117 protein-coding genes, 1 tRNA gene and 6 pseudogenes (2 of these 124 only partly in view) are annotated in these 110670 nt (G+C 64.5%); 66 read left to right on the top strand and 58 right to left on the bottom strand.

From position 1 onward, the window contains the following. A protein-coding gene (locus HU230_RS16165) for a bile acid:sodium symporter family protein (RefSeq protein WP_176530827.1) crosses the window boundary here: on the top strand, positions 1–18 show its 3' portion. 987 nt of this gene lie to the left of the window's left edge; the window shows 18 of its 1005 coding nt (coding positions 988–1005); its start codon lies beyond the left edge, outside the window; the stop codon is at positions 16–18. Positions 19–175: 157 nt separating this feature from the next. Here HU230_RS16165 and HU230_RS16160 read toward each other — a convergent pair. Continuing rightward, positions 176–1104, bottom strand: a pseudogene (locus HU230_RS16160) (glycine/sarcosine/betaine reductase selenoprotein B family protein). Between the two features lie 91 nt (positions 1105–1195). Between HU230_RS16160 and HU230_RS16155 the strand changes: the two are divergent. The 5 genes from HU230_RS16155 to tsaA all read left to right on the top strand — a co-directional run bounded on the left by HU230_RS16155 (position 1196) and on the right by tsaA (position 5142). Beyond that, positions 1196–2305 (top strand): lytic transglycosylase domain-containing protein, encoded by a 1110-nt coding sequence (locus HU230_RS16155; RefSeq protein WP_176530831.1) that lies wholly within the window; start codon positions 1196–1198, stop codon positions 2303–2305. A gap of 206 nt (positions 2306–2511) precedes the next feature. After that, positions 2512–3264, top strand: coding sequence for an AzlC family ABC transporter permease (locus HU230_RS16150; protein ID WP_176530833.1), 753 nt, complete (start codon positions 2512–2514; stop codon positions 3262–3264). Then, a complete protein-coding gene (locus HU230_RS16145) occupies positions 3261–3605 on the top strand; it encodes an AzlD domain-containing protein (RefSeq protein ID WP_176530835.1) in 345 nt (114 codons plus the stop codon). The genes HU230_RS16150 and HU230_RS16145 overlap by 4 nt, the downstream gene beginning before the upstream one ends. Before the next feature lie 61 nt (positions 3606–3666). Beyond that, the gene (locus tag HU230_RS16140; protein WP_224943311.1) at positions 3667–4647 is read left to right on the top strand and encodes a Bug family tripartite tricarboxylate transporter substrate binding protein; all 981 of its coding nucleotides are present in this window, start codon (positions 3667–3669) and stop codon (positions 4645–4647) included. A 3-nt stretch (positions 4648–4650) separates the two neighbouring features. Continuing rightward, on the top strand, positions 4651–5142 hold the full coding sequence (tsaA, locus tag HU230_RS16135) for a tRNA (N6-threonylcarbamoyladenosine(37)-N6)-methyltransferase TrmO (protein ID WP_176530837.1): 492 nt from the start codon (positions 4651–4653) through the stop codon (positions 5140–5142). A gap of 108 nt (positions 5143–5250) precedes the next feature. Here the strand turns inward: tsaA and HU230_RS16130 are convergent, their stop codons facing one another. The 4 genes from HU230_RS16130 to HU230_RS16115 form a co-directional block, all read right to left on the bottom strand. Continuing rightward, positions 5251–5676 carry an HIT domain-containing protein gene (locus HU230_RS16130; protein ID WP_176530839.1) on the bottom strand — a complete coding sequence of 142 codons (426 nt, stop codon included), beginning with the start codon at positions 5674–5676 and terminating at the stop codon, positions 5251–5253. A gap of 53 nt (positions 5677–5729) precedes the next feature. Continuing rightward, positions 5730–6980, bottom strand: a complete 1251-nt coding sequence (locus tag HU230_RS16125; RefSeq protein WP_176530840.1) for a GNAT family N-acetyltransferase — start codon at positions 6978–6980, stop codon at positions 5730–5732. 178 nt (positions 6981–7158) lie between these two features. Beyond that, positions 7159–7911 (bottom strand): glycerophosphodiester phosphodiesterase, encoded by a 753-nt coding sequence (locus HU230_RS16120; RefSeq protein ID WP_176530842.1) that lies wholly within the window; start codon positions 7909–7911, stop codon positions 7159–7161. A 3-nt stretch (positions 7912–7914) separates the two neighbouring features. Continuing rightward, positions 7915–8382, bottom strand: a complete 468-nt coding sequence (locus HU230_RS16115) for a RidA family protein (protein WP_176530843.1) — start codon at positions 8380–8382, stop codon at positions 7915–7917. A gap of 262 nt (positions 8383–8644) precedes the next feature. Between HU230_RS16115 and HU230_RS16110 the strand changes: the two genes are divergently transcribed. Both HU230_RS16110 and HU230_RS16105 read left to right on the top strand, forming a co-directional pair. Next, positions 8645–9508: a cell envelope integrity EipB family protein gene (locus HU230_RS16110; RefSeq protein WP_176530844.1), complete on the top strand. Its 864-nt coding sequence runs from the start codon at positions 8645–8647 to the stop codon at positions 9506–9508. Between the two features lie 147 nt (positions 9509–9655). Continuing rightward, a complete protein-coding gene (locus HU230_RS16105; RefSeq protein WP_092114816.1) occupies positions 9656–10057 on the top strand; it encodes a RidA family protein in 402 nt (133 codons plus the stop codon). 121 nt (positions 10058–10178) lie between these two features. Here the strand turns inward: HU230_RS16105 and HU230_RS16100 are convergent, their stop codons facing one another. Both HU230_RS16100 and HU230_RS16095 read right to left on the bottom strand, forming a co-directional pair. After that, a complete protein-coding gene (locus tag HU230_RS16100) occupies positions 10179–11495 on the bottom strand; it encodes a DNA polymerase IV (RefSeq protein ID WP_176530845.1) in 1317 nt (438 codons plus the stop codon). Further along, positions 11474–11773: a DUF3572 domain-containing protein gene (locus HU230_RS16095; protein WP_050425563.1), complete on the bottom strand. Its 300-nt coding sequence runs from the start codon at positions 11771–11773 to the stop codon at positions 11474–11476. Before HU230_RS16095 ends, HU230_RS16100 begins: the two co-directional genes overlap by 22 nt. Positions 11774–12001: 228 nt before the next feature. Between HU230_RS16095 and HU230_RS16090 the strand changes: the two genes are divergently transcribed. Both HU230_RS16090 and HU230_RS16085 read left to right on the top strand, forming a co-directional pair. Beyond that, on the top strand, positions 12002–12367 hold the full coding sequence (locus tag HU230_RS16090) for a response regulator (protein WP_016845968.1): 366 nt from the start codon (positions 12002–12004) through the stop codon (positions 12365–12367). Positions 12368–12382: 15 nt separating this feature from the next. Continuing rightward, positions 12383–13756 carry a PleD family two-component system response regulator gene (locus HU230_RS16085; protein ID WP_176530846.1) on the top strand — a complete coding sequence of 458 codons (1374 nt, stop codon included), beginning with the start codon at positions 12383–12385 and terminating at the stop codon, positions 13754–13756. 139 nt (positions 13757–13895) lie between these two features. Here HU230_RS16085 and HU230_RS16080 read toward each other — a convergent pair whose 3' ends face one another. Both HU230_RS16080 and HU230_RS16075 read right to left on the bottom strand, forming a co-directional pair. Beyond that, a complete protein-coding gene (locus HU230_RS16080) occupies positions 13896–15101 on the bottom strand; it encodes a serine hydrolase domain-containing protein (protein WP_224943308.1) in 1206 nt (401 codons plus the stop codon). Between the two features lie 132 nt (positions 15102–15233). After that, complete coding sequence (locus HU230_RS16075) at positions 15234–15836, bottom strand: TetR/AcrR family transcriptional regulator (protein WP_176530847.1); 603 nt, start codon at positions 15834–15836, stop codon at positions 15234–15236. A gap of 133 nt (positions 15837–15969) precedes the next feature. On the opposite strand from HU230_RS16075, the gene HU230_RS16070 reads away from it, so the two are divergent. The 3 genes from HU230_RS16070 to HU230_RS16060 all read left to right on the top strand — a co-directional run bounded on the left by HU230_RS16070 (position 15970) and on the right by HU230_RS16060 (position 19294). Continuing rightward, positions 15970–17202: an MFS transporter gene (locus HU230_RS16070; RefSeq protein WP_176530848.1), complete on the top strand. Its 1233-nt coding sequence runs from the start codon at positions 15970–15972 to the stop codon at positions 17200–17202. Between the two features lie 496 nt (positions 17203–17698). Next, positions 17699–19093 carry an ammonium transporter gene (locus HU230_RS16065; protein ID WP_176530849.1) on the top strand — a complete coding sequence of 465 codons (1395 nt, stop codon included), beginning with the start codon at positions 17699–17701 and terminating at the stop codon, positions 19091–19093. Positions 19094–19096: 3 nt separating this feature from the next. Next, positions 19097–19294, top strand: coding sequence for a hypothetical protein (locus HU230_RS16060; protein ID WP_176530850.1), 198 nt, complete (start codon positions 19097–19099; stop codon positions 19292–19294). Here the strand turns inward: HU230_RS16060 and HU230_RS16055 are convergent. The 7 genes from HU230_RS16055 to topA form a co-directional block, all read right to left on the bottom strand. Beyond that, complete coding sequence (locus HU230_RS16055) at positions 19291–19821, bottom strand: hypothetical protein (protein ID WP_176530851.1); 531 nt, start codon at positions 19819–19821, stop codon at positions 19291–19293. The two genes, HU230_RS16060 and HU230_RS16055, sit on opposite strands and share 4 nt — an antisense overlap. 108 nt (positions 19822–19929) lie before the next feature. Further along, positions 19930–20097, bottom strand: a complete 168-nt coding sequence (gene rpmG, locus HU230_RS16050; RefSeq protein WP_018271988.1) for a 50S ribosomal protein L33 — start codon at positions 20095–20097, stop codon at positions 19930–19932. Positions 20098–20225: 128 nt separating this feature from the next. Continuing rightward, on the bottom strand, positions 20226–21551 hold the full coding sequence (locus HU230_RS16045; protein WP_176530852.1) for an LLM class flavin-dependent oxidoreductase: 1326 nt from the start codon (positions 21549–21551) through the stop codon (positions 20226–20228). A 233-nt stretch (positions 21552–21784) separates the two neighbouring features. Then, positions 21785–22534 carry an NUDIX hydrolase gene (locus tag HU230_RS16040; RefSeq protein ID WP_176530853.1) on the bottom strand — a complete coding sequence of 250 codons (750 nt, stop codon included), beginning with the start codon at positions 22532–22534 and terminating at the stop codon, positions 21785–21787. 36 nt (positions 22535–22570) lie between these two features. Then, positions 22571–23008 (bottom strand): DUF983 domain-containing protein, encoded by a 438-nt coding sequence (locus HU230_RS16035; protein WP_176530854.1) that lies wholly within the window; start codon positions 23006–23008, stop codon positions 22571–22573. Then, positions 22999–25359, bottom strand: coding sequence for a ribonuclease R (rnr, locus tag HU230_RS16030; protein WP_176530855.1), 2361 nt, complete (start codon positions 25357–25359; stop codon positions 22999–23001). The genes HU230_RS16035 and rnr overlap by 10 nt, the downstream gene beginning before the upstream one ends. Further along, positions 25360–28140, bottom strand: a complete 2781-nt coding sequence (gene topA / locus HU230_RS16025; protein WP_176530856.1) for a type I DNA topoisomerase — start codon at positions 28138–28140, stop codon at positions 25360–25362. Between the two features lie 227 nt (positions 28141–28367). Between topA and HU230_RS16020 the strand changes: the two genes are divergently transcribed. After that, positions 28368–28607, top strand: a complete 240-nt coding sequence (locus HU230_RS16020) for a hypothetical protein (RefSeq protein ID WP_176528437.1) — start codon at positions 28368–28370, stop codon at positions 28605–28607. A 348-nt stretch (positions 28608–28955) separates the two neighbouring features. Here HU230_RS16020 and HU230_RS16015 read toward each other — a convergent pair whose 3' ends face one another. Then, positions 28956–29432 carry a winged helix-turn-helix transcriptional regulator gene (locus tag HU230_RS16015; protein WP_176530857.1) on the bottom strand — a complete coding sequence of 159 codons (477 nt, stop codon included), beginning with the start codon at positions 29430–29432 and terminating at the stop codon, positions 28956–28958. Positions 29433–29541: 109 nt separating this feature from the next. On the opposite strand from HU230_RS16015, the gene HU230_RS16010 reads away from it, so the two are divergent. After that, a complete protein-coding gene (locus HU230_RS16010; protein WP_171947609.1) occupies positions 29542–30315 on the top strand; it encodes an SDR family NAD(P)-dependent oxidoreductase in 774 nt (257 codons plus the stop codon). A 156-nt stretch (positions 30316–30471) separates the two neighbouring features. After that, entirely contained in the window at positions 30472–30636 is a 165-nt protein-coding gene (locus HU230_RS16005; RefSeq protein ID WP_176530858.1) for a hypothetical protein, read from the top strand. A 57-nt stretch (positions 30637–30693) separates the two neighbouring features. Here the strand turns inward: HU230_RS16005 and HU230_RS16000 are convergent, their stop codons facing one another. Then, on the bottom strand, positions 30694–31302 hold the full coding sequence (locus tag HU230_RS16000; RefSeq protein ID WP_176530859.1) for an FMN-dependent NADH-azoreductase: 609 nt from the start codon (positions 31300–31302) through the stop codon (positions 30694–30696). A gap of 99 nt (positions 31303–31401) precedes the next feature. Here HU230_RS16000 and HU230_RS15995 point away from each other — a divergent pair, with 99 nt between their 5' ends. Then, a complete protein-coding gene (locus tag HU230_RS15995) occupies positions 31402–31803 on the top strand; it encodes a winged helix-turn-helix transcriptional regulator (RefSeq protein WP_176530860.1) in 402 nt (133 codons plus the stop codon). Positions 31804–31956: 153 nt separating this feature from the next. Here HU230_RS15995 and dprA read toward each other — a convergent pair. From dprA to HU230_RS15980, 3 genes and pseudogenes are all read right to left on the bottom strand, one after another. Next, a pseudogene (gene dprA, locus HU230_RS15990) lies at positions 31957–32988 on the bottom strand (DNA-processing protein DprA); the annotation flags it as partial. An 84-nt stretch (positions 32989–33072) separates the two neighbouring features. Next, positions 33073–33348 (bottom strand): hypothetical protein, encoded by a 276-nt coding sequence (locus HU230_RS15985; protein WP_176530861.1) that lies wholly within the window; start codon positions 33346–33348, stop codon positions 33073–33075. Positions 33349–33353: 5 nt separating this feature from the next. Continuing rightward, the gene (locus tag HU230_RS15980; RefSeq protein WP_050426012.1) at positions 33354–33596 is read right to left on the bottom strand and encodes a DUF6471 domain-containing protein; all 243 of its coding nucleotides are present in this window, start codon (positions 33594–33596) and stop codon (positions 33354–33356) included. A 105-nt stretch (positions 33597–33701) separates the two neighbouring features. Here HU230_RS15980 and HU230_RS15975 point away from each other — a divergent pair, with 105 nt between their 5' ends. Genes HU230_RS15975 through HU230_RS15965 form a run of 3 tightly spaced genes read left to right on the top strand, consistent with a single transcriptional unit; the run spans position 33702 to position 34994 of the window. Next, complete coding sequence (locus tag HU230_RS15975) at positions 33702–34160, top strand: hypothetical protein (RefSeq protein WP_176530862.1); 459 nt, start codon at positions 33702–33704, stop codon at positions 34158–34160. 50 nt (positions 34161–34210) lie between these two features. Continuing rightward, positions 34211–34831: a hypothetical protein gene (locus HU230_RS15970; RefSeq protein ID WP_176530863.1), complete on the top strand. Its 621-nt coding sequence runs from the start codon at positions 34211–34213 to the stop codon at positions 34829–34831. Then, entirely contained in the window at positions 34809–34994 is a 186-nt protein-coding gene (locus tag HU230_RS15965) for a hypothetical protein (RefSeq protein WP_176530864.1), read from the top strand. Before HU230_RS15970 ends, HU230_RS15965 begins: the two co-directional genes overlap by 23 nt. A 48-nt stretch (positions 34995–35042) precedes the next feature. On the opposite strand, the gene HU230_RS15960 is transcribed toward HU230_RS15965, so the two are convergent. Next, positions 35043–36026: an IS1595 family transposase gene (locus tag HU230_RS15960; RefSeq protein WP_176530865.1), complete on the bottom strand. Its 984-nt coding sequence runs from the start codon at positions 36024–36026 to the stop codon at positions 35043–35045. 175 nt (positions 36027–36201) lie between these two features. On the opposite strand from HU230_RS15960, the gene HU230_RS15955 reads away from it, so the two are divergent. Then, the gene (locus HU230_RS15955) at positions 36202–37017 is read left to right on the top strand and encodes a hypothetical protein (RefSeq protein ID WP_176530866.1); all 816 of its coding nucleotides are present in this window, start codon (positions 36202–36204) and stop codon (positions 37015–37017) included. Positions 37018–37077: 60 nt separating this feature from the next. On the opposite strand, the gene HU230_RS43840 is transcribed toward HU230_RS15955, so the two are convergent. Continuing rightward, a complete protein-coding gene (locus tag HU230_RS43840) occupies positions 37078–37218 on the bottom strand; it encodes a hypothetical protein (RefSeq protein WP_338077430.1) in 141 nt (46 codons plus the stop codon). 101 nt (positions 37219–37319) lie between these two features. Here HU230_RS43840 and HU230_RS15950 point away from each other — a divergent pair, with 101 nt between their 5' ends. Further along, on the top strand, positions 37320–38558 hold the full coding sequence (locus HU230_RS15950) for an amidase (protein WP_176530867.1): 1239 nt from the start codon (positions 37320–37322) through the stop codon (positions 38556–38558). 7 nt (positions 38559–38565) lie between these two features. Here the strand turns inward: HU230_RS15950 and plsY are convergent, their stop codons facing one another. From plsY to HU230_RS15935, 3 genes are all read right to left on the bottom strand, one after another. Continuing rightward, complete coding sequence (gene plsY / locus HU230_RS15945; protein ID WP_176530868.1) at positions 38566–39162, bottom strand: glycerol-3-phosphate 1-O-acyltransferase PlsY; 597 nt, start codon at positions 39160–39162, stop codon at positions 38566–38568. 226 nt (positions 39163–39388) lie between these two features. Then, positions 39389–40690 (bottom strand): dihydroorotase, encoded by a 1302-nt coding sequence (locus tag HU230_RS15940; RefSeq protein WP_176530869.1) that lies wholly within the window; start codon positions 40688–40690, stop codon positions 39389–39391. 4 nt (positions 40691–40694) lie between these two features. Further along, entirely contained in the window at positions 40695–41648 is a 954-nt protein-coding gene (locus tag HU230_RS15935) for an aspartate carbamoyltransferase catalytic subunit (RefSeq protein WP_173642499.1), read from the bottom strand. Positions 41649–41890: 242 nt separating this feature from the next. On the opposite strand from HU230_RS15935, the gene HU230_RS15930 reads away from it, so the two are divergent. From HU230_RS15930 to HU230_RS15910, 5 genes are all read left to right on the top strand, one after another. Continuing rightward, a complete protein-coding gene (locus tag HU230_RS15930) occupies positions 41891–42649 on the top strand; it encodes a M15 family metallopeptidase (protein WP_420840871.1) in 759 nt (252 codons plus the stop codon). A gap of 130 nt (positions 42650–42779) precedes the next feature. Continuing rightward, a complete protein-coding gene (locus tag HU230_RS15925) occupies positions 42780–43190 on the top strand; it encodes a hypothetical protein (protein WP_176530870.1) in 411 nt (136 codons plus the stop codon). 35 nt (positions 43191–43225) lie between these two features. After that, on the top strand, positions 43226–43678 hold the full coding sequence (locus HU230_RS15920) for a hypothetical protein (protein ID WP_176530871.1): 453 nt from the start codon (positions 43226–43228) through the stop codon (positions 43676–43678). A 131-nt stretch (positions 43679–43809) separates the two neighbouring features. Further along, complete coding sequence (locus HU230_RS15915) at positions 43810–45453, top strand: acyl-CoA dehydrogenase family protein (protein WP_176530872.1); 1644 nt, start codon at positions 43810–43812, stop codon at positions 45451–45453. Between the two features lie 10 nt (positions 45454–45463). Further along, the gene (locus HU230_RS15910; RefSeq protein ID WP_176530873.1) at positions 45464–46234 is read left to right on the top strand and encodes a CPBP family intramembrane glutamic endopeptidase; all 771 of its coding nucleotides are present in this window, start codon (positions 45464–45466) and stop codon (positions 46232–46234) included. Positions 46235–46238: 4 nt separating this feature from the next. On the opposite strand, the gene HU230_RS15905 is transcribed toward HU230_RS15910, so the two are convergent. Continuing rightward, complete coding sequence (locus HU230_RS15905; protein ID WP_176530874.1) at positions 46239–46913, bottom strand: hypothetical protein; 675 nt, start codon at positions 46911–46913, stop codon at positions 46239–46241. 416 nt (positions 46914–47329) lie between these two features. Between HU230_RS15905 and HU230_RS15900 the strand changes: the two genes are divergently transcribed. After that, complete coding sequence (locus HU230_RS15900) at positions 47330–48541, top strand: ABC transporter substrate-binding protein (protein WP_176530875.1); 1212 nt, start codon at positions 47330–47332, stop codon at positions 48539–48541. Between the two features lie 46 nt (positions 48542–48587). Here the strand turns inward: HU230_RS15900 and HU230_RS15895 are convergent, their stop codons facing one another. The 3 genes from HU230_RS15895 to HU230_RS15885 form a co-directional block, all read right to left on the bottom strand. Further along, positions 48588–49514 carry an AEC family transporter gene (locus tag HU230_RS15895; protein WP_176530876.1) on the bottom strand — a complete coding sequence of 309 codons (927 nt, stop codon included), beginning with the start codon at positions 49512–49514 and terminating at the stop codon, positions 48588–48590. Positions 49515–49516: 2 nt separating this feature from the next. Next, a complete protein-coding gene (gene ruvX, locus HU230_RS15890; protein WP_176530877.1) occupies positions 49517–49999 on the bottom strand; it encodes a Holliday junction resolvase RuvX in 483 nt (160 codons plus the stop codon). 185 nt (positions 50000–50184) lie between these two features. Further along, entirely contained in the window at positions 50185–51075 is an 891-nt protein-coding gene (locus HU230_RS15885; protein ID WP_176534999.1) for a LysR family transcriptional regulator, read from the bottom strand. A gap of 116 nt (positions 51076–51191) precedes the next feature. Here HU230_RS15885 and HU230_RS15880 point away from each other — a divergent pair, with 116 nt between their 5' ends. From HU230_RS15880 to HU230_RS15870, 3 genes are all read left to right on the top strand, one after another. After that, the gene (locus tag HU230_RS15880; protein WP_176530878.1) at positions 51192–52172 is read left to right on the top strand and encodes an NAD(P)H-dependent flavin oxidoreductase; all 981 of its coding nucleotides are present in this window, start codon (positions 51192–51194) and stop codon (positions 52170–52172) included. A gap of 18 nt (positions 52173–52190) precedes the next feature. Continuing rightward, a complete protein-coding gene (locus HU230_RS15875) occupies positions 52191–53267 on the top strand; it encodes an NAD(P)H-dependent flavin oxidoreductase (protein WP_176530879.1) in 1077 nt (358 codons plus the stop codon). A gap of 102 nt (positions 53268–53369) precedes the next feature. Continuing rightward, positions 53370–53684 (top strand): NIPSNAP family protein, encoded by a 315-nt coding sequence (locus tag HU230_RS15870; RefSeq protein WP_176530880.1) that lies wholly within the window; start codon positions 53370–53372, stop codon positions 53682–53684. Between the two features lie 29 nt (positions 53685–53713). On the opposite strand, the gene HU230_RS15865 is transcribed toward HU230_RS15870, so the two are convergent. Beyond that, positions 53714–53890: a hypothetical protein gene (locus tag HU230_RS15865; protein ID WP_176530881.1), complete on the bottom strand. Its 177-nt coding sequence runs from the start codon at positions 53888–53890 to the stop codon at positions 53714–53716. A 360-nt stretch (positions 53891–54250) separates the two neighbouring features. On the opposite strand from HU230_RS15865, the gene gatC reads away from it, so the two are divergent. The 7 genes from gatC (at position 54251) to HU230_RS15830 (ending at position 61464) form a co-directional block, all read left to right on the top strand. Next, a complete protein-coding gene (gatC, locus tag HU230_RS15860; RefSeq protein ID WP_092114784.1) occupies positions 54251–54538 on the top strand; it encodes an Asp-tRNA(Asn)/Glu-tRNA(Gln) amidotransferase subunit GatC in 288 nt (95 codons plus the stop codon). A gap of 23 nt (positions 54539–54561) precedes the next feature. Next, positions 54562–54804, top strand: coding sequence for a hypothetical protein (locus tag HU230_RS15855; protein WP_176530882.1), 243 nt, complete (start codon positions 54562–54564; stop codon positions 54802–54804). Beyond that, the gene (gene gatA / locus HU230_RS15850; RefSeq protein WP_176530883.1) at positions 54801–56276 is read left to right on the top strand and encodes an Asp-tRNA(Asn)/Glu-tRNA(Gln) amidotransferase subunit GatA; all 1476 of its coding nucleotides are present in this window, start codon (positions 54801–54803) and stop codon (positions 56274–56276) included. The genes HU230_RS15855 and gatA overlap by 4 nt, the downstream gene beginning before the upstream one ends. A gap of 3 nt (positions 56277–56279) precedes the next feature. Next, complete coding sequence (locus HU230_RS15845) at positions 56280–56561, top strand: hypothetical protein (protein WP_176530884.1); 282 nt, start codon at positions 56280–56282, stop codon at positions 56559–56561. 176 nt (positions 56562–56737) lie between these two features. After that, a complete protein-coding gene (locus HU230_RS15840) occupies positions 56738–58099 on the top strand; it encodes a patatin-like phospholipase family protein (protein ID WP_176535000.1) in 1362 nt (453 codons plus the stop codon). A gap of 118 nt (positions 58100–58217) precedes the next feature. Next, a complete protein-coding gene (gatB, locus tag HU230_RS15835) occupies positions 58218–59705 on the top strand; it encodes an Asp-tRNA(Asn)/Glu-tRNA(Gln) amidotransferase subunit GatB (RefSeq protein ID WP_176530885.1) in 1488 nt (495 codons plus the stop codon). Between the two features lie 1492 nt (positions 59706–61197). Then, entirely contained in the window at positions 61198–61464 is a 267-nt protein-coding gene (locus HU230_RS15830) for a hypothetical protein (protein ID WP_021078341.1), read from the top strand. Between the two features lie 96 nt (positions 61465–61560). Here HU230_RS15830 and HU230_RS15825 read toward each other — a convergent pair whose 3' ends face one another. The 4 genes from HU230_RS15825 to HU230_RS15810 form a co-directional block, all read right to left on the bottom strand. Then, positions 61561–62325 (bottom strand): sulfite exporter TauE/SafE family protein, encoded by a 765-nt coding sequence (locus HU230_RS15825; RefSeq protein ID WP_176530886.1) that lies wholly within the window; start codon positions 62323–62325, stop codon positions 61561–61563. A gap of 73 nt (positions 62326–62398) precedes the next feature. Next, the gene (locus HU230_RS15820; protein WP_176530887.1) at positions 62399–63121 is read right to left on the bottom strand and encodes an AraC family transcriptional regulator; all 723 of its coding nucleotides are present in this window, start codon (positions 63119–63121) and stop codon (positions 62399–62401) included. A gap of 68 nt (positions 63122–63189) precedes the next feature. After that, on the bottom strand, positions 63190–64452 hold the full coding sequence (locus HU230_RS15815) for an MFS transporter (protein ID WP_224924457.1): 1263 nt from the start codon (positions 64450–64452) through the stop codon (positions 63190–63192). Continuing rightward, the gene (locus HU230_RS15810; RefSeq protein WP_176530888.1) at positions 64449–64955 is read right to left on the bottom strand and encodes a PaaI family thioesterase; all 507 of its coding nucleotides are present in this window, start codon (positions 64953–64955) and stop codon (positions 64449–64451) included. The genes HU230_RS15815 and HU230_RS15810 overlap by 4 nt, the downstream gene beginning before the upstream one ends. A gap of 195 nt (positions 64956–65150) precedes the next feature. Between HU230_RS15810 and gcvA the strand changes: the two genes are divergently transcribed. Then, positions 65151–66053 carry a transcriptional regulator GcvA gene (gcvA, locus tag HU230_RS15805; RefSeq protein WP_207829937.1) on the top strand — a complete coding sequence of 301 codons (903 nt, stop codon included), beginning with the start codon at positions 65151–65153 and terminating at the stop codon, positions 66051–66053. 21 nt (positions 66054–66074) lie between these two features. On the opposite strand, the gene HU230_RS15800 is transcribed toward gcvA, so the two are convergent. Then, on the bottom strand, positions 66075–66848 hold the full coding sequence (locus HU230_RS15800; RefSeq protein ID WP_224924456.1) for an AraC family transcriptional regulator: 774 nt from the start codon (positions 66846–66848) through the stop codon (positions 66075–66077). Positions 66849–66959: 111 nt separating this feature from the next. Between HU230_RS15800 and HU230_RS15795 the strand changes: the two genes are divergently transcribed. Together HU230_RS15795 and HU230_RS15790 are read left to right on the top strand one after the other, a co-directional pair. Beyond that, positions 66960–67865, top strand: coding sequence for a DMT family transporter (locus HU230_RS15795; RefSeq protein WP_176530889.1), 906 nt, complete (start codon positions 66960–66962; stop codon positions 67863–67865). A gap of 772 nt (positions 67866–68637) precedes the next feature. After that, positions 68638–68862: a hypothetical protein gene (locus HU230_RS15790; RefSeq protein WP_176530890.1), complete on the top strand. Its 225-nt coding sequence runs from the start codon at positions 68638–68640 to the stop codon at positions 68860–68862. Between the two features lie 50 nt (positions 68863–68912). Here HU230_RS15790 and HU230_RS15785 read toward each other — a convergent pair whose 3' ends face one another. From HU230_RS15785 to HU230_RS15760, 6 genes are all read right to left on the bottom strand, one after another. Then, complete coding sequence (locus HU230_RS15785) at positions 68913–69194, bottom strand: hypothetical protein (RefSeq protein WP_176530891.1); 282 nt, start codon at positions 69192–69194, stop codon at positions 68913–68915. Between the two features lie 133 nt (positions 69195–69327). After that, positions 69328–69900 carry a hypothetical protein gene (locus HU230_RS15780; protein ID WP_224924455.1) on the bottom strand — a complete coding sequence of 191 codons (573 nt, stop codon included), beginning with the start codon at positions 69898–69900 and terminating at the stop codon, positions 69328–69330. Between the two features lie 492 nt (positions 69901–70392). Continuing rightward, positions 70393–70620, bottom strand: coding sequence for a DUF3606 domain-containing protein (locus HU230_RS15775; protein WP_176530893.1), 228 nt, complete (start codon positions 70618–70620; stop codon positions 70393–70395). A 101-nt stretch (positions 70621–70721) separates the two neighbouring features. Further along, positions 70722–71003, bottom strand: coding sequence for a hypothetical protein (locus tag HU230_RS15770; protein WP_176530894.1), 282 nt, complete (start codon positions 71001–71003; stop codon positions 70722–70724). A gap of 199 nt (positions 71004–71202) precedes the next feature. Next, positions 71203–71296 (bottom strand) — tRNA-Ser (locus HU230_RS15765). A 250-nt stretch (positions 71297–71546) separates the two neighbouring features. After that, positions 71547–74048, bottom strand: coding sequence for a lytic transglycosylase domain-containing protein (locus HU230_RS15760; RefSeq protein ID WP_224943305.1), 2502 nt, complete (start codon positions 74046–74048; stop codon positions 71547–71549). A gap of 306 nt (positions 74049–74354) precedes the next feature. Between HU230_RS15760 and dapA the strand changes: the two genes are divergently transcribed. Genes dapA through HU230_RS15740 form a run of 4 tightly spaced genes read left to right on the top strand, consistent with a single transcriptional unit; the run spans position 74355 to position 76841 of the window. Next, positions 74355–75245 carry a 4-hydroxy-tetrahydrodipicolinate synthase gene (gene dapA / locus HU230_RS15755; RefSeq protein ID WP_176530895.1) on the top strand — a complete coding sequence of 297 codons (891 nt, stop codon included), beginning with the start codon at positions 74355–74357 and terminating at the stop codon, positions 75243–75245. Between the two features lie 59 nt (positions 75246–75304). Continuing rightward, positions 75305–75721, top strand: a complete 417-nt coding sequence (gene mscL, locus HU230_RS15750; protein ID WP_176535005.1) for a large conductance mechanosensitive channel protein MscL — start codon at positions 75305–75307, stop codon at positions 75719–75721. 1 nt (position 75722) lies between these two features. Continuing rightward, positions 75723–76196, top strand: coding sequence for an SsrA-binding protein SmpB (gene smpB / locus HU230_RS15745; protein WP_173642523.1), 474 nt, complete (start codon positions 75723–75725; stop codon positions 76194–76196). 48 nt (positions 76197–76244) lie between these two features. Next, positions 76245–76841 (top strand): peroxiredoxin, encoded by a 597-nt coding sequence (locus HU230_RS15740; RefSeq protein ID WP_176530896.1) that lies wholly within the window; start codon positions 76245–76247, stop codon positions 76839–76841. A gap of 58 nt (positions 76842–76899) precedes the next feature. Here the strand turns inward: HU230_RS15740 and HU230_RS15735 are convergent. The 3 genes and pseudogenes from HU230_RS15735 to HU230_RS15725 all read right to left on the bottom strand — a co-directional run bounded on the left by HU230_RS15735 (position 76900) and on the right by HU230_RS15725 (position 79004). Continuing rightward, positions 76900–77615 (bottom strand): annotated as a pseudogene (locus HU230_RS15735) (IS5 family transposase). A gap of 117 nt (positions 77616–77732) precedes the next feature. Continuing rightward, positions 77733–78392, bottom strand: a complete 660-nt coding sequence (locus HU230_RS15730) for a uracil-DNA glycosylase (protein WP_176530898.1) — start codon at positions 78390–78392, stop codon at positions 77733–77735. Beyond that, positions 78373–79004 (bottom strand): annotated as a pseudogene (locus tag HU230_RS15725) (LabA-like NYN domain-containing protein). Before HU230_RS15725 ends, HU230_RS15730 begins: the two are co-directional and overlap by 20 nt. A gap of 360 nt (positions 79005–79364) precedes the next feature. Between HU230_RS15725 and rpoZ the strand changes: the two are divergent. The 12 genes from rpoZ to HU230_RS15665 all read left to right on the top strand — a co-directional run bounded on the left by rpoZ (position 79365) and on the right by HU230_RS15665 (position 91997). Further along, positions 79365–79757 (top strand): DNA-directed RNA polymerase subunit omega, encoded by a 393-nt coding sequence (gene rpoZ, locus HU230_RS15720; protein ID WP_016844003.1) that lies wholly within the window; start codon positions 79365–79367, stop codon positions 79755–79757. 216 nt (positions 79758–79973) lie between these two features. After that, complete coding sequence (locus HU230_RS15715; RefSeq protein WP_176530899.1) at positions 79974–82265, top strand: RelA/SpoT family protein; 2292 nt, start codon at positions 79974–79976, stop codon at positions 82263–82265. Between the two features lie 93 nt (positions 82266–82358). Beyond that, complete coding sequence (locus tag HU230_RS15710; RefSeq protein WP_176530900.1) at positions 82359–83132, top strand: pyridoxine 5'-phosphate synthase; 774 nt, start codon at positions 82359–82361, stop codon at positions 83130–83132. Continuing rightward, positions 83129–83545, top strand: a complete 417-nt coding sequence (gene acpS, locus HU230_RS15705; protein ID WP_176530901.1) for a holo-ACP synthase — start codon at positions 83129–83131, stop codon at positions 83543–83545. Before HU230_RS15710 ends, acpS begins: the two co-directional genes overlap by 4 nt. 282 nt (positions 83546–83827) lie before the next feature. After that, positions 83828–84589: a signal peptidase I gene (gene lepB / locus HU230_RS15700; RefSeq protein ID WP_176530902.1), complete on the top strand. Its 762-nt coding sequence runs from the start codon at positions 83828–83830 to the stop codon at positions 84587–84589. Then, positions 84586–85407: a ribonuclease III gene (gene rnc, locus HU230_RS15695; protein ID WP_176530903.1), complete on the top strand. Its 822-nt coding sequence runs from the start codon at positions 84586–84588 to the stop codon at positions 85405–85407. The genes lepB and rnc overlap by 4 nt, the downstream gene beginning before the upstream one ends. Next, entirely contained in the window at positions 85400–86323 is a 924-nt protein-coding gene (era, locus tag HU230_RS15690; RefSeq protein ID WP_176530904.1) for a GTPase Era, read from the top strand. The genes rnc and era overlap by 8 nt, the downstream gene beginning before the upstream one ends. 44 nt (positions 86324–86367) lie before the next feature. Continuing rightward, a complete protein-coding gene (locus HU230_RS15685; RefSeq protein ID WP_176530905.1) occupies positions 86368–86748 on the top strand; it encodes a hypothetical protein in 381 nt (126 codons plus the stop codon). Between the two features lie 141 nt (positions 86749–86889). Continuing rightward, positions 86890–87639, top strand: coding sequence for a DNA repair protein RecO (recO, locus tag HU230_RS15680; RefSeq protein ID WP_176530906.1), 750 nt, complete (start codon positions 86890–86892; stop codon positions 87637–87639). Positions 87640–87711: 72 nt separating this feature from the next. Continuing rightward, the gene (gene parC, locus HU230_RS15675; RefSeq protein WP_176530907.1) at positions 87712–89967 is read left to right on the top strand and encodes a DNA topoisomerase IV subunit A; all 2256 of its coding nucleotides are present in this window, start codon (positions 87712–87714) and stop codon (positions 89965–89967) included. Positions 89968–90082: 115 nt separating this feature from the next. Further along, a complete protein-coding gene (locus HU230_RS15670; RefSeq protein ID WP_176530908.1) occupies positions 90083–91045 on the top strand; it encodes a cation diffusion facilitator family transporter in 963 nt (320 codons plus the stop codon). A gap of 148 nt (positions 91046–91193) precedes the next feature. Continuing rightward, on the top strand, positions 91194–91997 hold the full coding sequence (locus tag HU230_RS15665; protein ID WP_176535006.1) for an N-acyl homoserine lactonase family protein: 804 nt from the start codon (positions 91194–91196) through the stop codon (positions 91995–91997). A gap of 45 nt (positions 91998–92042) precedes the next feature. On the opposite strand, the gene HU230_RS15660 is transcribed toward HU230_RS15665, so the two are convergent. Continuing rightward, a complete protein-coding gene (locus HU230_RS15660) occupies positions 92043–92234 on the bottom strand; it encodes a hypothetical protein (protein ID WP_176530909.1) in 192 nt (63 codons plus the stop codon). A gap of 176 nt (positions 92235–92410) precedes the next feature. Between HU230_RS15660 and HU230_RS15655 the strand changes: the two genes are divergently transcribed. Continuing rightward, positions 92411–93664 carry an adenylate/guanylate cyclase domain-containing protein gene (locus HU230_RS15655; protein WP_176530910.1) on the top strand — a complete coding sequence of 418 codons (1254 nt, stop codon included), beginning with the start codon at positions 92411–92413 and terminating at the stop codon, positions 93662–93664. A 106-nt stretch (positions 93665–93770) separates the two neighbouring features. Here the strand turns inward: HU230_RS15655 and HU230_RS15650 are convergent, their stop codons facing one another. The 4 genes from HU230_RS15650 to HU230_RS15635 all read right to left on the bottom strand — a co-directional run bounded on the left by HU230_RS15650 (position 93771) and on the right by HU230_RS15635 (position 98860). After that, positions 93771–95012, bottom strand: coding sequence for an MFS transporter (locus HU230_RS15650; protein ID WP_176530911.1), 1242 nt, complete (start codon positions 95010–95012; stop codon positions 93771–93773). 300 nt (positions 95013–95312) lie between these two features. Further along, positions 95313–97067 (bottom strand): flotillin family protein, encoded by a 1755-nt coding sequence (locus tag HU230_RS15645; RefSeq protein WP_176530912.1) that lies wholly within the window; start codon positions 97065–97067, stop codon positions 95313–95315. Between the two features lie 3 nt (positions 97068–97070). Continuing rightward, positions 97071–97733 carry an OB-fold-containig protein gene (locus HU230_RS15640; protein ID WP_176530913.1) on the bottom strand — a complete coding sequence of 221 codons (663 nt, stop codon included), beginning with the start codon at positions 97731–97733 and terminating at the stop codon, positions 97071–97073. Continuing rightward, positions 97730–98860, bottom strand: a complete 1131-nt coding sequence (locus HU230_RS15635) for a PspA/IM30 family protein (RefSeq protein ID WP_176530914.1) — start codon at positions 98858–98860, stop codon at positions 97730–97732. Before HU230_RS15635 ends, HU230_RS15640 begins: the two co-directional genes overlap by 4 nt. A gap of 121 nt (positions 98861–98981) precedes the next feature. Here HU230_RS15635 and HU230_RS15630 point away from each other — a divergent pair, with 121 nt between their 5' ends. Then, positions 98982–100355: an Nramp family divalent metal transporter gene (locus tag HU230_RS15630; RefSeq protein WP_176530915.1), complete on the top strand. Its 1374-nt coding sequence runs from the start codon at positions 98982–98984 to the stop codon at positions 100353–100355. 20 nt (positions 100356–100375) lie between these two features. On the opposite strand, the gene HU230_RS15625 is transcribed toward HU230_RS15630, so the two are convergent. Together HU230_RS15625 and HU230_RS15620 are read right to left on the bottom strand one after the other, a co-directional pair. Further along, positions 100376–101152: an arginyltransferase gene (locus tag HU230_RS15625; RefSeq protein ID WP_092114746.1), complete on the bottom strand. Its 777-nt coding sequence runs from the start codon at positions 101150–101152 to the stop codon at positions 100376–100378. Positions 101153–101238: 86 nt separating this feature from the next. Beyond that, the gene (locus HU230_RS15620) at positions 101239–101796 is read right to left on the bottom strand and encodes an RDD family protein (protein WP_176530916.1); all 558 of its coding nucleotides are present in this window, start codon (positions 101794–101796) and stop codon (positions 101239–101241) included. A 204-nt stretch (positions 101797–102000) separates the two neighbouring features. Here HU230_RS15620 and HU230_RS15615 point away from each other — a divergent pair, with 204 nt between their 5' ends. Further along, positions 102001–102492, top strand: a complete 492-nt coding sequence (locus HU230_RS15615) for a DUF6151 family protein (protein WP_210284225.1) — start codon at positions 102001–102003, stop codon at positions 102490–102492. 102 nt (positions 102493–102594) lie between these two features. Here HU230_RS15615 and hemB read toward each other — a convergent pair whose 3' ends face one another. Further along, positions 102595–103659, bottom strand: coding sequence for a porphobilinogen synthase (gene hemB, locus HU230_RS15610; RefSeq protein ID WP_176530917.1), 1065 nt, complete (start codon positions 103657–103659; stop codon positions 102595–102597). Positions 103660–103866: 207 nt separating this feature from the next. On the opposite strand from hemB, the gene HU230_RS15605 reads away from it, so the two are divergent. The 4 genes from HU230_RS15605 to HU230_RS15590 all read left to right on the top strand — a co-directional run bounded on the left by HU230_RS15605 (position 103867) and on the right by HU230_RS15590 (position 106173). Beyond that, positions 103867–104328, top strand: coding sequence for a DUF6163 family protein (locus HU230_RS15605; RefSeq protein ID WP_176530918.1), 462 nt, complete (start codon positions 103867–103869; stop codon positions 104326–104328). Positions 104329–104993: 665 nt separating this feature from the next. Further along, complete coding sequence (gene ldtR / locus HU230_RS15600; RefSeq protein ID WP_018271925.1) at positions 104994–105512, top strand: transcriptional regulator LdtR; 519 nt, start codon at positions 104994–104996, stop codon at positions 105510–105512. 188 nt (positions 105513–105700) lie between these two features. After that, positions 105701–105931 carry a hypothetical protein gene (locus tag HU230_RS15595; protein ID WP_176530919.1) on the top strand — a complete coding sequence of 77 codons (231 nt, stop codon included), beginning with the start codon at positions 105701–105703 and terminating at the stop codon, positions 105929–105931. A gap of 20 nt (positions 105932–105951) precedes the next feature. Further along, positions 105952–106173: a hypothetical protein gene (locus tag HU230_RS15590; protein ID WP_092114742.1), complete on the top strand. Its 222-nt coding sequence runs from the start codon at positions 105952–105954 to the stop codon at positions 106171–106173. 926 nt (positions 106174–107099) lie between these two features. Here HU230_RS15590 and HU230_RS43635 read toward each other — a convergent pair. The 5 genes from HU230_RS43635 to HU230_RS15570 all read right to left on the bottom strand — a co-directional run bounded on the left by HU230_RS43635 (position 107100) and on the right by HU230_RS15570 (position 109813). Beyond that, on the bottom strand, positions 107100–107222 hold the full coding sequence (locus tag HU230_RS43635; protein ID WP_275948955.1) for a hypothetical protein: 123 nt from the start codon (positions 107220–107222) through the stop codon (positions 107100–107102). Between the two features lie 283 nt (positions 107223–107505). Then, positions 107506–107838, bottom strand: a complete 333-nt coding sequence (locus HU230_RS44075) for a transposase (RefSeq protein WP_176530920.1) — start codon at positions 107836–107838, stop codon at positions 107506–107508. 194 nt (positions 107839–108032) lie between these two features. Beyond that, positions 108033–108413 carry a hypothetical protein gene (locus HU230_RS15580; protein WP_176530921.1) on the bottom strand — a complete coding sequence of 127 codons (381 nt, stop codon included), beginning with the start codon at positions 108411–108413 and terminating at the stop codon, positions 108033–108035. Between the two features lie 665 nt (positions 108414–109078). Continuing rightward, positions 109079–109468: a PRC-barrel domain-containing protein gene (locus tag HU230_RS15575; RefSeq protein ID WP_176530922.1), complete on the bottom strand. Its 390-nt coding sequence runs from the start codon at positions 109466–109468 to the stop codon at positions 109079–109081. Positions 109469–109579: 111 nt separating this feature from the next. After that, on the bottom strand, positions 109580–109813 hold the full coding sequence (locus HU230_RS15570; RefSeq protein ID WP_176530923.1) for a hypothetical protein: 234 nt from the start codon (positions 109811–109813) through the stop codon (positions 109580–109582). Between the two features lie 332 nt (positions 109814–110145). Between HU230_RS15570 and HU230_RS15565 the strand changes: the two are divergent. Both HU230_RS15565 and HU230_RS15560 read left to right on the top strand, forming a co-directional pair. Beyond that, a pseudogene (locus HU230_RS15565) lies at positions 110146–110505 on the top strand (tripartite tricarboxylate transporter substrate binding protein); the annotation flags it as partial. Further along, positions 110487–110670: pseudogene (locus HU230_RS15560) on the top strand (tripartite tricarboxylate transporter permease); its annotated part runs 651 nt beyond the window's last position; the annotation flags it as partial. The pseudogenes HU230_RS15565 and HU230_RS15560, both read left to right, overlap by 19 nt.

Genomic DNA, 110670 nt, shown 5'->3' with positions numbered 1-110670 from the left:
GCCCCGGTGCACGCGTAGGCATTTCGCCCTCGCTGTCGTCCCCCGACTTGACCGGGGGACCCAGTACGCCGCGGCTTCTCCGTGAACGACTGGTGTCTCTGGAATACTGGATCGCCCGGTCGAGCCGGGCGATGACGCTGTTAGTGAGGTGAGCGAAGGGTCTTCACGCAAAGCCTCACGCCACGCGCAGGCCCTTCGCGATTTCCTTCTGCGCGTCGAACTCGCGGCGCAGGCGCGCCAACTCCTCCGCGCTCAGCGCTTCGGCATTGCTGTAATCGCGCTTCCAGGACGCGTCCTCGCTCCAGCGCAGCGGCGATTGCACGGTGGTCTGCGGACCGGGAGCTTGCTCAAGCACACGCAGCGCCAGTTCCAGCGTGAACGCCTGCGAGGCCTCGCCATGCGGCTTGCCGGCGGAGTTGCCGAGCGGGAAATCCGAAAACAGGAAGCGCGGCACCGCGGCGTGCTCGACGATATCCTTGGCGCAGCCCATCACGACGGTCGGGATGCCATTGGCTTCGAGATGCCGTGCGACGAGGCTGACGGTCTGGTGGCAGACCGGGCAGTTCGGCACCAGCACCGCGGCGTCGACCTTGTCGTCACGGCAGCGCGAGAGGATTTCGGGCGCATCGGTCTCAATGGTGACGCGATGGCTGCGGTTGGTCGGGGCGCCGAAGAAGCGCGGCGCGACCTCGCCGATCTTGCCGGCCGCGGCGAGCCGCTTGAGTTGCGCCAGCGGGAACCAGGTGCCGCTGTCGGTCGCCGTGGTGTGGGTGCGGTCATAGGCGATGTGCGAAATCCGCAGATCGTGCTGCGCTGACGTGTCGCCGTCATAGACCGAATAGAATTTTGCCCCGCCATTGTATTTCGCACCGGGACCCTGGTCGCCCCTGGCGGGATCGAACGGCGCCGCCGTCGTGATGATGGCGACGCGGGACTGGTTCAGCGGCTTCTTCAGTGGCTGGAACGGGGCGGATGTGTAGTGCGCCCAGCGGTAGGGGGTGGTGTAGCCGATCGCCGCGTAATAATCGCGGGTCCGCTTCATGTAGCCAATCGGGGCGTCGTCGTCGGGGCAAAGCCTGTTTGATCATCGGAGGCTGCGGCCATTTTGCGCTCCCTTTTGCGCGCCATCATTTCAGTCCATAGCTAGACCACGAGCCTGCGGTGTCAAGCCGCGCCGCGCGGGAACAGATTTGCGATGCGAACAGGTCTTTGCGCCGCATGGGTCACAGTTGTGTTGCTGGGGTCGCCGGCCGGCGCCGGCGCGGACGACGCGCCTGCCGCACCTCCGCCGACGCCGCCAAGCCTCGAGCAGCCCGGAACGCAGCCTGCGGACAAGGCCGCCGAGAAACCCGCGGCCGCGCCGGCGGAGCAGCCTGCGCCGCCGCCGGGAGAGCAGGCCGCTCCATCGGCCGGGAAACCTCCCGCACCTCAGCCAGACACGCCCGCGCCACCTGCCGAGAAGCCCGCGGCCGCAACCGACAAGCCCGCGGACGACGCGCGCGAGAGCGACACCCGCGAGGCGATGTGCCTGATGATCGAGTCGGCGGCGCGGGCGAACGATTTGCCGCTCGAATTCTTCGCGCGCGTGATCTGGCAGGAGAGCCGTTTCCAGGCCGACGCGGTTGGTCCCGTGACGCGGAGCGGCCAGCGCGCGCAGGGCATCGCGCAGTTCATGCCGGGCACCGCCAACGAGCGCGGGCTGCTCGATCCGCTCGATCCGGTGCAGGCGCTGCCGAAGTCGGCCGAATTCCTGAGCGAGCTGCGCAACCAGTTCGGTAATCTCGGCCTCGCGGCCGCCGCCTACAATGCCGGCCCACGCCGGATCCAGGACTGGCTCGCCGGCTCCGGCTACATGCCGCAGGAGACGCGCAACTACGTCTCCGCGATCACCGGCTCCAGCGTCGACGACTGGGCCGCCGCCGGCCGCAACGGCAAGATGCCGGAGCGCAGGCCGACTGCGAGTTGCCGCGAGCTCATGGCGCTGTTGAAGCGCGCGCCCAATCCGTTCGTGGCCGGGCTCGAGCAGCACATCACGCTGTCGGCGGCCAAGGTCTGGGGCGTGCAGCTCGCCGCCGGCTTCAGCCGCGACAAGGCGCTTGCGATGTATGCCCGTGCCATCAAGCGGCTGTCGAGCGTGATCGGCGATCAGGATCCGAGCTTGCTCGGTTCGCGGCTGCGCAGCCGCGGCAGCGCGATGTTCTACCAGGTGCGTATCGGCGCCGACACGCGCCCCGAGGCCGACGGCCTGTGCAACCGCATCCGCAAGGCGGGCGGGGCGTGCTTCGTGCTGAAGAACCGGGCGTGAGGGCACGGACCTCTCCGCGTCATTGCGAGGAGCGCAGCGACGAAGCAATCCATCCGTCCGCATATGCAGAGGAATGGATTGCTTCGCTTCGCTCGCAATGACGACTGGGACTGCCACCGTCGCATGGCAGTGCTGTGCAGCCGCTTGCTTGACCCATTGAGCACCACGCCCTAAGCCGCCGCCATTGCAAAACCATCCGGCTTCCCGTGGCGCTTCCTCCGCTCGATTCTCCGCAATGGCAGACCTCGTTCCGCGCCTTCCTGTGGGGCGCGCGGTCGATCGGCGCGACGGTGCTCACGCTCGTGCTGTTTGCGACCTATCTCGGCATCGGTGCGCTGGCGCATGATTCCGGCTTCTCGCTGGGCTGGACGTTGGCGAGCACGGCGTTCGTCTGGGCGGGGCCTGCACAGATTATCGTGATCACGACGCTCGGCTCCGGCGCCACCGTGCTGCAATCGGCCATCGCGGTCACCGTCAGCGCGATCAGGCTGTTTCCGATGGTGGTGTCGGTGTTGCCGATGATGCGCACCGACGACACCAAGCGCCGGCATCTGATCATGGTGGCGCATCTGACAGCCGTGACGCTGTGGGTCGAGTGCTTCCGCTTCCTGCCGCAGGTGCCGCGCAACCGGCGGATCGCCTTCATCCACGGGCTCGGGTGCGGGCTGGTGTCGGTCTGCCTGATCGCCAATACCATCGGCTACACCCTCGCGGCTAACCTCACGCCGCTATTGGCCGCCAGCATGCTGATGCTGACGCCGCTGGCGTTTCTGTTCTCCACCGCGCGCAATTGCCGCGAGCTCGCCGACGTCATCGCGCTGGTGCTTGGGCTATTGCTGTTTCCGCTGGCGGCGATGCTGAACAGCGGCGTCGACATCCTGGTCAGCGGCGTCGTTGCGGGAACCATCGCCTATGGCGTGCACCGCGCGAGGGCGGGCATCGTGAGGGCGGGCGCATGAGCAGCTTCATCGGCGACTGGCACGCGCTCGCGATCCTGTTCGTGGCAGGCGTCATCCCCAACCAGATCTGGCGCATGCTCGGCCTGTGGTTCGGCGGCGGCATCGACGAGAACTCCGAGCTTCTGGTCTGGGTGAGGGCGGTCGCCACCGCGATCCTCGCCGGTATCATCGCGCAGATCGTCGTGCAGCCGCCGGGCGCGCTCGCCAGCGTGCCGGACTGGCTGCGTTACGGCGCCGTTGCCGCAGGCTTCGTGGCGTTCATGCTGGCGAGGAAATCGATCTTCGCCGGCGTGATCGTGGGCGAAATCGTCATGCTGTCAGGCAAATACTGGCTCGGCTGATTGCGGCGACCGCATTATCCGTTACTCTCGCTCTCCAAGAAAACAATAACGGGGGAACGCCATGCGGCGGCGCGCATCATCGGTCTTCATCGTGGCTCTGGCTGCCTTGCTGGCAGCAGCGCTGCCTGCGCGTGCCGCGGACTATCCGTCACGTCCGATCAAGCTCGTGGTGCCCTACGCCGCGGGCGGCCCGACCGACGTGCTCGGCCGCATCGTCGGCGAATATCTCGGGCGCGATCTCAAGCAGGTGGTCGTGGTCGAGAACAAGGCCGGCGCGCAGGGCGCGATCGGCGCCGAAGCGGTGGCGCGTTCCGATCCCGACGGCTACACGCTGTTCGTGACGGCCGCCTCGATCTTCGTGCTCAATCCGCTGCTCTACAAGAAGCTACCCTACGATCCGGCCAGGGATTTCCGCCTGCTGTCCGTGATCACGGATGCGCCGATGATTATGGAGGTGCATCCGTCCGTCCCGGCCAAGACGATCGCGGAGTTCGTCGCCTACGCCAAGAGGAATCCCGGCAAACTCAATTTCGGATCGGCCGGCACCGGCGGCACCGTTCATCTCGCCGGCGAGATGTTCAAGCAGATCGCCGGCGTCGAGATGACCCACGTGCCCTACAAGGGCGCCGGACCCGCGCTGACCGACCTCTTGTCAGGCAACATCCAGCTGATGTTCGACACGCTCGGCACCGCGCTGCCGCCGGTCAAGTCAGGCATGCTACGCGCGCTCGCCGTCACCTCGACCGAGCGCATCCCCGACTTGCCCGATCTGCCGACGATTGCCGAGAGCGGCTACCCCGATTATGCGGTCAGCGTCTGGTATGGTATTGCGGCGCCGTCGAAAGTGCCTGACGAGATCGCCGACAAGATCAAGGCGAGCCTCGACCGGGCCTTGAACGACGAAGCGTTTCGCGCTTCGCTGGTCAGGATCGGCTTTCCGCCGCTGCGCGTAAAGAGCCAGGCCGAGATCGACAAATTCGTGGACACCGATCGCGCGCGGTGGGCGGGCGTGGTCAAGGCGCTGAACATATCGTTGGACTGACACATGGTACGTGAAATGGAATTGCGCCAGGGCGAGGTCGCCGTCGACATGCCGACGGCGCGCGACGCCGGGCTCGTCTTCATCGGTCGCATCCGCACCCCCTGGACCTCGCGGCTGGCGACGCCGCGGCAGGGGCGGCATGACGGCCCGGTGTGCCGGCTCGAGATCTTCGAGCCCTGGGTCGCCGCGATCAAGGGCGTCGATTTCTACTCGAACCTCGAAGTGCTGTACTGGCTGCACCAGTCGCGCCGCGACATCGTGCTGCAAAGTCCGAAGAACAACGGCAACACCCGTGGCACCTTCTCGCTGCGCTCGCCGGTGCGCCCGAACCCGATCGGAACATCGATCGTGAAGCTGGTCGGCGTCGAGGACAATGTCATCTGGGTGCGCGGCCTCGACTGCCTGGACGAGACGCCGCTGATCGACGTCAAGCCCGACCGCTGCGAGTTCACCCCGCTGGCCCCGCCGCAGGCCGGGGATTTCGAAACGGAGTGAAGTCTCACCGCCGTCATTGCGGGGAGCGGAGCGACGAAGCAATCCATCGCTCCGCATATGCCGAACGATGGATTGCTTCGCTTCGCTCGCAATGACGAAGAAGAGCCGCTACTTCAACGCGGCGATCAGCTTCGCCGCATTCGCCTCCAGCACCTTGCCGTCTTCCTTGTGGCTGGCGGGCGGCAACAGCGCCACGCCGTCCTTGCGCGGCATCACGTGCATGTGGAGATGGAACACGACCTGACCGCCGGCGGGCTCGTTGAATTGCTGCACGGTGATGCCGTCGGCCTCGAACGCCTTCATCGCGGCGGCGGCGAGCTTGTGGGCGGCACGCGCGACGTGGGCGTAATCGTCCGGTGTGATGTCGAGGATGTTGCGGGCAGGGGCCTTCGGGATGACAAGCGTATGCCCGGGCGAGCGCGGCATGATGTCGAGGAAGGCGAGCACGTGCTCGTTCTCGTAGACCTTGTAGGAGGGAAACTCGCCGCGCAGGATCTTCGCGAAGGGGTTATTGTTGTCATAGGCGGCGGGCATGGCGGCGGCTCCTCGGATTTGAGAACGCTAATGTCTTAGTCGCGGTCCAAACGTCAAGCGTCGTCGTCGACGGTCTTGCGGAACGGACCGGCCTCGGTCAGCTCGCGGCCGACCTCGGCGACATAGTCGCGCTCGCGCTTGAGGTAATCGGCGATCGCCCGGCGCAATCCGGGATCGGCGATGAAATGCGCCGAATAGGTGGTCTGCGGCAGGTAGCCGCGCGCCAGCTTGTGCTCGCCCTGCGCGCCGGCCTCGACCACCTTGAGCCCGCGCTGAACCGCGAAATCGATCGCCTGGTAGTAGCAGACCTCGAAATGCAGGAACGGGTGGTGCTCGATCGCGCCCCAGTTGCGGCCGAACAGCGTGTCCGACCCGATGAAGTTGATCGCGCCGGCGATCCAGCGGCCGTTGCGCTTGGCCATGACCAGCAGCACGTCCCGGCTCATGCTCTCGCCGATCAGCGAGAAGAACTCCCGGGTCAGATACGGCCGGCCCCATTTGCGCGAACCGGTCTCCATGTAGAACTCGAAGAACGCGTCCCAGGCGTCCTCGGTGATGTCGGAGCCGGTCAGCCAGTGGATGGTGATCCCGGCGGTAACAGCCTCGCGGCGTTCGCGCTTGATGCCCTTGCGGTGACGGGAGTTCAGCGATCCCAGGAAATCGTCGAAGGTCTTGTAGCCCTCATTGTGCCAGTGGAACTGCTGGTCGGTCCGTTGCAGGAAACCGTGTGCGCCGAGGAATTTTGCCTCATCCTCGCGGGCAAAGGTGACGTGCACGGAGGAGGCTTCGGTGGCGTTGCAGAGCGCCCGCAGGCCCCGCGCCAGCGCCGAGCCGATCGTCTCGCGGTCGACACCATCGCGGATCAGAAGCCTCGGCCCGGTCGCGGGCGTGAAGGGGACGGAGACCTGCAGCTTCGGATAATAGCTGCCGCCGGCGCGGTGATAGGCCTCGGCCCAGCCGCGGTCGAACACGTATTCGCCCTGCGAGTGCGATTTCAGATAGCAGGGCACGACGCCGACGATCCGGCCATCAAGCTTCGCGATCAGATGCCGGGGGCCCCAGCCGGTCCGCGGGCAGGCCGAATTGGAGGCCTCGGCTGCGGCGAAAAAGGCATGGGAAACGAAAGGGTTATAGCTCGAAGCTGCAGTCGTCTGGCAATCGCCTGCGGCAGCGTGCGAGGCCAGCGTGTCGAGGTTGTGGATGCTGTCCGCGTCGGCCTTCGGATTGGCGCAGGCATCCCATTCCGCGGCCGGAATGCCGCCGATGTCAGCTACAGCCTCTAGGGTGATTTCAGACGACGCCATCGAGAGTGAAGACCGGTGCCTCTTTTGAGCATGATCTTTCCGGAACAGCTGGCTCCACTTCCGGATCATGCTCCGCATTCCGCCATCGCCGATGACGACCAACGCTTTGACCAACCCTTGCCAAGATCGTGCGTCGCAGCGACGAGTTCAAGACTGCAAAGGGCCTGTCCGGGACATGTCAGGTTCCCGGCACAAACCCCTCGAAGATCATCTGGTCGGCGTAGCGGGCCGCGCGCTCGCGCTGTTCCGCCGTCCGCACGGTCCAGGCCAGCAGCGGGCAGCCGAACACATTGCGGGCGATCCAGGGCGCCGGCGCCGGCAGCTGGTTGACCCAGAAGGCAACGAAATGCGGCTCGGTCTTGAAGCCGTGGCGCAGGTACAGCATGCCGTCGCGCTGGGCCGGCGTCAGCTTGGTCCAGGAACTATCGTCATAGGTGCGCTGGGCGGTGATGCCGCGCGGCAGGTTCGGCATGGTCTCGCGCAATGCCAGCACCTGGTCGGGATCGAACGACATGCCGACAACAGGGCCGGAATAGCACGACAGCACCTCGGCCATCCGCCGAACGAGCTTGCGGTCACCGTCGAAATGGCTCTTCACCTCGACCACCAGCGGGACGCGGCCGGCGACCAGCGTGGAGAGGTCGCCGAGCGTCATCATCTGCTCGGAGGTGTTCTTGAATTTCACCGCCTTCAGCTCGGCCGCGGTCTTGGTCGACAGCAAGCCCGAACCCTCGGTGAGGCGGCCGAGCGCATCGTCGTGATGCACCATCGCCTCGCCGTCGGCGGTGAGCTGGATATCGCACTCGATCGCGAAATTGCCGGCGACCGCGGCACTGGCCGCGGCCGGCATGTTCTCGATGACGCCGCGTGCGGCATCGTGCAGGCCGCGATGGGCGACCGGCCGTTTGGTCAGCCAATCAGGAGCGCGCATCGATCAGGCGACTTCGAACACGCCTTCGACCTCGACCGCGGCGTCCGCGGGCAGCGAGGCGACGCCGACGGTGGTGCGGGCATGGCGGCCCTTGTCGCCGAAGGCTGCGACCATCAGGTCGGAGGCGCCGTTCAGCACCTTCGGTCCGTCGAAGAAGTCCGGCGCCGAGTTGATGAAGCCGCCGAGCCGCACCACCCGCACGACCTTGTCGAGATCGCCGAGCGCCGCCTTGACCTGGGCCAAGAGGTTGATCGCGCAGCCGCGCGCCGCCTCGGTGCCTTGCTCGATCGTGACGCCGGCGCCGAGCTTGCCCTTGGCGATCAGCTTGCCTTCGGCGTTGAAACAGACCTGGCCCGAGACGAACAACAGGTTCCCGCTGCGGACGAAGGGGACATAGTTCGCGACCGGGGAGGTCGGCTCCGGAAGTGTGATGCCCTGTGACGCCAGTTTCTGTTCGACGGTACCCGCCATTTTTTTCCCCAATTGGATTTGCACGAAGCCTGAAACGCGGTCAGGGCCAAGTTTGTTTCGATTGTTTCGCGCATCGTGCCGCGGGTTGCAAGCGACGGTAAGGTGAGGGCAGCGCGGCCGTGACGTGCGGAATCGCACGGAAAACTGCCAAAAAGGACGGCAAACTCGCGCCTTACATTGCTATTTTGTCAGACTTGCCCCAGTTGCGGCGCAATACCACCGTCACTATTGTGGCGAATCCCTGCCTCATCGAGGAAGAACCATGACCTTGCCGTTTCGGAATCCGTCGCGTGCCCTGGTGCTCACGATCGCCGTTGCCGCAGGAACCGGTCTGGTGCATGGGGCGGCCGCTGCGGCCGGCGGGCCTTTTCTGGCGCATCAGGCGCTGTACGATCTGAGCCTCGTGAAATCGCGCGGCTCCAATTCGGTCAGCGATGCGCGCGGGCGCATCCTGTACAATTTCTCCGGCAGCTCCTGCGAAGGCTACACCTCCGAATTCCGCCAGGTGTCCGAACTCGACAGCGGCGAGGGTAAGGTGACGCTGTCCGATCTGCGCTCCTCGTCCTGGGAGGATGCGTCGGGCAAGAGCTACCGCTTCAAGATCGATACGCGGATGAACGACAGTGAATCGTCGCCGGTCGACGGTATCGCCGAGCGCGTGGGCGATCATATCACCGTGAAGCTGACCCAGCCGGTGAAGAAGACGTTCAATCTCGACGGCAAGATCGTGTTCCCGACCGAGCAGATCCAGCACATCATCGCCGCCGCCCGCGACGGCAAATCGGTGCTCGAACAGACCGTCTATGACGGCTCCGACAATGGCGAGAAGGTCTACAACACGCTGACCGTGATCGGCCGGCCGATCGCGGGCGACCGTGCGCCGTCATCGCCCGATCCGTCGACCGCGAGCGACGCGATGAAAACTATGACGCGCTGGCCGGTGACGGTTAGCTATTACGACAGCGACGCGCGGGCCAAGGATGGCGAGCAGACGCCGGTCTATGCGATGTCGTTCGAGCTCTACGAGAACGGCGTCTCCCGCGCGCTGGTACTGGATTACAACGACTTCGTGATCTCGGGCGCGCTGGACAAGTTCGACGTCAGGGATTCCAAGCCCTGCAAGTGAGGGTTGGCTATCGCCGCCCACTCGGCGTCGTCCCGGCGAAAGCCGGGGCGACAGCGGAGCAAGCCTGAGCCCTCTGCAAGACCGCACTGGCCGGAACCGGCCGACACGAGTACGCTTCCCAAAACACGCGTGTCAGGGAGGCACATCATGAGCAAGCTCGACCATCTGCGCCCCAGCGGCCTGCATCACAATCCGGCTTACTCCCACGTCGTGGTCGCCTCGGGTGCGCGCACGATCTACATTTCTGGACAGGTTTCCACCGACGAGGAGGGCCGGGTGGTCGGCGCCGGCGATCTCGCCGCGCAGACCACGCAGGTGATGCAGAACCTCGGCATGGCGTTGAAAGCCGCCGGGGCGAGCTATTCCAACATCGTCAAGATCACGACCTTCGTCGTCGGCTACAGACCGGAGCTTCGCCCGATCATCGGCAAGGCGCGCTCGGCGTTCTTCGAGGGCATGGAGCCGCCGGCCTCTACCCTCGTCGGCGTCACCGCTCTCGCGGCCCCGGAATGGCTGATCGAGATCGAGGCGGTGGCCGTCGCGGATTGAGGACAGTGTCTCATCGTCATTGCGAGCGAAGCGAAGCAATCCATGCTTCAGTATATGCGGAGCGATGGATTGCTTCGTCGCTTCGCTCCTCGCAATGACGGCCGTTGAAACCGAGTAGCTTCTAGTCCTCCGCGTTCTTCTGCGGCCCCTCATAGGCGATACCCCGGATCACGGCGGCGTTGCCGAACTTCTTGCGCAGATTGTCGATCGCGCGTTCGGCGTGCGCCGAGCGGCGGTCGAGCATGTCGGAGTCGTTGGCCTGCGCCCCCGGGCGCAGCGCGCTGACGCCGGCGCCCATCAGGCGGAAGGCAGTGCCGTCGATCTCCTTCACCAGCATCTCGCGCGTCACCGCAAAGATCTTTGCGGCCAATTGGGTCGGGGTCTGGATCGATTGCGAGCGGGTGCGCTGGCGGAAGTCGGCGGTCTTCAGCTTCAGCGTGATCGTGCAGCCCGAGAGGTCGCTGCTTTTCAGCCGCGCCGAGGTCTTCTCCGACAGCTTCCAGAGCAGTTTTTCCAGGATTGCAAAATCGCGGATGTCGGTCTCGAATGTGGTCTCGCTCGAGATCGTCTTGGCGCCGCGATCGGGCACCACCGTGCGGTCGTCGATGCCGCGCGCCAGCCGCCACAGCCTGCGGCCTTCGCTGGCGAACTGCTTCATCAACTCGTTCTCGTCGGCGCGCTGCAGGTCGGCGATGACGCGGAAGCCGCGCTGCACGAGCTTCTCCTGGGTCGCAGGGCCGACGCCGTAGATGAAGCCGACCGGTTTGCTGGCCAGCATCTCGCGCGCCTCGTCCTGGTCGAGCGTGGCGAAGCCCCTCGGCTTGTCGAGGTCGGAGGCGATCTTGGCGAGGAACTTGTTGCAGGACAGCCCGACTGACACCGTGATGCCGATATCGCGCTCGACGTCGCGGGCGAATTTGGCAAGCACCTTGGCCGGGATCATGCCGTGGACGCGCTGCGTGCCGGAGAGATCGAGGAAGGCCTCGTCGATCGACAGCGGCTCGACCAGCGGCGTCAGCGCCTGCATGGCCTGGCGCACCTCGCGCCCGACCCGGACATATTTCGCCATGTCGGGCGGGATCACGGTGGCGTCGGGGCAGAGTTCCAGCGCCTTGAACATCGGCATCGCCGAACGGACGCCGTAGGTGCGGGCGATGTAGCAGGCAGCCGACACCACGCCGCGCTTGCCGCCGCCGATGATGACGGGGCGGTCGGCGATCTCAGGATTGTCGCGCTTCTCGACGGTGGCATAGAACGCGTCGCAGTCGATATGCGCCAGCGCCAGCGCGGGCAGGGTGCGATGACGCACCAGCCGCGGCGAGCCACAATGGCTGCATCGCTTCACCTTGATATCGAGATCGCCGAGGCAGTCTCGGCAGAAACTGAGGGGGCCGTCGGAAGATGGCGCTGCCGTCGTCACGGCACGTCGCGCTCCCATTTCGGGTCACCTAGCACCTGGTGGGCGGCAGCGATGTTGGTCGGGTGCAGTTCGGAGGCCGCGGCGAAGGCCTTCACGGTGGCATCGTCGCGCATCACGAAATCGAGTACGCTCGCAAGAAATTGAGGATTGGACGCAGCGTTCCGCAGCGTCTCCGGACCGATTCCGGTTTCGGCCAGGAACAAGCCCAGCCGCTCGGGATCGCCGGCAATGAAGCCGAGCGCCTGAATCGCAACGATTTCAGCGACTTCCCGGGGGTTGTGAACAGGCTTTTTCAACGCGCCGGTTTGCCTTTCCGTTAACTTATGGTCTCTAATGAGAGGCCCATCATGCCCGAGTCTTCCGCATGTGTTCAAGCAACGGAAACCACGCTGCGGAAGTTGGACTCCGGGTTAACGGGTTAGAGCGATTCTGGCGCTAGTTTGAATTCACATTTTCGACGCGCTCCGCGCGCGGTGCGTGAGGTGCCGCAGCCGGGCCTGTTTCCTAAGTCTGGGAGGGACGGGATGGCCAAAACCGTCCTGATCGTGGAGGACAACGAGCTCAACATGAAGCTCTTTCGCGATCTGTTGGAAGCGCATGGCTATCAGACTTCGGGCACCAGCAATGGCTTCGAAGCGCTCGATCTCGTCCGCAAGCTGCGCCCCGACCTCATCCTGATGGATATTCAACTGCCCCAGGTTTCCGGCCTCGAGGTTACGCGCTGGATCAAGGACGATCCCGATCTGCGCACGATTCCGGTGGTCGCGGTCACCGCCTTCGCCATGAAGGGCGACGAAGAACGCATCCGCGAGGGCGGCTGCGAAGCCTATTTGTCCAAGCCGATCTCGGTCGGCAAATTTATTGAGACTGTCCGACGCTTTATCGGATAGGGGAGTTGTGGTGCCATGTCCGCGCGTATCCTCGTCGTCGATGACGTTCCGGCGAACGTCAGGCTGTTGGAAGCCCGCTTGTCAGCCGAATACTTCGATGTGCTGACCGCGTCCAACGGAACCGAGGCGCTGGAGATCTGCACGCGCGCGGAATGCGACATCATCCTGCTCGACGTCATGATGCCGGACATGGATGGATTCGAGGTCTGCCGCCGGCTGAAGTCGAATCCGGCGACCCATTTCATTCCCGTCGTCATCGTCACTGCGCTCGACAGTCCTGCCGATCGCGTGCGCGGCCTTGAAGCCGGCGCCGATGACTTCCTCACCAAGCCGGTGTCCGACGTCGTGCTGATCGCACGCGTGCGCTCGCTGACACGGCTGAAGATGATGACCGATGAGCTGCGCATGCGCGCCATCACCTCGCTCGAGATCGGCATGCAGGCGCCCGAGCGCAGCGCGATCGCCGACCGGGGTACCGGCGGCCGCATCCTGCTGGTCGACGACCGGCCGTCGTCCTACGAGAAGCTGGCGCCGATCCTCTCCGCCGAGCACACCGTCGACGTCGAGACCAATCCGTCGGAAGCGCTGTTTCACGCCGCCGAGGGCAACTACGATCTCCTGATCGTCTCGCTCAGCCTCGACAATTTCGATGGCCTGCGGCTGTGCAGCCAGGCCCGCTCGCTCGAGCGTACGCGCCAGGTGCCGATCCTCGCGGTCTCGGATGCCGACAACAACACGCGGCTGATGCGCGGGCTCGAGATCGGCGTCAACGACTATCTGCTGCGTCCTGTCGACAAGAACGAATTGCTGGCGCGGGCGCGCACCCAGATCCGCCGCCGCCGCTACACCGATCATCTGCGCGACAATGTCCAGAACTCGATCGAGATGGCGATCACCGATGCGCTGACCGGCCTCAACAACCGGCGCTACATGGAGAGCCACCTCGCGACCTTGGCGGAGCAGGCTTCGATCCGCGGCAAGCCGCTGGCGCTGATGATCCTCGACATCGACTACTTCAAGGCGATCAACGACACCTACGGCCATGACGCCGGCGACGACGTGCTGCGCGAATTCGCCGTTCGCATCCGCAAGTCGATCCGCGGCATCGATCTCGCCTGCCGCTATGGCGGCGAGGAGTTCGTGATCGTGATGCCGGAGACCGATCTGCATGTCGCCGGCATGGTCGCCGAGCGGCTGCGCCGCTCGATCGCGGGCGAGCCGTTTGCCGTCAACAAGGGCGGCAAGCGGATCACAGTCACGATCTCGATCGGGCTCACCACGCTGGAGCGAAAGGGCGAGCAGGTCAGCGACGTGCTCAAGCGCGCCGACACCGCGCTCTATCGCGCCAAGCACGACGGCCGCAACCGCGTGGTTTCGGCCGCTGCGTAGCGCGCCACGCTCTCCGCACCATCGGTCGTCATACCCCGCGAAAGCGGGGTATCCAGTACGCCGCGGCCTCTCGTTCAGACAACACCGCCTCTGGAATACTAGGTCACCCGCATGCGCGGGTGGCGACAGGGTGGGTGACCTATCTTCCGCGCTTCACCGCGTCATAGGCCATGCGCTTGAACTCGAACGAGAACGGATGGACGAACGCCATCTGGCGCTGCGCCATCATGACGCCGGCGATGCCAGTCTTCGGCGAAATCCACCACTGCGTGCCCGCGACGCCGCCCCAGTAGAACTCGCCGGCCGCGTCGGGATGATCGATCGGCGAGGGGGTGAGGATCAGGCCACCGGCAAGCCCGTGCGCCTTGCCGGGTTGCTCGCCCATCATCGCGAAGCGGATCCATTGTCCTTCGGGCAACTGGTTGGACATCATCATTGCGATCGTGTCCGGCTTCAGCAGCGTCGGTCCGCCGGGCAGCAGGCTGCGGATCAGCGCGACCATGTCGGGCAGTGTCGACACCAGGCCGCCGCCGCCATTGAGCCTTGCGACCGGGCGCAGATAGGCGCCGGGGAAGGGCGCATCGTCGGTGCGGGTGAGGCCCGGCTTCATCGGCTCCATCAGATCTGCGCCGGCGTAGTAGGCCACGAGCCGCCCTTGATCCCTTTCCGGAACGACGAAGCCGGTATCGACCATGCCGAGCGGATCGAGGATGCGCGCCTTGATGAATTTGTCGAAGGTCTGGCCGCTGACGACTTCCACCAGACGCGCGATCACATCGATCGCGAGCGAGTATTCCCACGATGTACCCGGCTGATAGATCAGCGGCAGACCGGCGAGCACGTCGACCATCTCAGCCAAGGTCGTATTAGGATTGTGCACGCCGCGCTCGTTGAGCGCTTTGAAAATGACGGTGCCGGGATCGAAGAAACCGTAGCTCAAGCCGGCACTGTGGCTCAGCAGTTGGCGGATGGTGACCGAACTCTGCGCCGGTTCGGTGTCATCGATCGACGTCGCGCCCGGCCGCAGCACCTTGCGGTTGCCGAGCTGCGGGATGAAGGTCTCGATCGGATCGTCAAGCCGGAACCGGCCTTCCTCGAACAACAGCAGCGCCGCGCAGGAGGTGATCAGCTTGGTGTTGGAGAACACCCGGAAGATGTGGTCGGTGCGCAGCGGGATCTGCGCTTCCTTGTCGGCCCATCCGACGCAGCCCGTGTCGGCGATGTCGCGCCCGACCAGAACCGACCAGGAGATGCCGGACAGCAGATTGTTGTCGATATAGCGCTGCATGGCGGCGCGCGCCGGCGCGAAGTCGTAGCCGGTGGCCGTCACCTTCAGATTGTCCATGGTCGTTCCCCAGTTGTGCCGCAGGTTGTCGCGCGGTCGCCGTCAATCTCGCCGGACGGAATATCCAGTCGGGAATTCCGTCGCGTGCCGTCAACGCTACCAACCAAACCGGACTTGTGTACGCAACCGGATTTATCCAGTGCGCTTCTTGTCCGCGGGCGCGGAGCCGCCGACCGTGACGCCCGCATTCGCCAGCAGCACGCGGGCGGCTTCCTTCGCCGCGCGCGCCATGGCTGGATCGTCGCGCACCAGGTCCTGCGCGATCGAGCCGTCGACCAAGAGCGTCAGCTGGGTCGCAAGTCCCTCGGCATCGGCAACGCCAAGCTGCCGCAGCAGATCGCGAAACCAGACCCGGCGGCTTTCCTTGAAGGCGACGGCGATATTGCGGACGGTGCGGTCCTCGTCGTCCGGCCCGAGCTCGGCGACCGCGTTCACGAACGGGCAGCCGCGAAAATCCTTCGCCGAGAATCGTCGCTCCAGCGAATCGAAGGTTGCGAGGATCTGCTCGGCCGGCGGCTTGTCGGAGGAGCGGGGCTGCACGAAGCGGCGCTGCAAATAGGCCTCGATCAGCGCGTCCTTGGACGGGAAGTGATTGTAGAGCGTGCGTTTGCTGATGCCGATCTCGGCCGCGATGGTGTCGACGCCGATGGCACGAATGCCCTGCAGGTAGAACAGTTTGTCGGCGGTCTCGAGGATCCGCTCTTTCATGGTCTGTTTGGGAGGCGGGGAAGCCATGCGCCGGCCGTGATCCTCTTCGCTTGACAGGTCTCCCCCTGTATAGCCTAAGTACACAGGTCTGTGTAACCAAAACATGCGTGAATCGCAGGCTGTGGCTATCGTGCCGCGCCGATCCGGGAGAACAAGAACAATGCCCCTGTTGCAGGTCCTGCGTCCCACGCTTCCCATTTTGATCGGTGCCTCCATCATGCTCACGCTGAGCATGGGGCTGCGGCAGAGCCTTGGCATCTTCATGCAGCCGCTGACGCACGACATCGGCATCTCGGTGTCGCATTTCACGCTGGCGCTGGCGGTGCAGAACCTCGCCTGGGGCTTCCTGCAGCCGCTCGCGGGCGCGATGACGGTGCGCTACGGCTTCCGCCCGATCATGGTGGTCGGTGCGCTGGCCTACATCGCGGGCCTCGTGCTGATGACGACGGCACATGGGCTCGTCGCCATCATGATCGGCGCCGGTGTGCTGATCGGCCTTTCGCTCGCCTGCACCGCGAATGCGATCGCCATGTCGGTCGCAGCGCGCGCGGTGTCGGAGACTGTGCGTTCGACCGTGCTCGGCATCGTCTCCGCCGCGGGCTCGCTCGGCGCGTTGCTCTCGGCACCGATCGGCCAGATGCTCAATGAAGGGTTTGGTTGGCGCGTCGGGCTTGCCGGATTCGTCATCCTGTCGATCGGGATGATTCCAGCCGCGCTGTACGCCGGTCGCGTCGACAGGATCCCGCTGCCGAAGCCCTCGGCCGATGATATCGGCAACGCCACGGCGGCGACCGCGGCCAAGACCGCGTTCGGCAACGCATCCTTCGTGGTGATGACCTGCGCCTACATGGTCTGCGGCATGCAGCTTGTCTTCCTCACCACCCATCTGCCGTCGTATCTGGCGATCTGTGGACTGGATCCGATGCTGAGCGCGCAGACGCTCGGCATGATCGGCGGCTTCAACGTGCTGGGCTCGCTGTTCTTCGGCTGGGCCGGCCAGCGCTGGAACAAGCTCGCGCTGCTCGGCGGCATCTACATCCTGCGCTCGCTGGCGCTCGCCTGGTACTTCATGCTGCCGGCAACGCCGGGCTCGACATTGCTGTTCGGCGCCATCATGGGCTTCCTCTGGATGGGCGTCGGTCCGCTGGTCGCGGGCGCGGTGGCCGAGATGTTCGGTCTGCGCTGGCAGGCGATGATCCAGGGCCTTGCCTTCATGAGCCACCAGGTCGGCAGCTTCCTCGGCGCCTACGGAGGAGGGGTGATCTACGACTCGCTCGGCTCCTACACCATGGCCTGGCGGATCGGCATCGCACTCGGTCTTGCCGGCGGCATCATCCAGGTCGCCTTCGCGCTGATCCGGCCGGCGCAACCGCCGCTGCTCAAGGCCGCCTAGCTTCCGATCCCGGCCAGATGGCGACTGCCCCATGCGAGGGCAGTCGCGGCTGCTGCCTATTTTTCCATCGGTCGCTTGCTGCGAGAACGTGCAATGGAGCGCGAAGCCGTTCCGTGCGCGGATTAAAGTCACAGTGTCTTCAATGTGTTACGCCGCACGCGTCGGTGGCACGAATCTTGATTGAATTTGGCTAGAAATCGTGCCGGAAGCCGTTGCTGCGGTTCCGGCCTGGGGACCCATGGGAAGGGCTGGCCGCGATGAGGCTAGTCGCCGTCATTCTCCAGCCATCCGCGCACCACGGCCTCCGCCGCGCCGCCGAGCAGGTGGCCTTTGTGCCTTACGTCGGGCCTCATACCGCAGCGACTTCGCTGCATCCCGCCACCCGTACCGCGGCGCTTCGAGACATCACCCTAACCGAGCGCGCAGGTCGCCCTTCGCTCGCGCAGAACGCGCCGCGCCCATTCCGAACAGCAGCATTTCTTGTGAAGGGAGGACGATGATGGAGTCTGGGACACACACGCGCCAGAAGCTCGTGAGAATCGTGGTTGCCTTGCTGGGGGTGGCGGTTCTTTGCCTGCTATTTAGCGACCTCGCGCTGGCTGAGGATGCGGCGCCACCGGCCTGCGGCGGCAAGATTCTCGAGAAGTGCACGCCGAACTCGGGCGACACCGCCTGGATGCTCACGTCAGTCGCGCTCGTCCTGATGATGACGATCCCGGGGCTCGGCCTGTTCTATGGCGGCATGGTGCGCAAGAAGAACGTCGGCGACACCGTGATGACCAGCTTCGCCGTCACCTGCCTGGTCACGATCCTGTTTGCCGTCCTGACCTACAGCCTGGCGTTTCGTGCCGGCACGCCGTTCATCGGCGGTCTGGATCGCATGTTCCTCAAGGACATCCTGAGCGACATCGGCAAGGGTGGCATCGGCAATCCCAATCCGCTTGCCGCGACCATCCCCGAGTCGGTTTACATCTGCTTCCAGATGACGTTCGCCATCATCACGCCGGCGCTGATTGCCGGAGCGTTTGCCGAGCGGATGAAGTTCTCGGCGATGCTCTGGTTCATCGGGCTGTGGGCGATCTTCGTCTATGCGCCGATCGCGCATTGGGTCTGGGGCCCTGACGGGATCTTCTCGGCGGGCAATGATGCCGCCTATGTCAAGGTTCTCGATTTCGCCGGCGGCACCGTGGTGCACATCAATGCCGGCGTGGCCGGGCTGATGTGCGCCATCATGCTTGGAAAGCGCGTCGAGACGGGGCCGGCGCACAACATGGTGCTGACCTTCATCGGCGCCTCGCTGCTGTGGGTCGGCTGGTTCGGCTTCAACGCCGGCTCCGCCGTCACGGCGGGAATGCAGGCGGGCATGGCCATGCTGGTGACCCAGATCGCGACGGCAGTGGCGGCCTTCACCTGGATGCTGGTGGAATGGGCGTTGAAGGGCAAGCCGACCGTCGTCGGCATCTGCTCGGGTGCCGTTGCGGGCCTCGTCGCGATCACGCCGGCCTCCGGTTTCGTCGGTCCGGTCGGCGCTTTCGCCATCGGCATTGCCGCCGGCGTCTGCTGCTACTGGGGATGCACCGGCCTGAAGCGCTTGTTCAGCTACGATGACGCGCTGGACTGCTTCGGCGTCCATGCCCTCGGCGGCATCGTCGGGGCGCTGCTGACCGGGGTGTTCGCGGTCGAGCAGTATGGTGGAACGGCAGGCGTTCTGGAGGGAAATCCCGGGCAGTTCCTCAATCAATGCATCGGCGTCGCGACGGTTTTCGTGTATGATGCCGTGGTGAGCCTGATCATCCTGTTCGTGATCAATCTCTTCGTCGGGCTTCGCGTGACGCGAGACATCGAGCGCGAAGGGTTGGATCTGGCACTGCACGGCGAGGTCGTGCAGTAGACTTTGGCGGCACTCCGCACAGCCGGCGATGTCAGCCGGCTGGCGCGGATCAAAGCTGTTCGAGGTGATCCGATGAACTGGTTCTATTGGAACACAGCGTGGTCGCTGTTCTTCAGCCTCGTTTGGTTCATGACTATCACACACAATCCGGATGCGCGTATCGCGGACGCGCATCTGCGTGATGAGGCGTTCAAGGGCTAGCTCCGGTAGTAGCGCCACATCCTGAGGAACGTCCGGTGGATCTCGTCGGGCGTCCGGTCGAATGGCTCGAGACTGACGCGGACCACGCCACGATGGTCCATGCGCCACGGCAAGCGCATGAGCAGCCGATAGGCCGGCCGCTTGCGCCAATCGGCCACCAGTGCGCTGCCGAGCGGCCCGTTGAGCGCGATCTGCAACTCGTGAACGGTCATCGCGCGCTCGGCGATCTCGACGAGATCGATGCGCGTGATGGCGCGCCAGCGAATCAGCCCGAAGGCCTGGATGAAAATGCCGTACTGGTTGGCGCCGATGGTCGGACGACCGGCCTCCAGCAGAGGGATGTTGTAGTAGGTGAAGCCGCCCGCCGCGGCCGCCGGCGCCAGCCAATAGATCTCGCCCGTGATCCAGCTCGCGGTCAGGAAGATCGCGGCCAAAGCGGCCGTGACATAGACCGGAAAGTAGATGTCCTCGCGGCCGTAGGCGACCGAGTAGCCGCCTGCGTTTCCCTCGTCCAAGCTTGCGATCATCTGAGCCTTGCGCCCGGACTTGTCCGGGAATCATGCGGGATGACGCAGGCCTACAAAGCAAAAACGGGGCCGCGAGGGCCCCGTTCGAAACGTCGGAAGCAGGCGATCTTACTTGATCTTGGCTTCCTTGAACTCGACGTGCTTGCGCGCGACCGGGTCGTACTTCTTCTTGACCAGCTTGTCGGTCATGGTGCGCGAATTCTTCTTGGCGACGTAATAGAAGCCGGTATCGGCCGTCGACACGAGCTTGACCTTGATGGTGACCGCTTTGGCCATGTGCAAAACCTCGAAACTGCAGGGATATCGGGAGCCGGCCAAATCGGCCCGCGTTTGGCCGGGAAACTAGCCAGAAACCGCCCAAAGTCAAGGATTTCCGAGCCAAAACCACCCCGATTCCGGGCCGATTACCCCCCGAAGAACTGATTTTTGGGCCGCGGCAGGCCCAAATTCTCGCGCAGGGTCCGCCCTTCGTACTCGGTGCGGAAAATCCCGCGCTTCTGCAGTTCCGGGACCACCTTGTCGACGAACTCGAACAGGCCCTGCGGCAGATAGGGGAACATGATGTTGAAGCCGTCGCTGCCGCGGCCGGTCAGCCATTCTTCCATCTGGTCGGCGATGGTCTGCGGCGTGCCGACGAAGGCAAGCCCGCCATAGCCGCCGACGCGCTGGGCGAGCTGGCGCACGGTGAGCTTGTCGCGCGCCGCGACATCGATGAGGCGCTGGCGGCCGCTCTTGCTGGCATTGGTTTCCGGGATCGGCGGCAATTGCCCGTCGGGATCGAAGCCCGACGCATCGGTGCCGAGGATCACCGAGAGCGAGGCGATCGCGCTGTCGTAATGCACGCGGCTGTCGAGCAGCGCGCGCTTCTCCTTGGCTTCCTCGACGCTGTCGCCGACCACGACAAAGGCGCCGGGCAGGATCTTCAGATGCTCGGGATCGCGGCCGATCTTTTCCATGCGGCCCTTGATGTCGGCATAAAGCTTCTGTCCGTCCGCAAGGCTGCCGCCGCCGGTGAACACGGCTTCCGCGGTCTCGGCCGCAAGCTGCCTGCCGTCGTCGGAGGCGCCGGCCTGCACGATGACCGGCCAGCCCTGCACGGGGCGGGCGATGTTCAGCGGGCCGCGCACCGAGAGATATTTGCCCTTGTGGTTGAGCACGTGCATCTTGTCGGGATCGACGAACAGCCCGGACTCGACATCGCGCACGAACGCATCATCGGCGAAGGAATCCCACAGGCCGGTGACGACGTCGTAGAACTCGCGGGCGCGCCTGTAGCGCTCGGCGTGCTCCATGTGATCGTCGAGGCCGAAATTCAGTGCGGCGTCCGGATTGGACGTGGTGACGATATTCCAGCCGGCGCGACCGCCGGAAATGTGATCGAGCGAGGCGAAGCGCCGGGCGACATGATAGGGCTCGTCGAAGGTGGTCGAGCCGGTCGCGATCAGGCCGATATTCTCGGTGACGGCCGCGAGCGCCGAGAGCAGGGTGAACGGCTCGAACGACGTCACGGTGTGGCTGCGCTTCAGCGCGTTGATCGGCATGTTCAGCACGGCCAGATGGTCGGCCATGAAGAAGGCGTCGAACTTGCCGGCCTCGAGCTTTCGGATCAGCTGCTTGATATGGTCGAAGTTGAAATTGGCGTCGGGCCAGGCCCCGGGATAGCGCCAGGCGCCGGTGTGGATGCTGATCGGCCGCATGAATGCGCCGAGCTTGAGTTGACGCTTCGCCATTGCCCCGTTCCGTCGTTGTTGTCGTTAGCGGAACAGATAGGGAGGCGTTTCGCGGCATGCCATCCCAACGGCGGCAGAAGAATTTTGCAATTTGAGGGGTGGCTGGAGGATAAGTCCGCGTTCGTCTCACGGTCGTCATTGCGAGGAGCGCTAGCGACGAAGCAATCCACAATTCAGCAAGCAGTGAGATGGATTGCTTCGCTTCGCTCGCAATGACGGGAATCGAGCGTCTCCTACGCCCCCAGCACGTCCTTCTGCATCTTGCCGCCGTAGAAATGGAAGAACGGCACTGGCGCGTCGTGACGGAGCGGGCCGGTGGCGAGGCGGCGATCGAGTTCGGCGAGCACATTCTTGGTCATGGCGTGCGCGTCCGCGAGCGGCTCGGAGCCGATCTCGACCCACACGAGCTCGACCAGCTCGGCATCTGCATGCACCACGCCTTCGACACGATGCGCGATCGCCGAGGCATCCGCGGTGAAGAAGCGCGTGTCGAAGCGGCGGACGCGGCCGGGCGGCGTGATCGCGCGCGCAATCAGGAACAGGCCGGACGGATCAGGCAAGAGACCAGCGTCGGCGAACGGCGCCCAGGGGCCATCGAGCTTCTGCGACTTCTCGACCTTGCGGCCGAGGCAGAGCCCGGTCTCTTCGCAGGCTTCGCGGATCGCGGCATTGGCGAGCGCGCGCGCGCGGCCGGGCGTGATCTTCGGGCTGCCCTTCAATAGATTGGCTTCGAGCTCCGGTGTGATCGGGGCTGCGACCGGCACGCGGTTGTCGGCTTTGTCGACGCGGCCGCCGGGGAAAACGAATTTGCCCGGCATGAACACGACCTTGTCGTGGCGCTTGCCGACCAAGACCTTCGGCTTGGCACCGGAGCGATCGATCAGGATCAGCGTCGCCGCATCCTTCGGCCGGAAGTATGCGTGATGATCGGCTTCCTTTTCGCCCTGGTGGACGGCGGCGGCAGGGGCGGCAGCTTCAGTCATTTCATCCCTTTCATTTCTTCTTGGTGCCCGGTTTAGCTAGACCGGCGGGATGTCGCTAGGGGGATTCTCGTCAAAGCCATGCATGCGCAGGGCCCATTGCAATCCAATCACGGCTCCCTTCACCGGCTGCAACAGCGCCAGCGACGCGAACAGCGTGAATGACAGATAGATCGCAAGTTGCAGCCACACCGGCGGCGAATAGTTGGTCTCGATCCACAGCGCGGTCGGTACCACGATATGGCCGACAATCACGATGACGAGATAGGCGGGCAGATCGTCGGCGCGATGCGGTGTGAAATCGAGATCGCAGACCGGGCAATGGCCGTCGCATTTGAGAAACTTGCGGAACAGCCTGCCTTTTCCGCAGCGTGGGCAGCGGCCAAGGAACCCGCGCTTCATCGCGGTCCACACGTCGCGCTTCTCTGGCTCAGCTGCGTCGCGGGTCCAGACCACCGTGGGCGGTGTCACTTCCATGACTTGCCTCGCTTCGATTTACCGGATGTCGGCTTCGCCGGCTTGCGGTCCTTCTTCTTGCGTGCCTTCCGCTCCTTGTGCGCTTTCTTGCCGGATCCCTTATTGGGCCCCTTGCCAAATCCAGCGCTGCGGCGCTCGGTTCCGACGCCGTCGCGTTTTCTGCCGCGCGGAATTGTCTGACCGTCGGATAATAGCTCAAAACGCAGCGCGCCCGCCACCGGCGCGGCCTCGACCAGGCGCACGTCGACGACATCGCCGAGCCGATACATGGTGCCGCTGCGCGTGCCGATCAGCGCGTGGCGGGCTTCGTCGTAGTTGAAATACTCGCTGCCGATGGTGCGGATCGGGATCAGGCCGTCGGCGCCGGTGTCGTCGAGCTTCACGAACAGGCCGGCTCGCGTCACGCCGGAGATGCGGCCCTGGAACGAAGCGCCGATGCGATCGGCGAGGAAATGCGCGATCAGACGGTCGGTGGTCTCGCGCTCCGCCTTCATCGCGCGGCGCTCGGTGACGGAAATCTGCGCGGCGATCTCGGCCAGCGTCTCCACGCTCTCATCGGTCGGCAAGGCACCCTCGCCAAGGCCGAGCGCGCGGATCAGCGCGCGATGCACGATTAGATCGGCGTAGCGGCGGATCGGCGAGGTGAAGTGCGCGTAGCGGCGCAGGTTCAAGCCGAAATGGCCGTAGTTCTCGGCGGAGTATTCGGCCTGCGCCTGCGAACGCAGCACCACCTCATTGACCAGCGGTTCGTAATTCTCGCCGGCAACCTGCGCCAGCACGCGATTGAATTGCGTTGGACGCAGCGCGCCCTGCTTGGTGAAGGGCAGGTCGAGCGTCTTCAGGAATTCCTGGAGGTTGTGCACCTTCTCCTGGCTCGGCTCGTCATGCACGCGATAGATCAGCGGCAGCGCCTTCTTCTCCAGCATCTCGGCCGCGGCGACGTTGGCGAGGATCATGAACTCCTCGATCAGCCGGTGCGCATCAAGCCGCTGCGGCACGATCACCCGATCGACGGTGCCGTCCGGTTTCAGGAGGATCTTGCGCTCGGGCAGATCGAGATCGAGCGGGTCGCGCTCGTTGCGTGCGAGCTTGACCAGCTCGTAGGCCGACCACAGCGGCTTCAGGATCGGATCGAGCAGGGGACCCGTCGTGTCGTCAGGCCTGCCGTCGATCGCGGCCTGCGCCTGCGCGTAATTGAGCTTTGCCGCCGAGCGCATCAGCACGCGATGGAAGGTGTGCGAGCGCTTGCGGCCGTCGGCGCCGATCACCATCCGCACCGCGAGCGCGCCGCGCGGTTCGCCCGGCACCAGCGAGCAGCGATTGTTGGAGATGCGCTCGGGCAGCATCGGCACCACGCGATCGGGGAAGTACACCGAGTTGCCGCGCTGGAGCGCGTCGCGGTCGAGCGCGGATCCGGGCCGCACGTAAAAGGCGACGTCGGCGATCGCGACATGGATGATGAAGCCGCCCTTGTTGTTCGGATCGGAATCGACCTCGGCATGAACGGCGTCGTCGTGATCCTTGGCATCCGGCGGGTCGATGGTGACAAGCGGCACCTCGCGCCAGTCCTCGCGGCCCTGCAAGGTCGCGGGCCTGGCGTCTTCGGCTTCGCGCAGCGCAGAGGACGAAAACACCTGCGGGATGTCGTGGGTGTTGATCGCGATCAGGCTGATCGCCTTCTCGCTCGCGATCGAGCCGAGCCGTTCCTTGACGCGGGCGGAGGCGAGCCCGTAGCCGCGGGTGCGGATCAGGTCGACGCTGATGAGGTCGCCGTCCTCGGCGTCGCCGCTGTCGGCCTTGGCGATGTTGAGCTCGCGGCCGGCCTGCTTCTTGTCGACGGGGATCAGGCGCCCGCCGCCATCAGGGTTCTTGCGGAAGATGCCGAGGATGCGAGCGCGGCCGTGATCGATCACCTTGATGACGCGGCCGCGATAGGGCGTGCCGTCGTGCTCGTCGGTCACCTCGACGTGGAGCAGCGCGCGGTCGCCGACGCCGGCGGTGGTGCCGGGCTTCGGCCGCCGCGGCGTCTCGATGCGGATTTTCGGGGCGGAGCCGTCTTCCGAATCCCACTCGGCGGGCGTCGCAATCAACTCGCCGTCGCTGTCGCGGCCGGTGATGTCGGCGAGCACGGTGGGCGGCAGCGCCGCCGGCTCGTGGATCTTGCGGCGGCGCTTGGCGACCGTGCCGTCGTCGGCGAGTTCGCGGAGGATCCGCTTCAACTCGATGCGGTCGGCGTTCTTCAGGCCGAACTCGCGCGCGATCTCGCGGGTGCCGACCTTGCCTGGATTGGCGCGGATGAAGGCGACGATGGCGTCCCGGCCCGGAAAGCCATGGTCGGGTTTTCGTTTCACTTATCCTCTTGCCTTGCCGGCGCTCTTCTTCGCGGGCGCTTTCGCGGGTGCCGATGACTTTGCGGGCGAGGTCTTGGCACCGGAGGCGACCGGCGCGCGCGCCTTGCTGGTCGCATCCGTTTTCGGCTTCGTCGCGGCCTTCTTCGACGCAGCCTTCTTGGCAGGCTTGGCCTCGGCGTCGCCGTCGGTCTCCTCAGACGTTGCCTTTTCAGACTTGGCTTTCTTGGCCTTGGCGGGCTTTTCCGCCTTTGCCTTCTTGGCCTTCTTGCCGCCGCCCTTGGCCGCGCGCTCGTCGATCAGCGCGATCGCTTCCGCGAGCGTGATCTCGTCCGGGGTGCGGTCGCTCGGGATCGTCGCGTTGACGCCGCCGGCCGCGACATAGGCGCCGTAGCGGCCGTTCTTCAGCGCGACGGCGCCGAGCGTCGGGTGGTCGCCGAGCGGCTTGCCCGGATCGGCGCCGAAGCGGCGGCCGCTCGGGCCCTTCGCGATCTTCTCCGCGATCAGCGTGACGGCGCGGTTCAACCCGATGTCGAAGACTTCGTCACCGGCCTCGAGGCTGGCATAGGTCTTCTCGTGCTTCACGAACGGCCCGAACCGGCCGAGGCCGGCGGTGATCGGCTGCCCGGTCTCCGGATGCTTGCCGATCTCGCGCGGCAGCGACAACAGCTTCAGCGCCAGTTGGAGATCGACATCGGCAGGCGAGGTGCCCTTCGGAATGCCGGCGCGCTTCGGCTTCTCGCCTTCGGCGTAATCCTTCTGCTCGCCGAGCTGGATGTAGGGGCCGAACCGGCCGGCCTTCACCGTGACGTCGAACCCGGTGTCGGGATCGGTGCCGAGCACGCGATCGGCGCTCTCGGCGCTGTCCGCCGCGAGCGGCCTTGTGTAACGGCATTCCGGATAGTTCGAGCAGCCGACGAAGGCGCCGAACTTGCCGGCCTTGAGGTTAAGCCGGCCGGTGCCGCAGGTCGGGCACTGCCTGACGTCGCCGCCATCCGTGCGCGGCGGATAGATGTGCGGACCGAGCATCTCGTCGAGCGCATCGAGCACCTCGGCGACGCGGAGGTCCTTGATGTCGTTGACCGCACCGATGAAGCCGCGCCAGAAATCCTGCAGCACCTGCTGCCAGGCGATCTCGTTGTTCGAGATACGATCGAGCTGTTCCTCGAGATCGGCCGTGAAGTCGTACTCCACGTAGCGCGAGAAGAAATTCTCCAGGAACGCGACCACGACGCGGCCCTTGTCCTCGCCGTGCAGCCGCTTCTTCTCGAGCTTGACGTAGCCGCGGTCCTTCAACACCTGCAGGATCGAGGCGTAGGTCGAGGGGCGGCCGATGCCGAGCTCCTCCATCCGCTTCACCAATGATGCTTCCGAGAAGCGCGGCGGCGGCTCGGTGAAGTGCTGGGTGACGGCAAGGCTCTGGCGCTTCACGGCCTCGCCCTGGCTCATCGCGGGCAGGCGGCGTGAATCCTCGTCTTCTTCGTCGTCGCGGCTTTCCTGGTAGAGCGCGAGGAAACCGTCGAACTTGATGACCTGACCGGAGGCGCGCAGCTCCAGCACGCGGGCGCCGGCCTTGGCCTCGATGTCGACGGTGGTGCGCTCGAGCTCGGCCGATTCCATCTGGCTCGCAATGGTGCGCTTCCAGATCAATTCGTAGAGCCGCGCCTGATCGGTATCGAGCCTTCGGCCGATGGTGGCCGGACGGCGCGACAGATCGGTCGGGCGGATCGCTTCGTGCGCTTCCTGCGCGTTCTTGGCCTTGGCCTGATATTGGCGCGGGGCATCCGGCACATAGGCGTTGCCGTAATCCTCGCCGATCACCTTGCGAGCCTGGGTGATCGCGGACGGATCGATCTGCACGCCGTCGGTTCGCATATAGGTGATTAGACCGGTGGTCTCGCCGCCGATGTCGATGCCTTCATACAGCCGCTGCGCGATGCGCATGGTGTGCGCCGGCGCGAAGCCGAGCTTTCGGCTCGCTTCCTGCTGCAGGGTCGAGGTGGTGAAGGGCGCCTGCGGATTGCGCCGGGCCGGCTTGGCCTCGACGGTCGCGACCTTGAACAGCGCGGCCTCGATCGCCTTCTTGAAGTCCTCGGCTTCCGCGCCGGAGCCGATGTCGAGCCGTGCGATCTTCTTGCCGTCGGCGCCGACGAGCCGGGCCTCGAAGGCTTCGCCGCGCGGCGTCAGCAGCGTCGCGACCAGCGACCAGTACTCCCTCGGCACGAACTTCTCGATCTCGAGCTCGCGGTCGCAGACCAGCCGCAGCGCGACCGATTGCACGCGGCCGGCAGAGCGGGCGCCGGGCAGCTTGCGCCAGAGCACGGGGGAGAGGGTGAAACCGACCAGATAGTCCAGCGCGCGGCGCGCCATATAGGCGTCGACCAGCGCGCCGTCGATCTGGCGCGGCGCCTTCATGGCGTCGGTGACCGCCTGCTTGGTGATGGCGTTGAACACGACGCGCTCGACCTTCTGGTCCTTCAGCGCGCGCTTCTCCTTCATCACCTCCAGCACGTGCCAGGAGATCGCTTCGCCCTCGCGATCAGGGTCGGTCGCCAGAATCAGGCGGTCGGCCCCCTTGAGCGCCTTGGCGATGTCGTTCAGCCGGCCGGCGGCCTTGGCATCGACCTCCCAGATCATCTGGAAATTGGCGTCCGGATCGACCGAACCGTTCTTGGCCGGGAGGTCGCGAACATGGCCAAACGACGCCAGGACCTCGTAGGAGGACCCCAGATATTTATTGATCGTCTTGGCCTTGGCAGGCGACTCCACAATGACGATATTCATGTCATTCCAATGGCTTATGGGAAAACTTGAAGGCGGGTTCCGCTAGACTCGCGGCCCGCCGTGTCGGGGCGAACATGGGTGCTGGGGCGGTCGGTGTCAAATCGCCAGATATTGAAGGGAGGGCTCAAGCTGTGGAGTTCCTATCCCTAGGGTTGAAAAATGCGTCCTAGAGTTGCGGCCGGAAACGGCGTATCTCTATATATAGGGTGGGAATCGGGTTAGGCCTTTTGAGCAGCACAGGGGGTGGGCGGAAGCCCAAGCCGTCCGGCCGACGGCGACCGGAAGGCGACGAGCCCGGTGGGGAGGGCGGCCCGGATGACGCCCTGGTCCTGATCGCAGCGGCCGCGACCGAGTTCGCCAAACTCGCCCAGCGCCACAAATTCGAAGTCCTCGACCATCTGCTCGCGATGACCCGGCTGGAGGCCGACGAGCAATTGCGCGCGCGCAGCCGAAGGAAGCTGTCGTGAGATCCGGTGATGGGCGTGATCGCGGCCCCAGCGTCGCGCAACGATTGAGATTTGGGGTAATGGGTCCTGGCTTTCGCCAGGACGACACCGAATGTGTGGCGCGTCCTGAAGAGGGCTGTGGCCCCAGCGTCGCTCAACAATCACCTTCGCTGGTTATGGGTCCCGGCCTGCGCCGGGACGACGATGAGGATGGTGCTCGCACGATGCGACGCACCGTCATTGCGTACTTCATCTCGGTGTCATCGCCCGGCTCGCCACCATCTGCGCCGTAGGATGGGTAAAGCGAAGCGAAACCCATCATCTTGCCGCGCGGCCAGAATTGATGGGTATCGCTTCGCTCCACCCATCCTACGCAGTCGCGTGACGTCGCGCGCGCTTTTCTGCAGGCCGCGGCTTCAACGCCGTGTCGGCCGCCCCCAGCACGCGTCCGTCCTGCGAAAGCAGTGCGAGCTTCTTCACCGGCTTGCCCTTGTCGCGGTCGACCATGATGGTCGCGATCTCGTCCGGATGGTCGTCGAATTCCTCGGTCCATTGCCGGAGTGCAACCAGGATCGGAAAGATGCCGTGGCCCTTCGGCGTCAGGACGTATTCCTGATAGGCGCTGCCGTCGGAGGCGGGGACCATCTTCAGGATGCCGCGCTCGACCAGCGTGCGGAGCCGGGTGGTGAGGATGTTCTTCGCAAGCCCGAGGCTGGCCTGGAATTCGCCGAAACGGCGCCGGCCGAGGCTGGCGTCGCGGATGATCAGGAGCGACCACCAGTCGCCGAACACGTCGAGTGCGCGTGCCACCGGACAGCTGTCGCCTGCAAGGCTGGTTCGTTTCACGACGCACGCTCCGAAAGTTGGGCCATCACGGTCTTGTGTGGTTGCAATATTAAACCTGATGCCCTAGGTGGGCAACGAAGTTTAATAATGCAACCAACTGGAGGCGGACATGAGACTGGCAAACAAGACGGCGTTGATCACCGGCGGCAACAGCGGCATCGGGCTTGCGACAGCAAAGCTGTTCGTCGCCGAGGGCGCCAAGGTCGTCATCACCGGGCGCAACAAGGAGACGCTCGCGGCGGCGGCGCGGGAACTCGGACCGAACGCGCTCGCGGTGGTGGCCGATGCCACCGATGTCGCGGCGCTGGAGGCCGCGGTGAAGCAGGGCGCGGAGAAGTTCGGCAAGTACGACGTGCTGTTCGCCAATGCCGGCATTCCCGGCCAGACGCCGGTCGGCGGCACCACGCTCGCCGCATTCGAAAATGTGATCCGCACCAATCTTACCGGCGTGTTCTTCACCGTGCAGGCGGTCGCGCCTTATCTGAACGACGGCGCTTCGATCATCCTCAACGGCTCGGTAATTTCGGTGCTCGGCAATCCCGGCTACTCGGCCTACGCCGCGAGCAAGGCCGGCGTGCGCGCGATGGCACGGGTGATGGCGTCAGAACTGTCACCGCGCAACATCCGCGTCAACGTGGTGGCGCCGGGCGCCGTGCGTACGCCGATCTGGGGCGCTGCGATCGCAACGCCCGAGGCCGAGAAAGCCTTCGAGCAGCGGATCGGAAAGTCCACGCCGCTCGGACGCATCGGTGAACCCGATCACATCTCGAAGACGGTGTTGTTCCTGGCGTCCGACGACGCGGCGCATGTGCAGGGGCAGGAACTGTTCATCGATGGCGGTGCAACGGCATCTCCCGCCGGCGCGCCGATCTATCGCGGCTAATTTGTTTCGCATTGTAGAGAACGGCCGGTGTGAAGCAGTTCACACCGGCCGATTTCGTACGCGACTACTATTAGGCGTATTGAACCTTTGACGTACTCGCCGGACTCCTGAATGGGCGGGGATTTTTTCACCACGGAATCATTTTGGAGTTCCTTCATGCCGAAAGCAGCCCGCATTTCGACGCCGATCCCGGTTTCGTCTACCTCCGAAAATGAAAACTCAGACACGTCACAATTTGTGACGGTCGCGCTGTTTTCCGGCGTCGGTTTGTTGATCTCGCTCGTCGCCGTCATCTTCGGCATTCAAGGCGTCTGGTTCTGACTTCATCCGCCTGAAACGACCTGCCGCCACCGAGGTGACGGCAGAAATATGATCGCGTCAGGCGGCGTTGAGGCTGCCGGCGGCCTGCAGCGCGCCAGCGACCGCCTTCTCGCGATGCTCGGGACCGACCTGGATGCCGTCGGCGGGGATCAGCTCGAGATTCTTGACGCCGATGAAGCCGAACACGCCGCGCAGATAGGTCTCGAGATGCTCGAGTGCGGCCATCGGTGTGTCGGCGCCGTAATAGCCGCCGCGCGAGATCGCGATGATGACGCGCTTGTTGCCGGCCAGCCCCTCGACGCCGGCGGCGCCGTATTTGAAGGTCTTGCCCGCGACCACGACGCGGTCGATCCAGGCCTTCAGCTGGGAGGGAATGGTGAAATTGTACATCGGCGCGCCGATCACGACGATGTCGGCGGCAAGGAACTCGTCGAGAACCGCCTGACCGGTCGCGATGTCGTCGCGCACCGAGGGGTCCGGCGCCGCGCCCTGGCTGGCGGCGAGGTGCAGGCCGGAGAGGTGGGCGAGCGGGGTCTGGGTCAGATCGCGGTAGCTCACGACCAGGCCGGGATGGGCCTGGCGCAGCCGCTCGACGGCGGCGGCGGAGACCTGGCGGCTGACGGAGTGGGGGCCGAGGACCGAGGAGTCGATGTGCAGAAGGTTCATGGCAGGGGTCACCTTTGGTATAAGTTTGTAACTGGCGCTATATGAGTGACCGTCCTAAATGTCCGCAAGAACGCACATTTTTGAAACCCGAGCACAGCAATGAAACCCGAGCACATCCGTGTGCCTGCCCTTCCGCCCCTGCCTGACCAGGATCACAGCGATTGCCGCGCGGTTGCCTCCGTATTGGCGCGGGTCGGCGACAAGTGGAGCGTGTTCGTGATCATGATGCTGACCGACGGGCCAAAGCGCTTCAACGAGCTGAAGCGGATGATCAACGGCATCTCGCAACGGATGCTGACGTTGACGCTGCGCGGGCTGGAGCGCGATGGCCTGGTCACACGCACGGTGTTTCCAACCATTCCGCCGCGGGTCGATTACGAGCTCACGGATCTTGGCCATGGTCTGGCCGCGCCCGTGAAGGCGCTCGGCGAATGGGCGTTCGCGCATCTGCCGGAGATCGAGGGCGCGCGAAGCAATTTTGACTCGCGCAACAGCGACTGAAATCTAGACCCGTCACCCTGAGGAGCGCGCTCCTGCGCGCGTCTCGAAGGGTCGACGGCCACCAGCGGGGCCGTGCATCCTTCGAGACGCGGCCAAGAGGCCGCTCCTCAGGATGACGGTGATAGACTGGCGTGAGCCGCTTGTTCGCCCACGCTAAATCATCGACACCAGCCCGCCGCCGTGACGCTCGAGCCTGCCGGCAAGCTCGAGCTCCAGCAGTACCGCGCGGACGACGGCGGGCGAGACATCGGCCATCCGGATCAGATCGTCGAGACTGATCGGGCTCGGTCCGAGCAGATTGATGATGCGGGCACGATCGGACGCATCGGTGGCAAAATCCATCGGCTCGTCGTCTTCGCGCGCGGACAGCATGACGGGCCGCTCCATGATCGGCGTGACCGCGCTGATGACGTCGGCGGCTTCGGTGACCAGCGTGGCGCCCTGCTTGATCAAATCATTGGCGCCGGCGGCGCGCGGATCGATTGGCGAGCCCGGCACCGCGAACACCTCGCGGCCCTGTTCGGCGGCCATCCGTGCCGTGATCAGCGAGCCCGAGCGGTGCGCGGCCTCCACCACCACGACGCCGAGCGATGCGCCCGAGATCAGCCGGTTGCGGCGCGGGAAGTCGCGCGCCCGCGGCACGTGGCCGAGCGGCATCTCCGAGATCGCCGCGCCGCGCTCAAGCAGGGCGGCCAGCAGATCCTCATGCTCCGGCGGGTAGATGCGGTCATGGCCGCCGGCCAGCACGGCGACCGTGCCGCTTGCAACGGTGGCGCGATGCGCCGCCTGGTCGATGCCGCGGGCAAGGCCGGAGATCACGACAAAGCCGGCGTCGCCGAGATCGCGCGCCAGCTGGCCTGCAAATTTTAGCCCGGCGCCGGATGCATTGCGGGAGCCGACGATCGCGATCATCGGGCGCATCAGCGTGTCGCGTGCACCGCGTACGCCGAGCAGCGGCGGCGCGTCGTCGATGGTGGCAAGCCGCGCCGGATAGTGGGCTTCCTCCGGCGCGACGAGATCGATGCCGAATTTGCGGCAGGCCGCGAGTTCCGCGGCTGCATCGGCCTCGCTCGCGATGCGCCCGGGTCCCGATGCGCCGCCGCGGCGCGCGAGATCGGGCAGGCGCTCCAGCGCGTGCGCCGCATCGCCAAAATGGCGGAGCAGCGATGCAAAGGTGCGCGGGCCCGGTATTATGGCGCAAACGCCACAAGGGTGTTGTGAAAGGCGGCGCTCATCTCCGCAATTAAGGGAGATGAGCGAGGTGGCGAGTTATCCGAGCACCAGCGAAATCGCACGCCGCACATTATTGGCGCGCCGTTCCATTTCTCCCGCACGCCAGTCCTTCGCGAGACGGAGCGTGTTGGTCCAGCTGTCGAGGGCCTCAAGTTCCTTACGAAGGTATTGAACGTAGATACGTTGGTTCACTTCAGACATGAAAAACATCCCTTTTGCGGATGAAAGTTGCAATGCCATCGAAACAGCATTGCCGAAGAAACAAATATAACCCTTCATTTCAGGGATGGAAGCGGCGGGTTCCGCGCGCAACGCGACTAAATCTCCTCCAAAACCACCTGCTCAAGCTCCAACGCCGCAACGCACGCAAGAAAGAAGATCGCCGTAAACGATCCCCGCTTTAGCTTCATGGTTATCCCGGCTTCGGTCTCGTCTTTCAGGCCGTGCTTTTTCAGCCGCTTTGCCAAGTCGGCATAGGTCACGTTGGCTTTCTTCATTTCCGCCTTGAGGAAGTCGCTGGCGCGTCGGCCCCATTCCTCTTCCGCTTTGGGTAGGACCATGGCATCTCCTATCGATTCCGTGAGCTAACAAATATGATAGACCGGCCTTGACTTCCGGTCAAACGGTTCATATCCGTTAGCTATCATATTCGATAGGATGCGGCAATGCGCGGCAGACCGACGAAAGACCCTCACACCCGACCGGCCATCAACACCCTTGAACGGCTCCATATGGAGCTGGGCGGCCAAATACTCGCCAACCGGCAACAGCACGACGCGCTGAGCGAGCAGATGCGGCACGTCGAGGCCGTCATCAAGATGCTGGACCCCACATACAACCTGGGACGGATCGCGGTGAAGCGGCGGAAGCCAAACCCGTGGTTCAAGCGCGGCACCCTCTACAGGCGGGCGCTGGACGTGCTCAGGACGGCCACGGAGCCAATGACCACAACGGAGCAGGCGAAGGCAGTTCTCGCTGCGCATGGCGTAGAGGACGCTACTGGCGACGACGTGCAGGGCATCGCGCTGGGTATCCAGCACAGCCTTAAGAACCATGAGGGGAATGGCGTGGAGAGGGTTGGCCAAACGGCCCCGGCTCGGTGGAGACTTAAGACGGCTCATTGAACGTCGGTTCAACTTTGGCTAAGTCTCACGGCGGGGGGACAACCAAGGGCATGACTTTCTCGACGCTGACTAGCGCCATGATTCCTGTGGTGTCCTCTCTGAGTGATGTCCCGGACGATCTGCCGCTCTATTACGCCGACGAAAATTTCTATTTCCGCGTTCCTCTCGCCGAAAGCGATGACGGCCGCTGGCTAGTCACCATCGATGTGGGTTATCAGGAATATCGGGAACTGGCTCCTTGCGCGCAGGTTGCTCCAATAGATTTTTTCTCTTTTGGATACGAAATTACCCTTTTTGATCAAATAGATGAAGTTTCGTACTCAACCTTCGACCCGAGAGAGGCAAGACCGGCCATTCCGGATGAAATGCGGCAGTTGGTGGTTGAAATCGCCTGCCACTGCTTCATAAAACTTCTTCCAACGTGTTGTCCTGATTACATATTTCGGACAACTTGGCTTTCCAGCCCCAGCGAAAATGCCCTCAAAAAGCACCTTAGAGCCAATGAAATCTTGGCGGCGGCTGATTATATCGTGCTACAGGAAGGAACCGATCAACACGGTTGTAAGTATTGGTTGTTAGGTAAGAGCGACTCTGATCACTCTCACCTAGATCCATCCGGGCTAATAAGCAGCAGATGGGAGCAGAATGATGAGCCTTCGCACGCACTTTGACAGCGCCCAACAAAGAAATAACCCAGCTTTCGCTCATCAGCGGCAGCAGTCGCTCGGCACAACAGTAAAGCGAGGGGCTGAGGCTGCTCGCAACATTAAGCAGGCGCAGGCGTCATTAGAAAAGATCAAGGCGAAAAGAGCGGCGACCACTAAAGACAAGTAAGCCGCCGCCCACTGATTGCCAATCAAGGCCCGCGCAATGCGGGCCTTTTCAGTTGGCGATATGCCGCTGCCAGTAGCCGGTGAAATCGGCCGACTTCCCGCGCTTCAATGCCAGCGCCGCGATGCGGTTCACCTGATCGCCATTCGAGACCCGGCGGTTGTCCTCACGCCATGAGGACTCCTGCGCGTAGCGGAGCAGGTACGCGCCAGCAATATGGTGGTGGATACCGATCTCAGCACGACGCAAGCGGCTGAAATACTCCTCTGCCTGATTAGTGCAGGCACCATCGAAGGAGTAAGCTTCTTGGTGGTTGATTCGTTTCATTTCAAAACGTTCGTGTAGTCCATCCCAAGAAGCGGCTTCGTCGGCATGAACGACAGTCCCCTTCGCAATGCGGGCACGGATGAAAGCGGCGGCTTGGCTTTCAGAGCCAAACACTGCTGGCACAGAATTGCCGCCGCGCTCACGGACGACGACGACGACCTTCCGTTTCCCATTCTGATTGCTGGCATATCGGCGGTCGCGGCGATTTTCTTTCTGGTTTGCTGGCTTTACGTAACCGCCAAAATAACCGCCGTCCACCTCAGCCGTTTTGCCTTCGCCGCCGATGACACGGCCCTTCAATTCCTCCGCCATTGCCTCCCGCAGCTTGTGTAGGAGGACGAACGCGGACTTGTAGGACAGGCCCAGGTCCCGGCTGAGCGCCAGTGCGGACTTGCCCTTCACCTCGTTGCAGAACACGGCAATGGCCGCCAGATAGCCGCGCAGGGGCAGCTTATGGCTGGCAAACAGGGTACCGCTGGTGATGGTGAAATCCTTCTTGCAGCCCTTGCAGCGGAAGCGCAGGGAGCCGTTCGGACGGCGGGCTTCGTAAGCCTCTACGGAGCCGCAGGAAGGGCACACGGGAGCGCCAGCGGTATCAGCCCAACGGATGGCCTTGAAGGCCGTCTCGGCTTCCGCATCAGTCATGCGGAAGACCTGAGCTAGGCTCAGGGTCTTTGCCGCTTTGCTGAGGAGGAAGTGTTGGGACACAGCGCTACCTAACGAATACGATAGGTAACGAATATGATAGGTTTGGCTCTAGGTCAAGAAATCTATCGTTTTTGTTAGGTCACGAATTCGTTAGGTGTCATGCGGCATTAGTTCTTGGGTGTATTGCGCCCTTGGAACCCCAATAGGTAGTATGGGCTATTTGGGGGATTGGGGAATGTGGCCACTGCCAAGGGAATTACTTTGGGCAATCATCGTTGCCCTTGCTATCGCAGTCGTGTCGCTGTGGCCCTTAAAGTACCCGTATAGCCAAGCTCCAAGCATCCAGACGCAACAGCAGACCAAAGATTCCGTAGGCGGCCATGATGCCACCCAACATGGTCCAGCCGCGCCAGTAGACGCCACTGGCGAGCAGAAGGACCAGCATGGAGGCGAGCACGCTTCCGAGGTGACGGTATTGGGGATCAAGCCCGGTGAATGGTTGCTGGGCATCGTGACTTGGATGCTCTGGCTCGCTACGGCGAGACTCGTCGCGAACGCTGACAAAACTGCCGCTCGGCAGTTGCGCGCGTATGTGTTTGTCAGTGACGCCTTTATCCGCAATCTCAATGGTCCAGAAGTGCCCGTCATCCACGTCTGTCTCAAAAACTACGGGCAAACACCGGCCTACAAACTGACAAACGCGGGGGCCGTAACCTATGCCACCTTCCCCCAGAACGAGTTCTCTAGAAACCCCGCTGGCGATCAACGTCTGGCTATGCTGACCATTCCACCGGGGGCAGATATTGCTTCCGGCGTGATAAATCTCCCGTTCGCCGTAACGCCCGAGATAAAAGATGCCCTGCAAACAGGGAAGACTGCCATATGGGCTTTCGGACGAATTGAGTTTGAAGACATTTTTCGAGAGCGCCGATCCGTAGATTACCGGTTCATTTTCGGCGGTGACGTTGGCACGCGGTTCTTCACCCGGGATGGCGTCGTCCTCGGCGCGATGGCTCAGACCATCGACGGAAATGGCACCAGCGATCAGTAATGCGGCCCAAGCCGCGCGCCGTAGCACGGCGCTTCTCCTAGTCACGGGTACCTCCGTGACTTAGGAACCGGCCTCGAATTCGGCTTGTGGCGTTTGCGCCATAATACCGCGCGGGCCGACATTGTCGGAGCGGATCAACCGCAGGCGGTTGAGTCGTTCGGTGTCGGTGAGTTCAGTGGTGCTGGGTGACCGGTCATGCATGCGGGCTCTAGCTTCGCCCAACCTGGGATTGTGATCAACCGCGACATTGGCGAAGTAGGCGTGACGCGCTACAAGCGGTCGCCAATTCGAGGAAGCCGCCCATGATCTCACTTGCCGATCTCCAAGCGCGTATCGAACAAGGCGCGCTGTCGCCTGAAGCGGCCATCGGCCAATCGCTTGAGGTGATCGGTGCGCAGGAGAAGACGATCGGCGCCTTTGTCCGCCACGACGCCAAGGCGCGTGCGCAGGATGCCGGGCCGCTGCGCGGGATTGCGGTCGGCATCAAGGACATCATCGATACCGCCGGATTCCCGACCGAGATGGGGGCTGCGATCTACCGCGGCCATCAGCCGCGCGCCGATGCGCCCGTGGTGATGGCGTTGAAGAAGGCCGGCGCGACCATTGTCGGCAAGACCACGACCACCGCGTTCGCCGCGAACGATCCGACCGCAACGCTCAATCCGCACAATCACGCGCACACGCCGGGCGGCTCGTCGTCGGGCTCGGCGGCCGCGGTCGCCGCCGGGATGATTCCGCTGGCATTGGGCACGCAGACCGGCGGATCGGTGATCCGGCCGGCTTCGTTCTGCGGCGTCGCCGCGATCAAGCCGAGCTACCGGCTGCTGCCGACCGTCGGGGTGAAGTGTTTTTCGTGGACGCTCGATACGGTGGGGCTGTTCGGCGCCGGCGTGCGCGATGTCGCGCTGGGACTGGCTGCGATGACCAGGCGTCCTGAGCTTGTCGTGCCGTCCGAGGTCGCGGCACCGCGCATCGGCGTCGTGACGCAGGCATTTGCCGGCGCGCCCGAACCATCCGGCGCGGAGGCGTTGCAGAAGGCGGCGCGGGCGGCGGAGCGGGCGGGCGCAACCGTGCGCGAGCTTGCGATGCCTGAGGTCATCGCCGAGGCGTGGCGGATTCATCCGGTGGTGCAGGAGTTCGAGGCGCATCAGTCGTTCGCCTGGGAATACGGCCAGAACTACGATGCGATGCCGCCGCTGCTGCGCGGCCGGCTCGACGAGAGCAAGGGCGGCACGCCCGCCGAATATGATGCGGCGATGGACGTCACGCTGCGCGCGCGGCAGGCGCTGGCCGCGATTTTTGGCGAGGTCGATGTGCTGCTGACGCTGTCGGCGCCGGGCGCCGCGCTGAACGGCTTGGCCTCGACCGGCGATCCCCGTTACAACCGGCTCTGGACGCTGATGGGCGTGCCCTGCGTCAACGTGCCGACGCTGATCGCCGAGGGCGGATTGCCGGTCGGTGTGACCGTGATCGCGGGCTTTGGCAGCGATGCCAGGGCGCTGGCGGCGGCGAGCTTTGTCGAGGACGCGCTGAAGCGGTAGCGACGCGCTACTTCTTCTCGCCGATCTTGCCTTCGGTGCCGGCCTGCAGCCGCTTGATGTTCTCGCGGTGCGTATAGAACAGCAGTAGCGTCAGCACGGCGAACAGCGAGGCGAGCGCGTTGTGGCCGAACCACCACAGGAACAGCGGCGTCACGAACGCGGCGACGAGCGCCGATAGCGACGAGTAGCGCGTGGTGGTGGCGGTGCCGATCCAGATCACGGCAAAGATAAGCGCCGCGGGCCAGAACAGGCCGAGCAGCACGCCGATATAGGTCGCGACGCCCTTGCCGCCGCGGAATCTGAGCCAGACCGGGAAGAGGTGGCCGAGGAATGCGCCGAGCGCCGCCAGCATTGCCGCGTTCGGGCCGTCGATCGAGCCCGCGATGATGACGGCGACCGTGCCCTTGAGCATGTCGCCGATCAGCGTCGCCGCGGCGAGGCCCTTGTGGCCGGTGCGCAGCACGTTGGTTGCACCGATATTGCCCGAGCCGATGGTGCGCAGATCCTGCGTGCCGGCGAGCCTGGTGAGGATCATGCCGAACGGGATCGAGCCCAGGAGATAGCCGATCAGGAAGGCGGCAAGCAGCAGCGCGTCAGCAGACATCGCGGTGGTTCCCTGGACGGTCGATCCGGTCCATTCTTGGCAATCCTGTCAATGAAATATTAACCATCAATCCGCACCATGGCCTTGGAAATGAGGGAGCTTGTCATGGCTTCTGTTCGCAGGCGGCTGGAGCAGGTTTTCTTTGTGGTTTACGTCGCGGCCATCGTCGTTGGAACGACGATGGAAGCGATGTCGCAACTCGCGGTACGCTGAGTTCCACGCCAATTTAGACGTGTTCGTACACCGTCCGTCCGCCGACGATCGTCCGCGTCACGCGGCCCGAGAAGCGGGCGTCGTCGAACGGCGTATTCTTGCACAGCGATTTGAGATCGTCGCGATCGAGCACCCAGGGGGTGTCGGCGTCGATCACGATCACATCGGCGGGGGCCCCGGCGCGCAGCGTGCCGCCGGGCAGGCCGAGCAGTTCCGCCGGCCGCGTCGACATCGCCCGGATCAGCGTCTTGAACTCCATCTCGCCATTGTGGATCAGCCGCAGCGCCGCCGGCAGCATGGTCTGCAGGCCGACTGCGCCGCTTGCCGCTTCCGCGAACGGCAGCCGCTTGACCTCGACGTCCTGCGGATTGTGATCGCTCATCACGACGTCGATCAGGCCGGAGGCGAGCGCTGCGACCAGCGCCCTGCGGTCCTCCTCGGTGCGCAGCGGCGGCGCCAGCTTGAGGAAGGTGCGGTAGGGGCCGATGTCGTTCTCGTTCAGCGTCACGTGGTTGATCGAGACCGAGGCCGAGACGTTGAGGCCGTTATCGCGGGCACGCTTGAGGATTTCCAGCGACTCGATCGAGGTCAGCGAGGCCGCGTGATAGCGCCCGCCGGTCAGCGCCGCGAGCCGCATGTCGCGCTCGAGCATGATCGACTCGGCGGCGGTGGGGATCCCGGCGAGCCCGAGCCGCGTGGCGAACTCGCCCTCGTTCATCACGCCTTCGCCCACCAGATCCGGGTCCTCGGTGTGATGCACGATCAGCGCGTCGAAATCGCGAGCGTAGGTCAACGCGCGCCGCATCACCTGGGCATTGGTGACGCTGCGGTCGCCGTCGGTGAAGGCGACGGCGCCGGCGGCCTTCAACAGGCCGATCTCGGTCATCTCCAGGCCCTGCATGCCCTTGGTCAGCGCCGCCATCGGGTGGATGTTGACGATCGCGGTGTCGCGGGCGCGGCGCAGCACGAAGTCGACGGTCGCCGAATTGTCGATCACCGGCGAGGTGTCGGGCTGGCAGATGATGGTGGTGATGCCGCCGGCGGCGGCGGCCTGGCTGGCGGACGCAAAGGTCTCGCGGTGGCTGGCGCCGGGTTCACCGACGAAGGCGCGCATGTCGATCAGGCCGGGGGCCACGATCTTGCCGGCGCAATTGACGATGTCGGTGCCTTCGGGGACGCCGGCGGCGCCGATGCCGCGCTTGGCGTCACGGATCACGCCGTCCGCGATCAGGACGTCGCCCGGACCGTCGAAGTCGCGGGACGGATCGATAACGCGGGCGTTGGCGAGCAGGATGGGGCGGCGGTCAGTCAGCATGGCGTCACGCGTTCGGCAGGTTGCGGGCGAGCGCTTCGAGCACTGCCATGCGCACCGCCACACCCATTTCGACTTGTTCACGGATCAGCGACTGTGCGCCGTCGGCGACGAACGTGTCGATCTCGACACCGCGGTTCATCGGGCCGGGATGCATGACCAGCGCATCGGGCTTGGCGTAAGCGAGCTTCTTCTGGTCGAGGCCGAAATAGTGGAAATACTCCTGGCTCGAAGGCACGAAAGAACCGTTCATGCGCTCGCGCTGCAGCCGCAGCATCATCACGATGTCGGCGCCATTCAGCCCTTCGCGCATGTCGCGCGCGACCTCGACGCCCATCCGCTCGATGCCGCGCGGCAGCAATGTGGAGGGGCCCACCACGCGGACGCGGGCGCCCATGGTGTTGAGCAGGAAGATGTTGGAACGCGCCACGCGCGAATGCAGCACGTCGCCGCAGATCGCGATCGTCAGCCCCTCGAGCCGGCCCTTGTTGCGCCGGATCGTCAGCGCGTCGAGCAGCGCCTGGGTCGGGTGCTCGTGGGCGCCGTCGCCGGCATTGATCACGGAACCGTCAACCTTGCGCGCCAGCAACTCGACCGCACCGGAGGCGTGGTGGCGCACCACCAGGATATCGGGGTGCATCGCGTTCAGCGTCACCGCGGTGTCCATCAAGGTCTCGCCCTTGCGGGTCGACATCGATGACACCGACATGTTCATGACGTCGGCGCCCAGGCGTTTTCCGGCGATCTCGAACGAGGACTGGGTCCGGGTCGAGGCCTCAAAGAACAGATTGATCTGGGTGCGGCCGCGCAGACTGGCGCGTTTCTTGTCGACCTGGCGGTTGAGCTCGACATACTCCTCGGAGAGGTCGAGCAGGCCCGTGATGTCGTCAGCGGAAAGGCCCTCGATGCCCAGCAGATGCCGGTGACCGAGGACAAAAGTCGATTTTAATGATGGGGTCATTAAAGCGAGAGCTATAGGCGCGGATGGCCGGTGGGGCAAGCGCGAAGAGGGCCCGGAGGAGTTTTCCCCGAGTAAGATGGGGCTGGGTTTCTCCGCCATCATGCCCGGGCCTATTGCAAGCTGTCCGCGCCTTGCTTTTGCTGGTCTTTCCGGAACAAGACGTGGACGACCGGGCTTCGCCGGAGCGGAGGCGAGGTGATGCCTTGGACGGCCATGCAGCCGGGACAGCGGAGCGAGGACTCGTGAAAATTGCCGTGATCGCACTGCTGGCCATCGAGTTGATCTCAGGGTCGATCTCGTCTGCCTTCGCTCAGAGCCTGCCCGGCGACTTCGTGTTCCTCCGCGACATCGATCCGACCATCATCCAGGACATCCGCTACGCGACCTCCAATAATTTCATGGGGCGGCCGATCGCGGGCTACGGCGCGGCGGAATGCGTGGTGAAGCGGGAGGTGGGGCTGCGGCTCAAGGCCGTGCAGCAGGAACTGGCGCGGCAAAGCCTGTCGCTGAAAATGTTCGATTGCTACCGGCCGGCCCGCGCGGTTGCCGACATGGTGGCGTGGTCGAGGAACGGCAAGGAGACCGCCGCCGAGCGACGCTACAACCCGGCCTTCTCGAAGGCCGATCTGTTCCGCCTCGGCTATATCGCCACCCATTCCGGGCATTCGACCGGCGCCGCGGTCGATCTCACGCTGGTCGATCTTCGCGCCGACAATTCGCGCAAGTTCGATCCGGCCAAGGACTATGCCGACTGCACCGCGCCGGTCGCAGCGCGCGCCCCGGAGGGCAGCGTCGACATGGGTACCGGCTACGACTGCTCTGATGCGAAGGGCCATACTGCCTCAGGGGCGATCACGCCGGCGCAAAGGCGTTGGCGCAATACGCTGGTGGCGGCGATGGCCCGGCAGGGATTTGCCAACTATGCAAAGGAATGGTGGCACTTTTCGCTGCCGGGGGTAGGTGGGGCGGCCTATGATTTCCCGATCACACGCGCGCACTAGCGGTTGGATTTTCCTCAAATTCAAGGCATCTCGGCAACACAAAGCTTGCCATCGCTGAAGTAGCTGAATGCGCTTTCAACACTCCTTAATTGTGGCCGTCTGAAGTGCGGGCATTGCGGGAGCAGAAAACATGCGTTGGGCTGTTGTCATTGTTGCCGTCGGTGCGTTCGGCATAGCGATCTACGACCAGTACGACAAGGGCGCGAGCTATCAGCGCGTCGATGCGCGCATCAGCAGCGTCAATGACCAGTGCTATCTGGAAAAGGTCGAGCGCGGCGTCATCACCAAGACGACGTTCACGTCCGATCTGACTCGCTGCGAAACCGCCGAGCTGCTGCGGAAGGAGCATCCGAAGTGGCAGGGCTATCACGTGATGCACAAGATCGAGGTGCGCGTCGTCTATGTCTCGCCGGTCGATGGAGCCACGCACCAGTCCAGCCTGCAGATGTCCTATTTCCCCAACGGCAAGCCGCTGCGCGCCGGGGACGTGTTTCCGGTGCTGGCCTCCAAGACCAAGGCGGAGACGACACGTTCGATCTGACCGTCACCGCGGTCCGGAAGGATGGGAGTTCGACCATGCGCCTGGGGCTCTACGGCATCATCGCGATCGGCGTTGCGGGGTTCTATATCTACGGCGAGCTCGACAAGCGGGTGAACTTCCGGCCGATCGACGCGCGCGTCAGCAGCGTCAAGGAGCAATGCTATATGGAGAAGACCGAGGACAATCGGAGCTCGACCTCGGATCTGTTGCCGTGCGAGCTTGTCGAGCTTCTGGCACGTCACCATCCGAAATGGCAGGGCGCCGACATCAAGCACAAGATCGAGATCCGGTTTGCCTATATCTCTCCGGTGGACGGTGCTGCGCATGAATCGAACCTGCAATTGGCTGAATATCCCGATAACCGGCAACTGAACAACGGTGACATCTTTCCGGTCCAGGCGTCCAGGAGGGAGGCGAACCGGACCCGCGCCAGTGACTGGGTCGACCGCTGGCTCGGCCGCCATGCGCCGAAGCATGGAAGCATCTAGCGGACGTGTACTTTTCGCTGCCCCGCGCCGGCTCGCAGGCTTATGATCCGCCGATTCCAGTTACGGCGCTGCCGCCGCCAAAGACCGTTGTCCGGGCATCGCGCGCAGAGCGACCAATCGCCGGGGAGACCATGACGCAGGCTCCGTTCGCCACCCACGACGTCCTCAACCAGTCGCCGCCCTTTGAGGACATCGACCTCTTCACGGCGGACGCGCCACTCGTCGCGGCCGTCGTCGCCAACGGCGGGGCGGCAGCCAGCGCAAAGCTGTCGGATTTCGGCAAGCATTGGGGATCGGCCGTCATGGCGGAGCGCGGCCGGGTCGCCAACGAGAACACGCCGAAACTGCGAACGTTCGATGCCAGGGGCAATCGCCGCGACGAGGTCGAGTTTCATCCGGCCTATCACGAGCTGATGGCGCACTCGGCCCATGCCGGCATGCACAACTCGACCTGGACCGCCGACGGCAAGCCGGCTGGCGGGGCGGCCGAGGTGGTGCGCGCGGCGAGGTTCTATATCGCGTCCCAGGTCGAGACCGGTCATCTCTGCCCGATCACGATGACGCGCGCCTCGGTCGCGGCGCTGGCCTCGCAGCCGGACATTCTGGCGAAGACGATGCCGGTCATCTCAACGCGCGCCTATGACCCGGGCTTTGCGCCGTGGTGGACCAAGCGCGGCATGACGCTCGGCATGGGCATGACGGAAAAGCAGGGCGGCACCGATGTGCGCGCCAACATGACGCGCGCCGCGCGCGACGGCGGTGCCTGGCGCATCACCGGGCACAAATGGTTCATGTCGGCGCCGATGTGCGACGCCTTCCTGGTGCTGGCGCAGACGAGCGGTGGCCTGAGCTGCTTCTTCATGCCGCGCTTTGCGCCCGACGGCACCGTCAATGCGATCCACTTCCAGCGGCTGAAGGACAAGCTCGGCAACCGCTCCAATGCCTCGTCGGAGGTCGAATTCCACGGCGCCCATGCCGAATTGATCGGCGAGGAGGGCAAGGGCATCCGCACCATCATCCAGATGGTGCAGTTGACGCGGCAGGATTGTGCGATCGCCTCCACCGGCCTGATGCGCTCGGGGCTGGCGCACGCGCTCAATCACGCGCGGCATCGCAGCGTGTTCCAGAAACATCTCGCCGACCAGCCGCTGATGCAGGCGGTGCTCTCGGACATGGCATTGCATGTCGAGGCGTCGATCGCGCTGGTGATGCGGCTCTGCCGCGCCTTCGATCGCGCGCCCATCGATGCAGGCGAGGCCGCCTATATGCGGCTGCTGACGCCGGCGATCAAATACTGGACCTGCAAGAGCGCACCCGGCTTCCTCTATGAGGCGATGGAGTGCCTCGGCGGCAATGGCTATGTCGAGGAGGGCATTCTGGCGCGCCATTACCGGGAGTCGCCGGTCAACGCGATCTGGGAAGGCTCAGGCAACGTGATGTGCCTCGACGTGTTGCGCGCGCTCGGCCGCGAGGCCGATGCCGCGCTCGCTGTGCTGCGTGCGCTCGCCGACGAGACCAGGGGCCTGCCGGGCACCGCCGAGGCTATTGCGTCGATCGGACAATCGTTCCGCCGCCCGGACAGCGAGCGCATCGCACGGCTTGCAGTCGAGAAGCTGGCGCTCTTGGCTGCCACCGCGGCGCTCAACCAGGTCTCGCCGAAAAATGCCGAACTGTTCGCGGCGACACGGCTTGCCGAACGCCACGCCGGCATGTACGGCGCTGTGGACCTCTCCGATGCCGATCAGCGCGCGCTGCTGGCGCGGGCGCTGCCATGAAGGTTATCTGATGGACGCACTCAATCCCGATACTCCGCCGACCACCATCGAACCGCCGCCACGTCCCCCTCGGGTGTGGAGGTTCTGGGGCACCTCGCTGTGGGGCCTTCTGATCTTCGCCGCGATGTTCCTCGGCCAGGTTGCCGTGATCGTCTACCGCATCATTGCGCAGGGCGGCGAACTGTCGGCGGCCGGCATCACCCATGTGGTCGCCGACGGTCTGACGATCTCGCTCTCGGTCCTCGCGGGCCTGCCGATGGTGCTGCTGGTGCTGTGGTTCGCGATCCGCCGCACCGGGATCCCCTTTGCCGATTACCTCGGGCTGCGCGGGACGTCGTGGAAGAACGTGATCATCGGCGTCGTCGCGCTGATCGTGCTGGTCGGGGCCTGGGACATGGTGTCCCGCGCCGCCGGCCGCGAGGTGACGCCGGGCTTCATGGGCGACGTGCTGAAATCGGCGCAGGAGCACAGCGCGCTGTGGCTTCTGGTGATCGCTTTTGCCGTGGCTGCGCCGCTCTGGGAGGAGCTGTTCGCGCGTGGTTGGCTCTATCGCGGGTGGTCGGAATCCAGGCTCGGCCCCTATGGCGCGATCCTGCTGTCGTCGATCGTCTGGACCGTGATGCACCTGCAGTACGACTGGTTCTTCCTCTGTGAGGTGCTGTCGATCGGGTTCTTGTTCGGTTATTTGCGCTTCCGCACCGGTTCGACTTGGCTCACCATCCTGCTGCACGGGCTGAACAATTTTGCGGCGACGCTCCAGACCTGGTGGCTGGCGGGGTGATCGGTCAGGATAGCAGTGACGGTTTGCCGGGGCGCTCAGCGTACAACTCGGCCGTCCATTCCATCAGACACTGCTCCGCATAGCGCAGGCCTTTGGTGGTCCGCTCGAGGCAGTCCTGCCCAACATCGCTGTCGGGACCACGCGAAATGGCCTCGGCTATGTACAATCCAGCCATTGAAACACCCTTGCGGATCTCTTCCAGTGCCAGGATGCAGTCACGCCGCCGAGCCCGGGCTTCACTGGTCGTGGGCTTCGCTTCCTGCGCAAGCGTTAGTTGGGAAATTACTCTCAGGCCCAACCAACTGAAGATGCCGCACAGCTGCCTTACGCGTTCGGGCGCACTACCGTCGAAGCCCTTGACGTTCCTCATAAGCTGCACTTTTCGGCTGACAAGCTCGGCAAGCGCCGTCTTCACGGCGCGCGCACCCGTCTCAGTGAAGGTGTAACTGCTTGCCAGGTGCGCCATGGGCAAGTCGTCGACCGCGATCCGTTGTGTCCAGTCTGCGCGTTCCATCTGCGACCACAACACATCATTGTGGCTCCCCACCGATGTGATCATCGCGCTACCGGGGCGTGCCGCCGCGCCTTCATTTACGGACAGATCGCCGGGCGAAAGAGTCGCGAGCCAGAGGCAAAGCTGACGGTTGTCGAAGGCGGACGAACTCGAAGTGTTGTTCATGCGTGCGGCCCGCTGGTTGCATGAGAAAGCGCGTATGAGCTTAGCAAGCCGGGCTTGAAGCGACGGTAAAGGCAAAAAGTAGATTTGCGCATTTACCGCGAACGTCGCATTCTGGCGCGAAGCCGACGTGTGCTCACGCCCGGCCTGACGCTGCCACGAGTGGGCAGAGCAGCGTGATGATCCCGTGAACGCTCGCCAAAAGCCCAACCGCGTCAATCACGATCGGCATCGTGATGGTCGCCGGAATCGTCTGCAGCGCGATGATCCCGGAACAAGCACTGGTGCGTCGCCGCCCATCGGATGCTTGACGAAGGGGATGCCAGTGCCCCCCTCGAGTGCTATGATGTGCATCAATGAACGAGCGCGGGCCGGACCGAAACCAGGCAGCGGCGGCTGCCGTCGTGCGAGCTCTTCTTATGGCTATTTTGATCCGAACTCTGTTGGCCAGCGTCGTCGCGCTGGCGTCGCTCGGTGCCATCACGCAGCAGGTGCGCGACCAGGGCGCCACGGACACCGAAATCCGCATCGGCAATCTGATGCCGTACAGCGGCGCGCTCGAGATTTTTGGCCAGATCGGCAAGGCGGAAGCCGCCTATTTCGAGATGATCAACGAACGCGGCGGCATCGGCGGCCGCAAGATCCGTTTCATGTCCTATGACGATCTGTCGGATGTTTCCAACGCCATGGACCTCACGCGCATTCTCGTCGAGACCGACAATGTGCTCTTGATGTTCGGTTCGTTCGGCACGCCGGAGAATCTCGCCGTGCGGAAGTATCTCAACGAACGGCAGGTCCCCCAGCTTTTTGTTGCCTCCGGCGATCAGGACCTCAGCGAGCCCGCGGTCTATCCGTGGACCATGGGCTGGCAGCCCTCATACCGCGAGGAGGGGCGCATCTATGCCAACTACATCCAGGCTTTCTATCCCGGAAAGAAGATCGTGGCGCTTTGGGAGAATGATCAGTTCGGCCGGGAATTGTTCAAGGGATTGGTGCAAGGCTTGGGTGACGTCGCCCACAACATCAGGATCGACATCGCCTATGATGTCGACGATCAGCATCTGGACGGCCACATATCGATCCTGAAGCAGTCGGGGGCCGAGGTCTTTGTGTTTGCCGGGGTGCCGGAAAATGCCTCGAAGGTGATCCGGGCCGCGGCCGAGCACGGCTGGCGGCCGGTGTTCGTCGTGAACCAGATGGCGTCATCGATCGAGACGGTGCTCAAGCCGGCCGGCACGGAGAATGCGACCGGCGTCATCACCGCCGCCTTCCTGAAGGATGCGAGCGATCCGGCCTGGAGGGAAGATCAGGGCGCCTGGCGCAGCTTCCTTGACAAGTTTACGAAAGCCGGCGGCAAGGACGACGCTGCCGCAGTCTACGGCTATGCCGCCGCCGAAACGATGGTCCAGGTGCTCAGGCAATGCGGCAACGATCTGTCACGCGAAAACGTCATGAAGCAGGCTGCGGCGCTCAGGGATTATCAGGCATCCGCCTTGCTCCCCGGCATCAAGATCAACACCGCGCAGTTCCGACCGGTGGAGCAGTTGCGGTTGCTGCAGTTTGATGGCCGCAGCTGGCAGCCGATCGGTGAGGTGCTTGATACGGCGTTCACCGGTTCGTCCGGAAAATAGCGACGATCAGCGCAACGAGCCGGCCAGCGCAAGCGCATGCCGCGTGCTACGGCCCAACGGCGGCGATCACGATCGGCATCGTGATCGCGGCCAAAATCGTCTGCAGTGTGATGATCTGGGCGAGCAGCGGCGCGTCGCCGCCCATCTGGCGCGCCAGCACATAGGCTGACGGCGAGGTCGGCACCGCGGCGCAGGCCGCGACGATGGCGAGGTTGGCGCCGGTGACGCCGAACCACACCGCGAGCGCGACGGTCAGGACGGGCATTGCGACCAGCTTCAGGACCAGCGCGATACTGGCGGCGAGGCTGGGGCGGAAGATGCCTTCCAGATGCAGTCCGGCGCCGGTCACGAGCAGGCCGATCGCGAGCGACGAGCCGCCGAGCGCGTCGGCGACGTCGTGCCAGATTTTCGGCAGCGGGACATGCGTGACGTTGATGGCGAGCCCGATGACGCAGGCCCAGATGAGCGGGTTCTTCACCACGGTCATCACGATCGCGCCGGCGGACCGCTTCCCGGATGAGGCATATTTCGCCAGCACGGCGACGCTGAAGACGTTGACCAGCGGGATGATCGCGACCATCGCCACCGAGGCCAGCGCAAGTCCGACCTTGCCATAAAGATTGCCCGACACCGACAGCGCGACATAGGTCTGCCAGCGGGTGGCGCCCTGGAAGATGGAGGAGAAGGCGGGGCCGTCGACCCCGGCGCGGACGAGCGGGGCCCGCAGCGCAAGACACAGCAGGCACATCACGAGCGCGGCGAGCAGCAGCGCGCCGCCGACGCCGGCGACCGGCACCTTGGTCAGATCGGCCTTGACCAGCGTCTGTACCAAAAGCACCGGGAACAGCACGTAGTAAGTGAGCTGCTCCAGCCCATGCCATTGGGTGTCGAGCCGCATCAGCGTGCGTCTCAGGACGAAACCGAGCACGATCAGCAAAAACACCGGCAACAGCGCCGCGATCACCACGGCCATCGTCAGCGGTCTCTGCGCAGCTTCGCCAGCCGGTCCAGCGCGCCCTGCAGGATGAAGATCGCGGCGTGCTCGTCGATCACCTCGGCGCGGCGGGCGCGGCTGACGTCCATCCCGATCAGCTCGCGTTCGACGGCCGCGGTCGACAGCCGTTCGTCCCACAGCCCGATCGCAAGCGCAGTGAGGCCTGCGAGGTTGCGGGCAAAGGCCCGGGTCGATTGCGCGCGCGGGCCTTCGCTGCCGTCCATGTTGATCGGCAGGCCCAGCACAAAGCCGACAGCGTTGCGCTCGGCTGCGATCGTGAACAGCCGTGCGGCGTCGGCCTTGAACTGCTTGCGATGGATGGTCTCGACGCCGGTCGCGAGCCGCCGGTCCGGATCGGAGACGGCAACGCCGATGGTCTTGGTGCCGAGGTCGAGGCCAACCAGCGCGCCGCGGTCAGGCCAGTGCGGCGCGGCTTCGATCAGGGGAAGGATGGGGGCGGGCATGGCGCTAGCGCTTAGCACGCACCTGCGCGCCGAGGCAAAGCTCTTGCTTCACCTCTCCCCATTGGGGAGAGGTCGAATTGCGAAGCAATTCAGGTGAGGGGCTGCGCTCCATCGAGGGACCGTAACCCCTCACCCGGCGCGATGCGCCGACCTCTCCCGATGGGAGAGGTAAGATTGAAGTCGCCTCACGCGGCGATGATCCGATCGTCGCCGCCAAGGCACGCGGTCAGTCCCTGCAACGCGCTGGATTGGTGCGTGGCGCGGCGCTGGATGAACAGCGTCTCGACATGCGCGTGCTGCGGACTAAGCTTGTGGATCTTGACGTCGCGCTGGACGTGGTCGCGCTCGACCACCGCGCGCGGCAGGAGCGTCACGCCCATGTCGGCGGCGACGCAGCCGACCATGCCGTCGAGCGTGCCGAGCTCGAAGCGGGCGGCGGACGGCCAGCCGAACTCGGTGAACACCTGTTCGAGGCGTTGCCGGTAGGTGCAGCCGGTGCGGAACACGAGCGCAGTCGGGCCCGACTCCGGCGTGCCGGCGCGCAAGGCGGCGAGCGATTTCCAACGCTGCGCGGTGACGAGCACCAGCTCCTCGGTGAAGGCTGATGTCGCTGACAGTTCGGCGTGCTCGATCGGGCCGGCGACAAAGGCGCCATCGAGCGAGCCGTCGAGCACGGCGGCCACGAGGTCGGCGGTCGGCGCGGTGCGCAAGGTCAGGCGCACCGCCGGATAGCGGCGATGAAATTCGGCAAGCAGCGTCGGCAGCCGCACCGCGGCGGTGGTCTCCATCGAGCCGATCGACAGCGGCCCCTTCGGCTCGCCATCGTCGCGCGCGGCGAGCACCGCTTCGCGCGACAACGCCGCCATGCGCTGCGCATAGGGCAACAGGCGGCGGCCGGCGCCGGTCAACGACATGCCGCGGCTGTGCCGCTCGAACAGCGCGGTGCCGATCTCGGCCTCCAGCGCCTTGATGCGCTGGGTGACGTTGGACTGCACGGTGTTCAGCTCGTCGGCGGCCCGGGTGATGCCGCCGAGCCGGGCGACCGTGGAAAAGGTGAGCAGGTCGGTCAATTCCATCTGGGACCACCGTTTCATTTTAGAGATCGTAGCGTTCTCTAGTATTCATTTTCCGAGAATGTTAGGCCCGCTTAGGCTGCGAGTCCAGAACAGCAAGCCAGAACAGGGAGCAACGCATGCCGATCGGCACCGAATTGACGGCTCGTCTGGGGATCGCGCATCCGATCCTGCTGGCGCCGATGGCGATGATCACGGCAAGCCGGCTGGTGATGGCGGTGAGCGACGCGGGCGGCCTCGGCATTCTGGGTGGCGGCTATGGAGATCGGGCGTGGCTCGAAGCGGAGACGGCGGTACTCAGGAAATATCACCGCCCGTTCGGGATCGGTTTCATCACCTGGAGCCTCGCCAGGCAGCCCGAGCTGATCGATATCGCACTGGAGGCGCGGCCGCGCGCGGTGATGCTGTCATTCGGCGATCCGGCACCGTTCGCGCCCGCGATCAAGGCCGCAGGCGCGCTTCTGATCTGCCAGGTGCAAAGTGAGGACATGGCGCAGCAAGCCCTCGATTGCGGCGCCGACATCCTGATTGCGCAGGGCACGGAGGCGGGCGGTCACGGCGCCTCGCGCACCACGCTCGACATCGTGCCTGCGATCGCCGATTTCGCGGCAGGGCGCGTCCCCGTCGTCGCAGCCGGCGGCATCGCGGACGGCCGCGGCCTCGCGGCGATGATGATGCTCGGTGCATCCGGCGTGCTGATGGGAACGCGCTTCTATGCCAGCGTCGAGGCCGATGCGCCCGAGCGGGCGAAGCAGCTGATCTGCGCCGCCAAGAGCGGCGAGACGGTGCGCGGCGTGGTGATGGACTGGTCGCGCAAGCTGATGTGGCCGGCGCCGTTCACCGCGCGCTCGCTCTCCAACGATCATCTGCGGCGCTGGAGCGGCCGCGAGATCGAGCTGATGCAGCGCGCGGACGAGATCGCGGTGGAATACGCCGCCGCGCGGGCCGCGGCCAATTTCGATGTTGCCGCGGCGTTCGCCGGCGAGTCCGTCGGGCTGATCCATGATATCGTTCCCGCGGCCGAGATCGTCGGCCGTATCGTCGCCGAGGCCGAGCAGACCTTGCAGGGCCGGCGCAATTCGCTTTCCTCTTTGTCCTGAACAAGCGCGAGACAGACCATGTGGCCGGACCGTCGATTGATCGATCGTTTCAAAACCGAATTCCCGATCGTGCTGGCGCCGATGGCCGGCGTGATGGATGCGGAGCTAGTGATCGCGGTGGCGCAGGGCGGCGGGCTTGGCTCGCTGCCATGTGCGATGCTCTCGGCCGAGAAGGCGCGTGAGCAGGTCAACATCATCCGCCAGCGCGTGTCTACGCCGGTCAACCTCAACTTCTTCTGCCACAAGGCAGTCGACGCCGATCCGGCGCGCGAGGCGCAATGGCGGCAGCGGCTCGGGCCCTACTATCGCGAACACGGCCTCGATCCGGATGAGCCGATCAACGCGGCGAACCGCGCGCCATTCGACGCGGCATTCTGCGCCGTCGTCGAGGAGCTGAAGCCCGAGGTCGTTAGCTTCCATTTCGGCCTGCCGGAGCCAAAACTGTTGCAGCGGGTGAAGGCCGCGGGCGCGATCGTGATGTCGTCGGCGACAACAGTGAAGGAGGCGATCTGGCTCGAGGAGAACGGTGCCGACGTCGTCATCGCGCAAGGCGCCGACGCCGGCGGCCATCGCGCCATGTTCCTGACCGATGATATCGCCGAGCAGCCCGGCACGTTCTCGCTGCTGCCGCAGGTGGTGGATGCGGTGAAGGTGCCGGTCGTCGCGGCCGGTGGCATCGCGGACGGTCGCGGGATCGCCGCGGCCTTTGCGCTCGGCGCATCCGCTGTGCAGATCGGCACCGCGTTCCTGCGCTGCCCGGAATCCAAGGTCAGCGCGGCGGGCCGCGTGGCGCTGGCGCAGGCGAGCGATGAATCGACCGTGATCACCAATGTGATGACCGGCCGCCCGGCGCGCGGCGTCGCCAACCGCGTGATGCGCGAGGTCGGTCCGATTTCGCCGGACGCGCCGGCGTTCCCGCACGCGGCGACCGCCCTCGGGCCGCTGAAGGTGGCTGCCGAAAAACAGGGCAAGGTCGATTTCACCAACCTCTGGGCCGGGCAGGCGGTGCGAATGGGCAAGGAGATGCCGGCCGCCGAGCTGACCCGCGCGCTGGCCGGCGCCGCACTGGCGCGGATGGGCAAGATGGCGGGCTGATTTCACCTCCGCCAGCGCAATTTCGGTGTATGCCCCGGACTTCCGCCTCCGATATCCGGTTATCGAGAGACGGCAGTTCAATTGGCGCAGGAGCACCACGGCATGATCACCTGTTATCTGCGATACGAAGTCCGCGCGGACAAGCTCGCCGAATTCGAGGCCTATGGTGCGATGTGGCTGGAACTGGTGCCGCGGTTTGGCGGCACTCATCACGGCTATTTCCTGCCTTCCGAGGGAGCAAGCGACGTCGCGTTGGCGATCTTCAGCTTTCCGAGCCTTGCGGCCTACGAACAGTACCGCAAGGACTCAGCGCTCGATCCGGACGTTCAGAAGGCCATCGCCTTCGCGAGGGAGACGCGCTGCTTCGTCCGCTATGAGCGGTCGTTCTTTCGGCCATTGCTGCCGATGCCGGCCTAGCCGACCGTGGCAGGCCGGATCGCTCTGTCTCAGGCCTGACGCGCGGGCTCGCTCTGGTTGATCTCCAGGTGCTCGGTCGCGAGCCTGCGATAATGCGCGGCCATTTCCTTGTAATGTTGCCGGGAGATCGGATCCGCGGCGCTTTCGGCGCGGCGCTCGAACATCTCGGCCTTTTCCTGCAGAGCTTTTGCCTGGGACATGGCCATCGTTCGCCTCGCTCAGACCAGACAGGCCACGTAAAGGATCGCGATCCCCAGCACCGTGCCGATCGACCACAGGGCGGGATCCCAGCCCTCCGATCGGGGGCGGCTTTCCAGCGTTTGCATGACGCACTCCGAACTTTTCTATTTGGAGGGAGTAGGCGCCCTGAATGTTTCGCCACCACTTCGTGGCAGCCGCAAAGTGGTTTCGTCGCAGGCTTTTGCGGCCCGAATGCGCGCCAGAATGTCTCGCCCGGGTGCCCGGCAGGTGCCGAAGCCCCGGGGCTGAGGGATTCGCGCGGTTGCGGCGCAAAACCGGCCTCTGCTATACGGCGGGCTGACCTTTCAGCCCCGAGGCCCCATATAATGTCCGTCGACGCCACAACCGTCCGCCGCATCGCGCATCTGGCGCGGATTGCGGTCAGCGACGCGGAAGTTCCCCATCTCCAGGGCGAGCTGAACGCGATGCTGGCCTTTGTCGAGCAGCTGTCGGAGGTGAATATCGACGGCGTCGAGCCGATGACCTCGGTGACGCCGATGGAGATGAAGAAGCGCGCCGACGTGGTCAATGACGGCGAGATTGCCGACGACATCGTCCGCAATGCGCCCGATACGACCAACCACTTCTTCCTGGTGCCGAAGGTGGTCGAGTAGTTCTCTGTTCTGGGACGATGGCGATGTGTCTGCTCTGCGACGATGAGAAGGCCTACAAGGCCTATATGGACTTCCTCGATGCGATGGAGCGCAAGGGGAAGGTCGCCGACCCCAATGCGGCGATGGACGCGGTGCTCGACCATCTCGAGGGGCTCGATGCCGCCCGCGCCAGGGAAAATGCCCAGAGAAATATGAGCCCCCGGCAGGACGACCCCGCCAACGACAAGACCCTGTCTCCGTTCTTCTGCAGCCCGATCAATAAATGACCGATTTGACATCGCTGACGATCGCCGACGCCCGCGAGGGCCTGGCGAGCAAGTCTTTCACCGCCCGCGAACTGACTGACGCGCATCTTGCCGCCATCGAGGCCGCGCGCGTGCTCAATGCCTATGTGCTCGAGACGCCGGACCGCGCCCGCGAGATGGCCAGGGCGGCCGACGAGAAAATTGCAAAGGGCGAGGGCGGGCCGCTGGCCGGCATTCCGCTCGGCATCAAGGACCTGTTCGCGACCCGCGATATCCGAACCACCGCGTGCTCGAAGATCCTCGGCAATTTCATTCCGCCCTACGAGTCGACGGTGACCTCGCAGCTCTGGCGCGACGGCGCGGTGCTGCTCGGCAAGCTCAACAATGACGAGTTCGCGATGGGCTCGTCGAACGAGACCTCGTGCTTCGGCCCGGTCACCAACCCGTGGCGGCGCAAAGGCTCCAACACCACGCTGGTGCCGGGCGGCTCGTCCGGCGGCTCGGCGTCGGCCGTGGCGGCACTGCTCTGCATGGGTGCGACCGCGACCGACACCGGCGGCTCGATCCGCCAGCCCGCCGCGTTCACCGCGACCGTCGGCATCAAGCCGACCTACGGCCGCTGCTCGCGCTGGGGCATCGTGGCGTTTGCATCCTCGCTCGACCAAGCCGGCCCGATCGCGCGCACGACGCGCGACGCCGCGATCCTGATGCGTTCGATGGCGGGGCATGATCCCAAGGACACCACGTCGGTCGACATCGCCGTGCCCAACTACGAGGCAGCGATCGGCAAGTCCGTGAAGGGCATGAAGATCGGCATCCCCAAGGAGTATCGCCTCGACGGCATGCCGGCCGAGATCGAGAAGCTCTGGAGCGAGGGCGCGCAGTGGCTGGAGGCGGCGGGCGCCGAGCTCGTCGAGGTGTCACTGCCGCACACCAAATACGCGCTGCCGGCCTATTACATCGTGGCACCGGCGGAGGCCTCGTCGAACCTCGCGCGCTATGACGGCGTACGCTACGGGCTGCGCGAGCCGGCCAAGAACATCATCGAGATGTACGAGAACTCCCGCGCCGACGGCTTTGGCGACGAGGTGCGTCGCCGCGTGCTGATCGGCACCTATGTGCTCTCGGCCGGTTACTACGATGCCTATTATCTGCGTGCGCAGAAGGTGCGGACGCTGATCAAGAAGGACTTTGAGGACTGCTTCGCCAAGGGCGTGCATGCGATCCTGACGCCGGCGACGCCGTCGGCGGCGTTCGGCATCGGCGAGAAGGGCGGCGCCGATCCGGTCGAGATGTATCTCAACGACATCTTCACGGTGACCGTGAACATGGCGGGCCTGCCGGGCATCGCCGTGCCCGCGGGCAAGGACACGCAAGGGCTGCCGCTCGGCCTGCAACTGATCGGCCGTCCGTTCGACGAGGAGACATTGTTCTCGCTCGGCGAGGTGATCGAGCAGGCGGCCGGCCGCTTCCCGGCGCCAAAATGGTGGTGAGCGATGGTGGATTTCCGCGCCAGTCTCGCTAACGCCGCGCCTGATGCGGCGCTGTCGCCGCCGCTCGCGGCGTTGTGGTGGGCGAGGAAGGGCGATTGGGATCAGGCGCACAAGATCGTGCAGGACGAGAGCGACGCCTATTCGGCCTGGGTGCATGCCTATCTGCATCGCGTCGAGGGCGATCTCGGCAATGCCGGCTACTGGTATCGCCGGGCCGGCCAACCCGTCGCGAGCGATACTGTTGAGGCTGAGTGGGAGCGGATCGTCTCCGCGCTCTTGGTCTGAAATACCGGTGCCAGGTCGGTGTCTTGTGCGGTGTCTTGGCACCGCGAGCATTAACCCTGTTTCGGCCGCCATGCCGCCGCCCAGATTGGCCGTGATAGGCTGGTGGAACCGGGCGGGGGCCAGCGGCAAAGAGAGTATTCGTGCGTGGGTCGGGCATAGGGGGATGGCTGTCAGCGTTGCTGGTGGCTGCGGTCGCGGTGGGCCTGGCCGGCTGCGCAACCGTCTACAATCTCCCGGGCAATGTGCCGCTCGGCAACGCGGCTGCCGACACCAACGGTGTCAGCGATATTCCGGCTTATGAAGACGATCTGCTGCTTGCGCTGTCGTTCTCCGGCGGCGGCACGCGCGCGGCGGCGTTTTCGTTCGGCGTGCTGGAGGAGCTCGACCGTGTGCGCTCCAGCGCCGCCGGCACCAAGACGCTGCTCGACCGTGTCGACTTCGTCTCCGGCGTCTCCGGCGGATCGGTCACCGCGGCCTATTTCGGATTGAAGCGGCGTGCGGCGCTCGACGATTTCCGCGAACGTTTCCTGCTGCGCAATGCCGAGGAGGGACTGAAGACCAGGATCTCGCTCGGCAATATCGGGCGCGCGCTGGGCGGCGGCGTCAACGACAGCCAGTTCACCGACTGGCTCGATCAAAACCTGTTCGACGGCGCGCGGTTCGAGGCATTGCCGGACGACCGCCGGCCGCGGGTGTGGATCAACGCGTCCGACATCTACAACCGCACGCCGTTCGTGTTCGGCAAGACGTCGTTCGATGCGCTGTGCAGCGACATCCGCTCCTATCGTGTCGCCGAAGCGGTGGCGGCGTCCGCCGCGGTGCCGTTGGCCTTCGCCCCGATCGTGCTGCAAACCTATCCCGGTGGCTGCGCTGCGCCGCTGCCGTCCTGGCTCGATCGGGTGCGCAACGATCCGAACGCGCAGCCGCTGCTGCGCTCCTATGCCGAGGCCCAGGCGCGTTACCGCGGCGGCTCGATGCGCTACGTCAAGCTGCTCGATGGCGGCCTCGTCGACAATTACGGCTTGTCGGGGCTGAGCATCGGCCTGCTTGCCGCGCAACGTCCCTACGAGCCGCTGAGCGAACGGCAGGCGGCCAAGCTCAGGCGCATCTTGTTCCTGGTGGTCGATGCCGGCCGCGGCATCTCCGGCGATTTCGTGCAGACGCTCGAAGGGCCGAGTGGTGTCGAGCTGGTGTCCGCGGCCGCCGACACCGCGATCGATGCCAGCGTGCGCTCGAGCTACGCCGCCTTCACGTCGCTCGCCAACGACTGGTCCGGCAAGTTGAAGCACTGGCGCTGCGGCCTGTCGGCGGCGGATCGCGCCAGGCTCGGCGTCGGCGCCGGCTGGAAGTGCGGCGACGTCGCGATCTATGTCGAGCGGCTCGGCTTCGACCGGTTCGGACCGGAGCGCGCCGGCATCCTGAACGCCATCCCGACGCGGCTTTCGCTGCCGCCGGAGCAGGTCGACCAGCTGATCACCGGCGGCGCGGACGCGCTGCGCTCGAGCAAGGCCTACCAGCAGTTCCGGCGCGGTCTCTGATCTCCGCCCCGATGCGCCGGTACGGGCTGCAAGGGGACTGCAAGGCGGCTTGACTGGCGCGATCGGTTGCGCGAAGCCCAATCGATCCCAGATATCACTTGTCCGGAAACCGAGATCCATGACCGCATCTGCTGCCCCTCACAAGCTAATCAAGAGCGCCACCGGCGATTGGGAGGTCGTGATCGGCATGGAGGTCCATGCCCAGGTCACCTCGAACGCGAAGCTGTTCTCCGGCGCGTCGACCGCGTTCGGCGGCGAGCCCAACTCCCACGTCTCGCTGGTCGATGCCGCGATGCCGGGCATGCTGCCCGTGATCAACGAGGAGTGCGTCCGCCAGGCGGTGCGCACCGGTCTCGGGCTGAATGCGCAGGTCAACCTGCGCTCGGTGTTCGACCGCAAGAACTATTTCTATCCGGACTCGCCGCAGGGCTACCAGATCAGCCAGTACAAGTCGCCGATCGTCGGCGAGGGCGAGGTGGTGCTCGAGCTCGATGGCGGCCGCAGCGTCACGATCGGGATCGAGCGGCTGCATCTGGAACAGGACGCCGGCAAGTTGCTGCACGATCAGTCGCCGACGATGTCCTATGTCGACCTCAACCGCTGCGGGGTCGCGCTGATGGAGATCGTCTCCAAGCCCGACATCCGCGATGCCGAGCAGGCCAAGGCCTACGTCACCAAGCTGCGCTCGATCCTGCGCTACCTCGGCACCTGCGACGGCGACATGGAGAAGGGCAGCCTGCGCGCCGACGTCAACGTCTCGGTGCGCCGTTACGGCGAGACCGCGTACGGCACCCGCTGCGAAATCAAGAACATGAACTCGATCAACTTCATCGGCCAGGCGATCGAGTACGAGGCGCGGCGCCAGATCGAGATCATCGAGGACGGCGGCTCGATCGACCAGGAAACCCGGCTGTTCGACCCGAACAAGGGCGAGACGCGTTCGATGCGCTCCAAGGAAGAGGCGCACGACTACCGTTACTTCCCCGATCCCGATCTGCTGCCGCTCGAATTCAGCCAGGCCTTCGTCGACGAACTCAAGGCGCAGCTGCCGGAACTGCCGGACGAGAAGAAGTCCCGTTTTATTACGGGCTTCGGCCTGTCGCCCTATGATGCGAGCGTGCTGGTCGCCGAGCGCGAGAGCGCGGAGTTCTACGAGGCGGTGCTCGCTCGTCTCGCCGACAAGGCGCGCGACGGCAAGCTTGCCGCCAACTGGGTGATCAACGAGCTGTTCGGCCGTCTCAACAAGGAAGGCGTCGCGATCGCAGCCTCGCCGGTGTCGGCGGAGCAACTCGCCGCGATCGTCGATCTGATCGGCGAGGGAGCGATTTCCGGCAAGATCGCCAAGGACTTGTTTGAGATCGTCTGGCGGGAGGGTGGCGAACCGCGCGCGCTCGTTGAGGCGCGCGGCATGAAGCAGGTCACCGACCTCGGCGCGATCGAAAAGGTGGTCGAAGACATCATCGCGGCCAATCCCGACAAGGTCGAGCAGGCGAAGGCGAAGCCCGCAGCCCTTCAATGGTTCGTCGGTCAGGTAATGAAGTCGTCGGGCGGCAAGGCGAACCCGAAGGCGGTCAACGAGCTCTTGAAGTCCAAGCTCGGCGTCTAAACGAACAGGACAATGATGTTGTCCTTGGCGCATGATCCAGTCGGATCATGCTCTCGCGACCGTCGCCATCGGCGTCGTCGCGCGCGCGTGAACGCGGCGTGATCTTGCCTCACACCCTCCCTCGACGGTCGCGCTGACGCCTTCCGCGCCGAATCGGCGAAGCTGCGATTCGTTCGCGAATCCGGTCCCGGTGACCTCAAACGAGGCAAAAGCGGTCTTACCCACGAAAATTTTTTCGTTGCCAAAAATTACGACTCGGCGTTCGCGACGCGCCGCTTTTCGTCACAGCTTGCGACTCAACGCAATGACGATCGCGCGTCGATCGTTCGAATGCGAATTCAAGAAATGCCTGCAATACAGGCGTTTCCTGCAACGTTGACAAATGCCGATGTCGGCCGTTGCTGCATTTCTTGTATCGTCGCGTGAATGCAATGCCGATTTGATCGGCGCCGCGCGCTGTGCGCACTGCCACCGCTGCGTCAACACTTCCTTAAGCGGGACACTGTTTTTTTCGGTCTGTTGGTGTATTCGGGAAGTAGTGCATATCGATTCCCGAGTGCACGCAGCGAGAGCCATCTCACATACTGGAGGGCAACATGGCTAAGAAGGCAAAGAAGGCGAAGAAGGCGAAGAGCGCAGTGAAGAAGACTGCGAAGAAGACCCGCAAGGTCGCCAAGAAGAAGTAAGCCTCTCGCCTTGAGAGGATTGCCGGCGGCTTGATGCCGGCACGTCGCGAGAGCCAGCGGACGGACTGCTGAGAGGCACCTCCCACCCCAAGGCTCTGGCTGACGAAAGAGGGTGTCGGCGAGACATCAGGTCAAACGGCTGGATCGAATTTCGGAGAGGGCAACCCTCCCAAAAGCGGTCCGGCAGAAGAAACAGAGATTTCTTCGTTCGGTGCGGAGCCCGCTTGGTTCCGCAATTTCACCGGCGACAATGCCGAGCTGAAATCTGGTCCTGACGTGTTCGCCGACCCCCTCGTTCCGGCGGCCCGCGCAGTCCGCGCCCGGCAGCCACTTTCCACATCCCATTTTCTGGATCGACGTCGGGCCTCACGGCCTCGCGTACCTTTGCGCGCGCGACCGTACCGCGGCTCCGTGGACCGTCCGCCAGGCCTGCCAGCGCGCCGTCAACTCATCGATTGATCACATGCGCCGGCGGCCGGGACCGGCCGGTGCCCGCGGCCATTGCCCGCCATGGTTATCGTTGTCCGAAACACCAGGGTAAACCGGCGTTCACGAATGCACGGAAATGCCTGCGGCACAGGCACTTCTGCGATTCCGGGGAGCGCTCCGGGCGGGCCGATTTACATCCCGTTCATCGCGATACTTAAACCGCTCTTCAAATTTGATGGGCCATGATCATCCCAACAAGCCGGCAAACGGCGCGCGGTGATCCAAAGGATCAGCCCGGGAATGACAGGGTAGCTTAACAGTGGACGGGGGCCGCGCTCGGGGGAGGGCGGCCAACAACAAAAAGGGGAATGACGACAATGTTTCAGGGGGTCATCGATCAGGAAAGCGCTGTCCCGGTTGCTGCGACTGCAATCCAGGACGTGCTGTTCGAGCGCGGCATGTATTGGGCGAGCGGCCGCTCCGGCGTGGTCAACCTCGTCGCGGCGCACAAATGGTTCAACCTGGCGGCGCTCAAGGGACGTACCGACGCGATCGCGCACCGCCGCGAAGTCGCCGAGCAGATGTCCGACGTCGAGATCGCTGCCGCCCAGCGCGAAGCCCGCGCCTGGATGACGACGCACTAAGTTTTCGTTTTGACGCGTTTTCTTCACGCGAACCGGTAATCCACTTCGCTCGAAAACGCACAGCTCGAGCTGGGAGCCTCGGCTCCCTCGCTCCATCTAGAACCAGTAGCGCGCCGCGTAGATCACGGTCATCAATGCTCCGGCGGCGATGACGAACCGCCGGACCATGCGAGCCGGCAGGATCCGGATCAGGTGGCCTCCTGTATAGCCGCCGATCATGGCGCCGAGCAGCATCAGAGAGGTCTCCGGCCACCGTACCGCTCCCTGCACGATGAAGATCAGTGTGGCGGCGAGCGACACGCAGGTCGCCAGCAGGTTCTTCAATGCCTTGATCGCCCTGATGTCGTTGGGTTCCGTGATCGAGAGCACCGCGGTCAAGATGACGCCGAGCCCGGCGCCGAAGAACCCTCCATAGACACATGCCAATCCGAGCACGGCACTGCTCGCGCCGGTCGAGGGCAGAGCCGCTGCCTTCTGGTGCCCGACGGTCCATCCCTGGATCTGTGGTGCGAAGGCAAACAGCAGCGTTGCGAATGCGATCAGGGCCGGCACCGGCAGGACGAACAGCCGCTCGGGAAGCAGCAAAAGGACGCTGGCACCGGCTGCGCCGCCAACCGTGGAGACGGCGACGAAGCTGATCGTGCGCCGCGTCGGCGGCGGCAGCTTGCCGCGATCGGCGAGGGCTGCGATCAAATGCCCCGGCGAGATCGCCACCGCATTCGATGCATTGGCGATGACGGCGGGCAAGCCTGCGGCGAGCATCGCCGGAAAGGTGATGAGCGTCGCGCCGCCCGCCAATGCATTGATGATGCCCCCCGCGCCGCCGGCTGCGAGCAGCAGAAGACTTGTTCCGGTATCCATCCTTCACCCCTTTGCAGGGTGAGCAGCCTAGCGGGCCGAGCGCCGGCCGGTCTGGAACGTCTGTGACGCCGCTTCAATCGCGCCAGTAGACGCCCGGCGTCGTGCCGAAGGTGTGGCGGAACAGGCGGGTGAGATGGCTCTGGTCGGAAAAGCCCGCATCCGCCGCAACGGCTGCGATCGGCTCGCCGGCGCGCAGCAACTGTCGGGCAAGATTGAGCCGGGCGAGCAGGCGGAAGGTATGCGGCGCGACGCCGAGCTCGCGCCTCACCATGCGGCTGAACCCTTCGCGGCTTCGCCCGAAGCTGGCGGCAATCTCGCCGATCGGCTCGACGCTCTCCGTCAAGGCGGTACCGAGCTTCGCACTGTCGATGCACCCGGCCGGGCGTGACGGCTCGCGCGACAGCGTGTCGTTGGCGATCTCGCCGATATGCTTGGGCGATATCTCGTCGATGCTCCGCCAGCGGTCCCCGACATTGATGATCCGGAGCGACGAGCAGGCGCGGCCCGCCGGAACATAGGCATTCAGGCAAACCATCTCCGCGCCCGGTGTCGCCATCGGTGTATGCAGCATTCCCGCCGGGATGAGCGCGGCATGGCCCGCCGGCACCGTGACGGTCGCGTCGTCGATGCGAAAGGCGCGCGATCCCGACAGCACCAGCACGATTTGGTTCTCGTCATGGAAGTGCGGCCTGAGGGCGAGCGAGCCGGCACCGCGCCACGCCGCCAGCTCGACGATGTCGTCGTTGGTGGCGCGCCGGTAGTTCCAGGCGTTGGTCATGGCGAACCGGGTGATCACAGAGGTCTCGAACCGATGGGTGGGTGATCCCCGAACGTAGCACGGGGGTCACCGACTGTCATGGGACGTCACCTCTGCGCGACTGAAGCCATCGGCGAGGCCGTTCGCATCGTCGCGACGGCGATGACGGCGGCGACGAGGTTGGCGGCTGCGCTGATCGCCACCGGGATGAAATAGCTGTGGCTGACGTCGAACGCAAAGCCGGCAGCGCTCGGGCCCAGCAGCGTGCCGACGGCGACGCTGGTGTAGAGGATGCCGATGATGCCGCCGACATTGCGGCCGCCGAAATGGTCGGTGACCACAGCAGGCAGGATCGCCACCCAGCCGCCATAGAACAAACCGAACAGCAGCGCAAAGACCGTGAGCGACCAGAAGCTGCCGGCGATTGCCCAGATCGCCAGCGAGACGGCCATGCCGAGATACATCGCAATCAGGAACGCATCGCGGCCGACCCGATCGGCGATGCCGCCGAGGAAGAACCGGCCGGCGGTGCTGCCGACGCCGATCATTCCGAGCAGCAGCACGGCAAGCGTCGGCGCGACCTGATGGTCGACGGCAAAGGGCACCAGGTGCACGAAGGGCACGAACACCCCGAACGCGCTGATCAGGCAGGCCGCATAGAGCCCGGCGAAGCGGGCGGTCTTGACCGCGCCGCGGATCGAGACGCCCTGACGGAGCGGCGCGCCCGAGACTGCTTCGAGCGGATCGCCATCCGGTCCGGTGCCATGGCGGCGCGGATCGTCGGCGATCAGGAGCGATGCTCCGATCCCGGCGACGGCAGCGACGACGCCCAACACGACGTAGGCTTCGCGCCAGCCGAGGCTCGTGATCAGCCAGGTCGCGAGCGGCGGCATCACCAGTGTCCCGACCCCGATCCCGCTGACGGCGAGGCCTGACGCAAAACCGCGTCGCCTGACGAACCAGCGTTGCACGGCGCCCAAGGTCGGAACGTATGCGCAACCGACGCCGGCACCGATGCCGATGCTGTAGGCGGCATAGACCTGGAGGATGGTCTGCGCCTGTCCCGCCAGCACCATGCCGAGACCGACCAGCGCCATTCCGAGGCCAGCGAGCCTGCGGGCGCCCCAGCGGTCGGCAAGCGGGCCGGAGACGATGCCGAGTCCGAAATACAGGAAGCCCGCGAACGAGAACACCAGCGAGACCGAGCCGCGCGAGGCGCCGAACTCCCGCTGCAACGACTCGACAAAGGACGAGAACGTGTAGGCGCTGCCGAAGCCGACGAGCGTCACGACGAAGGCGGCTGCGACGACATACCAGCCATAGAACGGCTTTGCTCTCCGATAACCGGCGTGCATGACGGCGTTCCTCATGATCGTTCTCCCTGTGATGCGCCGCCGCCCGCCTTGGCCGGCGGATAGAGCAGCATCTGCGTGCAGCGAAACAGGGCGATGGCCTCGCCGGTCGCCTCGCGGCGGATCTCGGCATCCCACACCTGGGTCGTGCGCCCGGCATGAACGAGGCGCGCCTCGCAGCTGACGCCGCCTTCGCGCGCGGCGCCGATGAAGTTCGTCTTCAACTCGCCGGTCGCGAAGCCAATCGCGCCGTCCGGCAGGGAGGCGAGGCAGCCGAATCCGCAGGCGCTATCCGCCAGCGCGACGATGCTTGCGCCGTGCAAGAGCCCGTGCGGCGAGAAGTGCTTCGCGGCAATCTCGAAGCGGCCGCGGATGAGGCCGCGTTCGGCTTCGAGCCATTGAAAGTCCAGCAGGCCGGGCAGGCTGCCGGCTTGCGACGCGTTGATGCGGTCGACGCGTTGGCGGATATCGCTGCCTGCACCGGTCCCGTGCAGGGCGAGTCTATTTGGGACCTCGGTCATGTCCTGTCCTGGCTCCATCAGGGAACCGGGAGCCGCTGTCGCGAGCTGTAGAAAAGATTAGAAAAACTAACTCCATTGGCCCGGATTTCTCTGAGTTGACGCGGCTCTCAGCGTTACGATAGGCTGATTGAGCGCCAGGAAGGCGCCATTGGCAAACCAGATTTGCTGCGCGATTGAGATTAGAATATCTAAATCATGGAGAGCCGGCTTCCACCCCTGAACGCGCTCAAGGCGTTCGAGTCCGCCGCCCGCCATCTCTCGGTGAAGCTCGCGGCCGAGGAGCTGTGCGTGACGCCGGGTGCAGTCAGCCAGATGCTCAAGACGCTGGAAGCCCATCTCGGCGTCAAGCTGTTCGAGCGGGTGCCGCGGGGCATCTATCTCACCGACGCCGGGCGCGACTATCTGCCGTCGATCCGCAATGCGTTTCGCCAGATCGCGGAGGCCTCGCGCCGCGTTGCTGCGTCGGTCGACGTCGGTACGCTGACGGTGAGCGTCACGCCGTTCTTTGCGTCGGCCTGGCTGGTGCCGCGCATGGCGTCGTTTCAGGGCGCGCATCCCGAGATCGATCTGCAGATCGTCACCAGCAACACGCTGGTCGATTTCTCGCGCAGCGGAATCGACGTCGCGGTGCGCCACGGCCTCGGCCGCTATCCGGGGCTGCGCAGCGACCGCGTCGTCACGGTCGAGATGGTGGCGGTCGCCTCGCCGTCGCTGGTTGCGCGTCTCGGGCGGCCCGCATCTCCCACAGAGCTTGCGGGCTGGCCGCAGGTGCATGATGCCGATCGCAAGGGGTGGAGCCTGTGGTTTCAGGCCAACGGCATCACGGAGGTGCGCACACCGCGTGGTCCCTCGTTCGACGACAGCGGTCTGCTCCTGAAAGCCGTGCTGACCGGCCAGGGCGCAGGCCTGCTGCCGGCGGCGATGGTCGCAAACGAGATCGAGAGCGGCGAGCTGATCCAGTTGCTTGACACCGCGCATCTGGAGGAGTTCGCCTACTATCTCGTCTGCCCCGACAACCGGCAGGGGCTTCCGAAGATCGCGGCGTTCAGGGAATGGATATTGGGGCCGGTGGCGCAGTCAGTGCCTGCGGAGCGCTAGCTATCTCGCCGCCGCGACGGCCTACCGATAGAACGCGTTCGGCGGCACACCAAAATGCTTGCGGAACATCGCGGTGAAGGCGCTCTGGCTGGCATAGCCGGCATCGAGCGCGACATCGACCACCCGCGCGCCGCGCGCGAGGCGTTCCAGCGCGAACAGCAAGCGGGCCTGCTGACGCCACTCGCCGAACGTCATGCCGGTTTCGCGCGGGAACAGACGATGGATCGTCTTCGACGTCAGCTTCAGCCGGCGCGCCCAGTGCTCGGCGGTGGAGGCGTCGTCGGGGCGGGCCACCAGCGCCGCGCAGATCCGCGCGAGCCTTTCGTCGCGCGGCATCGGCAGATGCAGCGGTAGCACATCGATTTCGCGCAGCTGGTCGAGCAGCACGCGCATCAGGCGCTCGTCGGACGTCGCAGGCGCATAATCCAGCGGCACACCCATCGCGGCGACGAACAATTCGCGCAGCAGCGGCGAGACCGTGAACACGCAGCTGGTCTGCGGCAGATTGGGAGCCGCGTCGCTGTCCACGAACACAGTGCGGATCTTGACCGCCCCGCACATCCGGACCTCGTGCGCGAGACCGGCCACCAGCCACACCGCGCGATTGGGCGGCACCACCCAGGTGCCCTCGGCGCAGCGCACGATCATCACGCCCTCGATCGCATAGAGCAGCTGGCCGCGCGGATGCGCATGCAGGCCGGTCGATGTGCCGCTCGGATAGTCGATTTCCATCGCCGCCATCGGCCGCGCCGTGGCGTGATAATCGAGGTGCCGTGTGATCAGCTCGTCCAACACGTCTTAGTCTCGCATGTCCCAATCTCGCTAGGTGAGGTCATTCTAGCGTGAGACGGACTTCGGCGCGACAAGTAGTTGCTGGTGTGTCCTTCACCAATGCGCTGCCAGGTCATGCTCAAGAAGAATGCTGCACTTCTCTATCCCTTCGTTGCCATCGTGCTATGGGCCGGCAACGTCATTGTCTCGCGTCTGTCGGCCCACACGATCGGTCCGCAGGCGATCACCTTCTATCGCCTGCTGGTCGCGGTGCTGCTGATGTCTCCGTTCGTGGCACGCGCCGCCTGGCGCAATCGCCGCGCGATCTGGCCGCATCTCGGGCCGCTCGCGATCCTTGGCTTCCTTGCGATGTGCCTGTTCCAGAGCCTGTCGTATCTCGCCGCCGAGACCACGACTGCGACCAACATGGCCGTGTTCACCGCACTGACGCCGCTACTGACGGTCGCGCTCAGCGCCGCGCTGCTCGGCGAGCAGCCGACGCTTGGCATGGTCTGCGGCGCGCCGCTGTCGTTCGCAGGCCTCGTCTATCTCGTCAGCGGCGGCGAATTGTCGTCGCTGCTGCAGAACGGCGTGCATGCTGGCGACGCACTGATGCTGCTCGCCGCGATCGTCTACGCGCTGTACGGCGTGCTCCTGAAGCGCTGGAATTTGCCGATCACCGGATGGCAATCGACCTACATGCAGGCGCTGTGCGCGCTGGCCGTGATGTTTCCCGCCTTCCTCGCGACGCCGGCGCCGTTGCGGCAGGTCAACGCCGAGACCTGGCCGCTGATCGTCTATGCCGGCGCGCTGGCCTCGGTGGTGCTGCCGTTCCTGTGGATCCGCGGGGTCGCGCAGCTTGGCCCGAACCGCTGCGCGATCTTCATGAACCTGTTGCCGGTGCTGACGGCCGCGGCCGGGATCGTGCTGCTGGGTGAGCCGGTCAGGACGTTTCACGTCATCGGCGGCGGCCTCGCACTGCTCGGCGTCGCCTGCGCGCAGGCCTTTCCGCGGCCGCTGTTGCGCGCGCAGCGTGCCTGAGCATGTGACCTGTCGTCAAAGCGATGTCTGATCTATTTCTCGCCGGGCTGGCGTCGCGACATCGTGCCCGCATAACTGCACCGCGGTGCCGCTTGAGATCGACGTCGAACTGCCTGTCTGGAGTCCAACGGCCGTGTTCTATTCGGCCTTCTGCGACAGGGTCTTCATCGCGAACTACGTTGGAGGGGACATTATCGTCGCCCAGCTTGGGCGTACGCCGTCCGGCGGGCGGGCTCACGCTGCGTGATCACGCGCAGGCTCTACATCGACGATCTCGCGGTTTTGATCACATGTGAAAGGCCGGGGCAGAATAGAACGCCGCGGTCGGCGGTCACTTGTTCGGTGAAACGGAGTGATCGCCATGCGTGTTGCCTTGGTCTTGACGTTGCCTCTTGTGATCCTGTGGAGTGCGGTTGCCGACGCGGCCGCTGCGCATCACCGGCGCGTGCGACAGCACCTCATCATCCGTCCGAGCGAAGAGGTGGTCGTGCCTGGCGGGTACAGATATCCCGGCTTCGGGCCGATCCCGCCGGGCGAGAACCGAAATCTCGATCCATCCACACGTGGTAGCGGCTGACGTCGGTCGGCGCCGCAGCTCCATCACGTCGATCACGCTGCCCGCGCTGGCGTTTCGGTGGCGAGGGTGATCGTTCCAGGGCTGCTCCGGCGTACCTGAGTGACCCGCCTCACATCACTTCCGGAGCCGTTCTGCGAGTGTTTCGACCAAGGCGATGCAATGGTGCGTCAGCCCAATTGTGGAGGAGGGTAAATCATGCGTGCAATTTCACTGGGCTTCGCCGTCGCAACTGCGATTGCTCTGTTCACGTTCGGTCAGTCGGCTTTTGCCGCCCCCATCGGAGCAGTCGTGAAGGCGTGCGACAGAACCGCAGGATGCAACTATACCCTGAACAAGGCTGGAGACCTGTCGGGCTGTTCCTCGAAGGTCTGCTTCTACTGCCCGAACAACAGCAAGCGGCAGTGCTTCCCGGTGCAGTAAGCAGCCAGGGGCTCGCTTCCAGCGGGCCCCTTTGCTTCTCGGGGACCGAGCTACGCTGCGCCGGTGACCAGCTTCTGCTGAGATCTCTCGGTGACACGCATTTCGAGCGTGGCGATGGTTCCCTTGAGATTGTCGTACCGCTCATTGAGCGACCTTGCCAGGGTCGGATACCTTGCGTCCGATTGGTCATAGATTCCCGCGCGCGCTTCTTCGGTCGCAATGTCGGCTTCGATCTGCTGGCAGGCCAGGACAAGATCGGACAGCATCTTCCTGACCGTCGACTCTCGTCCGGTGCTTGCGCGAGCTGTCTCAAAACGATGATGCATGTTCATGTGCGTGCTCCGAATGTCCGAGTTCGGCACACCGCGAACAGCTGGCGCCGAACTATTCACGGATACATCGCAAGTCGCCTGCCAGGAGCGGGTCCGTAAGAATACGGTCGGGGCGTAAGTCTGATGGGTCTTGCTATTCTCGGCGCCAAGCCGGAATGCAAGCGGTTAGCGTGACGCGCCTGTAGTCTCGAGCGGCGTTCTGATCTCCGGATTCTTCCGCAAACCTGACCGCGGCCTCCATGTCCTGCGAGGCAGACGCGCTATCGCAGAACAGGCTGTGAATTTCAGCCCGGTATCGATATGCCCTGTAGTTCATCGGGTTGTACTGAAGCGCCAGGGTGTAGTTGCTTTGCTCCTCAGTGGCGCCTCGGCGCGCATCATCCGATTGACTGTCGATGTTGGCCAGGCGATTGAGCGCCTGGAGTGTTCCGAGCTCCGTGTACCGTTGAGACATCGCGCCGAAACTTGCAGGAAGTGCTTCGGCCGAAGAAGCAGGCTGCTTCGCCGCGCTCTGTGCGCGTTCAATTTCGATCTTCTTGTATTTGATGGCGTTGTCGTAGTCGCGCAGGCTTTGGAAGGTGCTCGATATTTCGTTGTTGATCGGCGCGATATAGGCAGTCGACAGTCGTCGATCGCTCAGCAGGTTGAGGCATGCCCGTATCTTTGCCTGCGCGGGCAAGACATCGCGACATTCCTTGTCAACCACGCGACGCGCGTCCCGCGAATGCACTGTTGGCGGTGTCTGAGCAGCAGGCAGGACAATAGCCAGTGCGAAGGAGACCGCTAACCTGAGACCGCGACTCGGGCCATCCATCTTATTTCTTCGCCTTCAGCCCGATCTCGACAAGCCGGCGGATACTTCGTGCGGGCTTCATGACTATTTGATGCCAAATAATCAAGCCGAGGGGAAGCTGCGACTTCCACCTCGGCTCTAACCCTCATCCGGCTCCGTGGCTACGCCAGCCGCCACAATCACCTCAAGCCTCAAGGCTCGATCATCGATCGCGTAGACGCTGACGCATTTCATTGATGGACTCAAAAGTGAGGCCGTTCGTGACTGGGATAGACCGAACGGCCTCAGCCGGCCCGCGGTGCCAAAATGGAAGAATGGGCTAGCTGTCGAGCTACGGCGTCGCCGGCCAAATGGTTTCGCCAGCCAATTGCCGTCGCGACCGTCCGGCCCCTTCGAGGTGTTGGATCAGGTCACCTTTGCTTCCTTGGTGATAGCGGCAATCGAGGGGCCCGATTTTCGAACGATTGAAGCAAACTGTTGATCGGAGACCTTGAGGCGCTTCCTCAATACTTTGACCTGGACCTTGTCGCGCAGATCCAGCGAATTGCGAGAATAGGTTTGCCTGCGCTTGTTCATGGAAACTTGGCTCACAAAGGACATGTTGCTCGCGATGTTGCGGCATTGCGTCGACATCGATCGGTCGACGAGGGGACCGGTTGCCCTCGCGAGCGGGCCGTCGCCGCCTACGCAACGCCCGGCCAGGGGTAGCGTTCCTTCAACGACGAGGCCCCTTGCTATGAGCGCGCAGGATCGGTTTGACGACAGGTCGTCAAGACAAACGCTGCCTTGCTACATTGCCAATCGCTGCCAAGCGTAGCGCTCGAGACGGGCCGTGGGGCGGCAACGATCGCCAGCACGACAACCATGCAAGCCAGCGAAGTTGCGATGACGAGTCTGCCTGCCTTGGATGAGAAGCGCTGCCGTAACCAGGGAGTCAAATCGGCGGATCGGCGAAGCTGGGCGTTACGCAAAACCTGGTCGATATCCTGGAATTGAATGCCACTGTCCTGCTGCATGGCTTTACTCCGGAAATATTCAGGTGATGAAAAACACGGGACGATCCTGCGCGCGGTTTGTTTCGCGCTCGCTTCAACGTGCCGGGAATGATGTTTCGTTCACGCGGAGGTGACTGCCGGTTCAGGCCAAAGGCGGCTTGTGCAGCCGCTCGTGCGCTGAACAGCGATTTTCCAGAAATTTCAATGATGTCAATGAGACTGGCGGAGACGGAGGGATTCGAACCCTCGATAGGCCTTTACAAGCCTATAACGGTTTAGCAAACCGCCGCCTTCAGCCACTCGGCCACGTCTCCAATGGCGCCGATATGCCCGAGAGGGCGCTAAGCCGCAAGCGGCAGATTCAGTTTGCGGCAAGGTGATTTGGTGGCAGCTGTGCCGCCGGCGGCCCGGGAGCGGGCACGGAGCCTTTATATTGCGCGCCGATTCCGGTGCGATGGCTCAGGTGAGCGCAGGAAATGCAAGCTATAACAATAAGTTAGGTCGAGATCTGCGCAGGGCTAACCGTGGCCCCTCGCAAGGCTGTTGAAAACCGGCCGCGCCGGCTCATTCCACGCTGGCGCCGCGGCGCAGGTCGGCGTCGATCTGCAATCTGGTGCCGCCGCCGAAGCGGGCGCGGTAGACCTGCAGGTTCTCCATGATCCGCTGGACGTAGTTCCGCGTCTCCGAGAACGGAATCAGCTCGACCCAGTCGACCGCGTCGACCTTGGGATCGCGCGGGTCGCCGTAGCGCTCGATCCACTTCTTCACGCTGCCGCGGCCGGCATTGTAGGCGGCGAAGGTCAGGATGTAGGAGCCGCGATAGTCCTCGAGCAGGCCGCCGAGCTCGGCCGCGCCGAGCATCGCGTTGTAGACCGGGTCGGTCTTCATCCGGTTGAGGTCGAAGCCGATACCGGCGCGCTTGCAGACATAGCGTCCGGCGTCCGGCGTCACCTGCATCAGGCCGTAGGCCTGGGCCGGCGACACCACCGCCGGATTGAACGCGCTCTCCTGGCGCGCAATCGCGTAGACGACGCTCTGCTCGACCTCCGGTCCGACCTGGCGGAACGATGGAATGCCGTTCACCGGGTAGGCGTAGTGGTCGAACGGCAGTCCGCGATTGAGCGCGGCCTTGCCCATCAGCAGCATGCCGCGGGCATCGCCATGGCGCGCGGTGAGCTCGCCGAGCCCGGCGAGCGCTTCCGGATCGCCATTGTCGCCCATGTCGCCGAAGATCGGGATCGCGAGCTCGCGCGCGTCGATTTCGTAGAGCAGCCCGACCGCGCGCACGATTTCCAGGCGGTCGGCGCCGCGGCCGCGCGGCGCGCTGTTCAATTCGATCTGCGGCAGGCCGAGCTTGGCGCGCGCGAGCTGGCCGTAATAGCTGGTCGACTGCTCGGCTGCGCGTGCGTAGGCGGCGCGCGCCTCCTGGCCGCGGCCGGCGGCCTCCGCGGCGCGGCCCTGCCAATAACCGGCACGCGCCAGCGCGGTCGGGTTGGCGCTGCCGACGCCGATCCGCGCGAAATGCTGGGCGGCGAGGGCGGGGTCGTTGAGAAAGCGCAGCGCGATCCAGCCCGAGGTGAATTCCTGCTCGGTCTTGTAGATGTCGCGGGCGGGCAGCGCCGCATCACGCGCGATCAGATAGGCGGTGCGAAACTCGTTGACGTCGATCATCTTGCGCGCCAGCAGGCGGCGCTCGACCCACCATTCGTCGACGTTGAAGAGCCGCGCGGCGTCCTTCGGCGCGCTCAGCATCAGCTGCGCGGCTTCGGTGAACTTCTCCTCGCGGCGGAGCAGCTGGATCTTGGCGAACAAATAGCCGGTGTCGCCGGAGAGTTCGCGCGGCACCTCTTCGAGTAGCGCGCGCAGGTTCGAGCCCTTGCGGTTGGCCGCGATGCGCGCCTTGGCGAGCGCCAGATAGCCGGAACCGAGACGCCTGGCCGCGCGGATGCCGGCGGCTTCGTTGTCGGTGCCGTAGAGCATGGTGTCCATGCGCGCCTTGTGGTCGCCGGCGGTCAGGAACGAGCCGAACAGATCGAGCGCAGTGGTTTCGGTGTCCTCGCTCATCGGGTCGTTGCGCCAGGCTTCGCGCACCAGCCGCTCGGCATTGCCGCGGTCGCCGCGTCCGATCATCACCTTGGCAAGCGCGAGCCGGCCCTTGGCCGAGACCGGCGATTCATTCTGGAACCAGGCCCACACCGCGGAATCGTCGCGATGGTCATCCCATAGCGAGGCCTCGATGCGGCGGCGCAGGAAGGTCTGCGAGGGCCAGCTCGGATTGGCGTCAAGGAAGGCGCGGTAGCGCTCGACCGAGGCGCCATTGTCCTCGCTGCGCAGGATCAGCCATTCGGCAAGCTTGCGCGCAACCGGATCGGAGATCGAAGCCTCGGCCTCGGTGGCGTCCGCCGGCTTGCGCTTGCGCAACAGCTCGACGACGCTCGCGAGCGCTTCCTTGTCGGACTGCGACGTCGACGATGTCGCAGCTACCGCCGCAGGCAGCACCGGCTTGCGCGCGATCGGCGCGGCATGCTGGCGGGTCGCCGGAACCAGCGCGGGGGCGGCGGCACGGATGGGCGTCGGCTTGTTCGGCAGACTTCCTGTCGCAGCCGGAGCAGCGGGCTTCGACGCGGTGGTCTTTGCCGCAGTGGGCTTCGTCGTAGTGAGCTTGGACGTGCTGCTCTTTGACGCGGCGGCCTTCGAAGCGTCAGTCTTGGAAGGCGCGGCCCTGGCGCCGTCGGTCTTCGCCGCGCCGGACTTCGAAGATGTCGTCTTGGCGGCATCCGCCTTGGCAGCGCTGGTCTTGGTGTCGCCGTTCTTGGCGTCGGCTGGCTTTGAAGCGTGTGCCTTCGAGGTGCCGGACTTGGAAGCGTCGGTCTTGGAAGCGCCCTTGGAAGCCGCATTCTTCGAGGCAGCTGTCTTGGAAGCAGCATCCTGGGTAGCCGGCTTCGCGGCTGGAACATCCTCGGCGGCCCATGCGTCGGCCGTGATGGCGGCAAGGCCGACGACCAGCGCCAGGCTCGTCGCCAGCGCCGTCGATCGCAAAGTGCCTGCGCGGGCGGAACGGATCACAGAAGTCCTCTGCGGCCCCGAATCATCTGGTCGGTTGGGCCATGGGTTCTTATTTGATTGAAAACGTAGACAAAATACTAAGAAGCCTGCCGGTGCGGCTGTTTGCGCCAGCACAACGGCAAAATCGCGGCTGGAACCGGCTGGGAATAGGTTCGGTACGGCCCTTTCGCCTGCGGGGCAGACCCGATATGAATTGCCCTTCATGGCGTTTCGCATCAACCGGGTGCCGGTTGCACGGACGTGAAGCACGACAATAACAAGGGTCCGTCGACCTAGCCTTTAGCCTGAAGCGTTTGGAGGAAGTCCATGGCAGCCAAGACAAAATTCCGGGGATCATTCACTGCCTTGGTGACGCCCTTCAAAAACGGCGCGGTGGATGAGGCGGCATTCCGCAGTCTCGTGAACTGGCAGATCGCCGAGGGCACGCACGGCCTGGTGCCGGTTGGCACCACGGGCGAGAGCCCGACGTTGAGCCATGACGAGCACAAGCGCGTGGTCGAGTGGTGCATCGAGGAGGCCAAGGGCCGGGTGCCCGTGATCGCCGGCGCCGGCTCGAATTCGACCAAGGAGGCGATCGAGCTCGCCGAGCACGCGGAGAAGGCCGGCGCCAATGCGGTGCTGGTGGTGACGCCGTACTACAACAAGCCGACCCAGGAAGGCATGTACCAGCACTTCAAGGCGATCAACGATGCGATCGGCATTCCGATCATCATCTACAACATCCCGCCGCGCTCGGTGATCGACATGTCGGTGGACACCATGGCGCGGCTGTTCGAACTGAAGAACATCGCCGGCGTCAAGGACGCGACCGCGAGCATGGTGCGGGTGTCGCAGCAGCGCGCCGCGATGGGCGAGGACTTCAATCAACTGTCGGGCGAGGACGCGACCATCATCGGCTACATGGCGCATGGCGGCCATGGCTGCATCTCGGTGACCTCGAACGTGGCGCCGCGGCTGTGCTCGGAGTTTCAGACCGCCTGGCAGAAGGGCGATGTCACCACGGCGCTGAAAATCCACGACAAGCTGATGCCGTTGCACACCAACCTGTTCATCGAGAGCAATCCGGCGCCGGTGAAGTATGCGATGTCGCTGCTCGGCAAGCTGGACGAGAAGCTGCGCTTGCCGATGGTGCCGGTCTCTGAATCGACCCGCCAGGCCGTCCGCAGCGCCATGGTGCATGCCGGCCTGATCAACTGAGCCGGACCGGTACCGCCGTGAACAATACCGTGCGCAATGTCGAAGAGAAGGGGATGGGGATGCTGAAGGAATTCCGCGAATTCGCCATGAAGGGCAATGTCGTCGACCTCGCCGTCGGCGTCATCATCGGCGCAGCCTTCGGCGGCATCGTCACTTCGCTGGTCGGCGACATCATCATGCCGATCATCGGCGCGATCACGGGCGGACTCGATTTCTCCAACTATTTCACCGGGCTTTCCAAGGCTGTCACCGCAACCAACCTGGCCGACGCCAAGAAGCAGGGCGCGGTGCTGGCCTGGGGCAACTTCCTGACGCTGACGCTGAACTTCCTGATCATCGCCTTCGTGCTGTTCATAGTCATTCGCGCCATGAACCAATTCAAGCGCAAGGATGAGGCCAAGCCCGCCGAGCCGCCGAAGCCGTCCGACGAGGTCGTGCTGCTGACGGAAATCCGCGACCTCCTCAAGAAGGGCTAACGTGGCCGACAAGAACGAACGTCCGATCAAGGTTGTCGCTGAAAACCGAAAGGCCCGCTTCAACTACGCCATCGAGGATACGGTCGAGGCCGGCATTTCGCTGACCGGCACCGAGGTGAAGTCGATCCGCAGCGGCAAGAGCACGATCGCGGAGTCCTATGCGGATTCCAAGAACGGCGAGATATGGCTGATCAACGCCAATATCCCGGAATATCTGCAGGCCAACCGCTTCAACCACGAGCCGAAGCGGCCGCGAAAACTCTTGTTGCATCGCAAGCAGATCAACAAGCTGCTCGGCGCGGTCGACCGCGAGGGCATGACGCTCATTCCGCTGAAGCTGTACTTCAACGAGCGCGGCCGTGCCAAACTGCTGCTCGCGGTCGCCAAGGGCAAGAAGCTGCACGACAAGCGCGAGACCGAGAAGAAGCGCGACTGGGGCCGCGAAAAGGGCCGCCTGATGCGGGCGCGGGGCTAGGGTGTCCGAGCGCCGCCACTGCGACGACGGCGGATGGAGATTGGTCCGATGAACCAGAGCAGCCTCACCGACGTCGACTGGAGCAAGATCCCGGCACCCACCGACGATGGCGGCGCGGCGCATCTGACCGGCATGACGATCCCGTCGGTCAGGCTGCGCGCCACCGACGACACCTCGGTGGCGCTGTCGGCGCTCGAGGGCCGCACCGTGGTGTTCGCCTATCCGCGAACCGGCGAGCCCGGCAAGATCGGGCTGGTCGACGATTGGGACATGATCCCGGGGGCCCGCGGCTGTACGCCGCAGACCTGCGCCTTCCGCGACCTGTTCGCCGACCTGAAGGCGGCCGGTGCCGCCCAGGTGTTCGGGCTGTCGACGCAGAGCAATGCGTACCAGACCGAGATGGCGTCGCGCCTGCACCTGCCGTTCCCGGTGCTGTCCGACGAAGCGCTGGAACTGACGCACGCGCTGAGACTGCCGACGATGTCGGTGGCGGGCCTGACGCTGATCAAGCGGCTAGCGCTCATCATCGACGATGCGCGCATCACGCACGTGTTCTATCCGGTGTTCCCGCCTGACCGGAATGCCGGCGACGTGCTGGAATGGCTGCAGGCCAATCCGCGGAAAGATGAGAGCGCTTCCAAATAAAGTGGATACCGGTTCGCGCAGTGGATACCGGGAGAAGGGCTCTAGGTGGTGTGGACACTTACCGCATCCAAAGGACGATGGCTGCGAGAGTGACGACGGCTAGGTAATTTCGGGCGGTCTTTTCGAAGCGGGTTGCGACGCGTCGGAACTGCTTGAGCTTTGAGAAGCAGCATTCGACGAGGTGACGCTGGGCATAGAGGTGCTTGTCCAGCGGGTATTTGAGTGCGCGTGACGGGTTGTTGGGGATGACGGCGAGCGCGCCCTTGGCGGCGATGGCTTGGCGCAAATGATCGGCGTCATAGGCCGTATCGGCCATGACGGCCTCGGCAGGTAGTCCCTCGATCAATGCGGCAGCTTGCGGTGCATCGCCCTTCTGGCCTGCGGTCAGCGCGAACCGTACGGGACATCCCAAGCCACGAACGGCCATATGTATCTTGGTGCTCAGGCCACCGCGCGAGCGGCCGATCGCCTGATCTTCAGACCCCCTTTTTTGGCCCCGGCGGCGTGCTGATGCGCCCGGACGATGGTGGAATCGACGATCAAATATTCGAAGTCCGGATCATCGGACATCGCCTCGAAGATCCGCCACCAGACGCCCTTGATGCTCCACCGACTGAAGCGCCGGAACACGCTGTTCCAATCCCCGAACGCCTCCGGGAGATCACGCCAGGGAGAGCCCGTGCGAACAATCCAAAGTACACCTTCCACGAACATCCGATTGTCGCGCCCAGTGGAGCCCTTCTGGTCGGGGCGACCTATGATCAGCGGCGCCATCCGCTCCCAAGCCGCGTCGCTCAATACCAAACGGTCCATCACACCCAAGACTGCCTCCCCAAAAGCAGTCTTGAATCTGATTTGCGCCTAAAAGGGAATCCTTAGAGTCCACACCACCTAGCCGAGCTCCTTGCGCACGGTCGCGAAGATCTTGCGGAACATGTCGGTCGTCAGCACGCCAGTGTTCGTATTGTAGCGCGAGCAGTGGTAGCTGTCGTAGAGCTTGAAAGTGCCCGCGCTATGCACGGCGCCGTGCACAAAGGGCGCGGCAGCCAGACGAACATCCAGCGCCCTCAACGTTGATTCGTGTGCGATTCGCCCGAGCAGCACGATCGCGCGCAGCTTCGGCATCGTAGCTATCGTTGCGCGGAGGAATTGCCGGCAGGTGTTAATCTCGGCCGGCAGCGGCTTGTTTTGCGGCGGCACGCAGCGCACCGCGTTGCTGATCCGGCAGTCCACCAGCTTCAAGCCGTCGTCCGGCCGCGCCTGATAGACGCCGCTGGCGAAGCCATATTCGAGCAAGGTCGCGTAGAGCAGATCGCCGGCGTAGTCGCCGGTGAAGGGACGGCCGGTGCGGTTGGCGCCCTGCATGCCCGGCGCGAGCCCGACGATCAACAGCCGCGCATTCGGATCGCCGAACGATTCCACCGGCGAGTTGAACCAGTCCGGGTGGAGTGTCCGGGCCTGTGCACGAAAGTCGGCCAGCCTGACACAGAGCTGACAGTTGCTGTCGGGGCGCGTGGGTGCGGCGACGAGATTACTCGTCGAAATCGTCATCGGCTCCCCGGGGGCCATGGTGGTCGCGCGCTGCAGGAATTGCGGGGAGTGGTGACGCGGTTCGCGCGGGGCCGGACGTTCGGACGGATCGCGGCCAAGCTTGGATTGCAGCTCGACGAGGTCGGTGAAGACGTCGGCCTGGCGGCGCAGCTCGTCGGCGATCATCGGCGGCTGGCTCGCAATGGTGGAGATGACGGTGACCCGGACGCCGCGGCGCTGCACGGCCTCGACCAGCGAGCGGAAGTCGCCGTCGCCGGAAAACAGGATCATCTGGTCGATGTGCTCGGCCAGTTCCATGGCATCGACGGCAAGCTCGATGTCCATATTGCCCTTCACCTTGCGGCGGCCGCTGGCGTCGATGAATTCCTTGGTCGCCTTGGTGACCACGGTGTAGCCGTTGTAGTCGAGCCAATCGATCAGCGGACGGATCGACGAATACTCCTGATCCTCGATGATCGCCGTGTAGTAGAACGCACGGAGCAGGGTGCCGCGACTCTGGAATTCCTTGAGAAGGCGCTTGTAGTCGATGTCGAAGCCGAGCGTCTTTGCGGTTGCGTAAAGATTGGCTCCATCGATGAAGAGCGCGATCTTGTTGGAAACAGGTGACGACATCAAAGTGTTCTCGCGTGGTTGTTAGTGTTCTTAGCGCGGCGGTGATCAACCGCGCGTAATTTCCGGCGTTGCTGCCTAAAGTTCTGTGAATCTTTCCCCACGACAGTCACCACCGCAATTATGGTGAGGCGAGGGCAAAAAGCCTAGACCTTTGACATTGCAATGAAGAGATTTACTTGCCTGGGACAGCAACCTAGCCATGTCGTCAGACGCTCCGGCCCTTCTGGCCCCGGCAGAGGGGGTTATCAGAGCCTGTTGGGAAGGCAAATCACAAATTTTGCCTTGCGAAACGGGGACTAGCCCTATAACTAACCCTCATAACCTACATGTTCGGTCCCTTTTACCACGGAGCGCCTCGAGATGGCTCGCGTCACCGTCGAAGATTGCATTGATAAGGTCGACAATCGTTTCGACCTCGTCCTGTTGGCTGCGCATCGTGCCCGGATGATCTCGTCGGGATCGCAACTTACGGTTGATCGCGACAACGACAAGAACCCGGTCGTTTCGCTGCGGGAGATCGCCGATTCGACGATCTCGCCGGAGGACCTGAAAGAGGAACTCGTGCACTCCCTGCAGAAGTTCGTCGAGGTCGACGAGCCCGAGCCGGACACTGTCCCGCTGATCGGTTCCGCCGGTGCCAGCGTCGACGCCGACGACACCGAGGTCGCGGTCGAGCGCATGACCGAGGAAGAGTTGCTGAAGGGCCTCGAGGGCCTGGCGCCCCCGGAAGAGCAGCCCGAGGAAGACGAGTAAGCTCGTCATTCGGCTCCGCATCTCGGATCAATTTGCCAAAGGCCCGGACATTGCTCCGGGCCTTTGCTTTTGTTGACAATTTTGCTGTTACGGTGCGTCCTATGCGGGCGCGCGAAATTGAATGGTTCCAGGGCCCGCGCGGGGTGCTGCTTCGTTCGAAAGCGCACTAGATTGAGGAAGAGGGGACGTTCCGGTCCCGCGAGAGGCAGCGAGTTCATGGCGTATCGACGCCGCAGTTCCATCCAGATGCAGGCTGCAACCGAAACGGTCGCGGTCGCGCCGGCGTCGTCCACGGCGGAAAGGCCAGCCAGGCCGCGGACCCGAATGATGCGACAATATGACCTTGTCGAGCGCGTCCGGTCCTATAACCCCGACACCAACGAAGACCTGCTCAACCGCGCCTACGTCTACGCCATGAAGGCGCACGGCACGCAGATGCGCGCCTCCGGCGATCCCTATTTCTCGCATCCGCTCGAGGTCGCCGCGATCCTCACCAACCTCAAGCTCGACGACGCCACGATCGTGGCGGCGCTGCTGCACGACACGATCGAGGACACCGAGGCGACGCGGGCCGAGATCGACCATGTGTTCGGCCATGAGATCGGCGCGCTGGTCGAAGGCCTGACCAAGCTGAAGCGGCTGGAGCTGGTGTCGCGCGAGGCCAAGCAGGCCGAGAATTTGCGCAAGTTGCTGCTGGCGATCGCCGACGACGTCCGCGTGCTGCTGATCAAGCTCGCCGACCGCCTGCACAACATGCGCACGCTGGAATTCGTGCCGCCGGCCTCGCGCCGCCGCATCGCCGAGGAGACGCTGGATATCTATGCGCCGCTGGCCGGCCGCATGGGTATGCAGGAGATGCGCGAGGAGCTGGAGGACCTGTCGTTCTTCGTGCTCGATCCCGAGGCTTATGCGGTGGTCAAGCAGCGGCTCGATTCACTGGCCGAGCGCAACCGCAACCTGATCGGCGAGATCGAAACCCAGCTCTCCAAGAACCTGCAGAAGAACGGCATCACCGCGCGGGTGTTCGGCCGCCGCAAGCAGCCGTTTTCGATCTGGACCAAGATGGAGCGCAAGTCGGTCGGCTTCGAGCAGCTCTCCGACATCTACGGCTTCCGCGTCATCCTCGATGATGTCGGCGCCTGCTACCGCGCGCTCGGCATTGTCCACACCACCTGGCCGGTCGTGCCGGGCCGCTTCAAGGATTACATCTCGACCCCGAAGCAGAACGACTACCGGTCGATCCACACCACCGTGATCGGGCCGGGCAAGCAGCGCGTCGAGCTGCAGATCCGCACCGAGGAGATGAACCAGATCGCCGAGTTCGGTATCGCCGCGCATGCCTTCTACAAGGAAGGGGCGGGCTCGCCGCATGAGCGGCTGAAGCACGAGTCGAACGCCTTCGCCTGGCTGCGCCACACCATCGGCATCCTCTCGGAGAGCTCCAATCCCGAGGAATTCCTCGAGCACACCAAGCTCGAACTGTTCCACGACCAGGTGTTCTGCTTCACGCCAAAGGGCAAGCTGATCGCGCTGCCGCGCAACGCCAACGTGATCGATTTCGCCTATGCCGTGCACACCGGCGTCGGCAACAGCGCGGTCGGCTGCAAGATCAACGGCAAGTTCGCGCCGCTGTCCTCCGAGCTGCAGAATGGCGACGAGGTCGAGGTGCTGACCTCGAAGGCGCAGTCGGCGCCGCCGTCGGCCTGGGAAGCGCTCGCCCGCACCGGCAAGGCGCGCGCCGCGATCCGGCGTGCTACCCGCGATGCGGTGCGCGACCAGTATGCCGGCCTCGGCCGCCGCATCGTCGACCGCCTGTTTGCCCGCGCCAAGATCGAATATGCCGACGACAAGCTGAAGGGCGCCTTGCCGCGGCTCGCCCGCACCTCGATCGAGGACGTGATGGCCTCCGTCGGACGCGGCGAGATCAAGGCCTCCGACGTCGCGCGCGCGATGTATCCCGACTACAAGGAAGAGCGGCTGGTGCGCTATGGCGCCAAGAAGGGGCTCGCCGCCAAGCTGAAGACGCAGACCCCGCCGCATCCGGCGCGCGCCACTTCGGTGATCCCGGTGCGCGGCATCAATTCCGACCTGCCGGTGAAGTTCGCGCCGAACGGCGGCGCGGTGCCGGGCGATCGGATCGTCGGCATCGTCACGGCGGGTGAGGGGATCACGATCTACCCGATCCAGTCGCCGGCGCTGAAGGATTTCGAGGAGGAGCCGGAGCGCTGGCTCGACGTGCGCTGGGACATCGACGAGACCATGCCGCAGCGCTTCCCCGCGCGCATCCTGGTCCACAATGTCAACGAGCCGGGCAGCCTCGCCCAGATCGCGACCGTGATCGCCGAGCACGACGGCAACATCGACAACATCCACATGTCGCGCCAATCGCCCGACTTCACGGAGCTGACCATCGATCTTGAGGTCTATGACCTCAAGCATCTCAGCGCTATCATCGCGCAGTTGCGCGCCAAGGCCGTCGTTGCACGGGTCGAACGCGTCAATGGATAAAGACGCATGCGCAGGGCATAGGCGAGCGGAAGCGACGCCTTCCTTCGGACGGCTGTGGCCGCGCATGACAGGCTAGAATTGCAGGTTAGAGACATGTCAAAGGCTGCTCCGCTCCGTCTCGGTATCAATGTCGATCACGTCGCGACCCTGCGCAATGCGCGGGGCGGGGCGCGGCCCGATCCGGTGCGGCTGGCGCTTGCCGCGATCGCTGCGGGCGCCGACGGCATCACGGCGCATTTGCGCGAGGATCGCCGTCACATCCGCGACGAGGACATGGCGCGGCTCAAAGCCGAGATATCCAAGCCGCTGAATTTCGAGATGGCGGCGACCGACGACATGCTGCGGATTTCGCTCGCCACCAAGCCGCATGCGGTCTGCCTGGTGCCGGAACGGCGCCAGGAGCTCACCACCGAAGGCGGCCTCGACGTGGTCGGCCAGCACAATGCGCTGGCGCCGTTCATCGCGCGGCTCAATGATGCCGGCATCCGGGTCTCGCTGTTCATTGCCGCCGATCCCAGGCAAATCGAGATGGCCGCGCAGCTGAAGGCGCCCGTGATCGAGATCCACACCGGCGGCTGGTGCGACGCCGTGGTCGACGGTCGCAAGGACAAGGCGGAGGCCGAGTGGAAGCGCATCGTCGCCGGCGCCAAGCTCGCGCAGGCGGCCGGGCTCGAGGTCCATGCCGGCCACGGGCTTGATTATGAGACCGCGGAGACGATCTCCGCGCTGCCCGAAATCCGCGAGCTCAACATCGGCTACTTCATGATGGGCGAGGCGCTGTTCGTCGGCATCGCCGCCACGGTGCGCGAGATGCGTGCGGCGATGGACCGCGGCCGTGCCAGGGCGCAAGGTGCCGTCAGCGCATGATCATCGGCATCGGCTCCGATCTGATCGACGTCACGCGGATTGCGAAGGTGATCGAGCGGCACGGCGAGCGCTTCCTCGATCGCATCTTCACCGACGCCGAGCGCGCCAAGGCGATGCGCCGCGCCAACAGCGAGAAGATGGTGGTCGCAACCTACGCCAAGCGGTTCGCCGCGAAGGAGGCCTGCTCCAAGGCGCTCGGCACCGGTATCCGGCGCGGGGTGTGGTGGAAGGACATGGGGGTGGTGAACCTGCCGGGAGGACGGCCGTCGATGCTGCTGACCGGCGGGGCGCTGGCCCGGCTCCAAGAGCTGACACCCGCGGGCATGAAGGCGCAGATCGACCTTTCGATCACGGACGATTGGCCGCTGGCACAGGCCTTCGTCATAATTTCGGCGGTTGCTCCCGCCAGATGAGCGGGCGGCGGCGGAATTTGCCAGGAAACTTCAGCAAACTAAAAAATCATTGACATTTCAATGAATTGCGAAGTTTTGAGGCGGCGATTGATTGCGCCCCTGCGAACAACCGTCTAAAATGCCGCAGGGTATCGAGCGAGACGCGGATTCCAAGTTTAGGCTGGAATTTGCCCTCAAGATCAGAATCAAGGCCATTTTCCTCACGCGGGGGTCGAACGCTTCGCGTGGAGAGAACGTTCTGCCACCGCGTGGGCATCAGGGCCTGCGGGAATTGGGAAAGCAATGAGCGCGACCACCGGGACCAAATCTGAGAGCGGCGTGGGCGAGACCATCCGCGTCGTCATCCATGCCCTTCTGATCGCGCTCGTCATCCGCACCTTCCTGTTCCAGCCGTTCAACATCCCCTCGGGGTCGATGAAGGCGACGCTCTTGGTCGGCGACTACCTGTTCGTCTCGAAATATTCCTACGGCTACAGCCACTATTCGATCCCGTTCTCGCCGAATATCTTCTCGGGGCGTATCTTCGGCTCGGAGCCGAACCGCGGCGACATCGTGGTGTTCCGCCTGCCGCGGGATGACTCCACCGACTACATCAAGCGTGTCATCGGACTGCCGGGCGACCGCATCGAGGTCCGGAACGGGTTGCTCTACATCAACGATGAGCCGATCAAGCGCGAGCGGCTGAACGATTTCGTCGGCGAGGATCCCTGCGGCTCGGCGGATGCCACCGCGCGGGTCAAGCGCTGGAAGGAAACGCTGCCGAACGGCGTCAGCTATGAGTCGCTCGACTGCACCGACAACAGCTACATGGACAACACCATCGTCTACACCGTTCCGCCCGGGCATTTCTTCATGATGGGCGACAACCGCGACAACTCCACCGACAGCCGCTTCCTGTCGCAGGTCGGCTACGTGCCGTTCGAGAACATCATCGGGCGGGCCCAGATGATCTTCTTCTCGATCGCCGAGGGCGAGCAGGCCTGGATGATTTGGCGCTGGCCGTTCGCCGTGCGGTGGAACCGCCTATTCTCCATCGTGCGATGAACGACGATACCGCAGCCATTAACGACCAAGCGCCGACCGGCGAGCCGAGCCAGGCGCCCGCCGCCGAAAGCACGGCCGCGCCGAAGAAGCGGCGCAGCAAGGCCGCCAAGGCGGCTGAAGAGAAGGCCGCGATCGCCGGCACCGAGGCGCGTATCGGGTATACGTTCTCGGATGCCGCGCTGCTGACCACCGCGTTCACCCACGTCTCCGCGCTGAAGCCCGCCACCCGCAACCGCGCCGACAGCTACCAGCGGCTGGAATTCCTCGGCGACCACGTGCTCGGGCTGATCGTGTCCGACATGCTGTTCCGGGCGTTCCCGAAGGCCGATGAGGGCGAGTTGTCGAAGCGGCTCGCCGATCTCGTGCGCAAGGAAAGCTGCGCCGACGTCGCCAAGTCGCTCGGGCTGCTCGAGGACATCAAGCTCGGCATGGTGAAGGCGGTCGAGGGCGCGCGGCTGCGCAAATCCGTGCTCGGCGATATCTGCGAAGCGGTGATCGGGGCGATCTTTCTCGACGGCGGCTATGAGGCGGCGCGCCAGTTCGTTGAGCGCAACTGGACCGAGCGGATGCACAAGCTGCGCCGGCCGCTGCGCGATCCCAAGACCGTGTTGCAGGAATGGGCGCAAGGCAAGGGATTGCCGACGCCGGTCTATCGCGAGGTCGAACGCACCGGCCCGCACCACGATCCACAATTCCGCGTTGCGGTTGACCTGCCGGGCCTGGCCTCCGCCGAGGGCCTCGGGGGCAACAAGCGCGCGGCCGAGAAAGCAGCAGCATCCGCGATGATCGAGCGTGAAGGCGTCGGTACCAATGACTGACGAAGCCAAAGGGCAGGGGGATGCGACGCGCTGTGGCTTCGTCGCGCTGATCGGCGCGCCCAATGTCGGCAAGTCGACGCTGGTCAATGCGCTGGTGGGCTCCAAGGTCACCATCGTTTCGCGCAAGGTGCAGACCACGCGCGCGCTGATCCGCGGCATCGTGATCGAGGGCAACGCGCAAATCATCCTGGTCGACACGCCCGGCATCTTCGCGCCGCGGCGCCGGCTCGATCGCGCCATGGTGTCGACCGCCTGGAGCGGCGCCCACGACGCCGATCTCGTCTGTGTGCTGCTCGATGCGAAGTCGGGCATCGACGAGGAGGCCAATGCGATCCTCGCCAAGCTCGAAACCGTCGCGCATCCGAAGATCCTGGTGCTGAACAAGGTCGACCTCGTGCAGCGCGAGAAGCTGCTGGCGCTGGCGCAGGCCGCCAACGAGCGGATGCGCTTCGAGCACACCTTCATGATCTCGGCGCTGTCGGGCGATGGCGTTGACGATCTGCGCGAGGCGCTGGCCAAGCTGGTGCCGGCGGGACCGTTCCTCTATCCCGAGGACCAGATGTCGGATGCGCCGATGCGGCATCTGGCGGCCGAGATCACCCGCGAGAAGATCTACAGCCATCTGCATCAGGAATTGCCGTACCAGTCGACGGTCGAGACCGACAGCTGGACCGACCGCAAGGACAAGTCGATCCGCATCGAGCAGACGATCTTTGTCGAGCGCGAGAGCCAGCGCAAGATCGTGCTCGGCAAGGGCGGCGCCACCATCAAGTCGATCGGCGCGCAGGCGCGTGCCGAGATCGCCGAGATCATGGGCGTTCCCGTGCACCTCTTCCTGTTCGTCAAGGTGCGCGAGAACTGGGGCGACGATCCCGACCGCTACAAGGAAATGGGATTGGACTTCCCCAAGGAATGAGCCGGCGCCCGAATGTGCCCAGAGCAATGAGCGTGCCCAAAGCAATGAATGTGCCCAGAAATGTGCTGTGGTTTGAGGTGCTGCTCTATCTGTCGCTGACGCTCGACGCGTTGTCGGTGGCGTTCCAGGACCGCACGCCGACCGACGTGAGGACCGATCAGATGATCACCGGCGAGACGCTGACCGCCGGCTGCATGATCCTGCTGCTGGTGTATTTCGTCCGGCTCGCCGCGCAGCACCGCAAGAACTGGCCGCGCTGGGCGCTAGGCGCGATGCTGGTGCTCTCGGTGATCTCACTGGTGCAGGTGATCGGCGAAAAAGGCCTGGAGCTCGACAGCGCCATCGAGGTGGTGTCCTGCATCCTGACCGCGGCCGGGCTGTATTATTCCTTCACCGGCGACGCGCAGGGTTGGTTCAACGCGTAGGCTGCGTTGGGCGGGTTGGCCCAACGGGTCCGCGCCAGCGCGGCCCGATCACAGGCTCCGGCGTAACCCGCTGTGTAACTTCCTGGCGATATCGGCGGATTGCACTGCGCTGATCCGCCCTACGATGATACATTTCCAGCCATGGAATGGACCGATGAAGGCATCGTGTTGGGCGTGCGGCGGCATGGCGAATCCTCCGCCATTGTCGAACTGTTGACGCGCGAGCACGGCCGCCATCTCGGCCTGGTGCGCGGCGGCGCCGGCTCGCGGATGCGGCCGCTGCTGCAGCCCGGCAACAGCGTCACGGCGGTGTGGCGGGCGCGGCTCGACGAGCATCTCGGCATGTATGCGCTGGAGGGCACGCGACTGCGGGCGGCGACGCTGCTCGCCTCGTCGCACGCGGTCTATGGCGTGACGCATCTGGCGGCGCTGGCCCGGTTGCTGCCGGAGCGCGATCCGCATCAAGACATCTACGAGATGCTGCAGGGCACGCTCGACGATTTCGACGATGCCGACGTCGCGGCAGTCCACTTGATCCGGTTTGAGCTGGCGATGCTGACCGAGCTCGGCTTCGGGCTCGACCTGGAAAACTGCGCGGCGACCGGAGAGACCACCGACCTGATCTATGTGTCGCCGAAATCCGGCGGCGCCGTGTCCCGCGCCGCCGGCGAGCCGTGGCGCGACCGGCTGTTGCCGCTGCCGGCGTTCCTGCGCGAAGGCGAGAGCGGCGCCAACAGCTGGTCGGAGCAGGACCTGCGCGACGGCTTCCAGATCACCGGCCTGTTCCTGCTGCGCCACGTGCTGGAGCCCCGTGGCCAAGGCCATTCCGACGCCCGCGACGGGTTTATCAACGCCGTGACCAGGCCGCGAAGCCGAACGGCGGTTCCGTAAGGCCGATTCGGGCCCTAAATTCCCGGTGATTCGCGGCTTGCCCGATTCACCGCCAAGGTTTAACGCCTCCCCATGGGAAAACGACAGGTTCCGCCGGAAAAGCCGGCCGAGATTCACGACGTGCCGCTGCGTGATGCGCTCGAGGAGCGCTATCTCGCCTATGCGCTCTCGACCATCATGCATCGTGCACTGCCGGACGCCCGCGACGGGCTGAAGCCGGTGCACCGGCGCATCCTCTACGGCATGGACCTGCTCGGGCTCGACCCGCGCGCGGCATTCAAGAAGTCGGCCAAGATCGTCGGCGACGTGATGGGCTCGTTCCATCCGCATGGCGACCAGGCGATTTATGACGCCATGGTGCGCCTCGCGCAGGATTTCTCCTCGCGCTACCCGCTGGTCGACGGTCAGGGCAATTTCGGCAATATCGACGGCGATAATCCGGCCGCCTACCGGTACACGGAAGCCCGCATGACGGAAGTCGCGCGGCTCCTGCTCGACGGTATCGACGAGGACGGCGTTGAGTTTCGCCTCAACTACGATGGCCAGTCGAAAGAGCCGGTGGTGCTGCCGGGCGGTTTCCCGAACCTGCTCGCCAATGGCGCGCAGGGCATCGCAGTGGGCATGGCGACCTCGATCCCGCCGCACAACGCCGCCGAGCTCTGCGACGCCGCGCTGCACCTGATCGAGAAGCCCGACGCCAAGTCGAAGGCGCTGCTGAAATGGGTCAAGGGTCCGGACTTCCCGACCGGCGGCATCGTCGTCGATTCCAAGGAAGCGATCGTCGAGGCCTACACGACGGGGCGCGGCTCGTTCCGCACCCGCGCGCGCTGGTCGGTGGAGGAGGGCGCCCGCGGCGCCTGGGTGGTCGTCGTCACCGAAATCCCGTGGTTGGTGCAGAAGTCGCGTATGCACGAGAAGATCTCGGAGCTCCTCGACCAGAAGAAGCTGCCGCTGGTCGGCGACGTGCGCGATGAATCCGCGGAGGACGTCCGCTTCGTCATCGAACCGAAGTCGCGCACCGTCGATCCGGCGCTGATGATGGAATCGCTGTTTCGGCTGACCGAGCTGGAAAGCAAGATCTCGCTGAACCTGAACGTGCTGATCAAGGGCCGCATCCCGAAGGTGGTCGGCCTTGCCGAGTGCCTGCGCGAATGGCTCGACCATCTGCGCGACGTGCTGGTCCGCCGTTCCAATTTCCGCAAGACGCAGATCGAGCACCGCCTGGAAGTGCTGGGCGGCCACCTCGTCGCCTATCTGAACCTCGACAAGGTGATCAAGATCATCCGCACCGAGGACGAGCCGAAGCCGGTCTTGATGAAGACCTTCAACCTCACAGACGTCCAGGCGGACGCCATCCTCAACATGCGCCTGCGCAATTTGCGCCGCCTGGAGGAGATGGAGATCCGCACCGAGGACAAGGAGCTGCGCAAGGAGCTGAAGGGCATCGAGGGCTTGCTCGGCTCCGAGACCGAGCAATGGGCCAAGGTCAGCGATCAGGTCCGCAAGGTCCGCGATATCTTCGGGCCCAAGACACCGCTCGGCAAGCGCCGCACCACCTTCGCCGATGCGCCCGAGCATGATCTCGCCGCGATCGAGGAAGCCCTGGTCGAGCGCGAGCCGTGCACCGTCGTGATCTCCGAGAAGGGCTGGGTGCGGACGCTGAAGGGCCATGTCGAGGATCTGTCGGGGCTCGCCTTCAAGACCGACGACAAGCTCGAGCACTCGTTCTTTGCCGAGACCACCTCGAAGCTGCTGCTGTTCGCCACCAACGGCAAGTTCTACTCGCTCGATGTCGCCAAGCTGCCGGGCGGCCGCGGCCATGGCGAGCCGATCCGCATGTTCATCGACCTCGAGCAGGACGCCGCGATCATCTCGCTGTTCGTCAACAAGGGCGAGCGCAAGTTCCTGATCGCGAGCAGCGAGGGACAGGGCTTCGTCGTCAAGGAAGAGGACTGCGTCGGCAACACCCGCAAGGGCAAGCAGGTGCTCAATGTCGAGATGCCGAACGAGGCCCGTGCGATCACCACCGTGAACGGCGACACCGTCGCCGTGATCGGCACCAACCACAAGATGGTGCTGTTCGGTCTCGACCAGGTGCCGGAGATGGCGCGGGGCCGCGGCGTTCGGCTGCAGAAATACAGCAGCTCGGAGCTGTCCGATGTCGCGGTGTTCGATGCCAAGGCCGGCCTGACCTGGAAAGACTCCGCCGGCCGCGAGCACAGCATGACCTTGAAGGAACTGGCCGACTGGCGCGGCAACCGCGCCGACGCCGGCCGGCTCGCCCATGGCCTGCCGAAGTCGAACAAGTTCAATCGCGGCGTGGAGTAGTTGCGGTGGGCGGGTTGGGCGCAAGCCGTAACCCGCCGTTCGACAGCCGTGGTGTGATAGTATCCACATTTCGCCGCGCTATAACCGTCGCCGACGATATCGGGCGACGGTTGCCATGGCGCACAATCACGACCACGACCATGACCACAGCGGTCATTCTCACGGACATTCCCACGCCGGGCATTCCCATGCCGGGCACAGCCACGCGCCGGACAGTTTCGGTACGGCCTTTGCGGTCGGCGCGTCGCTGAACACTGCCTTCGTCATCGCCGAGCTGATCTTCGGCTATTCCGCCAACTCGCTGGCGCTGGTCTCCGACGCTGTTCACAATCTCTCCGATGTCATCGCGCTGCTGCTGGCCTGGGGCGGGGCGTGGCTGGCCGGCAGGCGCCCGACCGACACCCACACCTATGGCTATCGTCGTGCCTCGATCCTGGTGGCGTTGTTCAATGCCGGGCTGCTGTTGATCGCGGTCGGCGGCATCGCGGTCGAGGCGATCAACCGCTTCCGCGAGCCGGCCGAGGTCGCAAGCTGGACCGTGGTCTGGGTCGCGGCGCTCGGCATCCTGATCAATGGCGGCACGGCGCTGCTGTTCATGCGCGGCCGCGACAGCGACCTCAATGTGCGCGGCGCCTATCTGCACATGGCGGCGGACGCCGGCGTCTCGTTCGGCGTCGTGATCGCCGCGCTGCTGATCATGGCGACCGGCTGGCAGTGGCTCGATCCGGCGATCAGCCTCGTCATTGCCGTGGTGGTGCTGCTGAGCGGCTGGGAGCTTGCCCGCGACAGCGTCAACCTCGCGCTCGACGCGGTGCCGAGGGGCATCGATCTCAAGCAGGTGAGGGACTATCTCGGCGCGCTCGAGGGCGTCACCGAGGTGCACGACCTGCACATCTGGGCGATGAGCACGAGCGAGACGGCGTTGACCGCACACCTGGTGCGGCCCGGCGGACATGACGATGTCTTCCTGCATCGCGTCTGCGCCGAGCTGTCGGAGCGATTCAGCATCCACCACGCGACGCTGCAGGTCGAGATCAGCAGCGAGACCTGCCGGCTGGCCCCGGCGGAAATGGTCTAGCCCGCGGCGAGATTCACTCGCGTTCAATTGATCGGTCGACCCACGTCCGCGTCTTCCACGGCCGCCGATGAGGCGGCACATTGCGGCCGCGCGCGTTGAGCGGGCGCGATCAACGGAGGGCAACGTGAAGAAGGCAATCGGTCTTGCGATGTTGCTGTGGCTCGTGGGCGCCGTGCCGCAGGCAGACGCCCAGCCGGCGAAAACAGGCGTCGAGCGGCTCTACATCCTCAACTGCGGCGAAGGCGTTGCCGGCGACATTTCACGCTGGTCGCCCGGCGTCAATGAAGGCAAGTCGATGGATTTCGTCGACAATTGCTATCTGATCAAGCACGCGCAGGGCTGGTTCCTGTGGGACACCGGCATTCCCGACGCGGTCGCGGCGACGCCGAACGGCCTTGCGCCTGCCGATCCCAAGGCGGTGACCTGGCGGCGGCCGAAGACGCTGGCCGCGCAGCTCGACCAGCTCGGGGTGAAGCCGTCGGACATCAAGGCGATCGCCGTCTCGCATACCCATCCCGATCACATCGGCAATGTCGAGCTGTTCCCGGCCGCGATGCTGTATGTGCAGAAGGCGGAGTATGAATGGCCCGGTGCCAACAACGCGCCGCGCTTCAAGCCGGAGCATCCCGTCACGAAACTCGAGGGCGATCGCGATGTGTTCGGCGACGGCAGCGTCATTATCCTGTCGACGCCGGGCCACACGCCCGGCCACCAGTCGCTGCTGGTGAAGTTGCCGAAGACCGGCGCGGTCGTGCTGACCGGCGATGCGGTCCACTTCAGGGACAATTGGGACAATCGGCGCGTGCCGAGCCTGAACGCCAGCAAGGAGCAGACGCTGGCCTCGATGCAGAAGATCGCCGACACTCTGACGAAGGAGAAGGCGCAGCTCTGGATCAACCACGACAAGGCCCAGCGCGACGGGCTGAAGCTGTCGCCGGACTTTTATGATTGAGCGGCTTCGGGACCGCGCGCTTTCGCCCAGCCCCGACCGGCCTGATCAGTTGTGCGGGGCGGACGGCGCGGTCACCGACGGGGCGGGCGCGTGCTTCGGCTTCATCGTGCCGGCGTAGAACGACAGCGCGTAGACCAGGATGATGCCGGCCAGATAGACCCCATAGGATTGCGGCGGGGTGATCGCCCACTGCATGAGGCGTCGGATCGGGTTCGGCTGGCCGGCGTGGTTATCCATGCGCCCTTTTGCGCGAAGGCCGGGGCAAAGGGAAGCGGAATCGCCGGCATTCGGTGGCGTCGTTCCGCCCGAAAATGGTGAGGCGCGGCGGCCTTGCAATGCTGGACTGGCGTCCGCATCTGTCACGCGACGACCAGCCCTTCCTCCCGCACCAATTGCCCGGCATAATCCTACGTATGGAACTGACGCCCCGTTTGCGCCTGATGAATTGGCTGGTCCGCCAGGGTCTGACCGGCCTGCCGGAAAACGACCTGCTGCGCGGCTTCTGCGAGCGCTGCCGGGCCGCCGGCATGCCGCTGTCGCGGGCGATCGTCTTCATCGACACCCTGCATCCGATCTTCGAGGGCCGCGGCTTCCGCTGGAACGACGGCGAGAGCAACGAGGCCGACATCTTCGAATACGGCTCGACCAGCAGCGGCGAGGCCAGCCAGAACTGGCGGCGGTCGGCGTTCCATCACATGCTCGAAAACGGCCATGACGAGATGGTGATCGATCTCAACGGCTCGCACGATTTTTCGATGATCGGCGACCTCGCCGAGAAGGGCCACAAGCATTTCGCCGCGTTCGTGCACCGCTTCGGCGAGGCCGGCACGATCGGCGAGATGGACTGCTTCTACTCCTACTACACCACCCGCCGTTCGGACGGCTTCGACGAGAACCATATGTCGGCGCTGCGCGACCTGGTGCCGGTGCTCGGGCTCGCGATCAAGTCGGCCGCCCAGGTCGAGATCGCCCGCACGCTCGGACGGGTCTATCTCGGCCGCGAGACGGCGGAGCAGGTGCTGCGCGGGCGCATGCAGCGCGGCATCACCGAGAAGATCAAGGCCGTGCTGTGGTATTCCGACGTGCGCGGCTCGACCGCGATCAGCGAGCGCATCGGCCCGGACGAGATCATTCCGTTCCTCAACGACTACGCGCAGGCCTCGATCGATGCGATCCATGATGCCGGTGGCGAGGTGCTGAAACTGATCGGCGACGGCGTGCTGGCGATGTTCACCAGCGAGAACATGGCAAGCGCCAGGCGCGCGGCGTTGCGCGCCGAGTACAGATTCCGCCATAACATCCGCGTGCTGAACGATCGCCGCGAGAACGAGGGCCGGCCGACCACCACGGCCTATGTCGGCCTCCATGTCGGTGAGGTCTTCTATGGCAATATCGGCAGCGAGGACCGGCTGGACTTCACGGTGGTCGGGCCCGCCGTCAACGAGGTCAGCCGGATCGCCTCGATGTGCGCTTCGGTCGACCGCGAACTGCTGACCTCGACCGATTTCCGCACCGGCATCGACGCCGCCGGCCGCAACTATCTGGTCTCCACCGGCCGCTTCGTCTTGCGCGGCATCAGCCATGCCCAGGATCTCTATACGCTGGATCCGGCCGTTACCGTCGACGAGGTCGTCGGCGGCAAATATGAACGGTACCTGGCGAGCTGATCTCTCTCCCCGTCATTGCGAGGAGCACAGCGACGAAGCAATCCATGTCCCCACAAGCGGGGGAATGGATTGCTTCGCTTCGCTCGCAATGACGTTGAGGGGCGGTTCAGCAGCGCGCGGGTTCGCCGACCATGTCGGGCTGACGCCTGAGCGACACTGCGGGCGACATCAGGATTACCAGCGCCTGGGCAGCGAAGATCGCGGCCGCGAGGTAGAGGCAGGCTTCAGCGCCGTAGAGGCCACCGACGACGGCGCCGAGCGCGGAGCCGAGCGGGCGGGCGCCGTAGCTCATGATATTGATCGCGGAGACGCGGCCGAGCAGCGACGGCGGCGTCACCGATTGCCGCAGCGTGGTGGTCGAGATCACCCACAGGATCGGGCCGACACCGAGCAGGAAAAAGCCGAGGCCCGCGAGCAGCGGCGTCGCAATCCAGGTGGTCAGCGCCATCACGAGTGAGGCCACGAGACCGGTGACCGGGCCGAGCCCGATCACGGTGCCGAACGCCAGCCGCTTCATCACGCGGGTTGCGAACAGCGCGCCGACCACCATGCCGACCCCGTACATCGCGAGCGTCGTACCGACGCCGGTCGCGCTGAGCCCGAGATGGCGCACCGCATACGGCACGAACACGGCGAGCAGCAGGAAGGACGCAGTGTTGAAGATGAACTGGGTGATGAACACCGGCCGCAGCAAGGCGTGATGCATCACGAAGGCAGCGCCTTCCTTGATGTCCTGCATCGGATGACGTCGCGGGGCAGGCCGGCGTGCCGGCTCGTAGATGCCGGCGAGCAGCACGACCGCGATCGCCGACAGCGCCGCGGCAAAGCCGAATGCCGGCGCAGCGCCGACCCAGCCGACCAGCACGCCGCCGAGCGCGGGTCCGCTGGCGAAAGCGACGGTGCGCGCAAGTTCGATACGGGCATTCGCGGCCGGTAATTGCTGCGAGGTCACCAGCGACGGGACGAGCGCAGGTGCTGCGACGCTGTAGGCAACCGTGCCGCAGACTGCGATGAAGCCGAGCAAAGCGAGCAGCGGCAAGGTCATCGCGCCGAACCACAACAACAGCAGGATCGCGGCGAGGGCGGCGGCGCGCAGCGCCTCGGAGCCCGCCATCACCCAGCGCCGCGACACGCGGTCAGCCAGCAGGCCTGCGGGAATCGCAAACAGGATGAACGGCAGCGTCAGCGCGGTCTGCAACAGGCCGGTCTGGCCTTCGCCGACGCCGAGCACCAGCACGGCGACGATGGGCGCGGCCGCAAGCGCAATCTGCTCGGCCGATTGCGCGGCGAGGTTGGACCAGGCCAGGCGGTTGAAGGTGGCGGGCAGGCGCGGCGTATCGGCGGACATGGCAGAATCCTCAGGGAAATTCGATCTGGCCATAGTGTGTGGTTGGAAGACGCCCGATCCCACCCGTTTCCCGACAACGCCAAAAACAAAGCCCGCCGTGAGAGGCGGGCTTTTCGTTGGACAACGAAATTCGCTCTGCAACCGCATCGGACGTACGTTCCCGCTTGCGGGGGAGGGTTAGGGTGGGGGTCTATCCGCGAGTCGCATCGTGGAGAGCGCGCCCACCCGGATCGCATCTTCGATGCGATCCGACCTCCCCCGCAAGCGGGAGAGGTGAAGCGCATCTGCCGTCAGACCGCTTCACAGCGGTTTGGCAGCCGGAGTAAGTTGGCCGCTGATGGTCCCGACCAGAGCGGTTGGCGCGCTTTCGACGCTCACTGCCGGTGTTTCGGCGACCTCCGTCTTGCGCTGCGCCAGCGCGCTGGTCAGGCTGGTGAGCGCGTCGGGGCCGGCCGGGAAGCCTGCCTCCGCGAGGATCTTGTCGATCATCGGCTTGAACGCCGAAACCGACAGCAATTGCGCGGCGAGGCCGTCGCCGAGCCCGAGGCCGCCATTGCCGTTGGCATGGCCGTTGGCGCCGCCGCGGCCGAGCATGCTGCCGGTGTCGAAGATCCGGATGTCGGAGATCTTCTCGATCGGCTTCACCGCCTCGGCGAGCGCGCTCGGGATCACGTTGATCCGCGCGAGGTTGAGATCGTAGGCGATCATGTCGGCGCTCAGCTTGTTACGCGCTTCCGCCTTCAAGGTTGCGACCTCGGCTTCCGCCTGGCCGAGCGCCTTGACGCCGGCGGCGCGGGTGGTGGCGGCGTTGGCGTCGGCTTTCGCCAGCACGTTGGTGGCCTCGGCCTTGTTGGCCGCAGCCTGTTTTTCGGCTTCCGCCATAACGGTGATCGGCATTGCGTTGGTCTCGGCAACCTTGCGCGCCGCGATCACGTTGATGATCTTGTCGCGCTCGGCGACCTCGGTGGCGCGGGCGGTGGTGACCTTTTCCTCGGCTGCAATCGCAAGTGCGCGTGCGGTCTCGGCGATGGTCTGGGCTTCCGACTGCTCCTTGCTCTTGGTCGCGACCGCGATCGCGGCCTCCTGCGCCACGATCTGCAGCTCGCGGTCGGTTTCGGTGGTGCGGCGCTTCACGGCGAGATCGGCCTCGATCTTGCGGGTATCGCGGGCCTGGTTGGCCTCGGTCTGCTTGTTGGCGACCGCGAGCTCCTGCTGGATGCGGTATTCGGCTTCGTTCTGCAACGCGGTCTGTTCGACCTGCGCCGTCTGCGCGCGCATCGCGGCGGTCTTGTTGGCGATGTCGCGCTGCTGTGCCAGCTCGGCCTCGCGCTTGGTGCTCTCGATCGTCAGCGTGGTTTGCCGCGCCACCAGGTCCTGTTGCGCGATATTGACCTCGGTGGTGCGGACGATCTGGTTGCGCTCCTGCTCACGCTCCTTGGTGATCTTGGTCAACGTGGTGAGGCCGTGCGCGTCGAAGAAATTGCTCGGGTTGAAATGCTTGATGTCGCTCTGGTCGAGCCGCGTCAGCGACACCGACTCGAGCTCGAGACCGTTGTTCTGGATGTCGGCGCCGACCGCGTCCTGCACCGCCTTGACGAAGGTCGCGCGCTGCTCCTGCAATTCCTCGAGGTTCATGGTCGCGGCGACCGAGCGCAGGCCGTCGACGAACTTGGCCTCGACCAGCTCGCGGAGCTCGGCCGCGTCATTGGTGCGGTTGCCGAGCGTCTGCGCGGCCAGCGCGATCGACGAAGAGTCGGGTTTGACGCGCAGATAGAACTCGGCGCCGATATCGACACGCATGCGGTCCTTGGTGATCAGCGAGTCCGGGCCACCACGCGCGACCTCGAGCCGCAGCGTCTTCAGGTTCACCGCGGCGGTGGAGTGGAAGATCGGCAGCACGAGCGAGCCGCCGTCGAGCACCACCTTCTGACCGCCGAGGCCGGTGCGCACATAGGCCTCATCGCGCGTCGAGCGCTTGTAGAGTTTTGCGAAAAGCAGGCCAATGACGAGGATAGCGAGGACGCCAATGGCGACGGGTACAGCAAGTTCCCACATATGTTATGCCCTGTTGGAAGATTGTTGTTGTTCAATGAGGTCGGAAGGAGCGGCGATCGCAATGAATCCTTTGGCATCGCGGTCGACCAGCAACACGCTGGCGCCGACCGGCAATGCCTCGGACTCTGCGCTGGCCCGCGCCGACACGGTGTGCCAGTTGCCGAAGACATCCTTGAGACGGACCCTGCCGGGGAGGCCCTGATCGAGCGGGCCGACCGACACGGTTGCGACCTTGCCGACAAAGTCGCTGTCGTTGACCGCATAGCTCTCGTCGCGCGGAATGATGTGGGCGAGGCCGCGGCTCGCATTTCTGATGACAGGGATGCTGCCGGCGGCGGCAATCACGGCGGCAATCGAGACAGGAATGGCGGTGCCTGCGGCATGCGCCAGTCCCTGAAGCAGGAAGCCTCCGATCGAGAATATGCCAAGTATCAGGATGATCAGGATCAGGAGGGGAAGCCGCCCGGCGTTGATCCAGAGAAACAGGCCACTGAGAGCGTTGTGGCTCTCGGCCTCGACCGCGAAATCCTTGCCGACGAGTTCGCTGATCGAAAGTCCGACCATGGTGGTCAGCAGCTCGATACCGCCAAGTGCCACCATGATCGCAGCCGCGACCGCGAAGGGCCGTACGTCCGGGGCGAGCAGAATGTCGCCAACTGCACTCATTTTTCTGACTTGATCCTTTCAAGCCGCGCCGCGATTTCCTTTTCGCGGTGCAGGCGATCGAGTTCGTCAAGCTCCTTGTCGCCGAGCACGCTGGAGGCGGGGACACCGGTGACCCGGGCGATCGCCGCCATGGCGCGTTCGGCACTCAATGTATTGGTCGTCGATGGGCCCCGGCTGGTTTCGTCCTTGGCCTCGCGGATCAGACTTTGTTCGAGATCGGCTAATCGCGCCTCTGCCTCGCGGCGCGCGCCGAGCATGGCTTGCAGCGCCTTGGTCTGCTCGTCGATCTCGAGCTCGATGAAATCCATCGCGCGTTCCAGCGCGATCACCTGCGACTCCAGGTCAATTTGCCGTGCGACACCGGCGCGCGCGAGATCCTCGCGACTTTCCGCAAGTGCGTGACGGATCTTCTCGTTGAGGTTCGCCGTTTCGGTATCCAGTTCTTCGCGCCGCCTCTTCAAGCGGAATTCCTCGGCGCGCGACTTGCCGAGCGCGTAGCGCGCTTCGTCGGCGCCGGCGTCGATCTCGCGGATCGCCTGCTTGACCAGCGCGACCTTGTTGTTGCTCTCGACGTTGTCGATGGTCTGGCTTGCGATGGCGGCAAGAAGCCGGCCCATGCGCGCAAGGATGCCTTCGTGAAGCATGGTCTTCTCCTCCGGTTGTGCTGATTTCGATTTGACGGCGATGTGGATTTCGTAGCCGCGTCCATCCGAGATCAAATGCGCCGGGAAGGGGCTTTCCCAGCCCGAGACATATCCCGGCACGTCGAACGGCACCAAGACGCGTCCGCTGACAGTGCTAATGGTCAGTGAAGTTGGGCCCTTGATCGCAAACAACTTGTCGTCGAGCGGTATCCGGCGGACGGCGGCGCCTGCGATGTAGTTGGCGCGGTCGCGCAGGCCGAGCGTCACCAGCCGTGCGGGCAGGCCGGTCTCCTTGCGGATCTTCTCGTAGGCCTGGGCGTGCAGCGAGACCAGGTTGGCGCCGACCGGCGCGACCTCGGCCAGGATCGCCATCATCCGGTCATAGGCCGCAAAGGTCGCCTCGATCGCCTCGATGCCCGACGGGTCAGGGGCGAGGGCGTAGCGCAGCGTTGCGGTTGGCATCTCGACGGGCAGCTTGATCATGCATCCAACGTAAAGCACTTCCTCAGTACTTTACAAGGCGGGCAGTCGGTATCATTTTCGTGAGCCTAGATGCAGTTGCAAATGAGTTGCAATAACGGGAAGGATCGGTCATGCTTTACGGATGGACGCTCGCACCCCTGAAATGTCTCCTGTTTCTGTTGCCGATACCGTGCCAGATGGCTGGCGGGGCGACGCCGGGCATGCGCGCAGCCTGCCCGAGGTGAACGCGACCGTTGCGGTGCCGAGCACAGGCGTGTGGTGGCGGCGGCTGCTGGCCTTCGCGGGGCCGGGCTATCTGGTCTCGGTCGGCTATATGGACCCCGGCAATTGGGCGACCGATCTCGCGGGCGGATCGAAGTTTGGCTACACGCTGCTGTCGGTCATCTTACTCTCCAACCTGATGGCGATCCTGCTGCAGGCGCTTTCGGCCCGGCTTGGCATCGCCACCGACTGCGACTTGGCGCAGGCCTGCCGGGCGACCTATTCGCGGCCGGTGAATTTGCTGCTGTGGCTCGCCTGCGAGGCCGCGATCATCGCCTGCGACCTCGCCGAGGTGATCGGCACCGCGATCGCGCTCAAGCTATTGTTCGGCATTCCCCTGATCGGCGGCGCGCTGCTTGCGGCGCTCGATGCATTCCTGCTGCTGCTCCTGATGAACCGCGGCTTCCGTTTCCTCGAGGCCTTCGTGATCGGGCTCCTGATAGTCATCGCGGTCTGCTTCGTGGTCCAGATCGCCGCCGCCGCGCCGCCGATTGCCGGCGTGATCGGCGGCTTCATGCCCTCGCGCGAGATCGTCACCAATCCGGAGATGCTCTACATCGCGATCGGCATCATCGGCGCCACCGTGATGCCGCATAACCTCTATCTGCACTCCTCGATCGTGCAGACCCGTGCCTATCCGCGCACCGAGGAGGGCCGGCGCGATGCGATCAAATGGGCGACCACCGACTCCACCATCGCCCTGATGCTGGCGCTGTTCGTCAACGCCGCGATCCTGGTGCTGGCGGCCGCGACCTTCCACAAGAGCGGCCACTCTGATGTCGCCGAGATTGATCAGGCCTTCGAGCTGCTGTCGCCGCTGCTCGGGCTCGGAATTGCCTCGACGCTGTTCGCCGTGGCGCTGCTGGCATCGGGCCTCAACTCGACGGTGACGGCGACGCTGGCCGGCCAGATTGTGATGCAGGGCTTTCTCGATTTACGGCTGCCGGACTGGCTGCAGCGGCTGGTGACGCGCGGCATCGCGATCGTTCCGGTCATCGTGGTCGCCGCGGTCTATGGCGAGAGCGGCACCGCGCAGCTGCTGGTGTTCAGCCAGGTCGTGCTGTCGATGCAGCTGCCGTTCGCGGTGATCCCGCTGGTGCGCTTCGTGTCCGACAAGCGCAAGATGGGTGCGTTCGCGATTTCGCGCCCCGTTGCGGTGGCAGCATGGATCGTCGCCGGCCTGATCGTGATCCTAAACGTGAAGCTGCTGATCGATACGATCTTCGGCACCTAGAGCGCCTGACTGAAGATGCGCTAGTCCTGCGGCTCGGCCAGCGCCTCGCCTGACGCGTCGACGCGCAGCCAGCCCGACGGCGCGAGTCGCTGCTGCGGCAGGAAGCGGCCCTTGTAGTCCATCTTCTTGGAGCCCTCGATCCAGTAGCCGAGATAGACGTAGGGCAGGCCCTGCCGGCGGGCGCGGGCGATGTGGTCGAGGATCATGAAGGTGCCGAGCGAGCGGGCCTCAAGCCCCGGCTCGAAGAACGAATAGACCATCGACAGCCCGTCGCTGAGCACGTCGGTCAGCGCCACCGCCATCAGCTCGTCGCCGCGGCCGGTGATGGCGCTGTCGGCATTGCGCTTGCGGTACTCGATGATCCGGGTCTCGACATGGCTGTCCTCGACCATCATCGCGTAGTCCAGCACGGTCATGTCGGCCATGCCGCCGTTGCGGTGGCGGCGGTCGAGATAGGCGCGGAAGACCGAATATTGCTCGGAGGTCGGCACCGCCGTGCGCTGCTCGCCGATGATGTCGGCGTTGCGGGCCAGCACCTTGCGGAAGTTGCGGGAGGGGCGGAATTCGTTGGCGACCACCCGGACCGAGACGCAGGCCCGGCAGGCGTCGCAGGCCGGGCGATAGGCGATCGACTGGCTTCGGCGGAAGCCGCCATGGGTCAGCAAGTCGTTGAGATCGCCCGCTTTGTCGCCAACCAGATGCGTAAAAACCTTCCGCTCATGCCGGCCCGGCAGATAGGGGCAGGGTGAGGGCGCCGTCAGATAGAACTGGGGGGTATCACGCGAGTGCTGGGTCACGTCTGATCGTCGGGCTCCACATACAATACAGGCAGCCGAGTTAGCATCGCCCCCCGGAGGCTAACGGTCAATTGGTTTAGGCGGGCCTAATAAGAGGCCCGCGCGGCCGGGGTGACCTGGGTCCGGACCGAGCTGTTGATCATGACGGTTCCGAGGATGATGTCGTGCAGCAGCCGGCGGCGGCCGTTGAGGAGTCCGACCAGCAGCACCAGCGGCGACAGGAACGAGATCGTCACCCAGAACAGCACCGCGTGGGTGGCGCCGAGCACGAAATAGCCGCGCGCGCCGTACCAGGTGCGCAGTTCCAGATCCATCATGCGCATGCCAAGCGTGGCCGAGTGCTGCCCGCCGATCGAGGCGCCGTAATAGACAATGGCCCAGACGATCGAAGCGGGCGACACCAGCCAGAACAGCGCCCAGCCGAGGCCGAGCGTGACGATGCCGAAGATCGCGATGAAGACCACCGCCAGGATCACCGGCACCGACAGCACGAAGAGGTCGATCAGGAACGCGAACACCCGCCGCGTCAGCACGCCGCGGAACAGTTCCGGCTGCATCAACGGATCGAACGCATGCGGGGGAACGCCGCCGTCGTTGCGCCAGGCTTCCCTGCGCCAGGTGCCACCGTCATTGCCGTAGGACATGACCAACCTCCGATGAAAGTCCCGGGCAGACATGGGAGCACGAGGCGCGCCTGCCAAGTCCGCGCGAACATTAACTAGCCGAAATATTCCGGCGATTCGGCGGCCGGACGCGCCCGCCTCGGTGTTGGCTGCAGATTGTGTGACGGCGGGGGACATATGGGCACACGGATCGGGTTGCGCTGCCGCTGTGGCGAGGTTCGAGGCGTGGTCACGAACGCCGCGCCGACGGCCGCCAATCGCGTCGTCTGCTACTGCGACGACTGCCAGGCGTTCATGCATCGGGTTGGCCGGGCCGACCTGCTCGATGTCCACGGCGGGACCGACATCGTCCAGGTCGCCCCGGCGTCGCTCAGTTTCGTGCAGGGGCATGACAAGATCGCCGGGCTGCGGCTGACGCCCAAAGGGCTGTACCGATGGCACACCACCTGCTGCAATTCGCCGGTGGGCAACTCGCTGACACCTGCCGTCCCGTTCGTCGGAATCGTGGCGCAGGCCTTCGACGGCGGCGCGGTGCGCGTGGACGACGTGTTCGGCAAGCCAACCGGCGCAATCCTCGGCAAATATGCGATCGGCGAAGCTCCGAAAGGATCGACCGGCTTCAACCTGCCGCTGATCCTGCGTGATCGGCAAGGTGTTGGGCTGGCGCCTGCACGGGAAGGCCTGGCCGCATCCGTTCTTCAAGCGCGAGACAAATGAGCCGATCTACCCGCTGAGGGTGCTGTCGCAGGACGAGCGCGAGGCGCTGCGCCCGCTCTGCGGTCCACGTCCAGCCGCGTCGGCTGGACCCGTGTAGCGCCCTTACGATTCCGCCTTGATCTTCTCGGCGGCCCGCGGCGCGAAATAGGTCAGGATGCCGTCGGCGCCGGCGCGCTTGAAGCCGACCAGGCTCTCCATCATCGCGCGCTCGCCGTCGATCCAGCCATTGGCGGCGGCGCCTGCGATCATCGCGTATTCGCCCGACACTTGGTACACGAAGGTCGGCATCGCGAAATGGTCCTTCACGCGGCGGACGATGTCGAGATAGGGCATGCCCGGCTTCACCATCACCATGTCGGCGCCCTCGGCGATGTCGAGCTCCACCTCGCGCAGCGCCTCGTCGGAATTGGCGCTGTCCATCTGATAGGTGCGCTTGTCGCCGGTCAGCGTCTTGGCCGAGCCGATCGCGTCGCGGAACGGGCCGTAGAAGGCCGAGGCATATTTCGCCGCATAGGACATGATCTGGACGTCGCCGAAGCCGTTGTCGTCGAGCGCCTCGCGGATCGCGCCGATCCGGCCATCCATCATGTCCGACGGCGCGATCACGTCGCAGCCGGCCTCGGCTTGGGTCAGCGCCTGCTTGACCAGCACCGCGACCGTCTCGTCGTTGAGGATCTTGCCGCCCTCGATCAGCCCGTCATGGCCGTGGCTGGTGAAGGGATCGAGCGCGACGTCGCAGAGCACGCCGATATCGGGAAACTCCTTCTTGATCGCGCGCACCGCCTGGCAGACCAGATTGTCGGGGTTGAGGGCCTCCGAGCCTTGCTCGTCGCGCAGGGCCGGCTCGGTGAAAGGGAACAGCGCGATGCAGGGGATGTTGAGTTTTGCGGCGCGCTCGGCGTCGCGGACGATCTGGTCGACGGTGAGCCGCTCGACGCCGGGCATCGAGGCCACCGGCGTGCGGGCGTTGTGGCCATCGACCACGAACATCGGCCAGATCAGGTCGTCCGTGGTCAGCACGTTCTCGCGCACCAGGCGGCGGGCCCATTCGGACTTGCGATTGCGGCGCATCCGGATCGTAAGGTCGAGCGAGGGGGAGGCGAGGGCATCAGTCTGGCGCCGCGGCGTATCGCGCAGTTCGATCGGGCGCCCGAATTTGATCGCCATGTCTTGTTCTCCTCGACGGACGGCTGGTCTGGACTTGATATAAGCCCGCTTTTATCACCTGTCAGGGGCGCCGTCATTGCGCCGCTATTGCACCCCTGTTGCATTCTTGGCGCCCTTGATTTGCCGCAACGGCGATTGATTTTGGGCCCCCGGCGGGCCAAGACTGCGCCATGAACCCCATTTTGCAGCCGCCATGCGGCGATTCGGATGTCTGAGACCTCTGCACGCGATCAGGCGCGGGACAACGCCATCTCGGTGAGCGCGATCTCGTCCGACCGGATCGAGCCGGACGAGAATGCGTGGACGCGGCGCCTCGTCATCTTCCTGCGCATCATGGCCGTCGTCTCGGTCGCCAAGGGCCTCTATCACTGGGCCCAGGTGACGGGCTTCGTCGGCGGTGAGGAGGAGGCCTTCGAGAACCAGTCGATGGCCTGGCAGACCGCCACGATCTATTTCGCCGTCATCGAGCTTGTCGCCGCCGTCGGGCTCTGGCTCGCGACGCCGTGGGGCGCTGTGGTCTGGCTGACCACTGTGGTGTCCATGGCGGTCATCGAGCTGATGTTTCCGGGCATCTACGGCGGCAGCCTCACCGTGGTCGGGCTCGAGGCCGCGATGCTCGCGGCCTATCTGGCGCTCGCCTGGATGTCGGCCCGCGAACGCCCGCCATAGGCCCGCGCGCCGTGATGGCTTGATGCACTGTGGCCTGGCTGCGACAGCGCGGCGATTAGCTCACGGTGACTGGCAATATATCGCAGTCGTGCGCGCAACGAGAAGACAGCGTCGCTGGTTCTGCTAGGTGGATGCCGTAGATCGCATCCCCATTTAAGGCGTCCCATCGCGGCAGCGCCTTTGCGGGACCTGCCGTCGGGACCCATTTCACCGGATCTCGGCGCGTGTGCCGGCCGGCTTTGCGCGGGCCGACGGCGGAACCGATCTGGCCGCGGCGACGAACGGGGACCGCTTGCGCGCGCCACGCGCGTCCCGCCCCGATGCACTCCCATAAAATTTTCGAAGAATTTTCCGGTAACCGATCGGTCACCGTAAAGGGTTCCCTCATACCCGTTACGCCACCGTTTCGAATTCGGACGCTGCTGTTTCCGAATGTGACAGGTGAGGCACACGAAGCGTGAACAGGGGCCCGCCACCGTCAATGAACAGTTGCGAAAAGTCCTTGATCCATGGGCTTAATCCACGATTCACTGTCTTAAATTCATGATCTCTTTATTCTCTTATTTAAGCGGATATTCAAACGGCCCCCTTACGTTGGACCTATCAGGCGGGACACAAGTTTCGTCGAAATAAAGTCGATAAAAACGACAAACAGGGGAAGTGTCATGATGAAAGCCGTTGCGACAACGGCGGCGGATGCCGCTGATCGCGCTACCGGTCAAGCTCCGGTGCAGCCGCTCTATCTCGAAGCCCTGACTTTGGTGGAGCGGCTGCATCGCCGGCTCCTCGACGTCATCAAGGACGAATTCGATCGTCGTGGTCGCGCCGACATCAACTCGGTGCAGGCGCTGCTCCTCTACAATATCGGTGACAAGGAACTGACCGCCGGCGAGCTGCGCACGCGCGGCTACTATCTCGGCTCCAACGTCTCCTACAATCTGAAGAAGCTCGTCGAGCTCGGCTTCCTCGATCACCAGCGCTCGCGCGTCGATCGTCGCTCGGTCCGCATCCGTCTGACCCCGCAGGGCCAGGAAGTGCGCAAGATCGTCGATGCGCTCTATCAGAAGCACGTCAAGACGGTCGAGCAGGTCGGAGGCATCTCGAACGAGGAGTTCGCGAGCCTCAACAAGTCGCTGCACCGCCTCGAGCGCTTCTGGACCGACCAGATCCTGTATCGCCTCTGAGCCTTCCTCTTCTTGCCTGATAGCCAAGCCGGCCGCTTGAGAAGACCGGCAGCCTCCCTCCAGTCAACGCATCGGTCATGCCCGGCCGATGCGTTTTTCATGCTGCACCTGCGAAAATAAATAGGTCCCGGCGAGGAACCAAGCCGTTTCCCGCGCTTTATCCCCTCTCCCAACGGAGAGGCAGGGATATGCTGGTCGAACGCGGGATTGAGGTGCTGAATGTCGAGGTCGTCGGTGACGCCTACGCGATCGCCTCGAATTATCTGCGCAAATCCGGCGCCATTCCCGACACTTTCGCCACCAATGAGCGCCTGCTCGGCATCGTCGTGAAGCTGTTCCAGCGCGGTGAGCTGAACCGACTCCGCCTCGCCAACAAGGCGATCGCGAAGTTCGAGGCCGAGACGCTGGTGGTCGCCTGAGCGTCAACCCGGAGACATCAATGGAAGCCGCGATCGATCGGATCATGCAGACGTATGATCTGCTGCTCAACCGCACGTCCGCTGCAAGCGACGAAGCACGGGCGAAGGTGACAGAGTACGTGCAGACGCTGTTCGAGGCGGGCGAGCGCGATACGCATCGATTGACCGTGTGCGGGCTGACCTATCTGCGCCAGCTCGACGGCAGCACCGACCATGTGAAGGCCGGGTTTACCGGGCTGTAGGGCGTACTTTTTGTCGTCCCTGCGAGATTCAATTGTCAAACAGCCACTCGGTGTCATCACCCGCCCATGCGGGTGATCCAGCATTCCAGAGACGCCTGTGCTTGAGCCGAGAGGCCGCGGCGCACTGGATCGCCCGGTCGATGACAGTGTCGGTGGGGACGTAGCTTCGTATTCTCGCGACACGAATTGTCCGAGTCTTGCTCTTCGTTTCGCCCTCTCTTGAACAGAGGGCGCAGGGAAAGCCGGGTGCCGATCGCACCCATGGGCCCCGAGCAATGGGTAGAAAGCTCGGGGGTAGGACCACAGGTGTAACCGGAGCAATCCGGCTTTCCCTGCGCGATGGGTTACGGCTTATTTCGTGCTCTCCCCGGCGAGACTGGGCTTGCTTCTCACCGCCTTCACAAGACGCGTCAGCGCTTTGTGAAAAGACACCTGCCGCTAGGGCGTCAGGACCACACGACTTCACCGTCCGCATCACGCGCATTCGTCGACTGCGCGATCAGCGTCCACCGCATCTCACCGCAACACCCGTGACGATGCGCAGCGCCCCTCGATCGGGTGAGATGGGCAAACCATACACTGAGTTATATTTCGGATAAAGCGAATTATTTTTACGCGAGGCGGTTGACAGGTTTTTGCTGAGTGCCCGTCGGGTCGTTTGCCGCACGTCGCGGGGAGGCGGTGCCGTGCAAGCACGCGGCCTGGTTTGTGCGGCTCTCGGTGTGTCCCGGAAACGCCGCCGGCCTGGTTCCGTCGCCGGAACACCGTACTGATCCGGATTTCATCGCAAGCCAGGATGGCCGTAATACAACTCTGCCGGCACTACCTTTATTTACAGAGCATTTCTTAACTTTTGAGTTTTTACAGATCCATTCCAACCGGCAGAAAAGGACCGTCCATGTGACGGTCCTTTTCGATTGGATTGCTCACCGCAGCAGAAGCCACGCCACGCTGGCAAGCAGGCCCATCAGCGACACCACCGCCGCGCAGACAAAGGCAAGCTCCACGCCGTCGAAATGGTGATGGTTGCGGTGATGGTTCGCCTGCATCGTCGCCCTCCTAGATGGGCGTCCGTTGACCTGGGGACATCAGCCATTCCGACATGTGCGCGGTGGCTTCATTATGCTGCGCTCGCTGGAGTAGCGCGTCACGGTCTCGACCAGCGGGAAGTTGCCCGGCACGGTCGCGAAGTTCTTTCGCTCCCTGCGTGAGCCGGATTTCGAGCGCATCGGCTTGCTTCACGCGGCCGCGGATTTGTCCCATGCATTTTCCCTTTATCGGTTCCTGCCCGGAACAAGAGCCCAATTGTCGGGACACCGTAAGGTTCCAAGCTCAAAGCTCCTTCAGCAGCCAATTCCATTGCTCCAATGCGTGCGGGAAGAGCGTTGCCGCGCGTCGGCGCCCACCGGCAATCCCGTTCACCTGACCCCGGTTCGAGATCCGGCGGTTGTCCTCACGCCAGGTGGACCGCGGCGCGGATCGGGGGAGATACGCACCGGCGATGTGGCGGTGAGCTCCGGTCCCGGCCCGTCGCAGGCGGGGAAGGTATTCTTCAGCCATGTCAATGCTCGTGCCATCGAGGCTGTGTGCCTCCTGATGGTTGATTCCCTTGATCTCGAAACGCTCATGTCGGTTATCCCATGATGCCGCTTCCTCGGCATGCACAACCGTCCCTTCGCGATGCGAGCGCGAATGAATGAAGCGGCCCAGCTTTTCGAATTGAAAATTGCCGGGACGGAATTTTCTCCGCGCTCCCGACTATGACAGACAACTCTGTGCTCGCCGTTCTGGTTCCTGGCAAAGCGACGGTCGATGCGGTCCGCCGTCATATTGGCGGGCTTCGCGCCGCCGCTTCGAAGTCAAAACTGAAATGGTGCGACCGAAACGGACAATTTTCCGTCGGTTGATTTTTGCGCGGTGAATTCCACCTCTTTTGACGCCCTGACGTCGCCGACGGATACCGAAATCCCGCCGCTGCACTGCAGGGTTCGCTTGTCCTTGCTCGTCGAAGTCGTGACGATTCTTTCACCGAGCAGGTATTGTGGCTGAAAGTCTTGCGGATCGGGCTTGGCCGTCGACTCCCTGGCGGCGTAGTTGACCAGCGGATTGCGATGGTCATCGGCAATGGCCTGGAGCACGGCCTTTCGGGTGTCGATCGAATCGCACGCGAGCTGATCGCCACAACCGCTCAGAACAAGCAGAAGCGCAAAACCCATGAGCGAAAGCAGTCGTGACGACATGACAATACTTTGTGCGTGGATGGATGGATGCTTTCCGACTACCGACCCGGAGGAGCATGGTTCCTGCGCGCCCTCTTGAGCGCGCGGCCGCCCCACTGCCGGACGACGGCTTTGCCCGGTCTGAAGAGGAAGACGGAGAGCTACCGGAGCCTCGCCTGACCAGTCTGGCCTTTGGCGAGGTCGCTCACGAGCCGCCCGAGCAGCGGGCGAGGGACACATATCCAAACCGATCGACACCCGGCACAGCCGCTGATCCCCGACGGTCCGTGGCCCTTGTTCTGTCGAGGAACCAACGAAAATCGACAGAGTAGACTCGCAGCTCCCGGCCTTTGCCCCCAAGCCCTCCGGGAGTAGCGATCCCCGGCGCTGTGAAACCTCCGGCGCCCGGGGATCGTTGGTTTGCGGATCAAGCAAGCAATCTTGAAACCGAAACACGTCCAAGGGTTGGTGGGTTGGTCGGTTGTCGCGTGTTCGTTGCCTTCCGCTAGCGATATCGTCATCAACGCGGGGAATCCGGCTTCACTGCCTCTTGTTCGCCCGGCTGCGGCGAAGTTCGAGGTGCAAGCAAAAACCCCAGCGCGGGAATGCGCCGGGGCTCGTGTTTCCGCTTTGCTCGTCAACCTGCGTGATCGGCAATGCATCGCCGAGCAGACGGACTTTCGGTGTTACTTGTTCTCAGGGATCCAGGTCGTACTGGCCCGATCGTACTTGAAGCCCGGTGCAGCCTTCAGGCTGTCCTTGGTCTCGTCGAGCGTGAGCCACCACTTGTCGTCCTTCTTTTGCGATTTGACGGCCGTGTACGGCACGATCACGTCCTTCTCGCCGGCGCCGAGAAAGCCGCCGACGCCGACGACGAGGCCGGTCACCTTGCCCGCCTTGTCGACAAGCACGTCGTCGATCGTCCCGATCTTGGATTCCTTCCGATCATAGACATTCTGCTTGTAATAGTTGGTGATGGTCCAGCTGTCCGTCGGGGCGGCGGGCAACGTGGTCGCCGCATGCGCGGCGGTAGCGAACGCCGCAGCCAAGATGCAGCCGATAGCAAACTTTTTCATAAGAGAAACTCCTCGCCTTCAGTGGAGATGGCCGACCAGGCAGACGTCACCGCCCAGGATGACGACTGCCGGCTCGGCCCAAAGGATGGTGACTGGCGTGCTCAGCGCCTGTCAGTCGGACGTGCAGATCTTGACGCTCTTCATGCCGGTCTCGGCCTCGGAGCGTGTCTTGTAGATGGTGCCCGACGGGCTGACGACGGTGGTCGTCGTGTCGACCGGCTTCTGATCGACGACCGTGCACTTCTTCGTCTTCACGTCTTGCACGACGTAGAATTCGTCCGCTGCAAATGCAGGCGTGACAAAAGCGGCAAGCAACGCTGCCGCGACAATCGTTTTAATGTTCATGTTCTCTCCTCCAATGCCGTATCTATCGGCGGAGGTGGAACGGGAAGAACTAGCAATGGTTCCTAGAGCTGAACCACCGGCAGTACCGTGCTGCGCGCCGCGCTGCCGCGACGGAATTTTTTGATCGAGGCGCGGCGATATGCAGCACGGCTTGGTCGCGCCGTCGGGCTTGCCGAAGGCTGTGGCGAATGGTCGCTAAGAACGCGCAGACGCGAGCTCGGCGCGCGATTCCAAAACCCGAGGGACCGCGCGTTTCGATCGGCGATGCGACCACGCGACTGGACGCGGCCGGCGATCGGCAAGCCGCGTCTGAAAATCCAGGAGGAAGCCCGATGATCTCGTCCCACATGCGCCTGTTCGGCGCGGTCGTCGCGCTGTTGCTTGGGGCGAACGGTCCGGCGCCCGCGCAGCAGCTCGAGCTCAAGCTGATGGCGCCCGCAGCGCCCGGCGGCGGCTGGGACCAGACCGCACGTTCGATGCAGCAGGCGCTGGTCGCCGCCGGTGTCGCGCGCAGCGTCCAGGTCGCCAACGTGCCCGGCGCCGGCGGCAGCCTCGGCATCGCGCAGTTCGTCAACGGCGCCAAGGGCGCCGGCAACCAGATGATGGTGAACGGCTTCGTCATGGTGGGCGCGCTCGCCATGAACAAGTCGCCGGTGACGCTGGACCAGGTGACGCCTCGCGCCGGCATCACGCCGAGGAGAAGCTCGAGCCGGTGCGCGGCTCGCTGTGGATGACGCGGGAGAATTGGCGGCGCTCGTGGAAGCCGTGGCTGCGTGGCACGCTGTTCGGCTTTCCGATCGGGGCGCTGCCGGCCGGTGGCGCGGAGATCCCGACCTTCCTGTCTTATTCAACCGAGC

Source organism: Bradyrhizobium quebecense (genome assembly GCF_013373795.3).
Classification (GTDB): domain Bacteria; phylum Pseudomonadota; class Alphaproteobacteria; order Rhizobiales; family Xanthobacteraceae; genus Bradyrhizobium; species Bradyrhizobium quebecense.
This window is presented reverse-complemented; position numbering and strand designations above follow the sequence as displayed.

Bases quoted from the DNA above. Each gene is read 5' to 3' on its own strand.
- HU230_RS15830 (WP_021078341.1), top strand. From the start codon at position 61,198: ATGTTTCAGGGGGTCATCGATCAGGAAAGCGCTGTCCCGGTTGCTGCG.
- HU230_RS15635 (WP_176530914.1), bottom strand. From the start codon at position 98,860: ATGATCAAGCTGCCCGTCGAGATGCCAACCGCAACGCTGCGCTACGCC.
- HU230_RS15620 (WP_176530916.1), bottom strand. From the start codon at position 101,796: ATGTCCTACGGCAATGACGGTGGCACCTGGCGCAGGGAAGCCTGGCGC.
- HU230_RS15995 (WP_176530860.1), top strand. From the start codon at position 31,402: ATGAAACCCGAGCACATCCGTGTGCCTGCCCTTCCGCCCCTGCCTGAC.
- HU230_RS15570 (WP_176530923.1), bottom strand. From the start codon at position 109,813: ATGAACATTAAAACGATTGTCGCGGCAGCGTTGCTTGCCGCTTTTGTC.
- HU230_RS15980 (WP_050426012.1), bottom strand. From the start codon at position 33,596: ATGGTCCTACCCAAAGCGGAAGAGGAATGGGGCCGACGCGCCAGCGAC.
- HU230_RS16005 (WP_176530858.1), top strand. From the start codon at position 30,472: ATGCCGAAAGCAGCCCGCATTTCGACGCCGATCCCGGTTTCGTCTACC.
- HU230_RS15665 (WP_176535006.1), top strand. From the start codon at position 91,194: ATGTTGCTGTGGCTCGTGGGCGCCGTGCCGCAGGCAGACGCCCAGCCG.
- HU230_RS16090 (WP_016845968.1), top strand. From the start codon at position 12,002: ATGGCCAAAACCGTCCTGATCGTGGAGGACAACGAGCTCAACATGAAG.
- HU230_RS15655 (WP_176530910.1), top strand. From the start codon at position 92,411: ATGGAACTGACGCCCCGTTTGCGCCTGATGAATTGGCTGGTCCGCCAG.
- HU230_RS16140 (WP_224943311.1), top strand. From the start codon at position 3,667: ATGCGGCGGCGCGCATCATCGGTCTTCATCGTGGCTCTGGCTGCCTTG.
- HU230_RS16120 (WP_176530842.1), bottom strand. From the start codon at position 7,911: ATGCGCGCTCCTGATTGGCTGACCAAACGGCCGGTCGCCCATCGCGGC.
- HU230_RS15870 (WP_176530880.1), top strand. From the start codon at position 53,370: ATGATCACCTGTTATCTGCGATACGAAGTCCGCGCGGACAAGCTCGCC.
- recO (WP_176530906.1), top strand. From the start codon at position 86,890: ATGGAATGGACCGATGAAGGCATCGTGTTGGGCGTGCGGCGGCATGGC.
- gatB (WP_176530885.1), top strand. From the start codon at position 58,218: ATGACCGCATCTGCTGCCCCTCACAAGCTAATCAAGAGCGCCACCGGC.
- HU230_RS15825 (WP_176530886.1), bottom strand. From the start codon at position 62,325: ATGGATACCGGAACAAGTCTTCTGCTGCTCGCAGCCGGCGGCGCGGGG.
- HU230_RS15640 (WP_176530913.1), bottom strand. From the start codon at position 97,733: ATGAGTGCAGTTGGCGACATTCTGCTCGCCCCGGACGTACGGCCCTTC.
- HU230_RS15920 (WP_176530871.1), top strand. From the start codon at position 43,226: ATGCGCCTGGGGCTCTACGGCATCATCGCGATCGGCGTTGCGGGGTTC.
- HU230_RS16065 (WP_176530849.1), top strand. From the start codon at position 17,699: ATGATGGAGTCTGGGACACACACGCGCCAGAAGCTCGTGAGAATCGTG.
- HU230_RS15790 (WP_176530890.1), top strand. From the start codon at position 68,638: ATGCGTGCAATTTCACTGGGCTTCGCCGTCGCAACTGCGATTGCTCTG.
- HU230_RS15915 (WP_176530872.1), top strand. From the start codon at position 43,810: ATGACGCAGGCTCCGTTCGCCACCCACGACGTCCTCAACCAGTCGCCG.
- ruvX (WP_176530877.1), bottom strand. From the start codon at position 49,999: ATGCCCGCCCCCATCCTTCCCCTGATCGAAGCCGCGCCGCACTGGCCT.
- HU230_RS15810 (WP_176530888.1), bottom strand. From the start codon at position 64,955: ATGACCGAGGTCCCAAATAGACTCGCCCTGCACGGGACCGGTGCAGGC.
- HU230_RS15670 (WP_176530908.1), top strand. From the start codon at position 90,083: ATGGCGCACAATCACGACCACGACCATGACCACAGCGGTCATTCTCAC.
- tsaA (WP_176530837.1), top strand. From the start codon at position 4,651: ATGGTACGTGAAATGGAATTGCGCCAGGGCGAGGTCGCCGTCGACATG.
- HU230_RS15590 (WP_092114742.1), top strand. From the start codon at position 105,952: ATGGAAGCCGCGATCGATCGGATCATGCAGACGTATGATCTGCTGCTC.
- HU230_RS15940 (WP_176530869.1), bottom strand. From the start codon at position 40,690: ATGCTGACTGACCGCCGCCCCATCCTGCTCGCCAACGCCCGCGTTATC.
- HU230_RS15885 (WP_176534999.1), bottom strand. From the start codon at position 51,075: ATGGAATTGACCGACCTGCTCACCTTTTCCACGGTCGCCCGGCTCGGC.
- plsY (WP_176530868.1), bottom strand. From the start codon at position 39,162: ATGTCTGCTGACGCGCTGCTGCTTGCCGCCTTCCTGATCGGCTATCTC.
- dapA (WP_176530895.1), top strand. From the start codon at position 74,355: ATGGCAGCCAAGACAAAATTCCGGGGATCATTCACTGCCTTGGTGACG.
- HU230_RS15740 (WP_176530896.1), top strand. From the start codon at position 76,245: ATGAACCAGAGCAGCCTCACCGACGTCGACTGGAGCAAGATCCCGGCA.
- HU230_RS15855 (WP_176530882.1), top strand. From the start codon at position 54,562: ATGTGTCTGCTCTGCGACGATGAGAAGGCCTACAAGGCCTATATGGAC.
- HU230_RS15580 (WP_176530921.1), bottom strand. From the start codon at position 108,413: ATGTCGTCACGACTGCTTTCGCTCATGGGTTTTGCGCTTCTGCTTGTT.
- acpS (WP_176530901.1), top strand. From the start codon at position 83,129: ATGATCATCGGCATCGGCTCCGATCTGATCGACGTCACGCGGATTGCG.
- ldtR (WP_018271925.1), top strand. From the start codon at position 104,994: ATGATGAAAGCCGTTGCGACAACGGCGGCGGATGCCGCTGATCGCGCT.
- HU230_RS15955 (WP_176530866.1), top strand. From the start codon at position 36,202: ATGTGGCCACTGCCAAGGGAATTACTTTGGGCAATCATCGTTGCCCTT.
- HU230_RS16115 (WP_176530843.1), bottom strand. From the start codon at position 8,382: ATGGCGGGTACCGTCGAACAGAAACTGGCGTCACAGGGCATCACACTT.
- HU230_RS15730 (WP_176530898.1), bottom strand. From the start codon at position 78,392: ATGACGATTTCGACGAGTAATCTCGTCGCCGCACCCACGCGCCCCGAC.
- HU230_RS15710 (WP_176530900.1), top strand. From the start codon at position 82,359: ATGTCAAAGGCTGCTCCGCTCCGTCTCGGTATCAATGTCGATCACGTC.
- rpmG (WP_018271988.1), bottom strand. From the start codon at position 20,097: ATGGCCAAAGCGGTCACCATCAAGGTCAAGCTCGTGTCGACGGCCGAT.
- rpoZ (WP_016844003.1), top strand. From the start codon at position 79,365: ATGGCTCGCGTCACCGTCGAAGATTGCATTGATAAGGTCGACAATCGT.
- HU230_RS15910 (WP_176530873.1), top strand. From the start codon at position 45,464: ATGGACGCACTCAATCCCGATACTCCGCCGACCACCATCGAACCGCCG.
- HU230_RS15815 (WP_224924457.1), bottom strand. From the start codon at position 64,452: ATGAGGAACGCCGTCATGCACGCCGGTTATCGGAGAGCAAAGCCGTTC.
- HU230_RS16040 (WP_176530853.1), bottom strand. From the start codon at position 22,534: ATGACTGAAGCTGCCGCCCCTGCCGCCGCCGTCCACCAGGGCGAAAAG.
- HU230_RS15905 (WP_176530874.1), bottom strand. From the start codon at position 46,913: ATGAACAACACTTCGAGTTCGTCCGCCTTCGACAACCGTCAGCTTTGC.
- HU230_RS15950 (WP_176530867.1), top strand. From the start codon at position 37,320: ATGATCTCACTTGCCGATCTCCAAGCGCGTATCGAACAAGGCGCGCTG.
- HU230_RS16070 (WP_176530848.1), top strand. From the start codon at position 15,970: ATGCCCCTGTTGCAGGTCCTGCGTCCCACGCTTCCCATTTTGATCGGT.
- HU230_RS15895 (WP_176530876.1), bottom strand. From the start codon at position 49,514: ATGGCCGTGGTGATCGCGGCGCTGTTGCCGGTGTTTTTGCTGATCGTG.
- parC (WP_176530907.1), top strand. From the start codon at position 87,712: ATGGGAAAACGACAGGTTCCGCCGGAAAAGCCGGCCGAGATTCACGAC.
- HU230_RS15775 (WP_176530893.1), bottom strand. From the start codon at position 70,620: ATGTCGACGCAATGCCGCAACATCGCGAGCAACATGTCCTTTGTGAGC.
- mscL (WP_176535005.1), top strand. From the start codon at position 75,305: ATGCTGAAGGAATTCCGCGAATTCGCCATGAAGGGCAATGTCGTCGAC.
- HU230_RS15715 (WP_176530899.1), top strand. From the start codon at position 79,974: ATGGCGTATCGACGCCGCAGTTCCATCCAGATGCAGGCTGCAACCGAA.
- HU230_RS15975 (WP_176530862.1), top strand. From the start codon at position 33,702: ATGCGCGGCAGACCGACGAAAGACCCTCACACCCGACCGGCCATCAAC.
- hemB (WP_176530917.1), bottom strand. From the start codon at position 103,659: ATGGCGATCAAATTCGGGCGCCCGATCGAACTGCGCGATACGCCGCGG.
- HU230_RS16075 (WP_176530847.1), bottom strand. From the start codon at position 15,836: ATGGCTTCCCCGCCTCCCAAACAGACCATGAAAGAGCGGATCCTCGAG.
- HU230_RS43635 (WP_275948955.1), bottom strand. From the start codon at position 107,222: ATGCAGGCGAACCATCACCGCAACCATCACCATTTCGACGGCGTGGAG.
- HU230_RS15875 (WP_176530879.1), top strand. From the start codon at position 52,191: ATGTGGCCGGACCGTCGATTGATCGATCGTTTCAAAACCGAATTCCCG.
- HU230_RS15900 (WP_176530875.1), top strand. From the start codon at position 47,330: ATGGCTATTTTGATCCGAACTCTGTTGGCCAGCGTCGTCGCGCTGGCG.
- HU230_RS15575 (WP_176530922.1), bottom strand. From the start codon at position 109,468: ATGAAAAAGTTTGCTATCGGCTGCATCTTGGCTGCGGCGTTCGCTACC.
- HU230_RS15970 (WP_176530863.1), top strand. From the start codon at position 34,211: ATGACTTTCTCGACGCTGACTAGCGCCATGATTCCTGTGGTGTCCTCT.
- HU230_RS16085 (WP_176530846.1), top strand. From the start codon at position 12,383: ATGTCCGCGCGTATCCTCGTCGTCGATGACGTTCCGGCGAACGTCAGG.
- lepB (WP_176530902.1), top strand. From the start codon at position 83,828: ATGAGCGCGACCACCGGGACCAAATCTGAGAGCGGCGTGGGCGAGACC.
- gatA (WP_176530883.1), top strand. From the start codon at position 54,801: ATGACCGATTTGACATCGCTGACGATCGCCGACGCCCGCGAGGGCCTG.
- HU230_RS16100 (WP_176530845.1), bottom strand. From the start codon at position 11,495: ATGGGAGCGCGACGTGCCGTGACGACGGCAGCGCCATCTTCCGACGGC.
- era (WP_176530904.1), top strand. From the start codon at position 85,400: ATGACTGACGAAGCCAAAGGGCAGGGGGATGCGACGCGCTGTGGCTTC.
- HU230_RS15660 (WP_176530909.1), bottom strand. From the start codon at position 92,234: ATGGATAACCACGCCGGCCAGCCGAACCCGATCCGACGCCTCATGCAG.
- HU230_RS16155 (WP_176530831.1), top strand. From the start codon at position 1,196: ATGCGAACAGGTCTTTGCGCCGCATGGGTCACAGTTGTGTTGCTGGGG.
- rnc (WP_176530903.1), top strand. From the start codon at position 84,586: ATGAACGACGATACCGCAGCCATTAACGACCAAGCGCCGACCGGCGAG.
- HU230_RS15650 (WP_176530911.1), bottom strand. From the start codon at position 95,012: ATGTCCGCCGATACGCCGCGCCTGCCCGCCACCTTCAACCGCCTGGCC.
- HU230_RS15685 (WP_176530905.1), top strand. From the start codon at position 86,368: ATGAATGTGCCCAGAAATGTGCTGTGGTTTGAGGTGCTGCTCTATCTG.
- topA (WP_176530856.1), bottom strand. From the start codon at position 28,140: ATGAATATCGTCATTGTGGAGTCGCCTGCCAAGGCCAAGACGATCAAT.
- HU230_RS15925 (WP_176530870.1), top strand. From the start codon at position 42,780: ATGCGTTGGGCTGTTGTCATTGTTGCCGTCGGTGCGTTCGGCATAGCG.
- HU230_RS16055 (WP_176530851.1), bottom strand. From the start codon at position 19,821: ATGATCGCAAGCTTGGACGAGGGAAACGCAGGCGGCTACTCGGTCGCC.
- HU230_RS15605 (WP_176530918.1), top strand. From the start codon at position 103,867: ATGTCTGAGACCTCTGCACGCGATCAGGCGCGGGACAACGCCATCTCG.
- HU230_RS15785 (WP_176530891.1), bottom strand. From the start codon at position 69,194: ATGAACATGCATCATCGTTTTGAGACAGCTCGCGCAAGCACCGGACGA.
- HU230_RS16045 (WP_176530852.1), bottom strand. From the start codon at position 21,551: ATGGCGAAGCGTCAACTCAAGCTCGGCGCATTCATGCGGCCGATCAGC.
- HU230_RS15630 (WP_176530915.1), top strand. From the start codon at position 98,982: ATGGACGCTCGCACCCCTGAAATGTCTCCTGTTTCTGTTGCCGATACC.
- HU230_RS43840 (WP_338077430.1), bottom strand. From the start codon at position 37,218: ATGCATGACCGGTCACCCAGCACCACTGAACTCACCGACACCGAACGA.
- HU230_RS16110 (WP_176530844.1), top strand. From the start codon at position 8,645: ATGACCTTGCCGTTTCGGAATCCGTCGCGTGCCCTGGTGCTCACGATC.
- gatC (WP_092114784.1), top strand. From the start codon at position 54,251: ATGTCCGTCGACGCCACAACCGTCCGCCGCATCGCGCATCTGGCGCGG.
- HU230_RS16080 (WP_224943308.1), bottom strand. From the start codon at position 15,101: ATGGACAATCTGAAGGTGACGGCCACCGGCTACGACTTCGCGCCGGCG.
- HU230_RS15770 (WP_176530894.1), bottom strand. From the start codon at position 71,003: ATGCAGCAGGACAGTGGCATTCAATTCCAGGATATCGACCAGGTTTTG.
- HU230_RS15845 (WP_176530884.1), top strand. From the start codon at position 56,280: ATGGTGGATTTCCGCGCCAGTCTCGCTAACGCCGCGCCTGATGCGGCG.
- HU230_RS15595 (WP_176530919.1), top strand. From the start codon at position 105,701: ATGCTGGTCGAACGCGGGATTGAGGTGCTGAATGTCGAGGTCGTCGGT.
- HU230_RS16000 (WP_176530859.1), bottom strand. From the start codon at position 31,302: ATGAACCTTCTGCACATCGACTCCTCGGTCCTCGGCCCCCACTCCGTC.
- HU230_RS16125 (WP_176530840.1), bottom strand. From the start codon at position 6,980: ATGGCGTCGTCTGAAATCACCCTAGAGGCTGTAGCTGACATCGGCGGC.
- HU230_RS16035 (WP_176530854.1), bottom strand. From the start codon at position 23,008: ATGGAAGTGACACCGCCCACGGTGGTCTGGACCCGCGACGCAGCTGAG.
- HU230_RS15865 (WP_176530881.1), bottom strand. From the start codon at position 53,890: ATGGCCATGTCCCAGGCAAAAGCTCTGCAGGAAAAGGCCGAGATGTTC.
- HU230_RS15645 (WP_176530912.1), bottom strand. From the start codon at position 97,067: ATGTGGGAACTTGCTGTACCCGTCGCCATTGGCGTCCTCGCTATCCTC.
- HU230_RS15795 (WP_176530889.1), top strand. From the start codon at position 66,960: ATGCTCAAGAAGAATGCTGCACTTCTCTATCCCTTCGTTGCCATCGTG.
- HU230_RS15965 (WP_176530864.1), top strand. From the start codon at position 34,809: ATGAGCCTTCGCACGCACTTTGACAGCGCCCAACAAAGAAATAACCCA.
- gcvA (WP_207829937.1), top strand. From the start codon at position 65,151: ATGGAGAGCCGGCTTCCACCCCTGAACGCGCTCAAGGCGTTCGAGTCC.
- HU230_RS15935 (WP_173642499.1), bottom strand. From the start codon at position 41,648: ATGACCCCATCATTAAAATCGACTTTTGTCCTCGGTCACCGGCATCTG.
- HU230_RS16010 (WP_171947609.1), top strand. From the start codon at position 29,542: ATGAGACTGGCAAACAAGACGGCGTTGATCACCGGCGGCAACAGCGGC.
- HU230_RS15880 (WP_176530878.1), top strand. From the start codon at position 51,192: ATGCCGATCGGCACCGAATTGACGGCTCGTCTGGGGATCGCGCATCCG.
- HU230_RS16130 (WP_176530839.1), bottom strand. From the start codon at position 5,676: ATGCCCGCCGCCTATGACAACAATAACCCCTTCGCGAAGATCCTGCGC.
- HU230_RS16105 (WP_092114816.1), top strand. From the start codon at position 9,656: ATGAGCAAGCTCGACCATCTGCGCCCCAGCGGCCTGCATCACAATCCG.
- HU230_RS16145 (WP_176530835.1), top strand. From the start codon at position 3,261: ATGAGCAGCTTCATCGGCGACTGGCACGCGCTCGCGATCCTGTTCGTG.